107 protein-coding genes, 1 tRNA gene, 3 rRNA genes and 1 pseudogene (2 of these 112 running past the window's edge) are annotated in these 114,528 nt (G+C 53.9%); 65 read left to right on the top strand and 47 right to left on the bottom strand.

All coding sequences use genetic code 11. The annotated features are described in order from the left end of the window. A protein-coding gene (gene emrD / locus IAI47_RS00815) for a multidrug efflux MFS transporter EmrD (RefSeq protein ID WP_003851249.1) crosses the window boundary here: on the bottom strand, window positions 1–1,013 show its 5' portion. It extends 181 nt beyond the left edge of the window; only the first 1,013 of its 1,194 coding nucleotides appear in the window; it begins with the start codon at window positions 1,011–1,013; its stop codon lies off the left edge, out of view. A gap of 273 nt (window positions 1,014–1,286) precedes the next feature. Here emrD and fpr point away from each other — a divergent pair, with 273 nt between their 5' ends. Next, entirely contained in the window at window positions 1,287–2,033 is a 747-nt protein-coding gene (fpr, locus tag IAI47_RS00810; protein ID WP_003851251.1) for a ferredoxin--NADP(+) reductase, read from the top strand. On the opposite strand, the gene IAI47_RS00805 is transcribed toward fpr, so the two are convergent. Further along, complete coding sequence (locus IAI47_RS00805) at window positions 2,024–2,458, bottom strand: DUF805 domain-containing protein (protein ID WP_003851252.1); 435 nt, start codon at window positions 2,456–2,458, stop codon at window positions 2,024–2,026. The two genes, fpr and IAI47_RS00805, sit on opposite strands and share 10 nt — an antisense overlap. Window positions 2,459–2,556: 98 nt before the next feature. On the opposite strand from IAI47_RS00805, the gene IAI47_RS00800 reads away from it, so the two are divergent. Then, on the top strand, window positions 2,557–3,147 hold the full coding sequence (locus tag IAI47_RS00800) for a DUF1454 family protein (protein WP_003851254.1): 591 nt from the start codon (window positions 2,557–2,559) through the stop codon (window positions 3,145–3,147). 120 nt (window positions 3,148–3,267) lie between these two features. Then, window positions 3,268–4,035, top strand: coding sequence for a triose-phosphate isomerase (tpiA, locus tag IAI47_RS00795; RefSeq protein WP_003851259.1), 768 nt, complete (start codon window positions 3,268–3,270; stop codon window positions 4,033–4,035). Window positions 4,036–4,063: 28 nt separating this feature from the next. Here tpiA and IAI47_RS00790 read toward each other — a convergent pair whose 3' ends face one another. From IAI47_RS00790 to cpxP, 6 genes are all read right to left on the bottom strand, one after another. After that, complete coding sequence (locus IAI47_RS00790; protein ID WP_003851260.1) at window positions 4,064–4,837, bottom strand: CDP-diacylglycerol diphosphatase; 774 nt, start codon at window positions 4,835–4,837, stop codon at window positions 4,064–4,066. 161 nt (window positions 4,838–4,998) lie between these two features. Further along, complete coding sequence (locus tag IAI47_RS00785; protein ID WP_003851261.1) at window positions 4,999–5,988, bottom strand: sulfate ABC transporter substrate-binding protein; 990 nt, start codon at window positions 5,986–5,988, stop codon at window positions 4,999–5,001. Window positions 5,989–6,132: 144 nt separating this feature from the next. Continuing rightward, complete coding sequence (pfkA, locus tag IAI47_RS00780) at window positions 6,133–7,095, bottom strand: 6-phosphofructokinase (protein ID WP_003851263.1); 963 nt, start codon at window positions 7,093–7,095, stop codon at window positions 6,133–6,135. 207 nt (window positions 7,096–7,302) lie between these two features. Next, window positions 7,303–8,205 carry a CDF family cation-efflux transporter FieF gene (gene fieF, locus IAI47_RS00775; protein ID WP_003851265.1) on the bottom strand — a complete coding sequence of 301 codons (903 nt, stop codon included), beginning with the start codon at window positions 8,203–8,205 and terminating at the stop codon, window positions 7,303–7,305. Between the two features lie 243 nt (window positions 8,206–8,448). Then, complete coding sequence (locus IAI47_RS00770) at window positions 8,449–8,604, bottom strand: general stress protein (RefSeq protein WP_003851267.1); 156 nt, start codon at window positions 8,602–8,604, stop codon at window positions 8,449–8,451. A gap of 454 nt (window positions 8,605–9,058) precedes the next feature. After that, a complete protein-coding gene (cpxP, locus tag IAI47_RS00765) occupies window positions 9,059–9,568 on the bottom strand; it encodes a cell-envelope stress modulator CpxP (protein ID WP_003851271.1) in 510 nt (169 codons plus the stop codon). Between the two features lie 148 nt (window positions 9,569–9,716). Here cpxP and cpxR point away from each other — a divergent pair, with 148 nt between their 5' ends. From cpxR to trmL, 3 genes are read left to right on the top strand one after another with little or no spacing between them, the layout of a single operon-like run. Beyond that, window positions 9,717–10,412, top strand: a complete 696-nt coding sequence (gene cpxR, locus IAI47_RS00760; RefSeq protein ID WP_003851274.1) for an envelope stress response regulator transcription factor CpxR — start codon at window positions 9,717–9,719, stop codon at window positions 10,410–10,412. After that, on the top strand, window positions 10,409–11,788 hold the full coding sequence (gene cpxA / locus IAI47_RS00755; RefSeq protein ID WP_003851276.1) for an envelope stress sensor histidine kinase CpxA: 1,380 nt from the start codon (window positions 10,409–10,411) through the stop codon (window positions 11,786–11,788). Before cpxR ends, cpxA begins: the two co-directional genes overlap by 4 nt. A 35-nt stretch (window positions 11,789–11,823) precedes the next feature. Next, complete coding sequence (gene trmL, locus IAI47_RS00750; protein WP_003851277.1) at window positions 11,824–12,297, top strand: tRNA (uridine(34)/cytosine(34)/5-carboxymethylaminomethyluridine(34)-2'-O)-methyltransferase TrmL; 474 nt, start codon at window positions 11,824–11,826, stop codon at window positions 12,295–12,297. On the opposite strand, the gene cysE is transcribed toward trmL, so the two are convergent. The 5 genes from cysE to IAI47_RS00725 form a co-directional block, all read right to left on the bottom strand. Continuing rightward, window positions 12,294–13,115, bottom strand: coding sequence for a serine O-acetyltransferase (gene cysE, locus IAI47_RS00745; protein ID WP_003851279.1), 822 nt, complete (start codon window positions 13,113–13,115; stop codon window positions 12,294–12,296). The two genes, trmL and cysE, sit on opposite strands and share 4 nt — an antisense overlap. A 68-nt stretch (window positions 13,116–13,183) precedes the next feature. Beyond that, entirely contained in the window at window positions 13,184–14,200 is a 1,017-nt protein-coding gene (gpsA, locus tag IAI47_RS00740; protein WP_003851280.1) for an NAD(P)H-dependent glycerol-3-phosphate dehydrogenase, read from the bottom strand. Beyond that, window positions 14,200–14,670 carry a protein-export chaperone SecB gene (gene secB, locus IAI47_RS00735; protein WP_003851281.1) on the bottom strand — a complete coding sequence of 157 codons (471 nt, stop codon included), beginning with the start codon at window positions 14,668–14,670 and terminating at the stop codon, window positions 14,200–14,202. Before secB ends, gpsA begins: the two co-directional genes overlap by 1 nt. A 38-nt stretch (window positions 14,671–14,708) precedes the next feature. Next, window positions 14,709–14,963 (bottom strand): glutaredoxin 3, encoded by a 255-nt coding sequence (gene grxC / locus IAI47_RS00730; RefSeq protein ID WP_008926942.1) that lies wholly within the window; start codon window positions 14,961–14,963, stop codon window positions 14,709–14,711. A 19-nt stretch (window positions 14,964–14,982) separates the two neighbouring features. Beyond that, window positions 14,983–15,414, bottom strand: a complete 432-nt coding sequence (locus IAI47_RS00725) for a rhodanese-like domain-containing protein (RefSeq protein WP_003851285.1) — start codon at window positions 15,412–15,414, stop codon at window positions 14,983–14,985. Window positions 15,415–15,666: 252 nt separating this feature from the next. Here IAI47_RS00725 and envC point away from each other — a divergent pair, with 252 nt between their 5' ends. The 4 genes from envC to IAI47_RS00705 all read left to right on the top strand — a co-directional run bounded on the left by envC (window position 15,667) and on the right by IAI47_RS00705 (window position 20,111). Then, on the top strand, window positions 15,667–16,968 hold the full coding sequence (gene envC / locus IAI47_RS00720) for a murein hydrolase activator EnvC (RefSeq protein WP_003851287.1): 1,302 nt from the start codon (window positions 15,667–15,669) through the stop codon (window positions 16,966–16,968). Between the two features lie 3 nt (window positions 16,969–16,971). Continuing rightward, on the top strand, window positions 16,972–17,874 hold the full coding sequence (locus tag IAI47_RS00715; RefSeq protein ID WP_008926944.1) for a divergent polysaccharide deacetylase family protein: 903 nt from the start codon (window positions 16,972–16,974) through the stop codon (window positions 17,872–17,874). 103 nt (window positions 17,875–17,977) lie between these two features. Beyond that, window positions 17,978–19,207: a glycosyltransferase gene (locus IAI47_RS00710; RefSeq protein WP_008926945.1), complete on the top strand. Its 1,230-nt coding sequence runs from the start codon at window positions 17,978–17,980 to the stop codon at window positions 19,205–19,207. After that, entirely contained in the window at window positions 19,200–20,111 is a 912-nt protein-coding gene (locus IAI47_RS00705; RefSeq protein ID WP_008926946.1) for a hypothetical protein, read from the top strand. The genes IAI47_RS00710 and IAI47_RS00705 overlap by 8 nt, the downstream gene beginning before the upstream one ends. 28 nt (window positions 20,112–20,139) lie before the next feature. On the opposite strand, the gene tdh is transcribed toward IAI47_RS00705, so the two are convergent. Beyond that, the gene (gene tdh, locus IAI47_RS00700) at window positions 20,140–21,168 is read right to left on the bottom strand and encodes an L-threonine 3-dehydrogenase (RefSeq protein ID WP_008926947.1); all 1,029 of its coding nucleotides are present in this window, start codon (window positions 21,166–21,168) and stop codon (window positions 20,140–20,142) included. 10 nt (window positions 21,169–21,178) lie between these two features. Further along, complete coding sequence (locus tag IAI47_RS00695; protein ID WP_008926948.1) at window positions 21,179–22,375, bottom strand: glycine C-acetyltransferase; 1,197 nt, start codon at window positions 22,373–22,375, stop codon at window positions 21,179–21,181. 230 nt (window positions 22,376–22,605) lie between these two features. Here IAI47_RS00695 and rfaD point away from each other — a divergent pair, with 230 nt between their 5' ends. The 11 genes from rfaD to coaD all read left to right on the top strand — a co-directional run bounded on the left by rfaD (window position 22,606) and on the right by coaD (window position 33,869). Beyond that, a complete protein-coding gene (gene rfaD / locus IAI47_RS00690; RefSeq protein ID WP_033743557.1) occupies window positions 22,606–23,538 on the top strand; it encodes an ADP-glyceromanno-heptose 6-epimerase in 933 nt (310 codons plus the stop codon). Between the two features lie 17 nt (window positions 23,539–23,555). Next, window positions 23,556–24,611 (top strand): ADP-heptose--LPS heptosyltransferase RfaF, encoded by a 1,056-nt coding sequence (rfaF, locus tag IAI47_RS00685; RefSeq protein ID WP_003851300.1) that lies wholly within the window; start codon window positions 23,556–23,558, stop codon window positions 24,609–24,611. Continuing rightward, window positions 24,599–25,576, top strand: a complete 978-nt coding sequence (rfaC, locus tag IAI47_RS00680) for a lipopolysaccharide heptosyltransferase RfaC (RefSeq protein ID WP_003851302.1) — start codon at window positions 24,599–24,601, stop codon at window positions 25,574–25,576. The genes rfaF and rfaC overlap by 13 nt, the downstream gene beginning before the upstream one ends. Continuing rightward, the gene (locus tag IAI47_RS00675) at window positions 25,573–26,649 is read left to right on the top strand and encodes a glycosyltransferase family 9 protein (RefSeq protein ID WP_008926949.1); all 1,077 of its coding nucleotides are present in this window, start codon (window positions 25,573–25,575) and stop codon (window positions 26,647–26,649) included. The genes rfaC and IAI47_RS00675 overlap by 4 nt, the downstream gene beginning before the upstream one ends. A 9-nt stretch (window positions 26,650–26,658) precedes the next feature. Next, a complete protein-coding gene (locus IAI47_RS00670) occupies window positions 26,659–27,663 on the top strand; it encodes a glycosyltransferase family 8 protein (protein WP_008926950.1) in 1,005 nt (334 codons plus the stop codon). 264 nt (window positions 27,664–27,927) lie between these two features. After that, complete coding sequence (locus IAI47_RS00665) at window positions 27,928–28,974, top strand: glycosyltransferase (protein ID WP_008926951.1); 1,047 nt, start codon at window positions 27,928–27,930, stop codon at window positions 28,972–28,974. Between the two features lie 73 nt (window positions 28,975–29,047). Continuing rightward, complete coding sequence (gene rfaQ, locus IAI47_RS00660) at window positions 29,048–30,124, top strand: putative lipopolysaccharide heptosyltransferase III (protein ID WP_008926952.1); 1,077 nt, start codon at window positions 29,048–29,050, stop codon at window positions 30,122–30,124. After that, on the top strand, window positions 30,117–31,250 hold the full coding sequence (locus IAI47_RS00655) for a glycosyltransferase family 4 protein (RefSeq protein ID WP_008926953.1): 1,134 nt from the start codon (window positions 30,117–30,119) through the stop codon (window positions 31,248–31,250). Before rfaQ ends, IAI47_RS00655 begins: the two co-directional genes overlap by 8 nt. Before the next feature lie 92 nt (window positions 31,251–31,342). Continuing rightward, the gene (gene waaA / locus IAI47_RS00650; RefSeq protein ID WP_003851314.1) at window positions 31,343–32,617 is read left to right on the top strand and encodes a lipid IV(A) 3-deoxy-D-manno-octulosonic acid transferase; all 1,275 of its coding nucleotides are present in this window, start codon (window positions 31,343–31,345) and stop codon (window positions 32,615–32,617) included. Further along, window positions 32,617–33,393 (top strand): glycosyltransferase family 2 protein, encoded by a 777-nt coding sequence (locus tag IAI47_RS00645; protein ID WP_008926954.1) that lies wholly within the window; start codon window positions 32,617–32,619, stop codon window positions 33,391–33,393. The genes waaA and IAI47_RS00645 overlap by 1 nt, the downstream gene beginning before the upstream one ends. Further along, window positions 33,390–33,869, top strand: coding sequence for a pantetheine-phosphate adenylyltransferase (gene coaD / locus IAI47_RS00640; RefSeq protein WP_008926955.1), 480 nt, complete (start codon window positions 33,390–33,392; stop codon window positions 33,867–33,869). Before IAI47_RS00645 ends, coaD begins: the two co-directional genes overlap by 4 nt. Here the strand turns inward: coaD and mutM are convergent. The 4 genes from mutM to radC all read right to left on the bottom strand — a co-directional run bounded on the left by mutM (window position 33,866) and on the right by radC (window position 36,066). Further along, entirely contained in the window at window positions 33,866–34,675 is an 810-nt protein-coding gene (gene mutM, locus IAI47_RS00635; RefSeq protein ID WP_003851319.1) for a bifunctional DNA-formamidopyrimidine glycosylase/DNA-(apurinic or apyrimidinic site) lyase, read from the bottom strand. The two genes, coaD and mutM, sit on opposite strands and share 4 nt — an antisense overlap. Before the next feature lie 69 nt (window positions 34,676–34,744). Continuing rightward, complete coding sequence (gene rpmG, locus IAI47_RS00630; protein WP_003024094.1) at window positions 34,745–34,912, bottom strand: 50S ribosomal protein L33; 168 nt, start codon at window positions 34,910–34,912, stop codon at window positions 34,745–34,747. Window positions 34,913–34,931: 19 nt separating this feature from the next. Next, complete coding sequence (gene rpmB, locus IAI47_RS00625) at window positions 34,932–35,168, bottom strand: 50S ribosomal protein L28 (RefSeq protein ID WP_006121249.1); 237 nt, start codon at window positions 35,166–35,168, stop codon at window positions 34,932–34,934. Window positions 35,169–35,409: 241 nt separating this feature from the next. Continuing rightward, a complete protein-coding gene (radC, locus tag IAI47_RS00620) occupies window positions 35,410–36,066 on the bottom strand; it encodes a DNA repair protein RadC (RefSeq protein WP_003851323.1) in 657 nt (218 codons plus the stop codon). A 180-nt stretch (window positions 36,067–36,246) separates the two neighbouring features. Here radC and coaBC point away from each other — a divergent pair, with 180 nt between their 5' ends. From coaBC to slmA, 3 genes are all read left to right on the top strand, one after another. Continuing rightward, window positions 36,247–37,467: a bifunctional phosphopantothenoylcysteine decarboxylase/phosphopantothenate--cysteine ligase CoaBC gene (coaBC, locus tag IAI47_RS00615; RefSeq protein ID WP_003851326.1), complete on the top strand. Its 1,221-nt coding sequence runs from the start codon at window positions 36,247–36,249 to the stop codon at window positions 37,465–37,467. Then, window positions 37,445–37,903: a dUTP diphosphatase gene (gene dut, locus IAI47_RS00610; RefSeq protein ID WP_003851329.1), complete on the top strand. Its 459-nt coding sequence runs from the start codon at window positions 37,445–37,447 to the stop codon at window positions 37,901–37,903. The genes coaBC and dut overlap by 23 nt, the downstream gene beginning before the upstream one ends. Window positions 37,904–38,022: 119 nt before the next feature. Continuing rightward, a complete protein-coding gene (gene slmA, locus IAI47_RS00605) occupies window positions 38,023–38,619 on the top strand; it encodes a nucleoid occlusion factor SlmA (protein ID WP_003851331.1) in 597 nt (198 codons plus the stop codon). 35 nt (window positions 38,620–38,654) lie between these two features. On the opposite strand, the gene pyrE is transcribed toward slmA, so the two are convergent. Both pyrE and rph read right to left on the bottom strand, forming a co-directional pair. After that, window positions 38,655–39,296, bottom strand: a complete 642-nt coding sequence (gene pyrE / locus IAI47_RS00600) for an orotate phosphoribosyltransferase (protein ID WP_003851333.1) — start codon at window positions 39,294–39,296, stop codon at window positions 38,655–38,657. Between the two features lie 49 nt (window positions 39,297–39,345). Next, a complete protein-coding gene (rph, locus tag IAI47_RS00595; RefSeq protein WP_003851334.1) occupies window positions 39,346–40,062 on the bottom strand; it encodes a ribonuclease PH in 717 nt (238 codons plus the stop codon). A 150-nt stretch (window positions 40,063–40,212) separates the two neighbouring features. Between rph and IAI47_RS00590 the strand changes: the two genes are divergently transcribed. After that, on the top strand, window positions 40,213–41,397 hold the full coding sequence (locus IAI47_RS00590) for a NupC/NupG family nucleoside CNT transporter (RefSeq protein ID WP_003851335.1): 1,185 nt from the start codon (window positions 40,213–40,215) through the stop codon (window positions 41,395–41,397). A gap of 38 nt (window positions 41,398–41,435) precedes the next feature. On the opposite strand, the gene IAI47_RS00585 is transcribed toward IAI47_RS00590, so the two are convergent. Beyond that, the gene (locus IAI47_RS00585; RefSeq protein ID WP_003851336.1) at window positions 41,436–41,861 is read right to left on the bottom strand and encodes a DUF3574 domain-containing protein; all 426 of its coding nucleotides are present in this window, start codon (window positions 41,859–41,861) and stop codon (window positions 41,436–41,438) included. Between the two features lie 156 nt (window positions 41,862–42,017). On the opposite strand from IAI47_RS00585, the gene IAI47_RS00580 reads away from it, so the two are divergent. Both IAI47_RS00580 and IAI47_RS00575 read left to right on the top strand, forming a co-directional pair. Continuing rightward, window positions 42,018–42,881, top strand: a complete 864-nt coding sequence (locus IAI47_RS00580; RefSeq protein ID WP_003851337.1) for a YicC/YloC family endoribonuclease — start codon at window positions 42,018–42,020, stop codon at window positions 42,879–42,881. Between the two features lie 199 nt (window positions 42,882–43,080). Beyond that, a complete protein-coding gene (locus tag IAI47_RS00575) occupies window positions 43,081–43,500 on the top strand; it encodes an Arm DNA-binding domain-containing protein (RefSeq protein WP_008926956.1) in 420 nt (139 codons plus the stop codon). Here the strand turns inward: IAI47_RS00575 and IAI47_RS00570 are convergent. Continuing rightward, window positions 43,493–44,613, bottom strand: a protein-coding gene (locus IAI47_RS00570) for an IS3 family transposase (protein ID WP_085980578.1) whose coding sequence is annotated in 2 segments (ribosomal slippage) — window positions 43,493–44,355 and window positions 44,355–44,613 — 1,122 coding nt in all. Because the reading frame shifts where the segments join, the coding sequence is not laid out codon by codon here. The genes IAI47_RS00575 and IAI47_RS00570 overlap by 8 nt on opposite strands. Window positions 44,614–44,679: 66 nt before the next feature. Between IAI47_RS00570 and IAI47_RS00565 the strand changes: the two are divergent. From IAI47_RS00565 to IAI47_RS00530, 8 genes and pseudogenes are all read left to right on the top strand, one after another. Beyond that, a pseudogene (locus tag IAI47_RS00565) lies at window positions 44,680–44,847 on the top strand (DUF3289 family protein); the annotation flags it as partial. After that, window positions 44,847–45,335, top strand: coding sequence for a DUF943 family protein (locus tag IAI47_RS00560; RefSeq protein ID WP_008926959.1), 489 nt, complete (start codon window positions 44,847–44,849; stop codon window positions 45,333–45,335). The pseudogene IAI47_RS00565 and the gene IAI47_RS00560, both read left to right, overlap by 1 nt. 560 nt (window positions 45,336–45,895) lie before the next feature. Next, complete coding sequence (lpxP, locus tag IAI47_RS00555; protein ID WP_003851339.1) at window positions 45,896–46,819, top strand: kdo(2)-lipid IV(A) palmitoleoyltransferase; 924 nt, start codon at window positions 45,896–45,898, stop codon at window positions 46,817–46,819. Window positions 46,820–47,053: 234 nt separating this feature from the next. Then, a complete protein-coding gene (locus tag IAI47_RS00550) occupies window positions 47,054–48,196 on the top strand; it encodes an alanine racemase (protein ID WP_008926960.1) in 1,143 nt (380 codons plus the stop codon). 136 nt (window positions 48,197–48,332) lie between these two features. After that, entirely contained in the window at window positions 48,333–48,728 is a 396-nt protein-coding gene (locus tag IAI47_RS00545) for a hypothetical protein (protein ID WP_008926961.1), read from the top strand. A gap of 433 nt (window positions 48,729–49,161) precedes the next feature. Further along, window positions 49,162–49,428 carry a hypothetical protein gene (locus tag IAI47_RS00540; RefSeq protein WP_008926962.1) on the top strand — a complete coding sequence of 89 codons (267 nt, stop codon included), beginning with the start codon at window positions 49,162–49,164 and terminating at the stop codon, window positions 49,426–49,428. A gap of 82 nt (window positions 49,429–49,510) precedes the next feature. Beyond that, window positions 49,511–50,155 (top strand): oligosaccharide flippase family protein, encoded by a 645-nt coding sequence (locus IAI47_RS00535; protein ID WP_003851343.1) that lies wholly within the window; start codon window positions 49,511–49,513, stop codon window positions 50,153–50,155. Between the two features lie 432 nt (window positions 50,156–50,587). Then, entirely contained in the window at window positions 50,588–51,205 is a 618-nt protein-coding gene (locus tag IAI47_RS00530) for a trimeric intracellular cation channel family protein (protein ID WP_008926964.1), read from the top strand. Here IAI47_RS00530 and ligB read toward each other — a convergent pair. Beyond that, a complete protein-coding gene (gene ligB, locus IAI47_RS00525; protein ID WP_008926965.1) occupies window positions 51,143–52,894 on the bottom strand; it encodes an NAD-dependent DNA ligase LigB in 1,752 nt (583 codons plus the stop codon). The genes IAI47_RS00530 and ligB overlap by 63 nt on opposite strands. A gap of 240 nt (window positions 52,895–53,134) precedes the next feature. Between ligB and gmk the strand changes: the two genes are divergently transcribed. The 7 genes from gmk (at window position 53,135) to IAI47_RS00490 (ending at window position 62,269) form a co-directional block, all read left to right on the top strand. Further along, window positions 53,135–53,758, top strand: coding sequence for a guanylate kinase (gene gmk, locus IAI47_RS00520; RefSeq protein ID WP_033743562.1), 624 nt, complete (start codon window positions 53,135–53,137; stop codon window positions 53,756–53,758). Between the two features lie 54 nt (window positions 53,759–53,812). Continuing rightward, on the top strand, window positions 53,813–54,088 hold the full coding sequence (rpoZ, locus tag IAI47_RS00515; protein ID WP_003851346.1) for a DNA-directed RNA polymerase subunit omega: 276 nt from the start codon (window positions 53,813–53,815) through the stop codon (window positions 54,086–54,088). A gap of 20 nt (window positions 54,089–54,108) precedes the next feature. After that, the gene (spoT, locus tag IAI47_RS00510; protein WP_003851347.1) at window positions 54,109–56,217 is read left to right on the top strand and encodes a bifunctional GTP diphosphokinase/guanosine-3',5'-bis pyrophosphate 3'-pyrophosphohydrolase; all 2,109 of its coding nucleotides are present in this window, start codon (window positions 54,109–54,111) and stop codon (window positions 56,215–56,217) included. 2 nt (window positions 56,218–56,219) lie between these two features. Beyond that, a complete protein-coding gene (trmH, locus tag IAI47_RS00505) occupies window positions 56,220–56,918 on the top strand; it encodes a tRNA (guanosine(18)-2'-O)-methyltransferase TrmH (RefSeq protein WP_003851348.1) in 699 nt (232 codons plus the stop codon). After that, window positions 56,915–58,993, top strand: coding sequence for an ATP-dependent DNA helicase RecG (recG, locus tag IAI47_RS00500; protein ID WP_003851349.1), 2,079 nt, complete (start codon window positions 56,915–56,917; stop codon window positions 58,991–58,993). Before trmH ends, recG begins: the two co-directional genes overlap by 4 nt. A 104-nt stretch (window positions 58,994–59,097) precedes the next feature. Further along, on the top strand, window positions 59,098–60,471 hold the full coding sequence (locus tag IAI47_RS00495) for an NCS2 family protein (RefSeq protein ID WP_008926968.1): 1,374 nt from the start codon (window positions 59,098–59,100) through the stop codon (window positions 60,469–60,471). 118 nt (window positions 60,472–60,589) lie between these two features. After that, a complete protein-coding gene (locus IAI47_RS00490; protein ID WP_008926969.1) occupies window positions 60,590–62,269 on the top strand; it encodes an AsmA family protein in 1,680 nt (559 codons plus the stop codon). Window positions 62,270–62,305: 36 nt separating this feature from the next. Here the strand turns inward: IAI47_RS00490 and fabY are convergent, their stop codons facing one another. The 5 genes from fabY to typA all read right to left on the bottom strand — a co-directional run bounded on the left by fabY (window position 62,306) and on the right by typA (window position 67,249). Next, entirely contained in the window at window positions 62,306–63,253 is a 948-nt protein-coding gene (gene fabY / locus IAI47_RS00485) for a fatty acid biosynthesis protein FabY (RefSeq protein WP_003851352.1), read from the bottom strand. 56 nt (window positions 63,254–63,309) lie between these two features. Next, window positions 63,310–63,747: a D-aminoacyl-tRNA deacylase gene (dtd, locus tag IAI47_RS00480; protein WP_003851353.1), complete on the bottom strand. Its 438-nt coding sequence runs from the start codon at window positions 63,745–63,747 to the stop codon at window positions 63,310–63,312. Next, window positions 63,744–64,616: a virulence factor BrkB family protein gene (locus IAI47_RS00475; RefSeq protein ID WP_003851355.1), complete on the bottom strand. Its 873-nt coding sequence runs from the start codon at window positions 64,614–64,616 to the stop codon at window positions 63,744–63,746. The genes dtd and IAI47_RS00475 overlap by 4 nt, the downstream gene beginning before the upstream one ends. Before the next feature lie 3 nt (window positions 64,617–64,619). Next, complete coding sequence (yihX, locus tag IAI47_RS00470; RefSeq protein WP_003851357.1) at window positions 64,620–65,216, bottom strand: glucose-1-phosphatase; 597 nt, start codon at window positions 65,214–65,216, stop codon at window positions 64,620–64,622. A gap of 209 nt (window positions 65,217–65,425) precedes the next feature. Further along, window positions 65,426–67,249 carry a ribosome-dependent GTPase TypA gene (gene typA / locus IAI47_RS00465; RefSeq protein WP_003850742.1) on the bottom strand — a complete coding sequence of 608 codons (1,824 nt, stop codon included), beginning with the start codon at window positions 67,247–67,249 and terminating at the stop codon, window positions 65,426–65,428. A 438-nt stretch (window positions 67,250–67,687) separates the two neighbouring features. On the opposite strand from typA, the gene glnA reads away from it, so the two are divergent. The 3 genes from glnA to glnG all read left to right on the top strand — a co-directional run bounded on the left by glnA (window position 67,688) and on the right by glnG (window position 71,702). Continuing rightward, complete coding sequence (glnA, locus tag IAI47_RS00460) at window positions 67,688–69,097, top strand: glutamate--ammonia ligase (RefSeq protein ID WP_003850740.1); 1,410 nt, start codon at window positions 67,688–67,690, stop codon at window positions 69,095–69,097. A 138-nt stretch (window positions 69,098–69,235) separates the two neighbouring features. After that, window positions 69,236–70,285, top strand: coding sequence for a nitrogen regulation protein NR(II) (gene glnL, locus IAI47_RS00455; protein ID WP_008926971.1), 1,050 nt, complete (start codon window positions 69,236–69,238; stop codon window positions 70,283–70,285). 7 nt (window positions 70,286–70,292) lie between these two features. After that, a complete protein-coding gene (gene glnG, locus IAI47_RS00450; protein ID WP_008926972.1) occupies window positions 70,293–71,702 on the top strand; it encodes a nitrogen regulation protein NR(I) in 1,410 nt (469 codons plus the stop codon). 41 nt (window positions 71,703–71,743) lie between these two features. Here glnG and hemN read toward each other — a convergent pair whose 3' ends face one another. Together hemN and yihI are read right to left on the bottom strand one after the other, a co-directional pair. Further along, window positions 71,744–73,117: an oxygen-independent coproporphyrinogen III oxidase gene (gene hemN / locus IAI47_RS00445; RefSeq protein ID WP_008926973.1), complete on the bottom strand. Its 1,374-nt coding sequence runs from the start codon at window positions 73,115–73,117 to the stop codon at window positions 71,744–71,746. Window positions 73,118–73,350: 233 nt separating this feature from the next. Beyond that, entirely contained in the window at window positions 73,351–73,875 is a 525-nt protein-coding gene (yihI, locus tag IAI47_RS00440) for a Der GTPase-activating protein YihI (RefSeq protein ID WP_003850736.1), read from the bottom strand. A gap of 551 nt (window positions 73,876–74,426) precedes the next feature. Here yihI and yihA point away from each other — a divergent pair. Then, a complete protein-coding gene (yihA, locus tag IAI47_RS00435) occupies window positions 74,427–75,062 on the top strand; it encodes a ribosome biogenesis GTP-binding protein YihA/YsxC (RefSeq protein WP_003850735.1) in 636 nt (211 codons plus the stop codon). 417 nt (window positions 75,063–75,479) lie between these two features. Here yihA and polA read toward each other — a convergent pair whose 3' ends face one another. The 4 genes from polA to IAI47_RS00415 form a co-directional block, all read right to left on the bottom strand. Beyond that, the gene (gene polA, locus IAI47_RS00430; protein ID WP_008926974.1) at window positions 75,480–78,266 is read right to left on the bottom strand and encodes a DNA polymerase I; all 2,787 of its coding nucleotides are present in this window, start codon (window positions 78,264–78,266) and stop codon (window positions 75,480–75,482) included. A 377-nt stretch (window positions 78,267–78,643) separates the two neighbouring features. Beyond that, entirely contained in the window at window positions 78,644–79,273 is a 630-nt protein-coding gene (dsbA, locus tag IAI47_RS00425) for a thiol:disulfide interchange protein DsbA (protein WP_003850731.1), read from the bottom strand. A gap of 26 nt (window positions 79,274–79,299) precedes the next feature. Then, complete coding sequence (locus IAI47_RS00420; RefSeq protein ID WP_003850729.1) at window positions 79,300–80,286, bottom strand: serine/threonine protein kinase; 987 nt, start codon at window positions 80,284–80,286, stop codon at window positions 79,300–79,302. A gap of 45 nt (window positions 80,287–80,331) precedes the next feature. Beyond that, entirely contained in the window at window positions 80,332–80,607 is a 276-nt protein-coding gene (locus tag IAI47_RS00415) for a YihD family protein (RefSeq protein WP_003850728.1), read from the bottom strand. 47 nt (window positions 80,608–80,654) lie between these two features. Here IAI47_RS00415 and mobA point away from each other — a divergent pair, with 47 nt between their 5' ends. Both mobA and mobB read left to right on the top strand, forming a co-directional pair. Then, complete coding sequence (gene mobA, locus IAI47_RS00410; RefSeq protein ID WP_008926975.1) at window positions 80,655–81,221, top strand: molybdenum cofactor guanylyltransferase MobA; 567 nt, start codon at window positions 80,655–80,657, stop codon at window positions 81,219–81,221. 1 nt (window position 81,222) lies between these two features. Beyond that, window positions 81,223–81,729, top strand: a complete 507-nt coding sequence (gene mobB, locus IAI47_RS00405; protein ID WP_008926976.1) for a molybdopterin-guanine dinucleotide biosynthesis protein MobB — start codon at window positions 81,223–81,225, stop codon at window positions 81,727–81,729. An 85-nt stretch (window positions 81,730–81,814) separates the two neighbouring features. Here mobB and rrf read toward each other — a convergent pair. The 4 genes from rrf to IAI47_RS00385 all read right to left on the bottom strand — a co-directional run bounded on the left by rrf (window position 81,815) and on the right by IAI47_RS00385 (window position 86,867). Next, window positions 81,815–81,930: ribosomal RNA gene (gene rrf, locus IAI47_RS00400) — 5S ribosomal RNA — on the bottom strand. Between the two features lie 95 nt (window positions 81,931–82,025). Then, window positions 82,026–84,933 (bottom strand): 23S ribosomal RNA (locus IAI47_RS00395). Between the two features lie 230 nt (window positions 84,934–85,163). Then, window positions 85,164–85,238, bottom strand: a tRNA-Glu gene (locus IAI47_RS00390). A gap of 88 nt (window positions 85,239–85,326) precedes the next feature. Further along, window positions 85,327–86,867, bottom strand: a 16S ribosomal RNA gene (locus IAI47_RS00385). The 16S, 23S and 5S rRNA genes sit together here with 1 tRNA gene alongside, the layout of an rRNA operon. Before the next feature lie 534 nt (window positions 86,868–87,401). Here IAI47_RS00385 and mdtD point away from each other — a divergent pair. Beyond that, the gene (gene mdtD / locus IAI47_RS00380) at window positions 87,402–88,802 is read left to right on the top strand and encodes a multidrug transporter subunit MdtD (protein ID WP_003849472.1); all 1,401 of its coding nucleotides are present in this window, start codon (window positions 87,402–87,404) and stop codon (window positions 88,800–88,802) included. On the opposite strand, the gene rbsR is transcribed toward mdtD, so the two are convergent. From rbsR to IAI47_RS00345, 7 genes are all read right to left on the bottom strand, one after another. Continuing rightward, window positions 88,799–89,782, bottom strand: coding sequence for a ribose operon transcriptional repressor RbsR (gene rbsR, locus IAI47_RS00375; RefSeq protein ID WP_003849474.1), 984 nt, complete (start codon window positions 89,780–89,782; stop codon window positions 88,799–88,801). The genes mdtD and rbsR overlap by 4 nt on opposite strands. Window positions 89,783–89,795: 13 nt before the next feature. After that, on the bottom strand, window positions 89,796–90,725 hold the full coding sequence (gene rbsK / locus IAI47_RS00370; protein WP_008926365.1) for a ribokinase: 930 nt from the start codon (window positions 90,723–90,725) through the stop codon (window positions 89,796–89,798). A gap of 62 nt (window positions 90,726–90,787) precedes the next feature. Next, window positions 90,788–91,663, bottom strand: a complete 876-nt coding sequence (rbsB, locus tag IAI47_RS00365; protein ID WP_003849477.1) for a ribose ABC transporter substrate-binding protein RbsB — start codon at window positions 91,661–91,663, stop codon at window positions 90,788–90,790. Between the two features lie 25 nt (window positions 91,664–91,688). Then, window positions 91,689–92,660: a ribose ABC transporter permease gene (gene rbsC / locus IAI47_RS00360; protein WP_003849479.1), complete on the bottom strand. Its 972-nt coding sequence runs from the start codon at window positions 92,658–92,660 to the stop codon at window positions 91,689–91,691. Then, on the bottom strand, window positions 92,657–94,165 hold the full coding sequence (rbsA, locus tag IAI47_RS00355) for a ribose ABC transporter ATP-binding protein RbsA (RefSeq protein ID WP_003849481.1): 1,509 nt from the start codon (window positions 94,163–94,165) through the stop codon (window positions 92,657–92,659). The genes rbsC and rbsA overlap by 4 nt, the downstream gene beginning before the upstream one ends. A gap of 7 nt (window positions 94,166–94,172) precedes the next feature. Further along, window positions 94,173–94,592 carry a D-ribose pyranase gene (gene rbsD / locus IAI47_RS00350; protein ID WP_003849483.1) on the bottom strand — a complete coding sequence of 140 codons (420 nt, stop codon included), beginning with the start codon at window positions 94,590–94,592 and terminating at the stop codon, window positions 94,173–94,175. A 182-nt stretch (window positions 94,593–94,774) separates the two neighbouring features. Next, window positions 94,775–95,182 carry a YgiW/YdeI family stress tolerance OB fold protein gene (locus IAI47_RS00345; protein ID WP_003849484.1) on the bottom strand — a complete coding sequence of 136 codons (408 nt, stop codon included), beginning with the start codon at window positions 95,180–95,182 and terminating at the stop codon, window positions 94,775–94,777. 161 nt (window positions 95,183–95,343) lie between these two features. Between IAI47_RS00345 and qseB the strand changes: the two genes are divergently transcribed. Beyond that, window positions 95,344–96,015 carry a quorum sensing response regulator transcription factor QseB gene (qseB, locus tag IAI47_RS00340; protein WP_008926366.1) on the top strand — a complete coding sequence of 224 codons (672 nt, stop codon included), beginning with the start codon at window positions 95,344–95,346 and terminating at the stop codon, window positions 96,013–96,015. Then, window positions 96,003–97,358, top strand: a complete 1,356-nt coding sequence (gene qseC / locus IAI47_RS00335; RefSeq protein WP_078805084.1) for a quorum sensing histidine kinase QseC — start codon at window positions 96,003–96,005, stop codon at window positions 97,356–97,358. Before qseB ends, qseC begins: the two co-directional genes overlap by 13 nt. Window positions 97,359–97,373: 15 nt before the next feature. Here qseC and kup read toward each other — a convergent pair whose 3' ends face one another. Then, window positions 97,374–99,242, bottom strand: coding sequence for a low affinity potassium transporter Kup (gene kup, locus IAI47_RS00330; RefSeq protein WP_008926368.1), 1,869 nt, complete (start codon window positions 99,240–99,242; stop codon window positions 97,374–97,376). Between the two features lie 291 nt (window positions 99,243–99,533). On the opposite strand from kup, the gene ravA reads away from it, so the two are divergent. The 14 genes from ravA to atpG form a co-directional block, all read left to right on the top strand. Then, window positions 99,534–101,030, top strand: a complete 1,497-nt coding sequence (gene ravA, locus IAI47_RS00325; protein ID WP_033743354.1) for an ATPase RavA — start codon at window positions 99,534–99,536, stop codon at window positions 101,028–101,030. Beyond that, on the top strand, window positions 101,027–102,487 hold the full coding sequence (gene viaA, locus IAI47_RS00320) for an ATPase RavA stimulator ViaA (RefSeq protein ID WP_008926370.1): 1,461 nt from the start codon (window positions 101,027–101,029) through the stop codon (window positions 102,485–102,487). The genes ravA and viaA overlap by 4 nt, the downstream gene beginning before the upstream one ends. A 71-nt stretch (window positions 102,488–102,558) precedes the next feature. After that, window positions 102,559–104,697, top strand: a complete 2,139-nt coding sequence (gene ovoA, locus IAI47_RS00315; protein WP_008926371.1) for a 5-histidylcysteine sulfoxide synthase — start codon at window positions 102,559–102,561, stop codon at window positions 104,695–104,697. Window positions 104,698–104,800: 103 nt separating this feature from the next. Next, window positions 104,801–105,262, top strand: coding sequence for a transcriptional regulator AsnC (gene asnC, locus IAI47_RS00310; RefSeq protein WP_003849496.1), 462 nt, complete (start codon window positions 104,801–104,803; stop codon window positions 105,260–105,262). A gap of 154 nt (window positions 105,263–105,416) precedes the next feature. After that, entirely contained in the window at window positions 105,417–105,857 is a 441-nt protein-coding gene (mioC, locus tag IAI47_RS00305; protein WP_008926372.1) for an FMN-binding protein MioC, read from the top strand. 432 nt (window positions 105,858–106,289) lie between these two features. Next, window positions 106,290–108,179, top strand: a complete 1,890-nt coding sequence (mnmG, locus tag IAI47_RS00300) for a tRNA uridine-5-carboxymethylaminomethyl(34) synthesis enzyme MnmG (protein ID WP_003849500.1) — start codon at window positions 106,290–106,292, stop codon at window positions 108,177–108,179. A gap of 47 nt (window positions 108,180–108,226) precedes the next feature. Next, entirely contained in the window at window positions 108,227–108,844 is a 618-nt protein-coding gene (rsmG, locus tag IAI47_RS00295) for a 16S rRNA (guanine(527)-N(7))-methyltransferase RsmG (RefSeq protein WP_003849501.1), read from the top strand. A gap of 690 nt (window positions 108,845–109,534) precedes the next feature. Continuing rightward, window positions 109,535–109,915, top strand: a complete 381-nt coding sequence (gene atpI / locus IAI47_RS00290; protein ID WP_003849503.1) for a F0F1 ATP synthase subunit I — start codon at window positions 109,535–109,537, stop codon at window positions 109,913–109,915. Between the two features lie 8 nt (window positions 109,916–109,923). Further along, window positions 109,924–110,742, top strand: a complete 819-nt coding sequence (gene atpB, locus IAI47_RS00285) for a F0F1 ATP synthase subunit A (RefSeq protein ID WP_003849506.1) — start codon at window positions 109,924–109,926, stop codon at window positions 110,740–110,742. Between the two features lie 105 nt (window positions 110,743–110,847). Continuing rightward, window positions 110,848–111,087, top strand: coding sequence for a F0F1 ATP synthase subunit C (gene atpE, locus IAI47_RS00280; protein WP_003849523.1), 240 nt, complete (start codon window positions 110,848–110,850; stop codon window positions 111,085–111,087). Between the two features lie 107 nt (window positions 111,088–111,194). After that, on the top strand, window positions 111,195–111,665 hold the full coding sequence (gene atpF / locus IAI47_RS00275; RefSeq protein WP_003849528.1) for a F0F1 ATP synthase subunit B: 471 nt from the start codon (window positions 111,195–111,197) through the stop codon (window positions 111,663–111,665). Between the two features lie 14 nt (window positions 111,666–111,679). Next, window positions 111,680–112,213 (top strand): F0F1 ATP synthase subunit delta, encoded by a 534-nt coding sequence (atpH, locus tag IAI47_RS00270; RefSeq protein ID WP_003849530.1) that lies wholly within the window; start codon window positions 111,680–111,682, stop codon window positions 112,211–112,213. Between the two features lie 14 nt (window positions 112,214–112,227). Beyond that, window positions 112,228–113,769 carry a F0F1 ATP synthase subunit alpha gene (gene atpA / locus IAI47_RS00265; protein ID WP_003849532.1) on the top strand — a complete coding sequence of 514 codons (1,542 nt, stop codon included), beginning with the start codon at window positions 112,228–112,230 and terminating at the stop codon, window positions 113,767–113,769. A gap of 52 nt (window positions 113,770–113,821) precedes the next feature. After that, a protein-coding gene (gene atpG / locus IAI47_RS00260) for a F0F1 ATP synthase subunit gamma (protein ID WP_003849534.1) crosses the window boundary here: on the top strand, window positions 113,822–114,528 show its 5' portion. 160 nt of this gene lie beyond the right edge of the window; 707 of the gene's 867 nt are visible here — the first part of the coding sequence; the start codon lies at window positions 113,822–113,824; the stop codon falls past the right edge of the window.

Raw genomic sequence — 114,528 nt, 5'->3', positions numbered from 1 at the left:
GCACCCGCGCTGCCAGCCAGCCAGGCATACGGCTCCATTGCCCCTGAAGTCGCCAGCGGGAACAGCATGCCAGCCCCAAAGAAGAACAGCGCGGCCGGAACCAGCAGCGTCCAGATATTCATTACGCCAAACCATGCCGGGATCCACATCAGGATGCCCGCCAGCAGACAGCTATTCACGCCCCACCACATCAGACTGTGCCATGAACCCTGCTCGCGTCCCGCGAACCAGGCACCGAAGAACGCCGCCGGAATGGGCAGAATGAACAGGATACTGACGGTCAGGCTGTGCAGGCCGAGCACGCCGCCCAGCAGCACGCCACAGCTCGACTCAAATACCGCAATACCCGCCAGCGCACCAATCAGCAGGACAATGTAGCGAACGAAATTTGCGTCGCTGAGCAGCCGGGCATAGCGTTTGAAGAACGGGGTCACTTCAGCACTCTGTGGCCGGGTTTCCGGCAGCCAGCGCGCCATAGACAAAGTAACCGCCAGACAGAGCAGCAGCAGAAAGGCGAAACAGGCGTGCCAGCCAAAGAGCTGGGTCAACAGTGCACCAATCACCGGTGCCAGCAACGGGCTGACCAGAATGCCCATATTAAGCAGGCTGTTGGCACGGCGCAGCGCGTGCCCCTCATAGAGATCACGCGGCATGGTACGGGCCATTACGCCAGCTACGCCGGTTCCCAGTCCCTGAATCGCGCTGCCGAGCACCAGCATATCGAGTGAGGTCGCCATCAATGCCGTGATTGCGCCGATCATAAAGATCATCATGCCTGCCAGGATCACCGGACGCCGACCGACACTGTCTGACAGCGGGCCGTAGATCAGCTGGGATCCGCCATAGGTCATCAGATAGGCCGCCATCACACGCTGCAGCGCGCCATCCCGCACATTCAGCGCGTCCGCCATCACCGACATCGCCGGAACGTAGATGGTCTGCGCCATCTGCCCGACAGCCACCAGCACAATGAGCATCACCAGCAGCGGGCGATTTTCCAGTTTACTAATCATGATTATGCAAAATTTCTTTCTGTGAAAGGAGGTTAAAACAGCGGTTCACCCGCCAGTCATCTTGTTATGCCGGGCAAAATATCAGGATTAGATGACAAAGCGAGAGGCAGGCCGAAAGGTCCCGGCTTGCACCTGTCAAGTTTATGCACCAGCCTGTAAAGACAAAGCAACAGTTTGTCGATTAGAGCCTTTGCCCGGCCACAAGCTGGCAATCTCATCGGGCAGCCGCGAAAATAGAAACCTGCCGGAATAATCAACAACCAGGGAGTGATTATGGCTGAGTGGGTCAATGCTGAAGTAAAGGAAGTGAAAAACTGGACGGATGCGCTGTTCAGTCTGCGGGTAACAGCGCCCATCGATCCCTTTATCGCGGGGCAATTTGCCAAACTGGCTCTGGAAATTGACGGCGAGCGGGTGCAGCGCGCTTACTCTTTCGTCAATGCGCCAAAGGATGACCTGCTGGAGTTTTACCTGGTTACCGTGCCCGATGGCAAGCTGAGTCCGCATCTGCAGGCCCTTCAGCCTGGCGATCAGGTGATGGTCACGAAAGAAGCCGCAGGATTCTTTGTGCTTGATGAAGTTCCGGCGTGCAGAACATTATGGATGCTGGCAACCGGCACCGCTATTGGCCCTTACCTTTCTATGCTTCAGCAGGGCGAAGGACTGGATCGCTTTGAAAACATCGTGCTGGTCCATGCCGCACGCTATGCGGACGACCTGAGCTTTCTGCCACTGATGCAGCAGCTGCAACAGCGTTATCAGGGCAAGCTGCACATCCAGACGGTGGTGAGCCGCGAAACGATCCCCGGTTCGCTGACGGGCCGGGTTCCGGCGCTGATCGAAAATGGCGAGCTGGAGCGTGCCACCGGATTAACGCTGGATGCCGACAGCAGCCATGTGATGCTGTGCGGCAACCCGCAGATGGTGCGCGACACCCAGCAATTACTGAAAGAGACGCGCGAAATGCGTAAACACCTGAAGCGCAAGCCGGGCCATATCACCAGCGAACATTACTGGTGAGCCAGTTGCCGGTATCGCACCGGCTGCGTCGCGGTACCAAACCGGTTAGCGCCGGGGGTGCCGCGAAAAACGCCGAGTTCGAGCAGCAGGCCAGCGAATAACACAAAGGGAATGGCGCGACCCAGCAGCCAGGGCAGAATGCCGCCCAGCATGCTCCAGTTTCCCGCCACCAGCAGCCAGGCCACTATCACCAAAAATCCCCAGTAGCCGGGACGATTACGATCGTGCAGACGTTTTACAATGACCGCGCTGGCGGGCCACAGCAGGCAGACCACGCCAAAAGCCGCCATCTGGGTATCAACCCAGTCGTTTGCTGCCAGGGTAAATAACAGTGTCGTTGTCAGCAACCAGACTGCCTGCCAGATCCAGAAATCACGTCGTCCCAGCCTGCCACGCCAGGAAAAACACCATTGTTGTAACGTCATGCATTATCATCCAGAGAGAAAAGAACCGCCGCGCTTTTGACCTCGCGGATAAAAACCGTTTTAATTTGCGCCTGAGTTTACGGGTTAGGATCGACAAAATGAAGAATTTGCCTGGCGCACTGCTGTTATCGTTTGCGCTGACGGTTCCGGTCTTTGCCGCCGATCCGCCACCGCAGGAACGGCCCGATGCATTACCCACCGCGCCCTACCTGCTGGCGGGTGCTCCCACCTTTGATATGACTATCGGTCAGTTTCGCGAAAAGTATAATCTGGCTAATGCGACGCTGATGCTGCCGGAATATCGCGCCATTGATAATCGGGGCGACAAAAGTAACCTGACGCGTGCTGCCAGCAAAATTAACGAGACGCTCTATGCGTCTACCGCGCTGGAGCCCGGTACCGGCAAAATCAAGACGCTGCAGATCACCTGGCTGCCACTGCCTGGCCCGGATCAGAACGCCTCTGAGCAAAAAGCCATGGCCTACATGACCGCTATGCTGCGCTTCTTTGTACCGGGATTAGGTGCAGACGAGGGACGCAAAAAGCTGGAGAGCTTACTGAAGGAGGGCAAGGATTTGCCTTACTTTGCGCAGGTCGATGGCGCGCTTCGCTTTGTGGTCGCTGATAACGGCGACAAGGGGCTAACCTTCGCTGTCGAGCCGGTAAAACTTGCGCTCGCTCCCCCCTGAAGATGTCGCTGAAAATGACGAAAAGCAAAGCCATCGCTACATTTGATCTCTATACTGTTTCGCAGACAACGCTGCCAGCTGGCAGCGATTTTTCATGTATCGCGTTATGCGGAGGATAGAATGCGACATCCACTGGTTATGGGTAACTGGAAGTTGAATGGCAGCAAGCAACTCACTGCTGAACTGATCGCGGGTCTGCGCAAGGAACTCTCTGGCGTTGACGGTTGTGGCGTGGCCATTGCACCGCCAGCGCTCTATCTCGAGCAGGCAAAACATGCCATCTCCGGTAGCCACATCGCACTGGGTGCGCAGAACGTGGACGTTAACCTGTCTGGCGCGTTTACCGGTGAAGTTTCCGCAGAGATGCTGAAAGATATCGGCGCGAAATATATCATCATCGGTCACTCAGAACGCCGCACTTATCACAAAGAGAGCGACGAGTTCATCGCGAAGAAATATGCGGTGCTGAAGTCAGTGGGCCTGGTTCCTGTGCTGTGCATTGGTGAAACCGAAGCGGAAAACGAAGCGGGTAAAACCGAAGAAGTCTGCGCTCGTCAGCTGGATGCCGTTCTGGAAACGCAGGGCGCCGAAGCGTTTAAAGATGCGGTTATCGCGTATGAGCCCGTCTGGGCCATCGGTACCGGCAAATCTGCGACCCCTGCTCAGGCACAGGCCGTGCACAAATTCATTCGTGATCATATTGCGAAGAAAGATGCGGCTATCGCAGAACAGGTCATCATTCAGTATGGCGGCTCAGTGAACGACAAGAATGCTGCTGAGCTGTTCACCCAGCCTGATATCGATGGCGCGCTGGTTGGCGGTGCGTCACTGAAAGCAGATGCTTTCGCGGTAATCGTTAAAGCAGCGGCGGCGGCAAAAAGCGCCTAAGCATTAGCATTCCGGTCAAGGGCGGCGCTTAAGCCGCCTTTTTTATGGGCGCAATCAGCTCACAGGCGTGATCCTGCACTTCCTCCGCCGAACCCCTGTTCAGCAGCAGCCAGTTCCGCTCTATCGCCATCAGCACCAGTCGCCCATCGCTTAATTCCGCCAGTGCCAGACCATATTTCCCCATCTCTGTGCGCGCCTCTGGCCGCTCATCGGCCAGCCGGATAAAGGCACTCTGCTGAGTCAGTTCATCTGGCGTCAGAGCTCGCAGCCAGTAGCGGTGCTTACGCAGCGTAATGTCCTGCCACTGACCGCTAAGCTGCGGCGTCAGCCGATCCAGCTGCTGACGCACATCGGGTCGCAGACAGGAGAGATGAATATGGAGTTGATTCTGCGTACGGCCATACTGTGAATTGATCGCCAGTGAAAGAACCCGATCATCAATGGGAGAGCCGCGTCGCTCTGCAAGCAGAGAGCGTTCATGCCAGGCAAGGGCAAAGTAGTTGGGCGTAGCAGGTTGCAGTAACCGTGGGCTTTCGATGCCGGTGATTTTGTCGAGCGGGATCAGCAGATACTGCAACGGCCCATTCATATCTTTCAGCATGGCATAGCGATGCTGCTGATCGACACGCTGACAGGGTGCCGGGTCTCCGCTGCTCTGCTGATGAGGCACACATTTCTCGCTGACAATCTGCCACAGCGCATCACTGTTCTTTTTGAAATGCAGTGCGGCAACCAGTATCCCCGCAATGACCAGCACCAGCAGAACCGCAACCAGACTGGTTGCACGACGATGTGTCGGCATAACAACGCTTCCTGAATGGTTTAGCAGCCTGCATCCTCGCCTGGCGGGGAAAAAATGTCACGGGGAATTCGGGCAGATCAGTCAGCAGCCGGGCAGAGAAAAGAGAAAGGTGGGATTGTTGCGGGTGAGCGGTCAGCGCAGGGAGCGCTGACCGCAACGTATTACGGTTTCATGACCTGGTCATAGCTGCCGCCATCGGCGAAGTGCGCTTTCTGAGCCTCTGCCCAGCCACCAAATTTGTCCTTGATGGTAAACAGCTTCACCGGCGCAAACTGGCTGGCAAATTTCTTCGCGATTTCAGCATCACGCGGACGATAGTAGTTCTGCGCAGCGATAGTCTGACCTTCTGGCGAGTAGAGGTATTTCAGATAGGCGTCTGCGACTTTGCGCGTTCCCTTTTCATCTACCACTTTATCGACCACGGACACGGTGGGTTCAGCCAGAATCGATTCGCTCGGGGTGACAATCTCGAACTTGTCTTTACCCAATTTGTTAACCGCCAGATAAGCTTCGTTTTCCCAGGCAATCAGCACATCACCAATCCCGCGTTCAACGAAGGTGTTAGTTGCGCCGCGTGCACCGGAATCCTGCACCTCAACGTTTTTAAACAGCGCTCTGACATACGCCAGCGCTTTGGCCTGATCGCCGTTGTTATGATCCAGCGCCCAGCCCCAGGCCGCCAGATAGTTCCAGCGTGCGCCGCCAGAGGTTTTCGGGTTAGGGGTAATCACAGACACACCGGGTTTAGTCAGGTCGCTCCAGTCGTGAATGCCCTTGGGATTATCTTTGCGGACCAGGAAGACAATGGTGGAGGTGTAAGGCGCGGAGTTGTCTGGCAGACGCTGAATCCAGTTCTTATCAATACGACCGCGTTCTGCAATAGCATCGACATCCGATTGCAACGCCAGCGTAACCACATCCGCACGGATGCCGTTAATCACTGAAGTTGCCTGCTTGCCGGAGCCACCGTGCGACTGACGGACCACGACATTATCGCCGGTTTCCTGTTTGTAGTGCGCACTGAACGCTTTGTTGTACTGTTCGTACAGCTCACGGGTTGGATCGTAGGAAACGTTTAACAGCTGAATGTCTTTCGCCAGAACGCTGGTTGAGGCCAGCAACAGGGTAACGCCGATACTCCACTTGTTCATTACGCACTCTCCCAATGTCGTTATGGGCTAAGCGTGACATAAACCATTACAGAGCTAAAAGAATTAAAAATAAGCTGTTATAACCGGGGGGAATATAGCGGGGATATGCCGGGGCATGCTGTGCAGCACACCCCCGCAGAAGAATCAGTAGAGCTTTTTCGCCGTGTCGAGCCAGTCGCGCTTGAACGGACGCTTCATGTTTTCAATCGCGTCGACGATGTCGTGATGCACCATCTTCTCATTCTGAATACCCACGCAACGGCCACCGTAACCCTGCATCAGCAGTTCAATGGAGTAAGCGCCCATGCGTGACGCCAGTATACGGTCATAAGCACAAGGTGCACCGCCACGCTGAATATGACCCAGTACGGTCGAACGGGTTTCACGTTTGGTTTCTGTTTCAATGAAACGCGCCAGGTCGTCGATATCGCAGATGTGCTCAGTAATCGCCACGATAGCGTGCTTTTTACCTTTGGCGATGCCTGCTTTGATTTCCGCTACCAGCTCTTCGCGGGTGTACGGGAATTCTGGCAGGACGATGAACTCGCAGCCACCGGCAATCGCCGCCGCCAGGGTCAGATCGCCACAGTAGCGGCCCATCACTTCAACAATCGAGATACGCTGATGCGAGGAAGAGGTGTCGCGCAGACGGTCAATCGCTTCAACCACGGTTTCCAGTGCAGTGAAATAACCGATGGTGTAATCCGTTCCGGCCACATCGTTATCGATGGTGCCTGGCAAACCAATGCAGGGGAAGCCCATTTCAGTCAGGCGCTTAGCACCCATGTAAGATCCGTCACCACCAATCACCACCAGTGCATCGATGCCGCGCTTTTTCATGTTCTCAATGGCAACCTGGCGCACATCTTCATTACGGAACTCGGGGAAACGCGCTGAGCCCAGGAAAGTGCCACCGCGGTTAATCATGTCGGAGACGCTGTAGCGATCAAGATTGATCATGCGATCTTCGTACAATCCCAGATAGCCATCATAGATCCCAAAAACTTCCAGTCCTTCACTCAGCGCGGAACGTACCACTCCACGAATAGCTGCGTTCATGCCTGGGGCGTCACCGCCGCTGGTTAATACACCAATTTTTTTGATCATGACAACCTCTGGATTGTTCAAAACTAAGGGTTAATCCTGCCTGTCGATCGCTGCAGAAGATCATTTCACGATTAGCGCGACATGTGATGGCAGATAGTATATCAAAGGCTTGCTGCTGAATTGATTCAGGTCAGACAACTTTTCACTATTTTTTGCAGCAAAGTTAGCGCTACGTCATCCCTTCCGTATCGATTTGATTCATTTACGTTAAAAACCTAAAGAGTCCCTGGTCTCAGACGGTACCACAGAACAGGGATCCTGATGGATAATTACGTCAGACCCGGGAAATTCTTTGCGTAATGCTTTCTCAACCTGGTCGGCAACCCGATGCGCCTGAACCAGTGGCAGCTGATCTTCCAGTTCCAGATGAAGCTGAATAAATTTGGTCGGGCCGGACTGCCGGGTTCGCAGATCATGTACGCCCTGCACCTGCGGCCAGTTTGTCGCAAGCGTCAGGATTTGCTGCCGTTCATTTTCCGGCAATGCGCGATCCAGCAATGACTGTACGGCTTCGTAGCCCATCCGCAATGCGCTATAAAGAATGAAAACACCAATCCCCAGCGCAAACAGGGCATCCGCCCGTACAACGCCATAGCTGCTCAGCACCAGCGCAATCAGTATGGCGCCATTCATGATGACGTCGGATTGATAGTGCAGCATGTCAGCCCGAATGGCCTGACTGCGGGTTTTACGCACTACCCAGCGCTGAAAGGCAACCAGTACCAGCGTTGAGCTCAGTGCCACAATGGTTACTACAATACCAACACCCGGCGCCCGCATCTCGCTGGGGGAGGCAAGATGCTGCAGGCCGGTCAGAAACAGAAACAGTGCCGAGCCGGAGATAAACATACTTTGTGCCAGCGCCGCCAGCGACTCCGCTTTGCCGTGCCCGAACGTGTGATTTTCATCAGCAGGCTGCAGCGCATAGCGCACCACCAGCAGGTTGGTTAGCGATGCAGCGATATCCACCAGCGAGTCCACCAGTGAAGCCAGCAAACTCACTGAACCGGTGTACCACCAGGCAAAAATTTTCACGAGTAACAGCACAGACGCAAGAATGGTGGCCGCGAGCGCAGCACGCTTTACCAGTCGGCCATAAGAGTGTTGCATGCCAGATTCCCTATGCAGCATCAGTGAAGATGCACACTTAAATAGATGAATGGCTGAAGTTTAACACCGGGAGGCGGGCTGTGCTTAGGAGGTCATTCGATGAAGAAGGCTGTTTTGAAATCGCGACAGGAATAAGCAGGTACAAAAAACAAGCCCCGGCCTGGGAAGGACGGGGCGAAGTGTTATACACATCATTGCCTGGCTACTTTCAGCCGCGGGCTAATTCCAGGAACGTGTCGGCGACTACTTTTTGCCGCCTTTTTTCCCGGCTTCAGATGCTTTTTCACGATCGTTTTTGAAATTTCCGCCGCCGCTGTTCTGTCCGCCTTTTTTGCCAGCTTCAGACGCTTTTTGCGGATTATCTGCGAAATTACCTGAACCACCACGATGCTCTGCCATAACTTACTCCGTTAATAGATTTATCAGGACTACATAATGTGGTTGTTGCTCCCTGAGACTTCGCAAAGACACTTAACTTCCCTGCAGTGACAAGATTTAGTGTAGAAGGTGTGACTGAACCAGCAAGCGTAACGCGGGGAATGTATCTCACTGAAAAATATGATTAAAATGTTAATGAGTTGTCTGCAATTCATTTAGTTTCAGTAAGTTATGATATTTTCATGATGAAAAAATGCTCACCGGCTCGCTTAAATTTACAGCGTGTTCCAGATATTAAGAAATCAGCGATTCTTCCCAACAAATTCCCGACAAGCGCTAATAAAACGGGGGTTTTGTTGTGCGGTGATGATTCCTGTCAAAATAAAAAAAGTGAAAAAAAGATAAAAAAAAACCCCACCATCATGGTGGGGGAAGACAGGGATGTGTCTATGGCAAGGAAAACAGGGATACTATATTACTGGTTACTGCTGGTACTACTCACTGCCTGCAGCGATGAAGCTGACTGCAAATTCGAAAACTGTCGCAGCTCGTTAAGTCGCCGCTGGTAATTTTTCTGTAACGCGGACTGCTGGGCCGGCGTTAGCAGTTGAAACATTTGATTCTGTACGCGCGCCATCTCGACCTGTTGTTCAACCTGAACTCTGGCGATGACTTCCGCTTTTTGGCGAATGGCCGCTTCGTTAAACTGGTCTGCAGTCACTAATTCGTGTAATGCAGCGATATCGTCAATATGAACGACCGGGCGATCATGTCTTGCCTGTTGCATAAGGTCTCGCATCTGCTGACGCTGTTCTTCAGTCAGCTCGATGCCGTCGAACATGTGGCTTTGCGGATTTTGCGTCATACTGCCTGTCGGCAATCCGCCATGATGCATCTCGTCAATCGTCGTCGCATCTTTAGCATCTGCGCTGGCGACACTCAGAGCCATCGCTGAGGCAAGGACGACGGCGGTTAATTTGCGCATCGTATACTCCAGTTCGTTCCGTTTTGCGATTCAACGAGAGCCAGTGTACGGCGACAGCTGCAAACATCCGTCAGGGGGTGTAAAACTACGTAAAGCGATGGATAGGTGCGCCAGGAACACGGTATTTTGCCTGCGGAGGGCTACAAAAATGAATAAAATCCTGTTGGTAGATGACGACCGCGAATTAACTTCGCTTTTGAAAGAACTGTTAGAAATGGAAGGGTTTGAAGTGGTCGTCGCCAGTGATGGTGAACAAGCGCTGAACCTGATCGATAACTCGATTGATTTGCTTTTACTGGATGTCATGATGCCGAAGAAAAACGGTATCGACACTCTGAAAGAACTGCGTCAGCAACATCAAACCCCCGTCATCATGCTAACGGCGCGCGGCAGCGAGCTGGATCGTGTTCTGGGCCTCGAACTGGGCGCAGATGACTATCTGCCTAAGCCGTTTAACGATCGCGAGCTGGTGGCGCGTATCCGCGCTATTTTGCGGCGTTCTAACTGGAGTGAACAGCAGCAACACGACAACAGCTCGCCCACACTGGAAGTGGACTGTCTGAGACTCAATCCCGGCCGTCAGGAGGCCAGTTTTGATGACGTTACGCTGGATTTGACCGGCACAGAATTCACCCTGCTCTATCTGCTGGCGCAGCACCTGGGCCAGGTCGTGTCGCGTGAACATCTGAGCCAGGAAGTGCTGGGCAAACGCCTGACGCCTTTTGACCGTGCCATTGATATGCATATCTCGAATCTGCGTCGCAAGCTGCCTGAGCGCCGTGATGGTCATCCCTGGTTTAAAACCTTACGTGGCCGTGGCTACCTGATGGTTTCCGCATCATGATTGGAAGTCTGACCACCCGTATCTTCGCCATCTTCTGGTTGACGCTGGCGCTGGTGTTGATGCTGGTGTTGATGGTTCCCAAGCTCGATTCACGACAGATGACCTCGCTGCTGGAAAGTGAACAGCGGCAGGGCATCATGATTGAGCAACACGTTGAAGCAGAGCTGTCACAGGATCCCCCTAACGATCTGATGTGGTGGCGTCGTCTGTTTCGTGCCGTGGAAAAATGGGCACCGCCGGGTCAGCGGCTGCTGTTAGTAACCAGTGAAGGTCGGGTGATTGGCGCGCAACATAATGAAATGCAGGTTATCCGCAATTTTATCGGCCAGTCTGACAATGCCGATCATCCTCAGAAGAAGAAATATGGTCGCGTTGAGCTGGTAGGGCCTTTTGCCGTTCGCGATGGCGAAGATAACTACCAGCTTTACATGATCCGTCCCGCCAATAGCTCTCAGCTCGACTTCGTCAATCTGCTGTTTGACCGTCCGTTGCTGCTGCTTATCGTCACCATGCTCATCAGCTCACCGCTGCTGCTGTGGCTGGCCTGGAGCCTGGCACGTCCGGCACGTAAGCTGAAATATGCTGCTGACGAAGTCGCAAGCGGGAATCTACGTCAGCATCCGGAACTGGAGTCGGGTCCGCAGGAGTTTCTGGCTGCGGGTTCCAGCTTTAACCAGATGGTCAGTGCGCTGGAACGGATGATGACCGGTCAGCAACGTCTGTTATCGGATATCAGTCATGAACTTCGCACCCCACTGACCCGCCTGCAACTGGCTACCGCCCTGCTGCGTCGGCGTCAGGGTGAAGGTAAAGAGCTGGGCCGCATTGAGATGGAAGCACAGCGTCTCGATGGCATGATTAACGATCTGTTGGTGCTCTCCCGCACCCAGCATAAAAATGCGCTGGTCAGCGAAGCAATGAAGGCAAATCAATTGTGGAATGGGGTGCTGGAAGATGCCCGTTTCGAAGCTGAGCAGATGGGCAAGAAGATGGATATCCCCTATCCGCCAGGCCCGTGGCCGCTTTATGGGAACCCTCATGCGCTGGAGAGTGCGCTGGAAAATATTGTGCGCAATGCGCTGCGCTATTCACACACGCACATCAGCGTCAGCTTCTCCGTTGATATTTCCGGTATCACGGTCCACGTCGATGATGATGGTCCTGGCGTGAGTCCGGAAGATCGTGAACAGATTTTCCGTCCTTTCTATCGAACCGATGAAGCGCGCGATCGCGAATCAGGCGGCACCGGTCTTGGCCTGGCAATTGTCGAAACGGCCGTGCAGCAACATCGCGGCTGGGTTAAAGCCGATGACAGTCCATTAGGCGGTTTGCGTCTGACCCTCTGGTTGCCGCTCTACTCCTCCGGCCGTCAATAATTTGCTATGCTTCGGCCCCTGTCATCGGGGGCCTTATGCTTAACATTGTCTTGTTTGAACCAGAAATTCCGCCGAATACCGGCAATATCATCCGCCTTTGCGCCAATACGGGCTTCCAGCTTCATTTGATTCAGCCGCTCGGCTTTGCCTGGGATGACAAGCGCTTACGTCGCGCCGGGCTGGATTATCACGAATTCACCGCCATCAAATTCCATGCTGACTATCAGGCGTTTATCGCCACTGAGTCGCCTGAGCGTCTGTTTGCACTGACGACCAAAGGGACGCCTGCACACAGCGCCGTCGCCTATCAGGCGGGCGATTATCTGCTGTTTGGGCCGGAGAGCCGCGGATTGCCTGCCGAGATCCTGGCCGCGTTACCGGCGCAGCAAAAAATCCGCATCCCGATGAGAGCAGAAAGCCGGAGTATGAATTTGTCGAATGCTGTATCGGTTGTGGTTTATGAAGCGTGGCGCCAGCTTGATTACGCGGGCGCGCTGATCAAAGACTAGATGCCGTCGCCAAACTGAAAACCGGCCAGGCTGCCATTGAAGTGCTGATCCATATCCATCGACGGCTTCTCACTGCCTGGCTTACCGACGATACGCGCGGGAACGCCTGCGGCAGTGGTGTGCGGCGGCACGGGCTGTAACACCACGGAACCGGCACCGATTTTTGCTCCCTTGCCGACTTCAATATTGCCAAGGACTTTCGCGCCGGCACCAATCATCACCCCTTCACGGATTTTCGGATGACGGTCTCCACTGGTTTTGCCGGTACCGCCCAGCGTCACCGATTGCAGAATCGAAACATCATTTTCCACCACGGCGGTTTCACCAATCACTATGCCTGTGGCATGGTCGAGCATAATGCCGTGGCCAATATGGGCGGCGGGGTGAATATCGACGGCAAAGGAGACAGAGATTTCGTTCTGCAGGTAAACCGCCAGTGCGCGTCGGCCTTCATTCCACAGCCAGTGGCCAATGCGGTAGGCCTGTAAGGCGTGAAAACCTTTAAGGTAGAGCAGCGGCGTAGAGTATTTATCCACTGCCGGGTCGCGCTGACGCACAGCCTGAATATCGTAAGCCGCTGACATAATCATCGACGGATCTTCACGATAGGCTTCTTCAACGATTTCACGAATGGCGATGGCGGGCATAATCGGGTTAGCCAGCTTGTTGGCCAGCATATAACTCAGTGCGCTACCGAGATTTTCATGTTTTAGCAATGTCGCGTGGAAGAAGCTGGCAAGCATCGGCTCACAATCAGCCAGGGCACGCGCTTCTGCTTTGATATTGTTCCAGACCAGTTCTAACTCATCAGACGACATTGCTGCTTTCTCCCGATAAAAAAAGCGCCTGAATGGGCGCTGCAGGTAATGATGCTACGCGTCCTGCGTTAGCCAGTGCTGTTTTCGTCCTTCCTTGTGCGTCCCAGCAAGCTCAATGCTGCATCTCTCGCCGGTTTTTCGCAATACAGCACCTGATAAATCTGCTCGGTAATCGGCATTTCCACACCCAGCCGCGCAGCCAATGCCTTGACTTCTTTGGTGTTTCTATAGCCTTCTACAACTTGTCCGATAATGCGTTGTGCGCTATCTACATCCTCGCCCTGGCCCAGCATCATGCCAAAACGGCGGTTACGCGACTGATTATCAGTACAGGTCAGTACCAGATCGCCCAGACCGGCCATGCCCATAAACGTCGTGGGATCGGCACCCAGCGCTGCACCTAACCGGCTCATTTCAGTCAGACCGCGGGTGATCAGTGCGGTACGCGCATTCGCGCCAAAACCAATTCCGTCGGAGATTCCGGCTCCGATAGCAATCACGTTTTTTACTGCGCCGCCGAGCTGGACGCCAATAAAGTCAGGGTTGTTATAAACACGGAAGCTCTTACCGCAGTGCAGTTTCTGCTGCAGGTCGTCAGCAAACTGCGCATCCGTTGCGGCCAGCGCGATGGCGGTCGGTAATCCGGCTGCCAGTTCTTTCGCAAAAGTGGGTCCGGAGATGACGGCCAGCGGAATAGTATCGCCGACAATTTCACGCGCCACATCCTGCAGCAGACGACCCGTCTCTTTTTCCAGCCCTTTAGTCGCCCAGACAATGCGTGAGTCTGGTCGCAGATGAGGCTTGATCTGCTGCAGCACATCGCCAAAGACATGACTCGGCACCACGATCAATAAGTCGCGGCTGGCAGCAATAGCTTTGGTCAGATCAGATTCAAGGGAAAGATTGTCGGGAAACGGCACATCGGGCAGGAAAGCGGTGTTACAGCGGTCATTCTGAAGTTGAGCCAGATGCGTCGGGTTATGTCCCCACAACAGCACCGGATGGCCGTTACGGGCCAGCGTAATCGCCAAAGCGGTGCCGTAAGAACCGGCACCGATGACGCTAATCGAAGCGTGAGTTTCCATCAGGCATCCTGATGTGGTTCAGCACCTTCTTCACCTTGCTGCTGCTGCAGATAGTTCATGAACAGCGCATCAAAGTTAACCGGTGCCAGGTTCAGCTGCGGGAAGGTACCACGGGATACCAGGCTGGTAATGCATTCGCGAGCGTACGGGAACAGAATGTTCGGGCAGTATGCACCCAGGCAATGTGCCATCTGCGTTCCTTCGATACCGCTGATGGTGAAGATACCGGCCTGCTGAACTTCACACAGGAAAGCCGTCTCTTCGCCCACAGTCGCGGTTACAGTCACACGAAGTACCACTTCGTAAACTTCGTCAGCCAGCTGAGAAGATGCAGTGTCCAGATCCAGTTTAACGTCCGGTTCCCACTCTTTCTGGAAAACCTGCGGGGCATTAGGCGCTTCAAAAGAGATGTCTTTGGTGAAGACGCGCTGAATCTGGAATTGCATTTCGTTCGAGTTATGTTCTGACATGTGACCAAATCCTATGTATGAGATTGTCCGGCGTAAAATTACGCCTGCAGTAAGGGATCTAAACCTTCGCGATTATCGAGTGCGAATAAGTCATCGCAGCCGCCAATGTGCTGCGCATCAATAAAAATCTGAGGCACGGTGGTACGGCCGCTACGCTTGATCATCTCTTCGCGTTTCGCCATGTCCCCATCAATAGGGATCTCCTGAAACGATACGCCTTTTTGCGTTAACAGCGCCTTCGCCCGATGGCAGTAAGGACAGGTGGCCTTGGTATACATTTCAACATTTGCCATGATCAACACCTCTGTATGATTATTTACCGCGGACTAATGGCAGATTTTCACCACTCCAGCCACTGATACCATCTTTCAGCACTGAAACCTGCTCAAAGCCTGCAGCGCTCAGGTGCGCAGCAGAATCACCCGCGCTTTGTCCGGTTGCACATACCACAATTATGGGCTGTGCTTTGTGCTTTGCCAGTTCGTCGATGTTGCCTTTTTTAATCTCAGCGGCTGCCACATTTACAGCGCCTGAAATATGCCCTCTGCGGAAATCGTCGCGCGAACGCACGTCTACCACTACCGCGTCCTCTTTGTTAATCAGGCGGGTTGCTTCACCGCGGCTGATCGTTTTTACCTTAGAGAACATTCCTTTAACGGTAGTCACAATCACCAGAACGAGTAAAACGACCCATGCCAGACTCAGGATGGGGTGATTGCTTGCAAACTGCATAATTTCTTGCATGAGGGGTAACGACTCCAGACCGGGCTAATAAGCTAAAACAAGGGTTCTGAGTATACCTGCGCCACTTCGCATGTACAGATGCTATGCGGCCAGAGTATCGATTTGTGCGCCATTTTCCAAAAAAAGTGGCTGAATAGCAAAAATGGCGTAAGGCTTAATGTATGTCATTGCGAAAGTAGACATAACTGGAAAAGCAAATGCCAGTGGGGAGCACTGGTAAGCGGCGGTTCATCGTGGAATAATCATTGGCCTATGAAGGGAAAAACAACCGTTTCGCACACAAGGACCCGTCGCAACGGCGATAACCTGCCGTTGTTCATACACCTGTCCAGCCTCTCCCTTAGCCTGCTTTGTGCGGGGGCACTGTTATTGCCTGCCGCAGCCCAAAGTGCAGAAGACAGCAAATCTCAGCTGCAGTCCATTCAGCAAAACATTGCTGAGAAAGAGAAAAGCGTCAAAGCGCAGAAGGTGCAACGCAGCAAATTACTGGATCAGCTGCAAAGCCAGGAAAAAATCATCGCGCAGGCAAGCCGTCAGCTGCGTGACACCCGCAATAGCCTCAGCGCCCTGAATAGTGAGATCAAACAGCTCACCACCTCCATCGCCCGTCTTGAAAAACAGCAAACTCAACAGGAAAGCCTGTTATCCGAGCAGCTTGATGCGGCGTTTCGTCAGGGTAAGCACAACGGAGTACAGCTTTTGATGGGCGGTGAAGAGAGCCAGCGCAGTGAGCGTATTCTGGCCTATTTTGGTTATATGAATGCTGCCCGCCAGAAAAGCATTGAATCGCTGCAAAAGACGCGTCAGGACTTAAATCAGCAACGCGTCACACTTGAGCAAAAGCAACAGCAGCAGAAAGACTTACTGGCACAGCAGCAGGGCCAGCAGCAGAAGCTGCAACAGGCGAGCGAAGCACGTAAAAAAACCCTGACGTCGCTGGAAAGCGCGCTGGAAAAAGATCAGGCCGATCTGGTCGAGATGCGCCAGAATGAAAGCCGTCTGCAGGATAAAATCGCCCGGGCGGAACGTGAGGCGCGCGAGCGTGCAGCCCGCGAAGCGCGTGAGGCTGAAAAAGTGCGTCAGCGTCAGGCGCAGGCGAAAGCCAAAGGCTCCAGCTATCAGCCGACCCAGAGCGAACGCGAACTGGTGGCGCGTACTGGTGGGCTCGGTCGTGCGGGCGGTCAGGCGTTGTGGCCGGTTCGCGGACGCATTGAACATCGCTTTGGTGAACAACTACAGGGTGAACTTCGCTGGAAAGGCCTGGTAATTGATGCGCGGGAAGGTACCGAGGTGAAAGCTATCGCCGATGGCCGTGTGCTGATGGCCGACTGGTTACAGGGCTACGGTCTGGTGGTGGTGCTGGAACACGGTAAAGGTGATATGAGTCTGTATGGCTACAACCAAAGTGCGCTGGTGAGCGTGGGTACGCAGGTGAAGGCAGGACAGCCTATTGCACTGGTGGGCACCAGTGGTGGCCGCGGTACCCCATCGCTCTATTTTGAAATCCGACGTCAGGGACAGGCCGTCAATCCACTCCCGTGGTTAGGAAAATAAGTTTTGCTGCAACGTCGAAAACTCCCCGTTCTGATGAGCGCCCTGCTGTTCTGCTCCGCTGCGCAGGCGGGCAAACTGTCCATTGTCATTGATGATGTTGGCTATCGCCCTGCAGAAGAGAACAAGGTCCTGCAGATGCCCCAGGCTATTTCAGTAGCGGTATTACCCAACGCACCCCATGCCCGTGAAATGGCAATTAAAGCGCATCAGGGGGGTCACGAAGTGTTGATCCATCTGCCCATGGCGCCGCTGAGCAAACAGCCGCTGGAAAAAGATACCTTAACGCCGGAGATGAGCAGCGAAGAGGTCGCCCGCATCATGCGCAATGCGGTTAACAACGTGCCTTATGCCGTGGGTCTGAACAATCATATGGGCAGCAGGATGACCTCAAGCCTGCCCGGTATGCAGAAGGTGATGCAGGCGCTGAACCACTATAATCTCTACTTTCTTGATAGCATGACCATCGCCAATAGTCAGGCTATTCCTGCCGCTCAGGGTACCCAGGTCAAAGTGTTAAAACGCCGGGTCTTCCTTGATGACAGCCAGGATATCAACGCCATCCGCCAGCAGTTCAGTCGGGCGGTAAAGCTGGCGCAGCGCGATGGGTACGCCATAGCCATTGGGCATCCTCACCCTAACACCGTACGGGTGCTGCAGCAGATGTTACCCACGCTGCCAGCCGACATTACGCTGGTTCGCCCCAGCGAGCTATTGAACGAATCTCTTCACAACAACGCACGGACGCCTGTGGCACCGACAAAACCGGTGACGCCACGCTTCCGGCCTGCCGACATATGTAAACCGAAGCAGCCGCTGACGCCGGTTCCGGCGACCAGAGCCTTGACGGTCATTGCCGAAAGTGTGAATAACAGTCCGCTGTTTAAGACGCTGAAAAATCTGTTCTGAATTTGCCATGAATGCTAAGTGCTGAGCTTAGCGTTCATTTATGCACAGAAATTACTATAATCCTGGGTCGGGCAATAACGGGCTTTGCGGGAACAGTGTAGGGATGACGATTAATAAACAAAAAATCCTGCTGCTGGACAACGGCAGAGAGTGGGGCGGCGGCACCAACAGCATGCTGGAGCTGTTGAAACGTATCGATCGTCAAAAGTTCGATATTACCTGCTGCTTCTATCACAACTACAGCCGTGGCAACGACGAAACCATCGAAGCCACGCTGAATGCGCTGGCTATTCCGGTCTTTTTTATTCCGCAAATCAGGCAACCACGCTGGGCCAAATTTATAAAAGAAGCCGCACGGGCGCTGCTGTTTTTCAATAAAAAACTCAGGAAACGCACCATTGATAAAGTTGATACACACTGGCGCATTATGCCTAATGCCAGCAAAATCAATTCATTGCTGCAACTGGGGAAATTTGACACGCTCTACATGAATAACCAGCCCAGCACCAATGTGGAAGGTTATCTGGCGGCGCGCAGCCTGCCGGTCGCGGTGGTTCAGCACTGCCGTATCGATCCGGTTCTGGAACCGCGGCTGGTTAACATGGTTAATCAGGATTGTCAGGCGGTCATTGCCGTGTCACAGGGTGTTAGTGACACCTTACGCCGCCATGGCGTGGAAGCGGAGCGCTGTTTTACCGTCAGTAATGCTATCGATATCCACCAGCCTCTGCCCAGCCGTCTTGACGTACGCCAGCGTTTTAAACTCTCTCCGTCGACCTTTGTGTTTGGCACGATCGGCTCCCTGATATTACGTAAATCTAATCACCACATTCTGCAGGCGCTGGGCCGCTTTAAACGCGCCAACCCCGATGCAGACTGGAGGATGGTGATTGTCGGGGCGGGTCCGGAACTTCAGCACCTGCTGCAACTCGCCACCGCTGAGAACATCCAGCATCACGTAGTCTTCACAGGCTTTCAGAACAATGCGCTCGATTACCTCACTGCCTTTGATACCTTTATTCTTGCCTCGCGCAGTGAAGGTTTACCGCGGGTCGTGCTGGAAGCGATGCTGGTGAATACCGCTGTCGTAGGATCCCGCGTGGTCGGCACTGCCGAATTGATCAGTCATGACGAAACCGGGCTGCTGTTTGACTATGGCAACGTAGTGCAGCTGACCCAGCACCTGACCGCGCTTTGGCAGGATACGGATTTACGTCAACGCCTGATCAATGCGGCAGCGAAACGCGTACGTGAACAGTACGCTATTGAAAACTACATCAGCGGCGTCGAGAATATTCTGCAAAGCGTCGTCAAAAAGAAACCTCATGCTTAATTTTTTAAATCCCCGTTACCGCCACATCAGAGCGCGCCATAACCTGCCTTATTCGCATCAGGAGGTTCAGGGCACTGTTCCGGTCACGTCTGTCGTGATTCCCTGCACTGGCGCGGACTATATTGAAGAAGCCCTGCTCAGTGCTGATTTTGCGGCGCGCTTTGCGACAGAAGCAGAAGAGATTGTGATAGTCAGCGATCAGCCCACTCACGCCTTTGGCAGCCTGCCAGTGAAAACCCGCGTGGCGACGCTGGATGTCCCGCACAGGGAAGAGAGCTATCGCTACAAGCAGATCTATCGCAGCCGTTTGATCAAATTGCAGGCGCCCCTGCAGGCAAAAGGCGACGGCATTCTGATGATTGATTCCGACCTCAATCTGCTTAAGATGCCGGCGATCATGATGAAGCCAGGCCATCTCTACTCCAGCTTCCGTCAGGGGAAAATGATTGCCAAGCTGGACGGAGCACCTGAAGAGGCAATTCCCGCTTACTACACTCACAGCATTCGTCCCTACCTGGCAGACCACGTTAACGGCGCTTACCTGGCTGCTACGCGAGAAGTCTGGCAGCGTATTTCACCGCTGTGGCTGACGCTGTTTAATGATACCTGGAATTTAATGAACGACAGCCAGCCGCCTACCGATCAGCTCCCGCTGGCGGTGTTACTGGACATGCTGGATATTAAAACCGTCAATCTGGGGGAATGGGCTAACTGGCCAGTCTCGAAGAAAATTGGCGGACAGTCGGCGGTGATCCCACCTGAAGTGGTTGGCGCTCACGGCGGATTCCCGTTGTCGGAATGGCAAAAATACCTGACCGATCCGCAACAGCCGCTGAACTTTAAAGGCCAGGACTATACGCGTAAAGTCCGCTACCTGACCGATGAAGAGAAAAAGCAAGGCTAATCAGGCGGCCGCCCCGGCGGCCGTTGTTTTAATTCCAGTTCAGTATCACCTTTCCCGAACGTCCTGAACGCATCTCATCAAAGCCCTGCTGGAAATCGTCAATGCCAAAACGATGGGTAATCACTGGCGTTAAATCAAGACCGGACTGGATCAGTGCTGCCATCTTGTACCAGGTTTCAAACATTTCGCGGCCATAAATTCCCTTGATAAAAAGCCCTTTGAAGATCACCTGATTCCAGTCGATCGCCATTTCACCCGGCGGAATGCCCAACAGTGCGATGCGCCCGCCGTGGTTCATCACCTCCAGCAGGCTACGAAACGCAGGCGGTGCACCGGACATTTCGAGACCGACATCAAACCCTTCCGTCATACCCAGTGAATGCATCACATCCCGCAAGTTCTCATTCGCCACATTGACCGCACGCGTGACACCCATTTTCCGCGCCAGCTCCAGGCGGTACTCATTGATGTCCGTGATCACAACGTTACGTGCGCCGACATGGCGACAGACCGCTGCAGCCATAATGCCAATTGGGCCTGCGCCGGAGATCAGCACATCCTCGCCGACCAGATCAAACGACAGTGCGGTATGTACGGCGTTGCCGAAGGGGTCGAAGATTGCCGCCAGCTCATCAGAAATATTGTCGGGTATTTTGAACGCATTGAAGGCCGGAATGACCAGATATTCCGCGAAGCACCCCTGGCGGTTAACGCCCACGCCCATCGTATTCCGGCATAGATGCGTGCGTCCAGCGCGGCAGTTGCGGCAGTGCCCACAGGTGATATGCCCCTCACCTGAGACCCGATCGCCAATCGTAAAGCCTTTCACTTCCTGTCCTATCGCAACCACCTCACCCACATATTCATGACCGACAATCATCGGTACCGGGATGGTTTTGCGTGACCAGTCATCCCAGTTATAGATATGGACATCGGTGCCGCAGATGGCGGTTTTACGAATTTTAATCAGCAGATCATTATGACCGGGCTCAGGAACCGGCGCATCGGTCACCATCCAGATGCCCTCTTCCTTCTTCAGTTTGGCGAGTGCTTTCATGACGGACTCCTCAGGCGATGACGCCCAGTTGTTTGCCGATGCGGGTAAAGGCCGCCACCGCACGCTCCAGTTGTTGCTGGGTGTGCGCAGCAGAGATTTGGGTGCGAATGCGTGCCTGACCTTTTGGTACCACAGGATAGAAGAAACCGGTCACGTAGATACCTTCCTGCTGCAGCAGATGGGCAAACTGCTGGGCGACGCTGGCTTCTCCCAGCATCACCGGAATAATGGCGTGGTCGGCACCGGCCAGCGTAAAGCCCGCGGCCGTCATCTGCTCCCGGAAGTAACGGGCGTTATCCCACAGACGCTGACGCAGCCCATCGCCTTCGCTGAGCAGATCCAGCACCCGCAGCGAGGCAGCTACAATAGCCGGGGCAAGTGAGTTGGAGAACAGATAAGGACGGGAGCGCTGACGCAGCCACTCCACTACTTCAGCTTTTGCTGCAGTGTAGCCTCCGGACGCGCCGCCCAGCGCTTTACCCAGCGTACCGGTAATGATGTCGACCCGACCCATGACGTCGCAATATTCATGGGTTCCGCGTCCGGCATTCCCGACAAAGCCCACCGCATGGGAGTCATCCACCATCACCAGCGCGGAGAACTCATCTGCCAGATCGCAGATGGCGGGCAAATTCGCAATCACCCCATCCATAGAGAAGACGCCATCAGTTGCGATCAAAATATGACGGGCACCTTTATCGCGCGCTTCCTGCAGACAGGCGCGCAACTGCACCATGTCATTATTGGCATAGCGATATCGCTGCGCTTTGCACAGCCGGACGCCATCAATAATGGAGGCGTGATTCAGCGCGTCGGAAATTATTGCATCCTGGGCATCAAGCAGGGTTTCAAACAGGCCACCGTTGGCATCGAAACAGGAGGAGTAAAGAATGGCATCCTCCATGCCCAGAAAGTCTGCCAGCCGCTTTTCCAGCTGCTTATGACTATCCTGGGTGCCGCAGATAAAGCGCACCGACGCCATGCCAAAACCATGCGAATCCATCCCCGCTTTCGCCGCCTGAATCAGCGCCGGATGGTTCGCCAGACCTAAATAGTTATTGGCGCAGAAGTTAATCACGGCCGGATCGCTGCCCACTGCGATCTCCGTCTGCTGGGCAGAGGTGATGATCCGCTCCTGTTTAAACAGTCCTTCCTGACGTGCATCATCAAGTTGCTGACGGAGTTGTTGATAAAATTGCGCAGGCATCATTGCTCTCCTCAGATGGCAAAAATCTGGCATATCTTACTGAACAGGCCGCTTCTTCACGATAAATCGCCCAACAGAATGTCATTTTTGCAGCATAGTTCACGCCGCGCGGATGTACACACAAAGCGTTACAGAGTCATCTGGCTGTCTGCACCCTGATGAAATGTTATGATGTGAGGTATTCGTGTGTGAAACCTCCTGTTTCACCCCACAACGTTGAAGGTAACAACATGATTATCGTAACTGGCGGCGCAGGAATGATTGGCAGCAACATCGTCAAAGCGCTGAACGATCGCGGTCACACCGACATTCTGGTGGTGGATAATCTGAAGGATGGCACCAAGTTTGCCAATTTAGTCGACCTGGATATCGTCGATTACATGGACAAAGAAGAGTTCCTGATGAGCGTAATGGCGGGCGATGATTTAGGCCCGATCGAAGCGGTATTCCATCAGGGTGCCTGCTCCTCCACCACTGAGTGGGATGGCAAGTACATGATGGAAAACAACTATCAGTACTCCAAAGAGTTGCTTCACTTCTGTCTTGAGCGCGAGATCCCGTTCCTCTACGCCTCTTCTGCTGCGACCTACGGCGGACGCAACGAGAATTTCATTGAAGAGCGCCAGTATGAGCAGCCACTGAATGTCTATGGCTACTCCAAAATGCTGTTCGACCACTATGTCCGCCAGATGCTGCCGGAAGCGAATTCGCCGGTGTGCGGCTTCCGCTATTTCAACGTCTACGGACCGCGTGAAGGCCATAAAGGCAGCATGGCAAGTGTGGCTTTCCATCTGAACACGCAGATCAGCAACGATGAAAATCCAAAACTGTTTGAAGGCAGTGACGGCTTTAAACGTGACTTCATTCACGTTGATGATGTGGCGGAAGTGAACCTGTGGTGCTGGGAAAATGGCGTCTCCGGAATTTACAACTGTGGCACAGGCCGCGCCGAATCCTTCCAGGAAGTGGCTGATGCGGTCCTGAAATTCCATCAGAAAGGCCAGATTGAGTACATTCCGTTCCCGGAAAAACTCAAAGGACGTTATCAGGCTTATACCCAGGCCGATCTCACTAAGCTACGCGCCGTGGGTTACGACAAGCCATTTAAAACAGTGGCCCAGGGCGTTGCTGACTATATGGTCTGGCTGAACCGCAACGCATAAAGGAAGCTGCTCCGGCGATGAAAATTCTGGTAATCGGCCCGTCATGGGTCGGCGATATGATGATGTCGCAAAGTCTCTATCGCACACTCAAGGCCGAACATCCGGATGCAGTGATCGACGTGATGGCACCTGCGTGGTGCCGTCCGTTGCTTTCACGCATGCCTGAGGTGAATCAGGCGCTGGCGATGCCGCTAGGGCATGGCGCACTGGAAATTGGTGAGCGTCGCCGTCTGGGAAAAGTGCTGCGCGCCAGTCACTACGACCGTGCTTATGTGCTGCCTAACTCCTTTAAGTCGGCGCTGGTCCCCTTCTTCGCCGGAATAAAACGCCGCGTCGGCTGGCGCGGTGAAATGCGTTATGGCCTGCTGAACGATTTGCGGGTGCTGGATAAAGCCGCCTTTCCGCTGATGGTTGAGCGCTACGTTGCGCTGGGCTACGACACGCCTGTTGCCTCGGCGGCGCAACTGCCACAGCCGCTGTTATGGCCGAAATTGCAGGTTGAAGAGCAGGAAAAGATTGAAACGGCTGCACAGTTTCAGCTTGCGGCGACCCGTCCGATTATCGGTTTTTGTCCGGGCGCTGAATTTGGTCCGGCCAAACGCTGGCCACACTATCATTACGCCACGCTGGCGAGCCAGTTGATTGCTGACGGCTTCCAGATCGTGCTGTTCGGCTCTGCTAAAGATCGCCCGACAGGTGAAGAGATTATCGCTGCGCTGCCTGAAGCGGCGCGCGGCCATTGCCGTAATCTGGCAGGCGAAACCCAGCTGGAACAGGCGGTCATTCTGCTGGCGCAATGCCGTGCTGTGGTCAGCAACGACTCCGGACTGATGCATATTGCCGCGGCGCTGGATCGTCCACTCGTCGCGCTCTATGGCCCCAGCAGCCCTGACTTCACGCCGCCGCTGGCACGTCAGGCGCGCATTATTCGCCTGATTACTGGCTATCACAAAGTGCGCAAAGGCGATGCCGAACAGGGTTATCACCAGAGCCTGATCGATATCCAGCCTGAGCGCGTACATCAGACGCTGAGCGAACTGCTCGTGCCACAGGAGGTGCCATGCACGTCCTGATTGTTAAAACCTCTTCCATGGGCGATGTTCTGCATTCGCTCCCTGCTCTGACCGATGCAATGCATGCTATTCCCGGCATCCGTTTCGACTGGGTGGTGGAAGAGAATTTTGCGCAGATCCCTGGCTGGCATCCCGCCGTCGATAAGGTGTTACCGGTCGCGATTCGCCGCTGGCGCAAACACTGGTTTGGCAGTCAGCAGCGTGAAGAGCGCGTGCAGTTTAAGCGCGAGTTACAGTCACGTGAGTATGATGTCGTGATTGATGCGCAGGGGCTGATCAAGAGTGCCGCACTGGTCACCCGTTTATCGAAAGGGGTGAAGCATGGACAGGACAGCCGCAGCGCGCGTGAGCCGTTTGCCAGCTGGTGGTATGACGTCCGCCATGAGGTGAGTAAACGGCAGCACGCGGTTGAGCGAACGCGCGAACTCTTCGCCAAAAGCCTGGGCTATGAAAAGCCGCAACACCAGGGTGACTACGCAATTGCCGGGCACTTCCTGCATCATCTGCCCGCTGACGCACAGCATTACCTGGTCTTTCTGCATGCTACAACCCGTGACAACAAGCACTGGCCGGAATCACACTGGCGACAGCTGATTGAACTGATGCAGCCGAGCGGTCTGCGGGTGAAACTGCCCTGGGGTGCTGAGCATGAGCATCAACGTGCACTGCGGCTTGCAGAAGGATTCGGACATGTCGATGTGCTGCCTAAGCTGACGCTGGACGCGATAGCCCAGCAGCTGGCAGGCGCGCGGGCGGTGGTCTCGGTAGATACCGGACTGAGCCATCTGACGGCGGCACTGGATCGTCCCAATCTGACGCTGTATGGCCCGACCGATCCCGGCCTGATTGGCGGTTACGGGCAGAACCAACAGGCTCTGAGCGCCCCGAATCATCGTCTGGCGGAGCTGACCGCTGACTCGGTGGCAGAAAAACTGCAGGCCGTTATTACGGAAAACACGCCATGAACTATGTGTTGATCTACCTGCTGCTGCTGCCTTTCCGGGCGATTATGCGGCTGTTCTACCGGCCAACGGGTCGCAGCTTAATCATCCAGACGGCGAAGATCGGTGATTTTATCAATATCACCCCGATGCTGCGCGCGCTGGGTCAGTCTGAGCTGTTGATCAGCAAAGCGGTGGAGCCGCTGGCGCGTCACGATGACACAGTCAGCCGCTATTTTCTGATTGAAGACGCAAAGCGCAGCTTTTTTACCAAACTGAAGCTCGCGTTCACCCTGATGAACCGCTATGACAACGTTTATCTGGTGCAGCCAAATAGCGTAAACCTGTTCTTTGCCGCGTTATGCAACGCACCGAACAAGCAGTTTCTGCGCACCTATGTGCGTAAGTCCTACCATAAAACCTTCTATCGCAGCGCCAGCGGCATTGTCGACCACGCGAAGACAGATTTAACGCTCGACAGTTACCTGAAGCTGATTAACCGCGACTATCGCTATACCGATTTTCCCAAACATGCGACCTCGCCACTCTGGCAGCCGCCTGCGCCGCCCGCTGCGCTGCTGAATCCACGCAGCGGCATTAAAATAGGCATCAGTATTTCTGCCGGTAACAAGGCCAAGACGATTCCTGCCAGCATCTGGCAGCAGCTGATGACGTCGCTGTCTGACCTGCCCTGCACCTTTTATGTGTTTGGCCCGCCAGCCGAGCAGCCATGGCTGGATGAGTTACTGAGCCTGACCGGCCCAAAAGAGAATATTGTCAGTCTGATTGGTGAGCTAAAGCTGGAAGAGGTTCCCTGGGCCATTTCTCAAATGGATTTCTACATCTGCTCTGACTCTGGCAATGCCTATATTGCGGATGCGCAGCAGATCCCGGTGATCATGCTTTACGGACCGTGTGAAGTCAGGGAACAGCGTCCGGTCAATAACGTGTTGTTCATCGGACCGGATAATATTGCTGCATCAACGTTCGTTTTTTCCACACGTTTTAAGTTTGATCAGCCGGCTGAAAAATTATTCGGGCTGGATGATGATAAACTGACTAGAATACAAACGTTTATTACTCATAATCTGGAATAGTGAAGCGTAATGGCAATTACCCCTCTTGCTGATGCCGTTCAGCAAAGTCAGCTGCTGGTTAACACGCTTGCTGACACGGATGACAATCCGGTTCACGTTGCGTTTGGCATTAACCATGCCTACGCGCGCGGCCTGGGCATTACGTTGTTTTCACTTCTCAGCCATCATCCCGATACGGCTTTCCACGCCCATATTTTTTCAGACTCACTACGCGACGAGGATGTGGAAAAACTGCGTTCGCTGGCCTCAGGCCATCGTCTGTCCATCACGCTACATATCTTTAATAGTGACTGGGTTGATCAGTTGCCCGCAGTCGGACGCTACCCTAAAAGCATCCACTACCGTTTCCTGATCCCTGAAACCGTGGCGAGCTACAGCGATCGGGTGATCTATATTGATGCAGATACCCTGGTGGTGGGCGATTACTCTCCCCTGTTCACCCTGGATCTCACGGATTACACGCTGGCGGCCTGTAACGACACGCCGCGAGCGCGACAGAATCAGTGCGCAAAGCTCGGCCTGAAGCATCATCACTATTTCAACTCCGGCTTCATGCTGATCAATATTCCCCGCTGGCTCGAAAGGCAGACCACCGCGCGTATTACCGACGTGCTGGTAAAACGGGGCGCAGAGTTTGGTTTTCCCGATCAGGATGCACTGAATATCGTGCTGGAGGATGAAATTCTGATCCTGCCGGACCGCTATAATCAGATTTACGACATCATCGCCAATAAAGTCTGGGACCACTCTACTGTGCCCACTGACACGGTAATGATTCACTACACCGGTAAATGCAAACCCTGGCATGCCTGGGCAGGCAGCGACCTTGCCCGGCGCTACCACGGCTATTACCAGCGCTCACCCTGGGCTGTACAACCGCTTGATACGCCAAAACATTACAAAGAGATGAAGCGATTCGCCCGCATTAAGTGGCATCAGAAACAGTATGCTGAAAGCATCAGCTGGATGATGAAGTATGTCAGTCTCAAGTTCTTTAAGCAGAGCGAACAGTAGCGCACTCAGGTTTATCAGATTGATTCGGGCGCTGTTATTTCAGCGCCTGACTTTCCCGTCATTTATCCCACCTGCTGTTTGCCACGACCATTTATAAAAAGCCAAATGAACACCGGCATAATAATCTGTTTACCTTTAAGGTCTCATTGCGTAAAAAAAGCGCATATCGCGCATTATTATTGTCGGGCGTGGTTTTTAGTAAAGCAGGGAAGCCACACCGTTTTATAATCATGCATTCCCTGATTTCATTCTGCTGATTTGGAAATGATTTATGACGAGGCAACGCCCTTTCGCAGTGAATACAACGCCGGTGCAGATATTGTCATGAGTACGTCTCCTCTGCTGAGTATCATTACCCCGATGTATAACGCGGGCAGCATGTTTGATGAGTTCATGCAGGCGCTACTGGCGCAGACGCTGACTATGCTTGAGATCATTATCGTCGATGACGGTTCAACCGATGGTTCAGGCGAACGCGCCGACCAGTATGCACAGCAGCATGCTCATATTCGTGTGATTCATCAGGAAAATGGCGGTGTATCGCGTGCCCGCAACGCCGGGCTGGCGATAGCCCGCGGGAAATATGTCACCTTTCCTGATGCGGATGACACCATGCAGCCCGATATGTATCAGACGCTGGTGACGCTGGCGGAAGCGGACAATCTGGATGCGGCACAGTGCAACGCCGAGTGGTTTTTCAAACATAGCCAGCGAGTAAAACCGCTGATTCCGCTGGATCGTTTGCGCAGCACACCGGTGCTGAGTGGGGCCGACTGGCTCAATACCGCGCTGAAAACCCATCGGTATATGCATGTGGTCTGGCTGGGAATCTATCGCCGGGAACTGATTGAGCAGCATCAGTTGCAGTTCGAACCGGGTTTGCACCATCAGGATATTCCCTGGACCACCGAGTTTATGTTGCTGGCAAAACGCGTGCGGTATACCGAAGCCGTACTCTATCGCTACTATATGCATGACGCCTCCATCAGCAATCGCAAACGCACTGGCGAGCGCAACGTTGAATATCAGCGTCACTACCTGAAGATTGCGCGACTGCTGGAAGAGCTTAATCATCGTTATCGTGACCGCGTGAAGATCTACCCGTCATTTCACTATCAGGTGACCCATGAAGCGCTCAGCGTTTGTCACAGTGTGAGACGCGAGCCTGACCCCCGCGCACGCCAGGCGATCATTGCCGACCTGTTCACAACCCGGACACACCTGCGCATGTTACGTAATGCCAGAGGCATTAAGCAGTGGTATCAGTTGCTGTTATGGCTGGCACGACTCTATCGCTGGCGTAATAAATAACCTTTGAGGCTGGCTTTATCCTAAAAAGGGTTTGCCCTACAATCGGCTCACTGAATTCTGAGAACTCTTGTTTATGGCCAGCCTGATTCCAGCAAACTTCTCTCCAAAAAATATATTACTGATTAAGCTGCGCCATCATGGTGACATGCTGCTCACAACGCCCGCCATCAATGCGCTTCATGAGCGTTATCCGCAGGCCAGCATTGACGTGTTGCTCTATAAAGAGACGCGTCCGATGCTGGAAGCGCATCCGGCTATCCGCCATTTGCACGTCATCGATCGCAAATGGAAGCAGGAGGGCACCTGGCGTAAGCTGGGCCATGAGCGTGCATTAATTCGCGCCGTGCGTGCCGCCCATTATGATCTGGTGATAAATCTGGCCGATCAGTGGCGCGCAGCCCAGATGACGCGGCTCTCTGCGGCACCCGTTCGCATCGGTTTCGCCTATAAAAAACGTGATAACGTGCTGTGGCGATGGTGTCATAACCGGCTGGTCCCGACACATAATCACAGCAAACTGCATACCGTTGAGCAGAATATGTCTGCACTGGCACCTCTCGGCATTAGCAGTGATAACGCACGCGTCTCAATGCACTACAGCGACGCTGACCAGCAAATTGTGCAGGCCAGACTGGCGGAACATCATGTCACCGCACCCTATATTGTGGTGCAGCCGACCTCACGCTGGGGCTTTAAATGCTGGGAAGAGGAGAGCGTTGCCGCCACGCTTGATCAACTGGCGCAGCCGGGCCGCAAAGTGGTGCTTACTGCCGGGCCGGATAAGCAGGAGCTGGCGATGATTAACCGTATCAGGGCGCTCTGTGTATCGCAGGATGTGGTTTCGCTGGCGGGTCAGTTCACGCTGCCGCAACTGGCGGCGCTAATCGATCACGCCCGGCTGTTTATTGGTGTCGACTCCGCACCGATGCACATGGCTGCCGCACTTGAAACCCCCTGTATTGCGCTGTTTGGTCCGACCAAGCTGCAGCACTGGCGGCCATGGGGCGACAACAATCATGTTATCTGGGCGGGCGATTATGGCCCGCTGCCCTCGCCCGATTCTATCGACACCAAAACTGACAAGCGTTATCTCTCGGCCATTCCGGTAAAGGATGTGGTCGCGGCAGCGAGGAGCTACCTGAATGAGTAAGTTACGACTGGCGATTGTCCGGCAGAAATATCGCCCGGATGGCGGTGCTGAGCGCTTTATCTCACGCGCGCTGGAAGCGCTGGGCAGCGAACAGCTCGATCTCAATATCATTACCCGCAGCTGGCAAGGCACGCCCAATCCTGACTGGCATCTGCATATCTGTAATCCTTCAAAGCTGGGACGGGTATCCCGTGAGCGCGGTTTTGCCCGTGCAGCCCGCGCCTGCTGGGAGCGGGAAAAGTTCGATATTGTGCAAAGCCATGAGCGTATCGCAGGCTGTGACATTTTCCGCGCGGGTGATGGTGTGCATCGCGTCTGGCTGGAACAGCGCGCCCGCATCGTCTCATCATGGCAACGGCTGAGCGCAACGCTTAGTCCCTATCATCGCTATGTGCTGCAGGCGGAAGCCGAAATGTTTACCTCTCCGACGCTAAAAGCGGTGATCTGTAATTCAGAAATGGTAAAGCGCGATATTCTGCGCTGTTTCCCGCTCGACGCCGGAAAAATCCACGTTATTCATAACGCTATCGACGCCAGCCGTTTCCAGCCCGCCACGGAAACAGCTCGTCGCGCGATCCGTCAGCAACTGGGGCTGCCCGATGCCGCTACCGTACTGATTTATGTCGGCTCCGGCTTTGAGCGTAAAGGGCTGAAAGCGGCCATACAGGCGCTGGCCGCCAGCGATCGCTATCTGATTGTGGTGGGTCAGGATAAGCAGCTGCAACGTTATCAGCAGTTGGCAAATCAGCTTAACTGTCTGGACCGACTGCGCTTTGTCGGCGTACAGCAGGATGTACAACCCTATTATCACGCGGCGGATGGCCTTCTGCTGCCTACGCTCTACGACCCGTTCCCGAATGTGGTGCTCGAGGCGATGGCCTGCGGCTTGCCCGTGATTACCAGCACCGGCTGTGGTGGCGCAGAATTTATTACCGCTGGTCAGGAAGGCTTTGTCTGCGATGCATTGGATATCAAGGAGTTAAATCAGGCTGTTAATACAATACCGCCACTTTCCCTGGATTCACGAATGGGTGAGGCAGCACGGCGTAAAATTGAACCTTATGGCCCACAACGACTGGCGCAGTCACTGACTTCGCTTTATCAGCAGGTACTGGGTAGCAACTGACAATGTGGGATGAGTGCATGCGGGGTTTCTGATAACATGCCGTCATCTGATTTTAATCTGTTTTTAGACGCGAACCTGCTGTAACGGTAACTATGACGACCATTTACACCGCCTTGCTCTACTTAATTCAGCCACTCATTTGGCTGCGCCTGTGGCTGCGCGGTCGTAAAGCGCCTGCCTATCGCAAACGTTGGGCAGAACGCTATGGCTATTGTGTCGGCAAAGTGAAGCCTGACGGCATTGTGCTGCACTCGGTCTCTGTGGGGGAAACCCTTGCCGCGATCCCGCTGGTGCGCGCACTTCGTCATCGTTACCCGACTCTGCCGATTACCGTTACCACGATGACGCCGACCGGCTCTGAACGTGCGCAATCTGCTTTCGGTAAAGATGTACATCACGTCTATCTGCCTTATGATCTGCCGGGTTCAATTAATCGTTTTCTTGATACGGTCAATCCACGGCTGGTGATCATCATGGAAACCGAGCTATGGCCGAACATTATCCGCATTCTGCACCAGCGTAATATTCCGCTGGTGATTGCCAATGCCCGCCTCTCGGCCCGATCCGCCAAAGGCTACCGCAAGCTGGGTAAGTTTATGCGACGCCTGTTGCAGAGCATTACGCTAATCGCCGCGCAGAACACTGAAGATGGCGACCGCTTCCTGAGCCTGGGCCTGAAACGTTCACAACTGGCCATTACCGGCAGTCTGAAGTTTGATATTTCCGTCACGCCAGAACTGGCCGCCAGAGCGGTGACGCTTCGTCGTCAGTGGGCGCCGCGCAGACCGGTGTGGATAGCCACCAGCACACACGAAGGCGAAGAGGCCATTGTGCTGGATGCTCATCGCCGCCTGCTGCAGACCTTTCCGGATCTGCTGCTGATTCTGGTTCCCCGCCATCCCGAGCGCTTCAACGATGCCCGCGAACTGACGCAGGAACGCGGCTTTAGTTTTATCCTGCGCAGCAGCGGCGAGATCCCTTCCGGCTCAACGCAGGTGGTCATCGGCGACTCCATGGGCGAACTGATGCTGCTCTACGGCATTGCCGATCTGGCTCTGGTCGGTGGCAGCCTGGTTGAACGGGGCGGACACAATCCGCTCGAACCTGCTGCCCATGCACTTCCGGTTCTGATGGGGCCCCATATCTGGAACTTCAAAGATATCTGCAGCAAGCTGCAGGAAGGCCAGGGATTGATTACGGTCACCGACGTGATTTCGCTGGAAAAAGAAGTCACTAATCTTTTGCAGGATGATGATTACCGCCGTTATTACGGACGCCATGCGGTAGACGTGTTGCACCAGAATCAGGGTGCGCTCCAGCGTTTGCTACAGTTACTCGAACCGCATCTGCCACCCCGGACTCACTAATGTCAGTACGCCAACGTCTTTCCGTAGTGATGATCGCCAAAAATGAAGCGGAACTGCTGCCTGACTGCCTGGCCTCGGTCAGCTGGGCCGATGAAATTATCGTGCTGGACTCTGGCAGCAGGGATGACACCGTCAACATCGCCACCCGGGCCGGGGCGCAGGTCTATCACAGTGATAACTGGCAGGGTTATGGTATCCAGCGCCAGCGCGCGCAGGGCTATGCTACCGGCGACATGATTTTGATGATCGATGCAGATGAGCGCGTTTCACCCGAACTGCGTGCTGCAATTGAGCAGGTGCTGGTTGCCCCACCCAGCCGCACGGTTTATAGCCTGGGCCGCAGCAACCTGTTTCTCGGTCGCTTTATGCGCCACAGTGGCTGGTATCCCGATCGCGTGATGCGCCTCTATCCCCGCACCTTCCGCTACAATGACAATCTGGTGCATGAATCCCTGCAGAGTGACGGCGCGCCGGTAGTGGCATTGCCTGGCGATCTGGAACATCTGACCTGCCGCGATTTAATCGCCTTTCAGCGCAAGCAACTGGCCTATGCTGAAGCCTGGGCCACAGAACGCCATCAGCGCGGTAAGCGCTGCGGCCTCTTTTCTGTATTCAGCCACACGCTGGGCGCATTTGTAAAAACGCTGCTGCTGCGTGCCGGTTTTCTCGACGGCAGGCAGGGCTGGATTCTGGCGGTGGTCAACGCGCAATATACCTTCAATAAATATTCAGCCCTCTGGGCGCTGAATCACGCTTCGGCAAAAGGGCGAGTATGACCACGAAAGCCATCTATCCCGGTACATTTGATCCTGTGACGCTTGGCCATGTCGACATCGTGACGCGGGCAGCACAGATGTTTGACGAGGTTATTCTGGCTGTTGCCGCTAGCCCCAGCAAAAAACCGATGTTTAGTCTGGATGAACGCGTGGCGCTGACCGGTGAAGTGGTGGCCCATCTGCCTAACGTTGAGGTGGTCGGGTTCAGCGACCTGATGGCGAATTTCGCCCGTGACCAGCAGGCGAACGTGCTGATTCGTGGATTGCGAGCGGTGTCAGATTTTGAATATGAAATGCAGCTGGCGCAGATGAATCGTCACCTGCTGCCAACACTGGAGAGCGTTTTCCTGATGCCGTCTGAAGGCTTCTCGTTTATCTCGTCTTCACTGGTCAAAGAGGTGGCGCGTCACAAAGGCGATGTTAGCGCCTTTCTGCCCGCGCCAGTGCATCAGGCATTGCTGGCTAAACTGGCTTAATGCTGACAGTTCGGGCACCAGTAAGTGCTGCGTTGCCCATGCCTGCCGCTGACAATCGGCGTACCGCATGCCCGACAGGGTTCACCCGCCCGGCCATAGACCTGCAACTGCTGTGCAAAGTAGCCCGGCTTACCGTCTGTCTGTAAGAAGTCACGCAGCGTGGTTCCGCCCTGCTCAATCGAACGAAGCAGCACCGCTTTGATGGTATTCACCAGCAGTTCTGATTCGGCCTGAGACAGGCTTCCGGCAGCACGATCGGGAACGATCCCGGCGGTAAACAGTGACTCACTGGCATAAATGTTGCCCACGCCCACCACCACTTTGTTATCCATCAGCCATTGCTTAATGAGCGTCCGCTTGCCGCGTGACTTATCAAACAGGTAAGCCCCATCAAACTGCTCGCTGAGTGGCTCCGGCCCGAGATGGGCCAGCACACTACTGCCCGCCAGATCGCTGCTCCAGAGCCAGGCACCAAAGCGGCGCGGGTCGGTGTAGCGCAGCACTTTGCCGTTGCTCATCACTAAATCAACATGATCATGCTTCGCGGCTGGCAACTCTTCTGACAGCACGCGCAGACTGCCGGACATGCCAAGGTGGATAATAATCCAGCCATGCGGCAGCTCCAGCAGCAGATATTTCGCCCGGCGCTGCACGCTGAGAACCGGCTGATCGCTCAGCGCCAGGATCTCCTGCGAAACGGGCCAGCGCAAACGTGAATTACGCACCACGGCGTGAAGGATGGTTTCACCGACCAAATGCGGTTCGATACCGCGGCGGCTGGTTTCAACCTCTGGCAACTCTGGCATAGCCTCTCCTCAGCGTTTTACACAAACAAAAAACCCGGCCGGAGCCGGGTTTTTAGCAGAACACTAAAATTACTTAATTTTAGCTTCTTTGTAGAGCACATGCTGACGTACAACCGGATCGAACTTTTTCAGTTCCAGCTTCTCTGGTTTAGTACGTTTGTTCTTCGTGGTGGTATAGAAGTGACCTGTACCAGCAGAGGAAACCAGCTTGATCTTCTCACGAATACCTTTAGCCATGATTCAGTTCCTTAGTACCTTAGTACTTCTCACCACGGGCACGCATATCGGCTAACACCGTATCAATGCCCTTTTTATCAATAATACGCATACCTTTAACAGATACACGCAGAGTAACGAAGCGCTTCTCGCTCTCAACCCAAAAACGGTGTGAGTGCAGGTTCGGAAGGAAACGGCGTTTCGTCGCGTTCATTGCGTGGGAACGGTTGTTACCCGTCACCGGACGCTTTCCAGTTACCTGGCAGACTCGTGACATGTCAATATCTCCAAAAATCAAATCAGCTCGAGCTTTAAAAATTAGGTTTGGGCCGCCTCGTCAGGCTTGCAGCCCGCCAGGCGAATTCCATGGAACCCGCTAAGCTGGCCTAACCGCCAAACCCGAGATTCTCAAAGGTGGCGTAGTATACGCCGCTCAGCCCAAGTGCTCAAGTCCCGAACAGATAAAGATCCCGAATGATCGGGCAAAAAGCCGCCACCTGGCGCGAAATTTCCCGCTATCAGAGCCATCCCCGCTCGGCAAAGGAGACATATTCGCCATGCCCAATCACCAGATGATCGAGCAAGCGTATATCGAATAGCTGGCAGGCCTCACTGACTTTGTGGGTCACTTCGCGGTCTGCGCGACTCGGTTCGGCCATGCCCGACGGGTGATTATGCGCCAGTATCAGAGCAGCTGCGTTGAGTTTCAGCGCCTCCCGAACGATCTCACGAGGATGAACTTCCACACTATTAATAGAACCCGAGAACATATTTTGTGCCCGTAGCACCCGATGCTGGTTATCCAGAAACAGGGCCATAAAGATCTCACGCTCCTGATGAGCCAGCAAACTTTGCAGATACTGGCGCGTGATTTGTGGGTTCTCCATGGCGCTTTCGCGAACCAGTTTGCTGGCGAAAAATCGCTTCGCCAGTTCGGCAACCGCGTGAAGTTGCGCCAGCTTGGCATCGCCGATACCTTTGACTTCACCGAATGCCGCTTTGTCTGATGTCATGAGCAGATAAAGCGAGCCAAACCCCTCCAGCATCTCTCCGGCCAGTTCAAGGACGTTCTGCCCTGGCGATCCGGTGCGGAGAAAAATGGCCAGCAATTCGGTATCGGTGAGCGAGTTTGCGCCCAGTTTCTGGAGTTTTTCCCGTGGTCCCTTGATTTTCATTTTCGCTCTCCCTGAGATGAGCCTCAGAATGGCTCATCCTGCAGAGTGCGGCTATCAATGGAACGGCAATCTACGAGACGGCTCGCAAACGCAGTCGGTGAAAAGGCGCATCCACGCTTTTGTGATAAAGTCCGTGCATTCGCCGCCGCGAGCGGCAGAGAGCTTAGTGAGGCCAACATCATGATGGGATTAGCCGGTAAAAAAATTCTTCTTGGCGTGAGCGGCGGTATCGCAGCGTATAAAGCACCTGAGCTGGTGCGGCGCCTGCGCGATCGCGGCGCTGATGTGCGCGTGATGATGACGGAAGGTGCCAAAGCGTTTATCACTCCGCTCAGCCTGCAGGCCGTCTCCGGCTATCCGGTGTTTGACGATCTGCTTGATCCCGCTGCAGAAGCGGCGATGGGTCATATTGAACTGGCAAAATGGGCCGACCTGATTGTGCTGGCTCCGGCCACTGCCGATCTGATTGCCCGTGTGACTGCTGGCATGGCAAACGATCTGGTGACCACTGCCGTGTTGGCCACGGCCTCACCCGTGGCGGTCGTGCCAGCCATGAATCAGCAGATGTATCGCGCAGCGGTGACCCAGCAAAACCTTCAGACGCTCCACGCGCGGGGCGTGCTGATTTGGGGGCCGGACAGCGGCAGCCAGGCCTGTGGCGACGTCGGGCCGGGCCGGATGCTGGACCCGCTGGCGATTGTTGACCATGCGCTGCTGTGGGCTACGCCCGTCAACGATCTGCAACATCTCAACATTATGATTACCGCCGGCCCGACCCGAGAGGCGCTGGATCCGGTGCGCTACATCACGAATCACAGCTCCGGTAAAATGGGCTTTGCGATTGCCGCTGCGGCTGCCCGACGTGGTGCTCAGGTCACGCTGGTCAGCGGCCCGGTCAGCCTGCCTGCACCTGCGGGTGTGCGACGCGTTGATGTTACCAGCGCGCTGGAGATGCAGGCCGCTGTGATGAGTGAGATAGATAAACAACATATTTTCATTGCAAGCGCAGCCGTGGCAGACTACCGGGCAGCCGATATTGCGGCCGATAAAATCAAGAAACAGGGCGGCGATGATAACGTCACGCTGAACCTGGTAAAGAATCCCGATATTGTTGCCGGCGTCGCTGCACTTCAGGAAAACCGGCCATTCGTCGTTGGATTTGCTGCTGAAACACAGAATGTGGAAGAATACGCCCGGCAAAAACGGGTGCGCAAGAATCTGGATCTGATCTGCGCTAACGATGTCGCTAAAGCCGGACAGGGGTTTAATAGCGACACCAATGCTCTTCACCTTTTTTGGCAGGATGGAGAAAAACGCTTACCGCTCAGCGATAAGTCTCTCCTTGGCCAACAATTAATAGACGAGATTGTCAGCCGTTATGATGAAAAAAATAGACGTTAAAATTCTGGATGCGCGCGTCGGCAAAGCGTTTCCACTGCCGACCTATGCCACTTCAGGTTCCGCTGGGTTAGATTTACGCGCCTGCATTGATGATGTTCTCGACATCGCACCAGGCACCACGACGCTGGTTCCGACCGGCCTGGCGATTCATATCGCTGATCCCGATCTGGCCGCTGTAATCCTGCCGCGCTCGGGCCTTGGCCATAAGCATGGCATCGTGCTGGGCAACCTGGTGGGTCTGATTGATTCGGACTATCAGGGACAGCTGATGGTATCGGTGTGGAATCGTGGTCAGGAAAGTTTCTCGCTGCAGCCCGGCGATCGCATGGCACAACTGGTGTTTGTACCGGTAGTCCAGGCTGAATTTAATCTGGTTGAAGATTTCGACGCCAGCCAGCGCGGCGAAGGCGGCTTCGGCCACTCCGGTCGCCAGTAACCCGCATTACCGACTTTCACTTACGCCCGTTATTTTTCCTCATCGCTGCAGGACGCGTTCCTGTGGCAGATGCGTAGGTGTTGCCTGTATTTAGGTGAATTTCAGGGGTCTTTAAGGTCATGGCAGAAAAAAAAGTCGCGAAGCGGAATCGTCGCGAAGAGATTTTGCAGGCGCTGGCGCAGATGCTGGAGTCGGGCGATGGCAGTCAGCGTATCACCACAGCCAAACTGGCAGCCACAGTGGGTGTTTCCGAAGCGGCGCTGTATCGTCACTTCCCCAGCAAGACACGCATGTTCGATAGTCTGATTGAGTTTATCGAAGACAGTCTGATTACCCGCATCAATCTGATCCTCAAGGATGAAAAAGAGACCATGACGCGTCTGCGTCTGATCGTGCAATTGATTCTGGGATTTGGTGAGCGTAATCCGGGACTGACGCGCATACTGACCGGCCATGCTCTGATGTTTGAGCAGGACCGACTGCAGGGACGTATCAATCAACTGTTTGAGCGGATTGAAGTGCAACTGCGACAGGTCATGCGTGAGCGGAAAATGCGTGAGGGCGAGGCTTTTCAGGCTGATGAAGCATTGCTGGCAAGTCAGTTGCTGGCTTTCTGTGAAGGTTTGCTGTCGCGGTATGTCCGTTCTGAGTTTCGTTTCAGTCCTACCGCAGACTTTGAGGTCCGCTGGCCACTCATGGCTGCTCAGCTAACGTAAAGCGTCAAAGAAGGCGGGCATTGCGCCCGCCTCTGTTAAATCCCGTACGCTTTCTGATAAGCACGGACCTGAGCCAGGTGATCGGCCATCTCAGGCTTCTCCTCCAGCCAGGAAATCAGGTCTGCCAGGGTAATAATCGCGGTCACTTTACAGCCGTAATCACGTTCCACTTCCTGGATTGCCGACATCTCTCCGCGTCCACGCTCCTGACGATCTAGCGAAACCAGCACACCTGCCAGGGTGGCGTTGTGCGCGCCGATAATATCCATCGACTCACGAATCGCCGTGCCCGCTGTGATCACGTCGTCCACCAGCATCACTTTGCCCTGCAGCGGACTGCCTACCAGCAGGCCACCTTCACCGTGATCTTTGGCTTCTTTACGGTTAAAGCAGTAAGGCACATCGCGGTCATGATGATCAGCCAGCGCCACTGCCGTGGTGGTAGCAATCGGAATGCCTTTATAGGCCGGACCAAACAGCAGATCGAAATCAACAGCGCCATCCACCAGCGCCTGCGCGTAGAAGCGTCCCAGCAGCGCTAAATCCCGTCCGCTGTTAAACAGACCGGCATTAAAGAAATAGGGGCTTTTACGCCCGGACTTCAAAGTGAACTCACCGAACTTCAGCACCTGCTTGTTCAGGGCGAATTCAATAAACTGACGCTGCCAGGCTTTCATCTCTCACTCCTCAAATAAAGAAAAGGCGACTCTGAGGTCGCCTGTTACATCAATTTTCCAGCGCTGCTTTCTGCGCCTGAATCAGTTCCTCAATTCCGCCGCGCGCCAGCGCCAGTAGCGTCAGCAGCTCTTCATGGCTGAAGGGTTCGCCCTCGGCGGTGCCCTGCACCTCGATCATGCGGCCATCTTCCATCATCACGACATTCATGTCAGTTTCTGCGGCTGAGTCTTCAACATACTCCAGATCGCACAGGGCTTCGCCTTTGACGATGCCCACTGAAATCGCGGCGACCATACCCTTCATCGGGTTTGCTTTCAGTTTGCCGCTGGCTACCAGCTTGTTCAGCGCATCAGCCAGAGCCACACAGGCGCCAGTGATTGATGCGGTGCGGGTGCCGCCATCGGCCTGGATTACGTCACAATCGAGCGTAATGGTAAATTCACCCAGCGCTTTAAGATCAACCGCGGCGCGCAGTGAACGGGCAATCAGACGCTGAATCTCCAGCGTACGGCCACCCTGTTTACCTTTTGCGGCTTCACGCGCCATACGGCTGTGGGTCGAACGCGGCAGCATGCCATATTCGGCTGTGACCCAACCCTGGCCCTGGCCTTTAAGGAAACGCGGAACCCCTTCGTCTACGGAGGCAGTGCAAAGCACTTTCGTTTCGCCGAATTCCACCAGAACGGAACCCTCTGCGTGTTTGGTGTAATTGCGGGTCAATGTGACTGGACGCACCTGTTGTGCGCTACGGCCTGCTGGACGCATGGGTATTCTCCGGCTTGCTAATGATTGGCTGCGCATTATACGGACTTCCTTGCCCGCTGTCTCTTGCGCCTGCCTGAAGCAGGCATCAGATGAAATTTCCGGCCAGCTGTGGCTAAATGCGCTTTCCTTTCTCTCTGATAAAAAAGACATATGGCCGCCATTCTTCATTTCCTGCTGGCGCTGGTGGTGATTTTCGCCCTTGCGCTGCTGGTCAGTCATGACCGTAAACAGATTCGTCTGCGCTTTATTATTCAACTGATTGTGGTGGAAGCCGCGCTGGGTTGGTTCTTCCTTCACTCCGCCGGAGGGCTGGCACTGGTCGGATCGTTTGCCGGTTTCTTTGAGACGTTGCTGGGGTTTGCGGCGCAGGGCACGGAGTTCGTTTTTGGCGGAATGAGCAAACAGGGGCTGGCGTTTATCTTCCTTGGTGTGCTCTGTCCGATTGTCTTTATTTCGGCACTCATTGGCATATTGCAGCACTGGCGCATCCTGCCGCTACTGATTCGTGTTTTCGGAACGCTGCTGTCGAAGATTAACGGCATGGGCAAGCTGGAGTCATTCAACGCCGTCAGCACACTGATCCTCGGTCAGTCAGAAAACTTTATCGCCTATAAAGGGATTCTGGGTGATATCCCACCGCGCCGGCTCTACACCATGGCAGCGACCGCGATGTCCACCGTTTCGCTGTCGATTGTCGGTGCTTATATGTCGATGATTGAACCGAAGTATGTGGTTGCTGCACTGCTGCTTAACATGTTCAGCACCTTTATTATCCTGTCGATCATCAACCCGATGGAAAGCCGGGATGAGCAGCCTATCGCGCTGGAAAAGCTGCATGAAGAGCAGAGCTTCTTCGAGATGCTGGGTGAGTACATCCTGGCAGGCTTCAAAGTGGCGATGATTATTCTGGCGATGCTGATTGGCTTTATTGCTCTGATTGCTGCCGTTAACGCGCTGTTTGCGGCGGTGTTTGGCTACAGCTTCCAGCAGCTGCTCGGCTATCTGTTCTATCCTCTGGCCTGGCTGATTGGGATTCCGAAAGCCGATGCCCTGCAGGCGGCAGGCATCATGGCGACTAAGCTGGTCGCGAATGAGTTTGTGGCGATGATTGAACTGCAGAAAGTCGCGGCGGGCATGAGTGCGCGCGGGCTGGGTATTCTGTCGGTGTTCCTGGTCTCTTTTGCTAACTTTGCCTCGATCGGCATTGTGGCGGGCGCAATAAAAGGCCTGAACGAGAAACAGGGAAATGTGGTTTCCCGCTTTGGCTGGAAGCTGGTCTATGGCTCCACACTGGTCAGCCTGCTCTCTGCGGCCTTTGCCGGTCTGTTTATCTGACTATTTAGCGGGCGGCAGCTTCGCCGCCCGCTTTCGCCCTAGAACCCGACACAGACGGGTGCATCTACCCGCATAACCGACTCCTGACCAAACCGTTTTTTATAGAGGGTACGTAACGCCTCAATATCATGATTGGTCGCGGGATCGATACCGTGGATCAGCATCAACGCTTTACTGTTCTCTCTTGCCAGTTGACCGTTCTCGCCCAGCCATTGACCTTTGGCGTCATAGACCGACAGTCCCGCTTTGAAACGTGGCGTGACTTCATTATCCACGAAGTTCATCCAGTCGAGTGAACTCACACTGCCGCCATCTGGCTTGCTGAGTCCGAACCACAACGTGGTCTGCATCATCATGTCGCCACCGGCACAGATGGGGTGCGGTTTAGTCGGCGGCGCGTGGCGCGTCTGGCAACCCACCAGCAGCAGAGCCATTACAACAGGGAATGCAATAACGCGGGACATAAATCAGTTATCCTCATAGGTGACCAGTGGTCATCATATGTGGCTGCCGCTGAAAGCGGAAATAGTTCGTTATTTTCCTGTAAGACGCTTATGCCTGTTATGGCGTGGCTCGCCTCGCTATACTTCACCCATCTTTCCGTAAATTGAGTACCGCTTATGATCCGCAGTATGACCGCTTATGCCCGCAGCGAAGCCAAAGGCGAATGGGGCAGCGCAGCCTGGGAGCTGCGTTCTGTTAACCAGCGTTATCTGGAAACTTACATCCGTTTGCCTGAACAGTTTCGTGGGCTGGAGCCGGTTATCCGCGAGCGCATTCGCCAGCGTCTGACGCGCGGTAAAATTGAGTGCAACCTGCGTTATGATGCCGATCCCAGCGCTCAGGGCGAACTGATGCTGAATGAAACGCTGGCGAAACAGCTGGTGCAGGCTGCTAACTGGGTAAAAATGCAGAGCGACGAAGGCGCGATTAATCCGCTGGATATTCTTCGCTGGCCGGGCGTGATGTCTGCGCAGGAGCAGGATCTGGATGCCATCAACACACAATTGTTACAGGCACTGGATGGCGCGCTGGACGATTTCATTGCGGCGCGCGAAAGCGAAGGCACCGCGCTGAAAGCGATGATTGAACAGCGTCTGGAAGGCGTTTCGCAGGAAGTCAGCAAAGTGCGCGCGCAGATGCCTGACGTGATCAAATGGCAGCGTGAACGCCTGGTCGCCAAACTGGAAGATGCTGAAGTCCAGCTGGAAAACAATCGCCTTGAGCAGGAGCTGGTGATGATGGCGCAGCGTGTTGATGTGTCCGAAGAGCTGGATCGTCTGGATGCACACGTTAAAGAGACCTACAACATCCTGAAAAAGAAAGAGGCTGTAGGGCGCCGTCTCGATTTCATGATGCAGGAGTTCAATCGGGAATCGAATACGCTGGCATCAAAGTCGATCAACGCCGAGATCACCACTTCCGCGATCGAACTGAAAGTGCTGATTGAACAGATGCGCGAGCAGATTCAGAACATCGAATAATTTCCACCCTCATCCATATAAAGCCATAAGCCCATGTTAAATGGGCTTTTTTATGGAAGTAAAATTCCACTGATGAACATGCTTCTCCGCTTAAATCCACGAAATAATGGGGGGTAAAATGGGGAGTACTTTTGCTTTACTAGAAAAATATAACAGTCTATAACCAGATACCCCCCACTAAAAACGACAGGTCAGGTATATGGGTTCACTAACAGCAAAAGCCGTTCAGTCTCTGATAAAAGCAGGCGGTGTTGGTAAGTTTGGAGATGAGCGAGGCTTATACCTGAAGATCCCCTCAAAAGGTGAACCTTACTGGATGCTGAGATACACAGCACACTCAAAAAGACGAGAAATCACTTTAGGCAAGGTTTCTATAGTGTCACTCGCAGAAGCCCGTAGTCTTGCAGAAGATGTTCGCAAAAAGGTTCTGGCTGGAGATGATCCTATCGCAGAAAGGAAGCTAAACAGACCTGAAGAACTGACTACAGTGAATGAGCTGTTTGAAGACTGGCATAAAGATCTTGTTAAAAGATTAAAATATCCGGGCATACCTGAAAGGGTTTACCGAAAAGACATTGCTCCTGACCTGCCCCCAGTATTAGATACAACGCTCAGTTAGTAATGTCGGTTTGTTTACCTTCTAATTTTCCATTTCTCCAGCTTGCTGCAAATTCAGCCGGCGTCTGGTATTTAAGCGATGAATGAGGTCTGGACTCGTTATAGTCCTGCCGCCAGTCATTAATGATTTTCCGGGCATGAAGAATATCGCTGAACCAGTGTTCATTCAGGCATTCATCCCGAAAGCGACCGTTGAAACTCTCAATAAATCCGTTCTGCGTTGGCTTGCCCGGCTGGATTAAGCACAGCTCAACGCCATGTTCAAAGGCCCATTGATCGAGCGCGCGGCAGGTAAATTCCGGGCCCTGATCGGTTCTTATCGTTGCAGGATAGCCACGAAACAGCGCAATGCTGTCCAGAATACGTGTCACCTGAACGCCTGTAATCCCGAATGCCGTGGTGATCGTCAGGCACTCCTTCGTGAAATCATCCACGCAGGTCAGGCACTTAATCCGGCGGCCGCTGGCAAGTGAATCCATGACAAAATCCATCGACCATGTCAGGTTCGGCGCATCCGGGCGCAGAAGCGGAAGCCGTTCAGTCGCCAGCCCCTTACGGTGCCGCCTGCGTTTTACACCCAGACCGTTAAGGTGATAGATGCGGTAAACCCGCTTGTGGTTGACGTGAAAGCCCTCCCGACGCAATAACTGCCAGATGCGCCGGTAACCAAATCGGCGGCGTTCAAGTACCAGCTCTGTGATACGTAAAGACAGCTGCGCGTCAGAAGCCGGGCGCTGAGCCGAATAACGGCAGGTTGAAAGTGACAGATCGGCCAGCCTGCAGGCACGGCGTTGCGACAGACCCGTTGTCTCACACATGGCTTCCACGGCTTCCCGTTTCTGGTCCGTCGTCAGAACTTTCGGCCCAGAGCCACGTGAAGCGCCTCCTTATCCAGCATGGCTTCAGCGAGCAGCTTCTTAAGGCGGGCGTTCTCCTCTTCAAGTGACCTGAGCCGCTTCACTTCGGGGACTTCCATGCCGCCAAACTTCTTGCGCCAGGTGTAAAAGGTGGCGTCTGAAATAGCATGCTTACGGCAGAATTCCCGGGCTGAAACCCCGGCTTCGGCCTCGCGGAGAATACTGATGATCTGTTCGTCGGAAAATCGCTTCTTCATGGGAATGTCCTCATGTGACTGATGAAGACATTACTAACATCGCGGTGTGTTAATCAACGGGGAGCAGGTCAAGACCATTTCGGTCTCGATAAAACTGACATCATGAATCCTAAATTTCATTTTATCAGAGCATTTCGTATTTGGTTTGTCCTTCAAAGATGGGAACACTTCGCTTTTAAACCTTTCTTAACTAATATGAAAGCTGAATTTGAAATAAATAGCAGGAGAAATTAATGAGATTCAAAAAGACTACAGTTTTTATTGTGGCATTGATAATGTTAGCATTATTCTATGTTAACTTCTTTAATTCTCCAAAAGTGCTTGCAATTCATGACTCTGATACCAGAAAAGATTTTTTGGTTAAAAACATCCCTTTCTCTGATAGTGACAAAATAAAGTGGTGGGATAATAATGGAGTCAAAACCATTTCTTCCCGTGAAACTTACAATGTTTCAATCTGGGACTTTAATGGTAAGTATCAAAAACTCGCCCCCAAGAATTCAGGTGCTTTTCCAGACCATGATACTGATTACTTACTGTGCTTTGATGACATGAAATCAGATGAGAATTGTATAGACAAGTCAAACTGGATGATGGACATCACTAAAACAAAGGATGGATATACTTACTACCGACTTGATGGCGAGTCATACTATCGAAAACCTTCTGGTGAACTGGTCAAAGGTGAGCGATTTACGACAACCATAAAGCCTGTGAGCTGACCAAATGGTCACTTCTCTCAACGGGGAGTGGATTGGGGGGTAAAATATAAAATAGCCTGAAAAATAAACTTAAGTATATGATCATCATAAACAATATAAATACAATCAACATACAGATTCAGAACATCGAGTAAGTTCCCGCCCGGCAGGTCAGTTATAAAGCGTCAGCAATGGCGCTTTGTTCATTTTTCAGGCATTATCTTTCGGGTTTAACCTCCCTATGTGGCTTTTGACTCCCACCTGCGGCTTCATTATCACGTAAAGATTGATAAACGTTCATTTCCAGACACTTCCGGAACACACTTTAATCATGCTTTGCATTTAGGATGATTTCTTTTTAAGTTTCTGATTTTAAAATAATTTTTCTGAATTTAACTCTTTTTATGTCCCCGACGCACTGTTTCATTGAAACAGATCAATCCTGTGAATCACGGAGTTTCCCTTTTTTTGAAGGCACTTTTTGATAAAGTATCGGTCGAATTCAATACAGCCGTACCGCTTTAAGACTCATGGAAGTGCTCTTTATGCGATACCCCCCTCAACTTCCATGAAGGTTGTTAATGAAAAACACCGGAAAATTTAGCAGTTCGCTGCTGCATCCGCGTTATTGGTTTACCTGGTTTGGCCTTGGCGTACTCTGGCTGCTGGTCCAGCTTCCTTATCCTGTTCTCATGCGTCTCGGTGCCGGTGCCGGCAAAATCTCTCGCCATTTCCTGCAGCGCCGCGAGCGTATTACCCGTCGTAACATCGAACTCTGCTTCCCGGGTATCAGTGAAGAAAAAATCGAACACATGATCGCTGGTAACTTCGCATCGCTAGGCATGGCCCTGGCTGAAACCGGTATTGCCTGGTTCTGGTCTGACCGGGCAGTAAAACGCCTGTTTAACGTTTCAGGTATGGATAATCTTCACGCTGCGCAGAACGAAAAGCGCGGTGTGATGCTGATTGGCGTACATTTCATGTCGCTGGAGCTGGGCGGACGCATCAGTGGACTCTGTCAGCCGATGATGGCGATGTATCGCCCGCACAATAATCAGGCGATGGAGTATGTGCAGACCAAAGGCCGCATGCGTTCTAATAAAGCGATGATTGACCGTCGTGATCTGCGCGGTATGGTTCATGCTCTGAAACAGGGTGAATCGGTCTGGTTTGCACCAGACCAGGATTACGGCCCTAAAGGCAGCACCTTTGCGCCACTGTTTGCGGTGGAAAAAGCTGCCACTACCAACGGGACTTTTGTTCTGTCGCGTCTGGCGAAGCCAGCGATGGTACCGATTATGCTGATTCGTAATCCAGGAAATGATGGCTACCATTTAATCATCGAACCGATGCTGGAAAATTATCCTCATACCGATGAGGCTGCTGCTGCCGCTTACATGAATAAAGTGATCGAAAATCAGATCCTGCGTGCACCCGAACAGTACCTCTGGCTACATCGCCGATTCAAAACCCGTCCGCCGGGTGAACAGTCACTCTATATCTGAGTAAACTGATAAAGCAGGCCGCGTGCCTGCTTTTTTGTTTTAATATCCGGGTTCACTCCTTTTGTTCCTCCCTTTCCTCTTTCCCGATCCCCCTCTCCTCATCATGCCTCTCGCGTTATAGCAATGGCTCTTGTTTCTGCTGCTCAACATGCCTGTTCTGCGGTAAGCAGGCTGGTATCAGAGAGATTATTAGGGAATGATGAATCTTCTTATCTCGTTATTAACGGACACCTTATGGATATCAATGACACACAGCAGTGGCAGCGTCCGCTGATTGACGATCGCCTCACACCTTACATTGAAGTGGATGCAGCACGCCTGGAATGCAACCTGCAGCATATGCAGCGCAAAGCCCGTGCGGCTGGCGTCGCGTTGCGTCCGCATATCAAAACGCATAAAAGCGTCTGGATTGCCCGGCGACAGATTGAGTCTGGCGCGCAGGGGATCACCGTCTCAAAACCCAGCGAAGGCATCAGTTTTATTCAGGGTGGTATACGCGATCTGTTGTTAGCCTATCCGGTTGTACATCCGCAAAGCGTGGCTGAATTACTGCGCCTCGCCGTGCTTCATCAGGTCAGACTCACCCTGATTGCGGACAGCCTGCAGGGCGTGGCGGCGATCGCTGAGGCCTGCCAGCATCAGCCAGGGTGCGAACTGGCGGTGGCGATTAAAGTGGATGTTGGGTTACATCGCATTGGCGTCAATCCCGATACAGATGACGCCGTGCTGATTGCCCAGGCATTACAGGACAAGGGATTACGCTTTGCCGGATTAGTGTCACATGCCGGTCACGCTTATGGTGCGGGTCATGCCGCAGCCATTGCGGAGGTCGCCCGCCAGGAAACGGCATTGATGCAGCGCGTTCAGGCAAAACTGCAGGCTGCGGGTTTTACCGACTGCCCTCTCTCAGTGGGGTCAACTCCTACTGCGCTGGCAGCAGAGATTGCGCCCTGCATTAATGAAATCCGGCCCGGTAACTATGCACTGTTGGATCTTACTGCCTGCCGCCTTGGGTTAAGCCACGTCGATCAACTGGCAATGAGCGTCATTACCCGCGTTGTGGCGGTAAACGATCATTTCGCCATTGTTGACGCCGGATCAAAAATGCTGAGTTCGGATAAAGGGCCGCACGGCACCAATGCCAGCGGCTTTGGTGTTGCAGCAGACGAAGCGGGCAATACCTATGAAGTGACGAAGTTATCCGAGGAGCACGGTTTTCTGCTGTTTCAGGATCGCCGCCCTGAAGTCGGCACGCTGCTGCGTATCTTCCCGAATCACAGTTGCGCAGTGATGGCGCAGTCGGATGGCTTTGTTCTGCGTCACGCCAGTGGTCATAGCGAAGATCATGCCGTTTCTGCGCGTGGCAACTTCATCTGATTCTGCGGCAGACAGCCTCATCCGTTGTCTGCCTTTTGTACGAAACCCTGTCAACACCACACTTCTACTGTTACACCGTTTTAACAAGTCTGGCCCCATGCTTTAATGCCTTTTTCGCTTATCCATTGGAGGTTACATGCTCTCCTCTCGCACGCTGAGCCTGACGATCCCACGTCACTGGTTAGATCTTTATGAAACTATCTGGAAGCCGGAATTTTTCGCAAAATGGGCATCCGGGTTAACGCACAGTGCATTAGAACCCGATGGACATCGCTGGCGTGCTAAAGGCCCCCTGGGCAATGTGAAGCTCAGGTTCTCACCATACAATCCGTTTGGCGTAATGGATCACTGGATTGATAACGGCTCAGGAAAGGAGATCTATGTGCCGATGCGCGTGATCGCTAATGAACAGGGTGCCGAGGTAATGGTTACGGTTTATCGCCAGCCATTTACTTCAGATGAGAGATTTAAGCAGGATATTGAATGGGTTAGCAATGATCTGGAGAAACTCAATCAGCTTCTGACACAGTAAATCAAGGACTTAGCGTACGTTTTTCTCTGTACTTATCGCTGGTCGCTAACGAAAAAAAATAGAAAAACTTCTGACATTAAAGCATAAAGCGCTTATCTGATTACTCATCCCCGATACACATTTACCACCAACCCTGCTTAAGCATCTCCGCCAGGAAAATTCCTGGCTTAACCCGCTTTCACATAGCTGATCTTCCCGGATTTCAGGCTTCTCTGTCTCCCCTGATGACCTTCTGCCTTAGAGACATACATTAATCATCAACAATTGTTTATCACTGCTCTCCTGAAGATTTAATATTTATCATGCATAAAGTGAAACCATTTATTTCTGCGGTCGTGCAATCAGACTTTTCTTATGGTGTTAAATTAAATAAAACAATGTATAAATCATTCCACACACAGCAATACCCATAATGATAAAGCAGGAAAAAGTCATGGACCGCTCAACCTATCCTTTGTTATCAGAAAAAGAATTCGTTGAGATTGCCGCAAGGATGCTGGCAGGAGAATATAAAAATACAAAAGGATTTATTCGTGATCTGGCGGAATTTCTGTTAGCTGCAGGGGATTCCGCCATGACACGAAACAGGGAATTTACCAGGGATATCTATTTTTTATCTGAGCATCATTTCATTAAATCAATAATAACATGGCAAGCCTGGAGAGGTATTTCAGGACTTCGGCCGGAAAAATTGCACTAACTAACGGTGTCACAGCAACCTCTTCTTGCCGTTACACAATTATTTAATTCTCACAGAGTTGATGAACTCTAACGAGTATATTATGGCAATACGTGAAAGCAGTCTTAATAGCGCAAAATGGTCTCTGCTCTCTTCAATCAAAATTATTGGCATTGGCGTGTTGCAACTCTCGTTGCTGGCGCAGATTCTGCAGGCGAATGAGCTTAACCTGCTGGCGATTGCTATAATTGCCTTACTGTTTATTGATACTCTGGCCGATCGCGGCTTCTCAAATACACTGATCCGTCGCTGTATGCTCTCAATTAATGACCTCTCAACCATTTACTGGGGTAATATGTTGATGGGTGTCGCGGTGTTTGGTCTTTTATTTACGGGCAGTCACCTGCTGAACAGCCTGTTTAATCAGCCCGAACTGGCTCTCATGCTGCAGATGGTCTCAGTGGTGTTTATTATCATCCCTCAGGGTCAGCATTACCGTGCGGTATTACAGCGTGAAAAGCAATATACACGCATTGCTTTTGCTGAAACGTCCTCAGTATTAGCCGGACTTGCAGTCACCTTATTTACCGTCTGGCTGACACCTTCTGTATTATGTGCGATCTGGGGTTACCTTGCGATGGCATCCATTCGCATGCTGATTTACTGCTACTATGGTCGCTCATGGTTCCAGCCGGAATATCACTTTAGTCTGAATGCTTTTGCTAAAATTCGTGCAAGAAACAAATAATAAAATAAGTCTGTATGGTGGGCTCTGAGCATCCGAAACGATGCGTTGGCGTGCTGTTAACCAGCACGCCTTTCTTTTTGTTAATCCTGTCGATATATTTTTACTCCTTTCTTTAGATGCAGCATCCCGTTCTTTCTATCTTCTTTACAGACCAATGTCTGACCTGCAAATTTCTGGCCGTCATGGGCTGTAAATCTCCCCCTGGTTCTGAGTCAGTTAACACCAGCCAGGCCCGCGCGACTCCTCTGCACATCGTCTCATCTTAACCTTCACCAGCATTCATCACCGGTTTTGCACTGAAAAGTCTTTCTATGCTGATGCCGGGCCGGACTGGTATACACTGCGCAAATCCCGGACGCCGACCACCTGAAATCTCTGTCGCCGCCTGTTAAGCAATGCTGTAGCCTTGCCGCCGTCTTACTGGAGTCTGCTATGTTACTGACCGTTCTCTACATTATTGGTATTACTGCTGAAGCCATGACAGGTGCGCTGGCGGCGGGTCGCCGCAAAATGGATCTGTTCGGGGTCATTATTATTGCGTCAGTGACCGCAATTGGTGGTGGCTCGGTGCGCGATATCCTGTTGGGTCACTATCCGCTGGGTTGGGTGAAAAATCCCGAATACATCATGATTGTGGCGGCAGCAGCGGTCGTCACCACATTCCTGGCGCCCCTGATGACCCACCTGCGCAAAGTTTTTCTGGTGCTGGATGCATTGGGTCTGGTGGTCTTTTCCATTATCGGCGCGCAGGTTGCACTTGATTCCGGACACGCCATGATTATTGCCGCGATAAGCGCAGTGATTACAGGTGTCTTTGGCGGCGTACTGCGTGACATGTTCTGTAATCGCATTCCGCTGGTGTTTCAGAAAGAGCTGTACGCCGGTATCGCTTTCGCCTCGGGCTGGATGTATATCCTGCTGCTGAAAACCACGCTGGCGCATGAAGCGGTGATTATCATTACCCTGCTGTTCGGCTTTTTTGCCCGTTTACTGGCGCTGCGCTTCCGTCTCGGTTTGCCGATTTTCAACTATCCCCACCCCGAGCATTGAGGACGCAGGAATACCCTGCTGTTGCAGGAACGCGATGAGGGCCTGCAGACGGGCATCCTGAAACTGCTCAGCCAGGCGCGTTGCCAACCCCGCCCCAACGCCCGGCAGAGTTTGCCAGGCCATAACATCCCGCCGCATTATGCTCTCCCACTGCTGATCGGGCAGCGCATTCAGGGCCTTTTGCGGCAATGAAACGCCAAGGGCCTTCACCCATCGACGAAACGGTTGCTGACGAGCGAGATTAAAACGGTGCCAGAGCTGCTCCGCACGTTCCGGAGAGAGAGCCGTCGCGGCGGCAATCTGTTCTGGTGTTAACGTCAGCCAGCCGAACAGATGCGTCATACTGCCGCTTTCCAGTAAGCGCAGCCAGGTGCTGCGCTCAACCCCAGGAATATTCAGCACCGTTTTCTGGCTGAGCCAGCGTAATTTCGCCAGTAACTGCTTCTGGCACTCAGCGCTGAAGGTATAACAACTCAACGGCGTATAACGCGACGCCTCGGGAGGCTGAGGATAATGTCGCTCTGCCACGCGCCAGATTACCCGCTCCAGCCGGGGTATTCCCTGACCCGCCAGACTCAGCGTGACCACATCGCCCGCGACGATATCGCTCTCCTGCCAGCGACGAAGCGATCCGACATTAACCCGCCTGACCGTTTTATCATCCAGTTGCACTGGCTGAAGATTAAGTACCGCCGCTATTTTTCCGGTTCGGCCAATGAGGAAATCGACGGAGAGCACTTCAGCACTGACTTCAGGAGGCTGATATTTCCAGGCAACCGCCCATATACCCTCGCCTGGCAGCCAGTTTTTGCCTGCAGGCCGCAGACTCTGATGAACCACCACGCCGTCTGTGACAAAAGGCAGCGCAGCATGAAACCAGCGCTCACGCCAGATGGCTACGTCCTCTTCATCTTTAACGTTGTGGCTCCATTCTGCTGCAATGCCCAGCCCCCAGCGGCTGAGTTGCTCATGGCGCTCCGTCATTGTGGCGGGACCATCTGGCCATGCCCAGATGAAAACACCGAGCGAATCCAGCAGCGGAGTCCGCTGCCTGCTCATCATCGCGCCGGCCACCAGTGAGCGCGCATTTTTGCCGCCATCAATCGCCTGCTGATGACCGTTCATCAACAAAAACAGCTCGCCCTGCAGTACAACCTCGTCGAGAGGGGTCTCGATATGCAGCGGAATTGCCGGGATCCAGGCGGCTTTAGCCAGCCACTCTTCACCGCGCAATCCATCGCCACGACTTAACAACGAGACCAGCCTGCCATGGCGATACACCAGTGAAACGGCGATGCCATCAACTTTTGGCTGCACCCAGAGATCGCGTCGCCCCTGCATCCAGTAAGCCAGTGCCAGCTTGTCGCGCATCTTTTTTACGCCAGTATGGGCGATTGGATGCAGGTGCTCACCCTTGCCAGGCAGTTGCGGGGAATAAGTGGGCTGAGAAGCGCTAAAGCAGTGTTGCCAGGTAACAAGCCGCTGCTGCAGCGCATCGTAATCCGTGTCAGTCACCGGACTCTGCCCCTGGCGATAGTAAGCGTCATCCCAGTGTTGCAGTTGCTGTTGCAAACGGCCAATCTCTTCAGTCGCCCGTACGGGTGTCCAGACCGGACAAACGGCACTGTGCGCAGGCCATAGGGCGAACCACAGAACAATCGCAGACAGCGGCCAGCCGAATCCTTTCATACTCTTTCCTCTGACGTTTTGTGGCATTCAACAGCAATGCATTAGCGTCAGCCAGAGGCGAGGTTTCGTTCCGGAAGAGATGCCAGGGTAATCCGTGAACCATTACAGCTGCCCGACAGAGATTTGCGCGCAGATGCGCAAAAGATTGGGTGTTCTCGCTGCGCAAACGCTGCGTGGCAACGGGAAGCTGTGTATACTGTGCAGGAAATCGACTCCGCTTTTAATCAATTCAAGAAAACCATGGCTCAAGGCACGCTCTATATTGTTTCGGCTCCCAGCGGTGCAGGGAAATCCAGCCTGATTCAGGCACTGTTAAAGACCCAGCCGTTGTATGACACGCAGGTCTCTGTTTCGCACACGACGCGCGGTATGCGCCCGGGTGAAACCCATGGCGAACATTACTTTTTTGTTGAGAAACATGAATTCGAGCAGATGATCGCGGAAGATGCTTTCCTCGAACATGCCCGGGTTTTTGACAACTACTACGGTACGTCACGCCATGCCATTGAGCAGGTGCTGGCAACCGGCGTTGACGTGTTCCTCGACATCGACTGGCAGGGCGCGCAGCAAATCCGCGCTAAAATGCCTGGCGCACGCAGCATCTTTGTTTTGCCGCCTTCGAAAGAAGAGCTCGATCGCCGTCTGCGCGGTCGTGGTCAGGACAGCGAAGAGGTGATCACACGTCGCATGGCTCAGGCAGTAGCGGAAATGAGCCACTACGCCGAGTATGACTATTTAATTGTGAATGATGATTTTGATCTGGCGCTGTCCGATCTGAAAACCATTATTCGCGCAGAACGTCTGCGTATGGCGCGTCAGAAGGCGCGTCACGATGCTTTAATCAGCAAACTGTTGGCAGTCTGAATACAGTTTCAGTATGATGCGCAGTCATTTCTTCATCTGTGGAGTAGCACACCTATGGCACGCGTAACCGTTCAGGACGCAGTAGAAAAAGTTGGTAATCGTTTTGACCTGGTGTTGGTCGCTGCACGTCGTGCACGTCAGATGCAGGTTGGCGGCAAAGATCCGCTGGTTCCGGAAGAGAACGATAAACCTACCGTTATCGCCCTGCGCGAAATCGAAGAAGGTTTGGTCACCAATCAGATTTTAGATGTGCGTGATCGTCAGGAACAGCAAGAGCAGGAAGCCGCTGAGTTACAGGCCGTTACCGCTATCGCTGAAGGTCGTCGTTAACAGCCACCTGCAGGTCGCCCTTGTATCTGTTTGAAAGTCTCAATCAACTGATTGAAAAATACTTGCCAGAGGAGCAGATCAAGCGCCTCCAGCAAGCCTACCTTGTCGCACGTGATGCCCACGAGGGACAGACACGCTCCAGTGGTGAGCCTTATATCACCCATCCGGTTGCCGTGGCCTGTATTCTGGCGGAAATGAAGCTCGACCATGAAACGCTCATGGCCGCGCTGCTGCATGACGTGATCGAAGATACGCCCGCCACTTACCAGGATATGGAACAGCTGTTCGGTAAAAGCGTGGCGGAGTTGGTCGAAGGCGTTTCAAAGCTGGATAAGCTGAAATTCCGCGATAAGAAAGAAGCGCAGGCTGAGAACTTCCGCAAGATGATTATGGCGATGGTGCAGGATATCCGCGTCATTCTCATCAAGCTGGCTGACCGCACCCATAATATGCGCACCCTTGGGTCTTTACGCCCGGACAAACGTCGCCGCATCGCGCTGGAAACGTTAGAGATTTATAGTCCGCTGGCACACCGCCTGGGTATTCATCACCTTAAAACAGAGCTGGAAGAGCTCGGTTTTGAAGCACTTTACCCGAACCGTTATCGGGTGATTAAAGAGGTGGTGAAAGCTGCGCGTGGTAATCGTAAAGAGATGATCCAGAAGATTCTTTCTGAGATTGATGGCCGTTTACAGGAAGCGGGCATTCCCTGCCGCGTCAGCGGTCGCGAAAAGCATCTTTACTCGATTTACCGCAAAATGACGCTGAAAGAGCAGCGTTTTCACTCGATCATGGATATCTATGCCTTTCGCGTCATCGTGAAAGATCTGGATACCTGCTATCGCGTTCTGGGCCAGATGCACAGCTTATATAAGCCGCGTCCGGGCCGCGTTAAAGATTATATCGCCATCCCCAAAGCCAACGGCTATCAGTCGCTCCATACCTCCATGATCGGCCCGCACGGCGTGCCGGTTGAAGTGCAGATTCGCACCGAGGATATGGATCAGATGGCAGAAATGGGGGTTGCTGCGCACTGGGCTTATAAACAGGCGGGCGAAAGTGGCACCACTGCACAGATTCGCGCGCAGCGCTGGTTGCAAAGCCTGCTCGAGCTGCAGCAAAGTGCGGGCAGTTCATTTGAATTTATTGAAAGCGTGAAGTCCGATCTTTTCCCTGATGAGATCTACGTCTTTACGCCTGAAGGCCGCATTGTTGAGTTGCCAACCGGCGCGACGCCGGTAGATTTCGCCTATGCGGTGCACACCGATATCGGCCACGCCTGCGTCGGCGCACGCGTTGACCGCCAGCCTTATCCGCTGTCGCAAACCCTGACCAGCGGTCAGACGATTGAGATCATCACCGCGCCAGGCGCTCGTCCAAACGCCGCCTGGCTCAATTTTGTCGTCAGTTCCAAAGCCCGCGCCAAAATTCGTCAGCTCCTGAAGAACCTCAAGCGCGAAGACTCGGTTAATCTGGGTCGCCGCCTGCTCAGCCATGCGCTGGGCGGTAGCCGTAAACTGGCTGAAATCCCGGCTGAGAATATCAGACAGGAACTGGACCGCATGAAGCTGACTTCCCTTGATGATCTGCTGGCGGAAATTGGCCTCGGTAATGCGATGAGCGTGGTGGTGGCGAAGAACCTGCTGCAGGCTGACAGCAAGGCCATCACCAGCACCAGCAAGCGCGGTAAACTGCCGATTAAAGGCGCAGATGGCGTGTTGATTACCTTCGCCAAATGCTGCCGACCGATTCCTGGTGACCCGATTGTTGCCCATGTCAGTCCTGGCAAAGGGCTGGTGGTGCATCATGAATCCTGCCGAAACATTCGTGGCTACCAGAAAGAGCCAGAAAAATTCATGCCGGTCGAGTGGGATAAAGTCACCGAGCAGGAGTTCGTAGCAGAAATCAAAGTCGACATGTTTAACCATCAGGGCGCGCTGGCTAATCTGACGGCGGCCATCAACACGGCGGGTTCGAATATTCAGAGCCTGAATACCGAAGAGCGTGATGGTCGCGTCTATAGCGCCTTTATCCGCCTCACCGCACGTGACCGCGTTCATCTGGCGAATATCATGCGTAAAATTCGCGTGATGCCGGATGTGATCAAAGTCCACCGTAACCGTAATTAGGCATGAACGATCAACGTTTTGCCCGGATTCAGGCGATGCTGGCACTGCGCCAGCACGACCTGACGGTCTGCATGGAGCAGGTGCATAAACCACACAATGTTTCAGCGGTGATCCGCACGGCCGACGCCGTTGGCATCCACGAAGTGCATGCCGTCTGGCCGAGCCAGCGGATGCGCACGCAGGCTTCCGCGTCTGCCGGCAGCAACAGCTGGGTGAAAGTGGTCACCCATCCCACCATCGGCGATGCCGTAAAACAGCTCAAACAGCAGAAGATGCAGGTTTTAGCGACCCATCTCTCCGCCGATGCGGTGGATTTTCGTGAGATCGATTATACCCTTCCCACCTGCATTCTGATGGGGCAGGAAAAAACCGGCATCACCGAAGAAGCGCTGGCGCTGGCTGATCGTCAGATCGTGATCCCCATGGTGGGTATGGTGCAGTCGCTGAATGTCTCGGTCGCCTGCGCGCTTATCCTCTATGAAGCCCAGCGACAGCGGCAGAACGCCGGTCTTTACCTGCGCGATTACAGCCTGCTGGACGAGGATGAGCAGCAACGCCTGCTGTTCGAAGGCGGATTCCCGGTGCTCGCGCGGGTCGCAAAGCAGAAAGGTCTACCCTATCCGCGCATCAATGCGCAGGGCGAAGTCGACGCCGATCCCAGCTGGTGGGCAACCATGCAGTCGACCGGTAAAAGACGATGAAAGGCCGTCTGCTGGATGCCATTCCGCTCAGTACACTGACCGGCGTCGGTGCCAGCCAGGCAGCAAAACTGGCCAAAATTGACCTGCACACCGTTCAGGATCTCCTGCTTCATCTTCCGCTGCGCTACGAAGACCGCACCCAACTCTATGCTATCAATGATCTGCTTCCCGGTATCTGGGCCACAGTAGAAGGCGAAGTGCTGCACACAGATATCACTTTTGGTCGTCGCCGGATGATGGTGTGTCAGATCAGCGATGGCAGTGGCGTGCTGACAATGCGCTTCTTCAATTTCAATGCCGGGATGAAGAACAATCTGTCGCCGGGACGGCGTGTTACCGCTTATGGTGAAATTAAGCGCGGTCAGCGCGGCGCTGAGATTATTCACCCCGAGTACCGCATCCAGGGCGAGCAGAGCAATGTGACGCTGGAAGAGACCTTAACACCGGTTTATCCCACGACCGAAGGCATTCGACAGGCCACGCTGCGTAATCTCACTGACCAGGCGCTGACGCTGCTGGAAAGCTGCCCGATTGCCGAGCTGTTGCCGAAGGAGTTAAGCGGCGGCTTAATCAGCCTGCCAGATGCGCTGCGCACACTGCATCGTCCGCCGCCCGATCTACGGCTCAGCGAGCTGGAAAGTGGCCGTCATCCGGCACAACGCAGATTAATTCTGGAAGAGCTGCTGGCGCATAATCTCAGCATGCTGGCAGTGCGCGCCGGCGCTCAGCGCTATTATGCGTTACCGATGCCGCCGCGACACAATCTCAGTGACCAGCTGCTGGCCGCGCTGCCTTTCTCGCCGACCAATGCGCAGAAGCGCGTGGTGGCGGAGATAGAGAAAGATCTGGCCAATGATTTCCCGATGATGCGGCTGGTGCAGGGCGACGTCGGTTCGGGTAAGACACTGGTGGCTGCGCTCTCTGCACTGAACGTTATCGCCCATGGCAAGCAGGTTGCGCTGATGGCACCGACCGAACTGCTGGCTGAACAGCACGCCAGTAACTTCCGCCAGTGGTTTGCGCCGCTGGGGATTGAAGTCGGCTGGCTGGCCGGAAAACAGAAAGGCAAAGCCCGCCAGGCACAGCAGGAGGCGATAGCCAGCGGTCAGGTAGCTATGGTCGTGGGCACACACGCTCTGTTTCAGGAGCAGGTGCAGTTCAATGGTCTGGCGCTGGTCATTATTGATGAGCAGCACCGCTTCGGCGTCCACCAGCGTCTGGCCTTGTGGGAAAAAGGTGAGGAGCAGGGTTTCCATCCGCATCAGCTGATCATGACCGCCACACCGATTCCGCGCACCCTGGCGATGACCGCGTATGCCGATCTCGATACCTCAACCATCGACGAACTGCCGCCGGGACGTACCCCGGTGACCACCGTGGCTATCCCCGATACGCGACGCGAGGAGATTGTGGCGCGGGTTGAGCATGCCTGCCGGGAGGGACGTCAGGCCTACTGGGTATGCACGCTGGTTGAAGAGTCAGAGCTGCTGGAAGCACAGGCGGCAGAAGCCAGCTGGGAATCCCTGAAAACCGCGCTGCCCGACTTAAATATCGGACTGGTGCATGGCCGCATGAAACCCGCTGAAAAACAGGCGGTCATGCAGGCGTTTAAAGCGAATGAACTCCAGCTGCTGGTAGCGACGACCGTCATTGAGGTCGGCGTGGACGTGCCGAATGCCAGCCTGATGATTATCGAAAACCCTGAGCGGTTAGGGCTGGCACAGCTGCATCAGTTGCGAGGCCGTGTGGGTCGTGGTGCCGTGGCATCACACTGCGTACTGCTCTATAAAGCGCCGCTGAGCAAGACGGCGCAGAAGCGTTTACAGGTACTACGCGACAGTAATGACGGCTTTGTTATTGCCCAGTTCGATCTGGAGATTCGCGGACCGGGTGAACTGCTGGGCACACGTCAGACCGGCAACGCCGAATTTAAAGTGGCTGACCTGCTGCGCGATGCAGCGATGGTGCCCGAAGTTCAGCGTGTGGCGCGCCACATCCACCAGCACTATCCCGAGCAGGCCAGCGCCCTGATTGAACGCTGGCTGCCAGAGAACACCCGTTTTACCAACGTCTGAATGAGACCCCTTCAAGTCGGCTTTTATATCCACGCCGGGCAAACGATTGCTTTTGCCCGGCGGATGATTACAATCGCCACATTATTTTTTGGGAAGAACAGAAGATGTCCACCAATCCTCAGCCAGACCAGCCTTCCGCCACGCAAAGCGAACTGATTTATCGTCTTGAAGATCGTCCACCTCTGCCGCAAACGCTGTTTGCCGCTGGTCAGCATCTGCTGGCGATGTTTGTCGCGGTCATCACGCCCGCCATTCTGATCTGTCAGGCGCTGGGCCTGCCCGCAGAAGATACCCGGCACGTTATCAGCATGTCGTTGTTTGCTTCAGGTGTGGCATCGCTGCTGCAAATCAAAACCTGGGGACCGGTGGGTTCGGGTCTGCTGTCGATTCAGGGCACCAGCTTTAACTTTGTGACGCCTTTGATCATGGGCGGGATGGCGCTGAAGAATGGCGGCGCTGACGTGCCCACCATGATGGCGGCGCTATTTGGCACGCTGATGGTGGCCTCCTGTACCGAAATGGTGCTGTCACGCGTATTGCATCTGGCTCGCCGGATTATCACGCCGCTGGTTTCCGGTATCGTGGTGATGATTATTGGGCTGTCGCTGATTCAGGTAGGACTGACCTCGATTGGCGGCGGTTTTAGCGCGATGAGTGACCATACCTTTGGCGCACCAAAGAATCTGATGCTGGCTGGCGCCGTGCTGCTGGTGATCGTGCTGCTTAACCGGCAGAAAAACCCCTATTTGCGCGTCGCCTCCCTGGTGATTGCGATGGCCGTGGGCTATCTGCTGGCCTGGGCGATGGGCATGCTGCCGGCAGCCGGTATTCCTGCTGATCAGCCGCTGATCGTGGTGCCGACCCCGCTTTATTACGGGCTGGGCTTCGACTGGAACCTGCTCGTTCCGCTGATGCTGGTATTTATGGTGACCTCCCTGGAGACCATCGGCGATATCACTGCCACCTCGGATGTGTCGGAACAGCCGGTCAGCGGCCCGCTCTATATGAAACGCCTGAAAGGCGGCGTGCTGGCAAATGGCCTCAACTCCTTTGTCTCCGCGCTGTTTAACACCTTCCCTAACTCCTGCTTCGGTCAGAATAACGGTGTGATTCAGTTGACCGGCGTGGCCAGCCGCTACGTGGGCTTTGTTGTCGCACTGATGCTGATTGTGCTGGGGCTGTTCCCGGCGGTCAGCGGTCTGGTGCAGATGATTCCTGAGCCGGTACTCGGCGGCGCAACCATTGTGATGTTCGGCACCATTGCCGCCTCAGGTGTTCGCATCGTGTCACGCGAGCCGCTTAATCGTCGCGCCATCATGATTATTGCGCTGTCGCTGGCGGTGGGTCTGGGCGTGTCTCAGCAGCCACTGATCCTGCAGTTTGCCCCCGACTGGCTGAAAACGCTGCTCTCTTCCGGCATTGCCGCAGGCGGTATTACCGCAATCGTGCTCAACCTGATTTTTCCGCCAGAGAAGTAAGGCCACAGGCAGGCTTCGGCCTGCCTGCTAATTATTCGGATTTACATCCAGTCTGTTGAGCTGTAACGGTAATTCAGGCATAACAACCTCTCACCGGATTTAACTCGGGAAGGATGCTATGAAATTTATTGGAAAGTTTTTCCTCACCTTACTTTTACTGCTGCTTTTTACCCTGGTCGTGATCTATGTACTGCTGCAGACACAGTGGGGTGCAGGCTGGTTTAGCCGTTGGGTGAGCGACAAAACCGAATGGCATCTCTCCCTGAGTAAAATTGAACACAATTTCTCTTCTCCCTCTCATATCATTCTGGATGACTTCAGCTTTGGTCACGATGGTCAGCCTGCGGTGCTGGTCGCGAAACGGGTTGATCTCGGCCTGGCGCTGATTCAGTTCAGCGATCCGCTGCATTTCAGCAGCCTTGAGCTGCGCGATGGGGAAGTGAATCTGGCTAATCTGGCGCAGGGCAGCACGCTGCCGATTCAGGCCGATCGCCTGCAACTCAATAATATGCGTATCGACAGTCCCAAGAGCGCGTTACCGCTGTTTGCTCAGCAGGTTAATGGCGGCATCCTGCCGTGGAAGCCCACGGGGCTGGATATGCTGGGTCGCGATGCCCGCTTCCAGATGAGCGCAGGCAGCATGACGCTGAATAATGTGCCGGGTGAAAACGTCCTGATTCAGGGCAGTGTTTCCCAGGGTCGGATGCGCTTTGACAATATTGGTGCCGACCTGGCGCGTGGCTCCATGACCGGTAACGGTGAGCGCGATGCCCAGGGCAACTGGAAAATTAATCAGCTGCGACTGAACGACATCCGTCTGCAGACTACCAGCAGCCTGAAAGATTTCCTGCATAGCCTGCAGGTTGTTCCGTCAATTGCCATTACCCGCCTCGACATGACCGATGCCCGTCTGCAGGGGCCTGACTGGGCGGTGACAGATCTGGATCTGACGCTGAGAAACGTTAACTGGCAGGGAGATGACTGGCAGAGTAACGACGGTTCACTGGCGCTGAATGCCAGCAATTTTATCGACGGTGGATTCGAGCTTAATGACCCTATCCTTAACCTGGATTTCTCACCGCAGGGTGTGGCGCTGACACAATTCAGTTCACGCTGGGCGAACGGGGTGATTCGGGCTGACGGTGACTGGTCGCGCAGCAATAAGCGCCTGACGCTGAAAAATCTGGCCGTTGCCGGACTGGAATACACGCTGCCGCAGGACTGGCGTGACCGCTGGCAGGCGACACTGCCCGCGTGGCTGGAGAGTGTAGAGGTAACGCGTTTCACCTCTAACCGTAACCTGATTATCGATATTAATCCGGCGTTTCCCTTCCAGCTGACTTCACTGGATGGCGCTGGCGAAAACCTGCTGCTGGCTCAGCAGCATCAGTGGGGGATCTGGTCGGGTAAGCTCAGCCTGAACGCGGCAGAATCGACCTTTAACCGCACCGATCTGCGTCATCCGTCGATTGCGCTAAGTGCTGACCCGCAGCAGATTCAGGTTACTGAACTGAGTGCGTTCAGTAACAAGGGCCTGCTCGAAGGAACCGCCACCGTAGGTCAGCAGCCAGCGCGTCCTCTGACACTGCAACTGACGGGTCGGGCAGTGCCGGTGAATGTGTTGCAGAACTGGGGATGGCCCGTATTGCCGTTAACCGGTGACAGTAATATGCAGCTGCAACTAAGCGGTGCATTACCCGCAGGCCAGCCACTGCGCCCGACCGTGAATGGCACTCTGTCGGTGACGACGGACAGTCAACAGTTACAGCAGACAATGCAGGCCGGTCAGGTGCGTTAACAGGATCAATAAGGGCCGCGGAGGCGGCCCTTATGATTAGTTGATACGTGCGCCGGAACCGCCCTCTTCCAGCGGCCCGTCAGGATCGGCAGGCAGAACAATATAGACCCCCTCAAACACAGCGCCACACTCATCGTCGCCAAAAAGCTCAACTTCAAGCTGCACACGTGCTTTACGTCCGCGCGCCAGACGGTCGAGATCGCCGCTTAATGAGCCGAGGTCAGCAATCGCGCCAGGCCGGCCACTAATCGGGTGGCTGTAGCGAATGTGCGCATCCGCCAGAATAATGGTGCCGCCCAGATGGCGCTCGCGCAGCAGTAACCAGATCAATCCCCAGCCGGTCAGCGTGGCCAGCGAGAACAGACTGCCAGCAAACAACGTCTGATGTGGATTCTGATTTCCCGCTTCCGGCATGGTGGTGATAAATTTCTGCCCGGTAAACTGCAGAATACGGACACCCATCTTCTCGCTGAGCGGAATATGATCATACCAGGCCTGCTGCAGCTGTCCGCACCAGTCGGCACGATGCAGGATATCATCGAGCGTAACGACAGGCTTGATCATCAGAAAGTGGCGAACCGGCGTCGTCTGGGGCGCGGTAATCTCGCCCTGGTTGACGTAGCCGAGCTTAGCGAAGAATGCGACAGCATCTTCGCGGGCACTACAGGTTACCCGTTTAGCTCCTTCCTGACGCGCTACCGACTCCAGCGTCATCGCCATTAGCGTTCCCAGCCCTTTACCCTGCACCGAAGGATGAACGGCCATGAAGCGGATAGCAGCCTCATTGTCGGCATTAATGTAGAGACGGCCGATAGCGACCGGATTTCCCTGTTCATCAACCACCATCTGATGATGTGCCAGGGCATCCCAGGCGTCACGTTCTGACCCCTGCGGTTGACGCAGAGGTTTACGTAACATCTCCCAGCGGAACTGATAATAGATATCCAGCTCTTCCGCCGTCTGTGGCACGCGAAGGTGATACATGTAATGTTTCTCCCGCTCGGATGTATGGCCTGTTCCCTGCCGCTCAGCTGACGATCTCACACCTGCAACCAGAACGTCACAGGACCATCATTCACCAGCGAGACCTGCATATCTGCAGCAAAACGGCCATTCGCCGTAGTAATCCCCTGCTGGCGACAGCAGTCGCTGAAGTATTCATACAGACGTTCGGCTTCAGCAGGTTCAGCGCCACCCGAAAACGAGGGGCGCATCCCTTTTTGCGTATCCGCGGCCAGCGTAAACTGCGACACCACCAGCACACTTCCGCCCGCCTGGCGGACACTCAGGTTCATCTTGCCCTGCTCATCGCTAAAGATGCGATAGCCCAGTACACGTTCTGCGAGACGTTCCGCTCGCGCGTTGTCATCGCCTTTTTCTACGCCCAGCAGAACCAGTAAACCCGCGCCAATTTCACCGGTCACTTCCTGATCGACGCTGACGCTGGCGCGCTGCACGCGCTGAATCAATGCAATCATGTTTCCTCGCGTTGCTCTTCTTGTTGGTGTTGCTGCTTCAACTGCCGATAGTCAGCTAACGCGACGGTTATTTCAGCGCCCAGCAACACAATACACCAGGTCCAGTAGACCCAGAGAAACAGAATGGGGATCACGGCCAGTACGCCGTAGATCAACTGATATGAAGGGAACATAGTAACATAGAGCGCAAAGCCCTTTTTACCCAGCTCAAACAACGCCCCGGCAACGAGCGCGCCAATCAGCGCATCACGCGGTGGCACCCGTTGAGTGGGAACAATGCTGTAGAGTAACCAGAAGGCGAACCACGACAGCAGAAGCGGGAAAATGCGCAGCATCTGATCGACCAGACTGGTTACGCCAGTGGCATTAATCCAGCGCAGGGAAAGCAGATAAGAGCTGATTGCCAGGCTGGCACCGGCCAGCAGCGGACCGAGCGTCAGGATCATCCAGTAGACGGCAAAGGAGTAAACCATCGGTCGCTTTTTGTTGCTGCGCCAGATGGTGTTTAACGCCGTATCGACCGAATGCATCAGCAGTAAGGCGGTCACGATAAGACCGACTGCCCCGACCGCCGTCATCCGGTTTACGTTAGCAACAAACTGTTCAAGATAGCGTTGCAACGTGTTACCTGCAGCAGGCATCAGATTGTTGAAGACAAACTGTTTTAACTGCACGCTGATGTCAGAGAAAACCGGAAACGCCGCAAACAGGGCAAAGACCACTGCAATAAGCGGCACTAACGCCAGTAATGAGACATAAGCCAGATTACCGGCCTGGGTCGTCATGCCATCCTCATCAATGCGTTTCCATAACAGCCTGAGCCACAACCAGAACGCATGCAGCCTGGGGCGAAATTTACGTGACATCATGAGTTACTGTAGACCCGCAAACCAGTTGGGTACCGTTTTACTGTCAGTAACCAGTACACTTTCAATACCCAGGGCACGGGCCGCCTCAATGTTCTCTGGATTATCATCAAAGAACACCGCCTGATCGGCAGTCACACCTTCTGCATCCAGCACATGCTGATAAATCCGCGCTTCCGGTTTGCGCATACCTATCTCCTGTGACAGGTAGATTTTATCCGCTGCCTGCTGCACGTCCGGATACTGCGTTGGCCAGAATTCGCAATGTAGCTTGTTCGTGTTAGAGAGGATTACCACCCGATGACCTTCCAGCCGCAGCCGGTTCATTAGCGCCAGGGTTTCCGGACGCACGTCAACGAAGACCGCCTGCCAGCCAGCCGCAAACTGCTCATAGCTCAGTGCGATCTCCAGCTTTTCGCACAGCGCCAGTGCGAAATCTTCATCACTGATCTCGCCACGTTCGTGTTGCTCAAACGCTTCGTCCATCTGGAAATGGCCTTGTAGCGAAGCCAGCGGTACACGACTAAAGTCACTCCAGACACCCAGCACGCGGTTGAAGTCGATATCAATAATCACATTGCCCAAATCAAAGATATACAGCATGGTGTGTCTCCTTCTGTTCCCTGGAGTATTCACTCTAGCGGCAAAAGTGCAGGCTGAACAGGCACGGGCTGAGAGAAAAGCGTAAACGCCAGAAGGTGAGTAAAGCGCGACATCATTCGCACAAATATTCGCTGGTCCGGCTGAGTAAATCCGAATTTCAGGCAAAAAAAAGCCCCGCATGCGGGGCTTTTTATTCTTTAAAGGCGCAATTATGCGTCTTTAGGACCACGTGAAGCACGTTTACGGTCGTTTTCAGTCAGGTGACGCTTACGGATACGCACTGACAGTGGAGTCACTTCGACCAGTTCGTCATCATCGATGAACTCGATCGCCTGTTCCAGCGTCATTTTCTGCGGTGGTACCAGTGTCGTTGCTTCATCAGTACCTGAAGCACGCATGTTGGTCAGCTTCTTACCAGTCAGACAGTTTACGGTCAGGTCGTTAGAACGGCTGTGAATACCGATGATCTGGCCTTCATAGACTTCTGCACCATGACCCAGGAACAGCTTACCGCGATCCTGCAGACCGAACAGAGCGAACGCTACAGCTTTGCCCTGACCGTTAGAGATCAGAACGCCGTTCTGACGCTGGCCCACTTCGCCTGGACGGATATCGTCGTAGTGGCTGAAGGTAGAGTAGAGCAGACCGGTACCGGAAGTCATCGTCATGAATTCGTTACGGAAGCCAATCAGGCCACGGCTAGGAATCACGTAGTCGAGACGTACGCGGCCTTTGCCATCCGGATCCATGTTTTTCAGATCGCCTTTACGCTCACCCATGGCTTGCATAACGGAACCCTGATGCGTCTCTTCGATATCCAGCGTAACGTTCTCGAATGGCTCTTGTTTACGGCCATCGATCTCGCGGAAGATAACTTTCGGACGGGATACCGCCAGTTCGAAACCTTCACGACGCATGTTTTCGATCAGAACTGACAGGTGAAGCTCACCACGACCTGACACGCGGAACGCATCAGAATCTTCGGTTTCTTCAACGCGCAGAGCCACGTTGTGAACCAGTTCTTTGTTCAGACGCTCAAGGATCTGACGTGAAGTCACGTACTTACCTTCTTTACCGCAGAACGGTGAGGTGTTGACGTTAAAGAACATGGTTACGGTTGGCTCATCAACGCTCAGTGCTGGCAGCGCCTGCACATTCTGTGGATCACAGATGGTGTCAGAGATGTTCAGCTCGCCCAGACCGGTGATAGCAATGATATCGCCCGCTTCAGCCAGATCGCTGTCGATACGCTCAAGACCCAGGTGAGTCAGGACTTTACCGACTTTACCGTTACGGGTTTTGCCTTCGCTATCAACGATAGTGACTTGCTGGTTCGGCTTAACTTTACCGCGCTTGATGCGGCCAATGCCGATCACGCCCAGGTAGTTGTTGTAGTCCAGCTGAGAGATCTGCATCTGCAGTGGCGCATCAGCCTCAACCTGCGGAGGCGCAACGTGGTCAACGATTGCCTGATACAGCGGGGTCATATCGTCAGCCATGTCGGTGTGCTCAAGACCCGCGATACCATTCAGCGCAGAGGCGAAAATGATAGGGAAGTCGAGCTGCTCGTCAGTCGCATCCAGGTTAACGAACAGGTCAAATACCTGATCCACAACCCAATCCGGACGCGCACCAGGGCGATCTACTTTGTTGATAACCACAATCGGCTTCAGACCATGCGCGAACGCTTTTTTGGTCACGAAGCGGGTTTGCGGCATAGGGCCATCCATCGCATCTACAACCAGCAGCACCGAGTCCACCATGGACATGACGCGCTCAACTTCACCACCGAAGTCGGCGTGTCCTGGGGTATCAACGATGTTGATACGGTAGTCATTCCACTTAATGGCGGTGTTTTTTGCGAGGATGGTAATCCCACGCTCTTTCTCCAAATCATTGGAGTCCATCACGCGCTCTGTTGCTTCGGTACGGGCATCAAAAGTACCGGATTGTTGCAGCAGTTTGTCAACCAGGGTGGTCTTTCCATGGTCAACGTGCGCGATGATGGCGATGTTACGCAAATTTTCGATCACAGCTTTGCCTCAGGCATTAGAAATAGCGCGTTATTGTACACTGATTAAGCGGAAGACTGAACACCATCACACTTTTCACTGAAAGTTTATTAGATAGGTGCAAATTTGCCCTGTTCCCGGTGCAGAAAATGCACTAAGTTGGTCTTATGCACCAAAACAGTGCCAATAAATCATCATAAAGCACCACTTTAGTGCACCAGGACCATCCTGGTGCAGGTGCTTTATGACAAAAAGGTGCATCACAAGGCGATTTAAGCAGCATCAGAAAAGTTGGCACAGAATTCGCTTTATCTAAATCAAGCGTAATCGCCAGTCAGATGTCGGTTGAAGAGCGTGCCGGAAGCGGGTAGTCAGGGAGTTGTTTTCCCGCTGCGAATTCCGGAAACGACGTTTCCTCGCCATGTAGATAATGAAAGACCATTTCCAGGAGAGTTGAGTATGTCCGCTGAACACGTTCTCTCGATGATGAACGAGCATGAAGTTAAGTTTGTTGACCTGCGTTTTACCGATACCAAAGGTAAAGAACAGCACGTTACTATCCCTGCTCACCAGGTTAACGCTGACTTCTTCGAAGAAGGCAAAATGTTCGATGGTTCGTCTATTGGCGGCTGGAAAGGCATTAACGAATCAGACATGGTGCTGATGCCTGACGCTACCACGGCAGTCATGGATCCTTTCTTCGAAGATTCTACGCTCATTATCCGTTGTGACATCCTTGAGCCAGGCACTATGCAGGGCTACGACCGCGATCCACGTTCTATCGCAAAACGCGCTGAAGATTACCTGCGCTCTTCCGGCATCGCGGATACCGTGCTGTTTGGACCAGAACCAGAATTCTTCCTGTTCGATGACATCCGTTTCGGTTCATCGACTTCCGGTTCACATGTGGCTATCGACGATATCGAAGCGGCATGGAACACCGGTAAAGAGTACGAAGGCGGTAACAAAGGTCACCGTCCAGGTCTGAAAGGCGGCTACTTCCCGGTTCCACCAGTCGACTCATCACAGGACATCCGTTCTGCCATGTGTCTGACCATGGAGCAGATGGGCCTGGTTGTTGAAGCGCATCACCACGAAGTGGCGACTGCGGGTCAGAACGAAGTGGCTACCCGCTTCAATACCATGACCAAAAAAGCTGACGAAATTCAGATCTACAAATATGTCGTCCATAACGTTGCTCATGCTTACGGCAAAACCGCGACCTTTATGCCGAAGCCAATGTTTGGCGACAACGGTTCAGGCATGCACTGCCATATGTCACTCTCTAAAGGTGGCCAGAACCTGTTTGCCGGCGATAAGTACGGCGGCCTGTCTGAAATGGCGCTGTTCTACATCGGCGGCATCATCAAGCACGCTAAAGCAATTAACGCACTGGCGAACCCGACCACGAACTCTTACAAGCGTCTGGTTCCGGGTTATGAAGCACCGGTTATGCTGGCTTACTCTGCCCGTAACCGTTCAGCGTCAATCCGTATTCCGGTGGTTGCCAGCCCGAAAGCCCGTCGTATCGAAGCGCGCTTCCCGGACCCAGCGGCTAACCCATACCTGGCGTTCACCGCACTGCTGATGGCTGGCCTGGATGGCATCATCAACAAAATCCATCCTGGTGATGCGATGGACAAGAACCTGTATGACCTGCCACCGGAAGAAGAAGCTGAGATTCCAAAAGTTGCGGGCTCTCTGGAAGAAGCGCTGAATTCACTGAACGAAGATCGCGAGTTCCTGACCCGCGGCGGTGTATTCACTGACGAATCGATCGATGCTTACATCGAACTGCGTAAAGCTGAGATGGATCGCGTTCGCATGACGCCACACCCGGTTGAGTTCGAGCTTTACTACAGCGTTTAACTGGTCAAACGATTTTGTTGCCGTGGAAACTTTTAGCCCATCTTCGGATGGGCTTTTTTCTCCGCGAATTTACCGTTCATTCGCCCTCCTTACGGCTTTAAGACTAAAATGCACCTGATTGGTGCAGAGGTACGTTTTATGGCAACTGGCTCTCTGCCCGATGCAGGGCAGATTCTCAATGCTTTAATCAACAGTATTTTGTTGGTGGATAACGATCTGGTTATCCATTACGCCAACCCGGCGGCGCAGCAATTACTGGCGCAAAGCTCACGCAAGCTGTTCGGCACGCCGTTACCGGAATTAACCGGCTACTTTTCGCTGAATATTGAGGTGATGCGCGAGAGTCTTGAGGCTGGCCAGGGATTCACTGACAGTGAGGTTACGCTGGTCGTTGATGGTCGTGCACACATTATGTCGCTGACCGCCCAGCGATTACCCGATGGCTTAATTCTGATGGAAATGGCGCCGATGGATAATCAGCGTCGGCTCAGTCAGGAGCAGTTACAGCACGCTCAGCAGGTGGCCGCTCGCGATCTGGTTCGTGGTCTGGCTCATGAGATTAAAAATCCGCTGGGAGGGTTACGCGGCGCGGCACAGCTTTTATCACGTGCCCTGCCCGATCCCTCGCTGAACGAATACACCAAAGTCATTATTGAACAGGCCGACCGGTTGCGGAATCTGGTGGATCGTCTGTTAGGGCCGCAGCAGCCGGGTATGCACATCACGCAGAGCATTCATCAGGTGGCTGAACGCGTAGTTAATCTGGTCTCGATGGAGCTGCCGGAGAATGTCTCGCTGGTACGGGATTATGACCCCAGCCTGCCGGAACTGCCGCACGACCCCGATCAGATTGAACAGGTACTGCTTAACGTGGTGCGCAATGCGCTTCAGGCGCTGGGAGACGATGGCGGCACCATCATTATCCGCACCCGCACCGCTTTCCAGCTCACGCTGCACGGCACGCGTTATCGCCTGGTAGCACGTATTGATATTGAAGATGATGGCCCCGGCATTCCGGCCCAGCTGCAGGATACGCTGTTTTATCCGATGGTCAGCGGACGTGAAGGCGGAACCGGTTTAGGCCTCTCCATCGCCCGTAGCCTGATTGATCAACATTCAGGAAAAATAGAATTTAACAGTTGGCCGGGACACACCGAATTTTCGGTTTACCTGCCTATTCGCCAGTGAGGTTTCTATGCAACGAGGGATAGTCTGGATCGTCGATGACGATAGCTCCATCCGCTGGGTGCTTGAACGCGCGCTCACTGGAGCCGGTTTGAGCTGCGCGACTTTTGACAGCGCAAGCGAGGTGCTGGATGCCCTCTCAACCAAGACCCCGGACGTTTTACTGTCAGACATTCGCATGCCCGGTATGGATGGCCTGGCGCTACTGAAGCAGATTAAACAGCGTCATCCCATGCTTCCGGTCATCATAATGACGGCGCATTCGGATCTGGATGCTGCCGTCAGCGCCTATCAGCAGGGCGCATTTGATTACCTGCCTAAGCCGTTTGATATCGACGAAGCCGTTGCACTGGTAGAGCGAGCGATCAGCCACTACCAGGAACAGCAGCAGCCACGTAATCAGCCGGTCAGCGGACCAACTACCGATATTATTGGTGAAGCGCCTGCGATGCAGGATGTGTTTCGTATCATCGGGCGCTTATCGCGCTCTTCGATAAGCGTGCTGATTAACGGTGAGTCCGGAACCGGTAAAGAGCTGGTGGCCCATGCGCTACATCGCCACAGCCCACGCACCAAAGCGCCCTTTATCGCACTGAACATGGCTGCAATACCCAAAGATTTGATTGAGTCAGAGCTGTTTGGTCACGAGAAAGGGGCCTTTACCGGCGCGAACCAGATCCGTCAGGGCCGTTTTGAGCAGGCGGATGGCGGCACGCTGTTTCTGGATGAGATCGGTGATATGCCGCTGGATGTGCAGACCCGACTGCTGCGCGTGCTGGCCGATGGTCAGTTCTATCGCGTCGGTGGTTATGCACCCGTCAAAGTGGATGTGCGTATTATTGCGGCAACCCACCAGAACCTGGAATTGCGTGTGCAGGAAGGCAAGTTCCGTGAGGACCTGTTCCACCGCCTGAATGTGATTCGTGTGCATCTGCCGCCGCTGCGTGAGCGTCGTGAGGATATCCCACGTCTGGCGCGTTATTTCCTGCAGGTGGCGGCTCGTGAGCTGGGTGTGGAAGCGAAGATTCTGCACCCGGAAACCGAAACAGCCTTAACCCGGCTGCACTGGTCCGGTAACGTACGTCAGCTGGAAAACACCTGTCGCTGGCTGACGGTCATGGCTGCGGGTCAGGAAGTGCTGATTCAGGATCTGCCCAGCGAACTGTTTGAGTCCAGCACCCCGGAAAATCCGGTGCAGTCGCTGCCTGACAGTTGGGCAACGCTGCTGGCACAGTGGGCCGACCGCGCACTGCGTTCCGGTCATCAGAATCTGCTGTCGGAAGCACAACCGGAGATGGAGCGAACGCTGCTCACCACTGCGCTGCGTCATACGCAAGGCCACAAACAGGAAGCCGCTCGTTTGCTGGGCTGGGGACGAAACACGCTGACACGCAAGCTGAAAGAGCTTGGCATGGAATAAGCGTTTCGGTGCGGGCTGGCATGTCATGCCAGCCCGTTTCGTCATATAACGCGGGAGAATTGCTGCTGACGCACTTTCTGACGCAGATAGCGATCAAAGCACATGCAGATATTGCGGATCAGTAACCGGCCAATGCCGGTCACCTCAAGCCCTTTAGCAGTTTGTACCACCAGCCCGTCAGCAATTAACGGTTTCAGCAGCGCCATGTCCTCAGCAAAATAGTCGCTAAAGCGAATGCCCCATCGCGCTTCAGTCGCGGCAAAATCCAGCGAGAAGTTACAAATCAGCGTTTTAATCACGTCACGCCGCAGGCAATCATCGTCGGTTAAGGCGATGCCGCGCCACAGGCCATTTCCCTGCTGTTCCACACATGCATACCAGGTGTTGAGGTCTTTCTGATTCTGCGCATAACTGTCGCCAGTCATGCTGATGGCTGAGACGCCAAGCCCCAGTAAGTCACTGTCGCCCTGCGTCGTGTATCCCTGGAAATTGCGATGCAACTGCCCTTCACGCTGCGCGATGGCCAGCTCATCCTGCGGCTTTGCAAAGTGATCCATCCCGATAAACTGGTAGCCCTGCTGAGTCAGCGTCGCAATGGTCTGTTGCAGGATATCCAGCTTTTGCTGCGCGGAAGGCAGTTCATCCTCTTTAATTTTACGCTGCGCCGCGAACATCGCTGGCAGATGCGCATAGTTAAATACACTAAGCCGGTCCGGGCTCAGTGCCAGTACCCGCTCCAGCGTCCAGGCAAAGCTGGCGGGCGTTTGCAGGGGTAAGCCATAGATCAGATCGATGCTGACAGAGCTGAAGCCCTGCTCACGGGCGCGCGCCATCAGGCCGAAAATCACCTCTTCATCCTGCACCCGATTAACCCGTTCCTGCACCGATTTATTAAAATCCTGTACGCCCATGCTCAGACGATTGAACCCCAGCGATCGCAGGTGATCAATCACATCCAGCTCAATTTCCCGCGGATCAACCTCGATCGACATTTCGGCGTCCTCAGCCACGCTGAAGTGCTGCTTCAGTAAACCCACCAGCCGTGAAATCTGCGTATTATCGAGAAAGGTTGGCGTGCCGCCGCCCCAGTGAAGCTGCGTGACTTTACGCTCGCGAAACAGCGGCGCGCGCTGAATGATTTCCTGCTCAAGCACGTCCAGATAGCGGTCCGCTTTGTGGCGCTGACGCGTCACGATCTTATTGCAGCCGCAGAAGTAGCAGAGACGATGGCAGAAGGGAATATGAACATAGAGCGACAGCGGACGATCAGGATAACGCGCGACGGCACGCTGGAAATCAGTTTCCGCGTACTGCTCGCTGAACTCCAGCGCGGTGGGATAAGAGGTATAACGCGGGCCAGCGTAATTGTACTTTTCAATTAACGCCTGATCCCACTCAATCTGCTGCGATGGCATGCTCACTCCTTCCGGTGACGGCGTCTGAGAGAAGGTCGCGAAGAAGAGGAGATGAAAGGTGAGCGGGTTGAGACCCGACGTAAACGTTGCTTCAGTCGCGACAGGCGTCGTAGTTTAAACAATAACCACAGCAGATAACATGTCGCCAGCAGCGCGAAAATTGATCCAGGCCAAAACATTGTCGTTTACCTGATAAGCGCGGCATGCGGAGACCGCATGCCGATCAAATTTGCTTAGTTGCCCTTCAGCAGACGGTACATATCTTCTTCAGCCTGCTCATCTTCAGCATCATCCATCACAATGCCTAACTGCTCCATCAGTTCGTCGATACGGTCCAGCGAGGCATCCAGCCAGCCCTGATCTTCAGCCGACAGGGTTTCGCCATTTTCCAGTCGATCCAGCAGCGCATCAAGACGCTCATCATTTTCCAGCTTCGCCAGCTCTTCTTCTGGCGTCAGGCGTGCTTTTTTCTCAGCTGCAGGTTTTTCCACGCTTTTCTTTGGCTTAACGGCTGCGGTTTTTCCGTCAGCGATCAGGGCCACCGGCTTTTTACTGCCGATGCGCGGATCTTTCACGTTATTAGCCTGACTCCCGCCATTGCTATCGGACGCCGCTGGATTAGCACGGCTGCCAGAAGCATGTCCACGATGCTTTTTATCACGTTTGCGATCGCGTGCTTCGTTGTTGATATCATCACGCGATTTGCGTTTGGCTTTGGCGGCAGGTTTGCCGTGAACAGCTCGTGCAGGTTGCTTCATAGTATTCGGTCCCGGCTTTTTTTATTCAGTATACAATTGCGGCGAAATCTAGCAGAAACCAGACAAAGAAAAAAGGCGACAGCTCAAGCTGTCGCCTTATTTCATACCTTCATAAGAAGGAATCATGTTTTAAATCCTTTTCGGCTCCTAACATCCCGGTCAATCCCGCGCCTGCTCAACTCCTGAGCTTTTCCTTATCCCTGTCTGAGCGTATCCCTGACTCATTTCCACTCCATCGCTCTCTACCCTCCTGGTATCCCTGAGCGCATCATCCTGATGGGTGCTGCCGTGCACTGCACAATAATGTAGACCATCTGGTAAAAGCCTCAAGTCAGCGCCACAAATAGTTAGTTCAAAAAAAGAACCATTCTAGATAAGATATTAAATAATAAGATTTTTTATTTTTAGTAATTAAAGTAAAAAGCGAAATAACTCGCAGTGGTAATGGCAAATCTCTTACAAATCTGACTAATCAGACGCGGTTGAGCACTTTCGCGCCATAACGCGTATAATCGGCCGCATTGCCTTAATGCGTTTTCTGGAGTGTCACCTTGTCTGAATTGAATTATCACGTTACCCACTTTGTCATGAGCGCGCCGGATATCCGCCATCTGCCTGCCGATACCGGAATTGAAGTGGCTTTTGCTGGCCGCTCGAACGCGGGAAAATCGAGTGCGCTGAATACGTTAACCAATCAGAAGGGTCTGGCGCGTACCAGTAAAACGCCGGGACGTACGCAGCTGATTAACCTGTTTGAAGTGAAAGAAGGTAAGCGTCTGGTCGACCTGCCCGGTTACGGTTATGCCGAAGTCCCGGAAGAGATGAAGCTGAAGTGGCAGCGTGCGTTAGGTGAATACCTGCAAAAACGTCAGGCGCTGAAAGGCCTGGTGATCCTGATGGATATCCGTCATCCGCTGAAAGATCTCGATCGACAGATGATTAACTGGTCCGTTGAAAGCGGCATTCCGGTGCTGTTGCTCCTCACCAAGGCAGACAAGCTCGCCTCAGGTGCGCGTAAAGCACAGCTTAATGTTGTGCGTGAAGCTGCACTCGAATTTGTGGGTGATGTGCAGGTAGAACTTTTCTCATCGCTAAAGAAAATCGGCGTAGATAAGGTTCGTCAGAAACTGGACAGCTGGTTCACAACGTTTGAACCGGCAGAGGTGAATCAGGACGCGGAAGAGTGAGTGGCAGCCCTGTGCCGCTGAAACCGGCGGTGCAAAAAGCCCAATAAAAAACGCCCCAGTCACAGAATGACTGGGGCGGCTAAATTCAGCCAAATCCGATTACGTGAAGTAAAAGGTCTGAAAGATAGAACATCTTACCTCTGTACCCTACGCGACGAACTTTACCTGATTTTCTGTGCGTGACAAAGGCTTTTTTGTTGCTTACTTACATCAAACAAGGCTTTTTTTACCACGTGCGTCACAAAAACAACGTTGCAATGTAGTTAAATGACGGAAAAAGTGTTTAGCCGATAAGCAGTTAGAAAAACGCTTTATCTCAGTACCAGCATTGACCGCGCTGAGCCCGTTAACTAAACGATTTACTTATGCCTGATGACAGGCCAATTCCATTTTACGGAACCGGCCTCAGACGCTGAATCAGTGGGCTTCATCCCAGTTATTACCCACTCCGACTTCAACCAGTAAAGGCACGTCGAGCTGCACGCTACCTTCCATTAGCGCACGGATTTTCTGGCTGGCCTCTTCAACGGCCTCCGCTTTCACTTCGAATACCAGTTCATCGTGAACCTGCATGATCATTCTGACGGCATTGTCGTTTTGCTGTTCAAGCCATTCATCCACCGCAATCATTGCCCGCTTGATAATATCTGCTGCGGTTCCCTGCATTGGCGCATTGATCGCGGCGCGTTCTGCGGCTTTCCGGCGAATGGCGTTGCTGGATTTAATATCTGGCAGCCACAGCCGACGACCTTCCAGCGTTTCAACATAGCCGTTACTCGCCGCCAGCTGACGGGTGTTCTCCATATAGCGCAGTACGCCCGGATAACGTTCAAAGTAGAGATCCATATACTTTTTCGCTTCGCCCGCACCGATATTCAGCTGACGCGACAGGCCAAAGGCGCTCATACCATAAATCAGACCAAAGTTGATCGCTTTGGCACTGCGACGCTGTTCGCCGCTGACCTTATCCAGCGCCACACCAAACACTTCGGATGCCGTGGCACGGTGAATATCTTCGCCCTGGGCAAACGCGTCCAGCAATCCTTTATCCTGAGAGAGATGCGCCATGATACGCAGTTCAATTTGTGAATAGTCTGCCGCCACAATGCGATGGCCTTTGGCCGCGACAAATGCCTGGCGGATCCGGCGTCCTTCGTCATTACGCACCGGGATGTTTTGCAGATTCGGATCGGCAGAAGATAAGCGTCCGGTAGCGGTAACAGCCTGATGATAAGAGGTATGCACGCGCCCGCTTATCGGATTAATCATCAGCGGTAATTTATCCGTATAAGTCGACTTAAGTTTGGATAAACCGCGATGCTCCAGGATCACTTTTGGAAGTGGATAGTCGAGTGCCAGCTCAGCTAACACCTCTTCGCTGGTTGACGGCGCACCGCCTGGTGTTTTCTTTGTAGGTTTAATGCCCTGTTTTTCAAACAGGATCACCTGAAGCTGCTTAGTGGATGAGAGGTTAAAAGGCTCTCCCGCCAGCTCATGCGCTTTCAACTCAAGCTCAGCCAGTCGGGCAGTCAGCTCTTTGGAGTGTTGCGCCAGGATCGATTGATCGATTAGCACGCCATTGCGTTCTATCCGGGAGATGACGGTCAGTAACGGCATCTCAATCTGTTCGAACACTTTTTTCGGGCCCGCTTCTTTCTCCAGCTCTGGCCACATCTTCAGATGCAACTGCAGAGTCACATCGGCATCTTCGGCAGCATAATGAGCGGCCTGCTCTAACGCGATTTGATTGAACGTCAGCTGATTTTTGCCTTTACCGGCGATCTCCTGGAAGGTGACCGTTTTATGGTTAAGCCAGCGAGCGGCCAGGCTATCCATGTCATGTTTACCCACCACGCTGTTGAGAATATAGGACTCAAGCATGGCGTCGAATTTGATACCGGCCAGTTCAATATCGTAGTTCTTCAGTACGCCACGATCGTATTTCAGGTTCTGGCCCACTTTCCAGGCGTTTTCATCCTCAAGCAGAGGCTTGAGCTGTGCCAGAACGGCTGCACGATCCAGTTGATCAGGCGCATCAAGATAGTCATGAGCAACCGGCAGATAGGCGGCTTCACCGGGCGCTACTGCGAAGCTGATACCCACGATGTTAGCGCTCAGGGTATCCAGCGCGTCGGTCTCCAGATCAAAGGCAAACACTTCGCTGTTTTTCAGCTTCTCCAGCCAGCTATCAAAGTGTTCCTGATCCAGGATTGTGACATAACCTTCGCTCGGCAATACGCTGCTGGTTTCAACGACCACAGCTGGCTCATCAGACAACGCTTTTTGCGCCTGAGTATTGTTCTTCTTGCTCTGCAGCCATTTACCGTCCTGCAGGTCACTCAGCCAGCGTTTGAACTCATAGCGACTGAACAGGGTCTGCAGTGCCTCGACATCAGGTTCAGTAACGTTGAGCTCTTCACAGGGCAGCGCCAGCTCAACGTCCGTCTTGATGGTCGCCAGCTGATAGGAAAGAAACGCTACATCACGATTCTGCTCAAGTTTGGTCGCCATGGTTTTGGCACCCCGAAAGCCGAGATCGGCCACCTTGTCCAGATTGTCATAGATCGTCTGCATGCTGCCCAGTCCCTGCAGCAGAGCCTGCGCGGTTTTTTCACCCACACCCGGCACGCCTGGGATGTTATCTGAGCTGTCGCCCATCATGGCCAGAAAATCGATGATTAAGGCGGGCGGCACACCATATTTTTGCTCAACCTCTTCCGGGCCCAGAATGGTGTTGCTCATGGTATTTATCAGCGTGATAGCTGGGGTGACCAGTTGCGCCATATCTTTGTCGCCGGTGCTAATCAGCACTGAGAGGCCTTTTTTCTCTGCTTCCAGCGCCAGCGTACCGATGACATCATCAGCTTCAACGCCGCTCACCGCCAGTAACGGCAGCCCCATCGCCCGTACCATCTCATGCAACGGCTCGATTTGCGCACGTAAGTCATCAGGCATCGGTGGACGATGAGACTTGTAGTGTTCAAACAGCTCGTCCCGGAACGTTTTGCCTTTGGCATCAAACACCACAGCAACATGACTCGGATTGTATTGCGCCAGCAGGCTTTTCAGCATGTTGAGCACACCGTACATGGCACCAGTGGGTTCACCTGCACTATTGGTCAGCGGCGGAAACGCGTGATACGCGCGATAAAGATAGGATGAGCCATCAACCAGAATGAGGGGATTTTCTGCTATTTGCGCCATAAGTCTGTGTTGTCTTCGTTGCTATGGGTTGGTCTATAAGGATGCCACAACCTGGCAGAAAGGGTGAACTAAGGCGTAGGATATGTCGCGTTTTTGACGGTTCTGGAGATAAGATCGCAACGATCATTCTGTGGATAACTTTGTGCGTAAAAATTATAACGCGCTGTTTTTCAGGATCTTAAATGATTAAACCTCAAATAAAAACCATCTATTTCATAGACTTATTTAATTTCCGTGACCCGATCGGCAATTTTAATTATGTGATCCCTTGTGTGGATATTAAATTTATGCCCTGGAGATGGACAAAATTTATGTCTCTGTTCAATAGCATAAAAAAACGCCAGCTGAGCTGGCGTTGAATGAGATGACAAAGCCTGTTACTTCTGGCTTACAAGGAATTTAACCACGTTCGCGTAGTCAGCAACGAAATTGTCCATAGAGCTGGTATCAAGCCCGCCGTTGTTCACCATATATTTGCCATTAACGAACATCGCTGGTACACCGCGCAGATCAACATCCGCAGCCGCTTTCTGCTGTTGTGCAACCAGCGCTTTTACGGCGAAGCTGTTCCATGCAGCATCATAGTCAGCAGCGGAGATACCGGCCGCTTTGACAAACGTCTCTTTCAGACTGGCAGGATCGGTGATGGTCTGTGTTTTCTGGATGCCATCAAAGATCGGTACTGTCACCTTATCTTCAACGCCCAGCGCCATCGCCACAGCCCAGGCCTGGGTCACAACCGGTCCCAGATCGCCACCAAGGAAATCGACGTGGTATTTCACCAGTTTAGTGTCAGCAGGCAGATTCTTTTTCACCGCGTCATTGACGTGATAAATACGTTCAAACTGATAGCAGTGCGGGCAGAAGAAGGAGAAGAACTCCATCACCTGAGGTTCGCCGGCCACGGGTTTCGGCAGACTGACATATTGTTTACCTTCAGTGAACTGGGCAGCGGACGCGCTGAATGCCAGCACTAAACCCATCAGAGCAAACCAAATTTTTTTCATCGTGAAAAATTCTCCTGACTACGTCATTAATATTGCGGTGTCAGCTGCAGAGGAGGTTCCTGCAACAGCTTCTCCTGCTCGGTAAAGAGTGAAATTTGCCTGCGCCAGAAATCTTCATCTGTCATCCAGGGGAAAGCGCGAGGAAAAGCGGGATCCTGCCAGCGTCGGACAACCCAGGCCAGATAATAAACCATGCGCATAGCGCGTAAAGGCTCAATCAGTGACAATTCATTAATATCAAAATCACTGAATTCACTGTAAGCCTCCAGCAGAATATCCCACTGAATACGCTGTTCCTGTCGATCGCCGCTAATCAGCATCCACAGATCCTGTACTGCCGGGCCATTACGGGCATCATCCAGATCGACAAACAGCGGTCCGTCACGCCACAGAATATTACCCGGATGGCAGTCGCCATGTAATCGTAGCGGCTGCCACGTAGTGTGCCACCGTTGCTGCAGCGTATTGCCCAGCTTATCAAGCGCCTGCAGCAGTGCGGCCTTAAGTGATGCAGGCACTAAGAGTGATTGTTCCAGAACCTGACGGGGTTCATGCAGATATTCATCCAGGCCTATGGTCGGTCGATTGCCGAATAACGTTTTGCGCCCGGTCTGATGAATGCGCCCCAGGAAGCGGCCTACCCATTCCATCTGGTCTTCATTGTCTGTCTCATATTGTCGTCCGCCCAGGCTGGGAAAGACGGCAAAGAAGAAGCCAGCGTGGCTGTGCAGTGTTTCACCCTTTAACCGCAGTGGTGCTGCGATGGGCACCTCGTCAGCCAGCAGATCGAGTGCATACTGATGCTCTTCAGCAATCTGTTCGGCACGCCAGCGCTGTGGACGATAAAACTTCGCTACATAGCGTCGTTTTTCATCATCGCTGAACTGATAAACCCGGTTCTCATAGCTGTTCAGGGCTGTCAGACCCGACTCGACGCGAATTCCTGTCTCCCAAAGCGCATCAAGCAGCACATCGGGATTCAAGGTCTGGAAGTTAAAAGCAGCGTCGCTCATCATGTTACCTGTAGTCACCCTTACATTTAACTGCCAAGGATAACACTACTCGTCCTGTTTAATGACACCCCGTGCGCGGAGCAGTGCTGTTTTGAAATCAACTTCATAGTCTTTTTTAAGGCCGGGAATTTCATCATCGCTGGCAGAGTCACGCATTTTAAGATGGTAAATTAATACATCGTCGGTTAATTCACTTAACGGGCCACGGAATCCAGATTCCTGAGCCAGTTTCTGCAAAAATGTGACCAGATTAAGGTCAGGTTCTTTTTGCCAGGCGGGTTGCAGCAACGCGATCAGCTCGTTTAAACGATGGCATTTCATTCAGGATTCTCCCGTATTCACAGTGCGTCATTAGCGAGGACACTCTCATGACAATATTAACCGGCGTCATTCTGGCCGGTGGTCAGGGCCGCCGCATGGGTGGTCAGGACAAAGGATTAGTGCACCTGAATGGCAGGCCACTTTATCAGCATGTGCTTGAACGGCTCAGGCCACAAGTGGACATTGTCATGATTAATGCCAATCGCAATATTGATCGCTATCAGTTAAGCGGGTGTAGGGTTGTTCAGGATGTTTTTTATGATTATCCGGGTCCACTGGCCGGTATCTACAGTGCGTTGATCGCCATTGACGGTGAATGGGCCGCTTTTTGCTCCTGTGATACACCTGCAGTGCCGCTTAACGTCGTGGAAAAACTGGTTGAGCAACGTGGAGACGCGCCAGCCGTCTGGGTTCGCTCACAGTCGCGCGATCACCCCACACTGGCTCTGATTCATCGTGATATGGCTGCACCTCTTTATGCCTATCTGCAGGCTGGTGAACGACGTCTTATGCACTTCCTGCGCGATCACGGTGGTCATGCAGTACTTCTGACTGACGATGAGTCTGCCTTTCGCAATATTAATACGCCCGATGATCTCAATGAGAGAGGTTGATATGTCCTTACCCTTACTTGCGATTGCGGGCTGGAGTGGAACCGGTAAAACGACGCTGTTACAGCAGGTGATACCGATTCTCAGCAGTAAAGGGATTCGTGCCGGGCTGATTAAGCACACACATCATCAGATGGATGTGGACACGCCAGGTAAAGATAGCTATCTGCTCAGAAAAGCGGGTGCCCATCAGGTGATGGTGGCCAGTTCGGAGCGATGGGCATTGATGTGTGAAACACCGGAAAAGCCGTCGATTGATCTGCCTTATCTGCTCAGCCGTATGGATCACTCTGCGCTGGAGATCGTACTGGTTGAGGGCTTTAAAGAGGAATCCGTACCTAAAATTATTTTATGGCGTGCAGGGATCAAGGGCGGAATTGATGAACTGCTTGATGAGCATGTGATCGCTGTCGCCAGCGACCAGAAACTGGCCCTGCACGTGCCGGTTTTGGATATAAATTGCCCAAATAGCGTTGCAGATTTCATTGTGGATTGGATGGGAAAGTGCTGAAGCCGGTAAATTCAGCGTGTTTTTCACGATCTGCAGACGTAAAAAAGCCCCGCACTTTCGTGCGGGGCTTCTTCACTTATATAATGCCTGGCAGTTCCCTACTCTCGCATGGGGAGACCCCACACTACCATCGGCGCTACGGCGTTTCACTTCTGAGTTCGGCATGGGGTCAGGTGGGACCACCGCGCTAAAGCCGCCAGGCAGATTCTGTTCTCCGCGCCGCCCGTGAAGGCCGCGCAGATTATTATCCGGTACAGGCTGAAAATCGTGTCTCTCAAAAACGCCTCTGGCGTTGTAAGGTTAAGCCTCACGGGTCATTAGTACCGGTTAGCTCAACGCATCGCTGCGCTTACACACCCGGCCTATCAACGTCGTAGTCTTCAACGTCCCTTCAGGACTCTCAAGGAGTCAGGGAGAACTCATCTCGGGGCAAGTTTCGTGCTTAGATGCTTTCAGCACTTATCTTTTCCGCACTTAGCTACCGGGCAATGCCATTGGCATGACAACCCGAACACCAGTGGTGCGTTCACTCCGGTCCTCTCGTACTAGGAGCAACCCCCCTCAATTCTCCAGCGCCCACGGCAGATAGGGACCGAACTGTCTCACGACGTTCTAAACCCAGCTCGCGTACCACTTTAAACGGCGAACAGCCGTACCCTTGGGACCTACTTCAGCCCCAGGATGTGATGAGCCGACATCGAGGTGCCAAACACCGCCGTCGATATGAACTCTTGGGCGGTATCAGCCTGTTATCCCCGGAGTACCTTTTATCCGTTGAGCGATGGCCCTTCCATTCAGAACCACCGGATCACTATGACCTGCTTTCGCACCTGCTCGAGCCGTCACTCTCGCAGTCAAGCCAGCTTATGCCATTGCACTAACCTCACGATGTCCGACCGTGATTAGCTGACCTTCGTGCTCCTCCGTTACTCTTTAGGAGGAGACCGCCCCAGTCAAACTACCCACCAGACACTGTCCGCAGCCCGGATCACGGGCCTACGTTAGAACATCAAACATTAAAGGGTGGTATTTCAAGGTTGGCTCCACGCGAACTGGCGTCCGCGCTTCAAAGCCTCCCACCTATCCTACACATCAAGGCTCAATGTTCAGTGTCAAGCTGTAGTAAAGGTTCACGGGGTCTTTCCGTCTTGCCGCGGGTACACTGCATCTTCACAGCGAGTTCAATTTCACTGAGTCTCGGGTGGAGACAGCCTGGCCATCATTACGCCATTCGTGCAGGTCGGAACTTACCCGACAAGGAATTTCGCTACCTTAGGACCGTTATAGTTACGGCCGCCGTTTACCGGGGCTTCGATCAAGAGCTTCTCCTTGCGGATAACCCCATCAATTAACCTTCCGGCACCGGGCAGGCGTCACACCGTATACGTCCACTTTCGTGTTTGCACAGTGCTGTGTTTTTAATAAACAGTTGCAGCCAGCTGGTATCTTCGACTGGCTTCGGCTCGGGGAGTAAATCCCTCCACCTACGCGCCAGCGTGCCTTCTCCCGAAGTTACGGCACCATTTTGCCTAGTTCCTTCACCCGAGTTCTCTCAAGCGCCTTGGTATTCTCTACCTGACCACCTGTGTCGGTTTGGGGTACGATTCTGTGTTACCTGATGCTTAGAGGCTTTTCCTGGAAGCTGGGCATTTATCACTTCAGCACCGTAGTGCCTCGTCGTCACGCCTCAGCGTTGATAAGGGACCGGATTTACCTGGACCCTCCGCCTACACGCTTAAACCGGGACAACCGTCGCCCGGCTGATATAGCCTTCTCCGTCCCCCCTTCGCAGTAACACCGAGTACAGGAATATTAACCTGTTTCCCATCGACTACGCCTTTCGGCCTCGCCTTAGGGGTCGACTCACCCTGCTCCGATTAACGTTGAACAGGAACCCTTGGTCTTCCGGCGAGCGGGCTTTTCACCCGCTTTATCGTTACTTATGTCAGCATTCGCACTTCTGATACCTCCAGCATGCCTCACAGCACACCTTCGACGGCTTACAGAACGCTCCCCTACCCAACAACACATAGTGTCGCTGCCGCAGCTTCGGTGCATGGTTTAGCCCCGTTACATCTTCCGCGCAGGCCGACTCGACCAGTGAGCTATTACGCTTTCTTTAAATGATGGCTGCTTCTAAGCCAACATCCTGGCTGTCTGTGCCTTCCCACATCGTTTCCCACTTAACCATGACTTTGGGACCTTAGCTGGCGGTCTGGGTTGTTTCCCTCTTCACGACGGACGTTAGCACCCGCCGTGTGTCTCCCGTGATAACATTCCTCGGTATTCGCAGTTTGCATCGGGTTGGTAAGCCGGGATGGCCCCCTAGCCGAAACAGTGCTCTACCCCCGAGGATGAGTTCACGAGGCGCTACCTAAATAGCTTTCGGGGAGAACCAGCTATCTCCCGGTTTGATTGGCCTTTCACCCCCAGCCACAGGTCATCCGCTAATTTTTCAACATTAGTCGGTTCGGTCCTCCAGTTAGTGTTACCCAACCTTCAACCTGCCCATGGCTAGATCACCGGGTTTCGGGTCTATACCCTGCAACTTAACGCCCAGTTAAGACTCGGTTTCCCTGCGGCTCCCCTATACGGTTAACCTTGCTACAGAATATAAGTCGCTGACCCATTATACAAAAGGTACGCAGTCACCCCCATAAAGAAGGCTCCCACTGCTTGTACGTACACGGTTTCAGGTTCTGTTTCACTCCCCTCGCCGGGGTTCTTTTCGCCTTTCCCTCACGGTACTGGTTCACTATCGGTCAGTCAGGAGTATTTAGCCTTGGAGGATGGTCCCCCCATATTCAGACAGGATACCACGTGTCCCGCCTTACTCATCGAGCTCACAGCACGTGTGCTTTTGTGTACGGGAGTATCACCCTGTACCCTGCGACTTTCCAGACGCTTCCACTAACACACATGCTGATTCAGGCTCTGGGCTGCTCCCCGTTCGCTCGCCGCTACTGGGGGAATCTCGGTTGATTTCTTTTCCTCGGGGTACTTAGATGTTTCAGTTCCCCCGGTTCGCCTTGCAGCACTATGTATTCATGCTGCAATGATGCACAGAGTGCACCGGGTTTCCCCATTCGGACATCGACGGCTGTAGCGGTTCATATCACCTTACCGTCGCTTTACGCAGATTAGCACGTCCTTCATCGCCTCTGACTGCCTGGGCATCCACCGTGTACGCTTAGTCGCTTAACCTCACAACCCACAGGCGTTTTACAACGCTGCGAGCTGCAAGCATTTGAGAGACTCGAACATGTCGCGCTTTTCATTCTTATTACGGAGAATGAAAACGACACGTCGTTTCAATTTTCAGCTTGTTCCGGATTGTTAAAGAGCAAATATCTCAAACGCGCCACGGCTGCTTACGCAACCAGAACGGTTTTGAGATACTGTATGGAGACACCTTTCACCTGTCACCAAGCAGGTGGCGTCCCCTAGGGGATTCGAACCCCTGTTGCCGCCGTGAAAGGGCGGAGTCCTAACCGCTAGACGAAGGGGACACGATAGTGTCACGACTTCGCAGCCGTCCTGCTCATTACTTTTTATCAGACAATCTGTGTGGACACTGCGCGGGAAGGTATCTTCAGGTAAGGAGGTGATCCAACCGCAGGTTCCCCTACGGTTACCTTGTTACGACTTCACCCCAGTCATGAATCACAAAGTGGTAAGCGCCCTCCCGAAGGTTAAGCTACCTACTTCTTTTGCAACCCACTCCCATGGTGTGACGGGCGGTGTGTACAAGGCCCGGGAACGTATTCACCGTGGCATTCTGATCCACGATTACTAGCGATTCCGACTTCACGGAGTCGAGTTGCAGACTCCGATCCGGACTACGACGCACTTTGTGAGGTCCGCTTGCTCTCGCGAGGTCGCTTCTCTTTGTATGCGCCATTGTAGCACGTGTGTAGCCCTACTCGTAAGGGCCATGATGACTTGACGTCATCCCCACCTTCCTCCGGTTTATCACCGGCAGTCTCCTTTGAGTTCCCGCCATCACGCGCTGGCAACAAAGGATAAGGGTTGCGCTCGTTGCGGGACTTAACCCAACATTTCACAACACGAGCTGACGACAGCCATGCAGCACCTGTCTCACGGTTCCCGAAGGCACTAAGGCATCTCTGCCGAATTCCGTGGATGTCAAGAGTAGGTAAGGTTCTTCGCGTTGCATCGAATTAAACCACATGCTCCACCGCTTGTGCGGGCCCCCGTCAATTCATTTGAGTTTTAACCTTGCGGCCGTACTCCCCAGGCGGTCGACTTAACGCGTTAGCTCCGGAAGCCACTCCTCAAGGGAACAACCTCCAAGTCGACATCGTTTACGGCGTGGACTACCAGGGTATCTAATCCTGTTTGCTCCCCACGCTTTCGCACCTGAGCGTCAGTCTTTGTCCAGGGGGCCGCCTTCGCCACCGGTATTCCTCCAGATCTCTACGCATTTCACCGCTACACCTGGAATTCTACCCCCCTCTACAAGACTCAAGCCTGCCAGTTTCAAATGCAGTTCCCAGGTTAAGCCCGGGGATTTCACATCTGACTTAACAGACCGCCTGCGTGCGCTTTACGCCCAGTAATTCCGATTAACGCTTGCACCCTCCGTATTACCGCGGCTGCTGGCACGGAGTTAGCCGGTGCTTCTTCTGCGGGTAACGTCAATCGGTAAGGTTATTAACCTCACCGCCTTCCTCCCCGCTGAAAGTACTTTACAACCCGAAGGCCTTCTTCATACACGCGGCATGGCTGCATCAGGCTTGCGCCCATTGTGCAATATTCCCCACTGCTGCCTCCCGTAGGAGTCTGGACCGTGTCTCAGTTCCAGTGTGGCTGGTCATCCTCTCAGACCAGCTAGGGATCGTCGCCTAGGTGGGCCATTACCCCGCCTACTAGCTAATCCCATCTGGGTTCATCCGATAGTGAGAGGCCCGAAGGTCCCCCTCTTTGGTCTTGCGACGTTATGCGGTATTAGCCACCGTTTCCAGTGGTTATCCCCCTCTATCGGGCAGATCCCCAGACATTACTCACCCGTCCGCCACTCGTCACCCAAGAGCAAGCTCTCTGTGCTACCGTCCGACTTGCATGTGTTAGGCCTGCCGCCAGCGTTCAATCTGAGCCATGATCAAACTCTTCAATTTAAGTTTGATTTGCTTAAACAAGTTAAGCGGTGCTCATCTGTAAAACGTCATAATGAATTTCATTATGTGTTCACTCGTGAGGCTTTGATATTTTGTTGCGTCCGGAGACGCTGATATCAATCCTGCGAGTGCCCACACAGATTGTCTGATAAATTGTTAAAGAGCAGCGCGAACAGTGCGTTAGCGTCCTGTCGCGAGGTGGCGTATATTACGCTTTCCTCCTGCAGAGTCAACCTCTATTTCAGAAGTTTTTCTCCGGCGGCGCAGTCCCCTGTGCCTCTCAACCCGCTTCCCGTTGCCGGTGTTCCGTGTCGATGGAGGCGCATTATAGGGAGTTTCCTCAGGCTGACAAGTGTTTCTTCGAATTAATTTACTGAGCGCCTCTTTTTTAAACGAACGGCTTAAAAAGAGACGTTTCATGGCCGAATAACGCACAAAAGTGGCAACGAAACGTTGTAAAGAGACCTGCCGTTGCCGATTGCGGGTGCTATTATTTTGCTTCTTCTCGCAGGATAACCCCAGGAAGGACACTCAATGATAAAATCCGCGCGCAGCATGGCTGGTTTGCCATGGATAGCTGCTATGGCCTTTTTCATGCAGTCACTCGACGCCACCATACTGAACACTGCCCTGCCCGCTATCGCCACCAGCCTCGACCGTTCTCCCCTTGCCATGCAATCCGCCGTCATCAGTTACACCCTGACTGTCGCTATGCTGATTCCGGTCAGCGGCTGGCTCGCCGATCGCTTCGGCACGCGCAAAGTGTTTATTGTGGCGGTATCGCTGTTCACCCTTGGCTCACTGGCTTGTGCACTCTCACCGACGCTTTCGGTGCTGGTCATGTCGCGCATCGTACAGGGCGTCGGTGGCGCAATGATGATGCCGGTCGCGCGACTGGCACTGTTACGTGCCTATCCACGCAGTGAACTGCTGCCGGTACTCAACTTTGTGACCATGCCAGGTTTAGTCGGGCCGATACTGGGCCCGATGCTGGGTGGCGTACTCGTCACTTACGCCACCTGGCACTGGATCTTCCTGATTAATATCCCGATTGGCATTCTCGGCATTATCTACGCACGCAAATATATGCCGGACTTCACCACACCTAAGCGCCGCTTCGACTTTTTCGGCTTCATATTATTCGGGGCTGGACTCGTGATGATCTCGATTGGGATTGAGCTGTTCGGTGAGCGGATTGTTTCTGCCTGGCTGGCCGGCGGGATATTACTCAGCGGGATCGTGCTTTTACTCCTCTATATAGTGCATGCCCGAAATCACCCTTCACCGCTGATCAACCTGCCGATGTTTAAAACCCGGACCTTCTCAGTCGGCATCGTCGGCAACATTGCCTCTCGTCTCGGCACCGGCTGTGTGCCCTTTCTGATGCCGCTTATGTTACAGGTTGGATTTGGCTTTTCCGCGATTATTGCAGGCTGCATGATGGCGCCAACCGCCCTGGGTTCGATTCTGGCGAAGTCGACGGTGACACAACTCCTGCGCTGGCTGGGCTACCGCCGTCTGCTGGTCGGCATTACCGCCATTATTGGCATCCTGATCGCCAGCTTCTCCCTGCAGTCACCCGCTGAAAGTATCTTCGTACTATTGCTTCCACTGTTTATTCTCGGCATGGCGATGTCTACGCAATTCACCGCCATGAACACCATTACGCTGGCCGACCTGAATGATGATAACGCCAGCGGCGGAAATAGCGTGCTGGCAGTAACGCAGCAATTAGCGATCAGTTTTGGTGTGGCCGTCAGCGCTGCGGTGCTGCGCTTTTATCAGGAGTTTGAAACCAGCACCATTTCACAGTTCCATGCCACGTTTCTGACTATGGGTATCGTTACCGTACTTTCGGCGCTGACCTTTATGCTGCTGAAAAACGGGGATGGACGTAATCTGATCAGCAATCGTGACAAGAAGAAAAAGCGCTAAACCGACCCCCGCACCACCAGTTCCGGCGTCAGCACCAGCGTTTGCTGACTGGCGTCGGGATCGCTGAGACGATGAATTAAGGTGTCTATCGCCAGTTCACCCAGCGCATCTTTCGGCTGATGGATGGTACTCAATGGTGGAGTGAGATAACGCGCCAGTTCAATATCGTCATATCCCATCACCGCCATCTGCTGCGGAATCCGCATCCCGGCCTGATAGAGCGCGTGATAAACGCCGACCGCCATTGCATCGTTACTGGTAAAGACGGCTTCTGGCGGCGTTTCCAGCGCCAGCAGTTCGACCATCCCGTTGTAGCCCCCCTGAAATTCAAAATCACCATTCACCACATAGCCGGGCAGAATCTCCAGGCCACTCTTTGTCATGGCGTTGCGATAACCTTCCAGGCGCATACGCGCAGGGGTTTTATCCTGTGGACCGGCGATACAGGCTATACGGGTATAACCGCAGTCTATGAGATGCTGAGTAGCCAGTTCGCCGCCCAGCAGCGCGTTATCCTGAATAATGTCACCGCGGCCTTCAAAGGGTGCCCAGTCCATCATCACCGTAGGTATAGAAGGATAACGGTTCAGAATATCTGCCGAAGGCAGGTGACTTTCAGTGCACATCATCAGCAAACCATCGACACGCTTCTGCATCAGCGTTTCCAGGCTGCGATTCATTCGCTCCTCGTCACCCGCCGTGTTACAGAGAATCAGGCTATAGCCACGCTGATAGCAGCTCTCCTCCACACCGCGCACCACTTCGGCATAAAAGGGGTTACTACTGGTGGTCAGCAGCATACCGATGGTGTGGGTCTGATTAATTTTCAGACTGCGTGCCAGCGCAGAAGGGGCATAGTTGAGATGACGTATCGCCTGCTCAACTTTTTCGCGCACGCCATCACTGACAAAGCGATTGTTATTGATCACGTGCGAGACAGTTGAGGTAGAGACGCCCGCCAGGCGAGCAACATCTTTCATGGTGCTCAAATGCTTAGCCCTGCTGCTGCAAAAAATCATCGATCTCCGTGCGCCACGGCACGGAGGGCTGTGCACCCGGTCGCGTAACGGCAATAGCGGCGGCGGCATGGGCAAATCGCACCGCGTCGTACATTGGCTTCTGCTCCAGTCGCGCGGTAATAAAGGCACCGTTAAAGGTGTCACCCGCCGCGATGGTGTCGATAGCTTTAACACTGAAGCCTGCAATACGCTGACCTTCTCCCCGCTCGCTCAGCCAGACGCCGCGGCGACCAAGCGTAATCAGTACCGTGCCGATGCCTTTGGCATGCAGCACTTCCGCAGCGCGTGCCGCATCTTCATCGCTGTTGACTGCAATGCCGGTCAGGCTCTCGGCTTCGGTCTCATTCGGCGTAATAATATCGATTAATGCCAGCAGTTCATCTGAAAGAGAGGTAGCGGGAGCCGGATTGAGGATAACCTGCGTATGATGCTGCCGGGCAAGCGTCGCAGCGGCCAGTACGCTTTCCAGTGGTGATTCCAGCTGCATTAATAGTGCATCAGCATCGGCGATGACATGCTGATGACGCGCCACGCAATCGGGTGTTAACGCCGCATTGGCACCAGAGTAAATGCCAATGTTGTTCTCACCGTCACCGTTGACGAAAATCATTGCCACACCGGTCGACTCGCCCTCGACCACCTCGACTGGCGTGGTATCAATATTGTCCTGCGTAAGCTGCTCACGAATACGTTTACCCATGTCGTCAGCGCCCACACAGGCGATAAATGCGATATCGGCACCGGCACGACCAGCGGCTACCGCCTGATTTGCACCTTTACCGCCAAACGCAATCTGATAATTCTGCCCGATCACCGTTTCACCGGGACGAGGAAAGTGCGCCAGATTAAGGATGTGGTCAGCGTTGATGCTGCCAAGAACGGCCAGTTTTGCGTTTTTGCTCATTAGGGGAGTCCGGAATAAGTGCGCCACCGGGAGGGTGGCGCGGTGCCCTGCTTTTCTTTGAGTTATTGAGTGACCAGCTTCAGGTCGACCGGATTGACCGCCTGCACTTTTTCACCCTTCAGCACTTTATCAGCGGTATCCACGCCGATCATGCCAATTTTTTCTGGCATCTGTGCCACAGTCGCAGACAGTTTGCCAGCTTCTACCGCTTTAACGCCATCAGCCGTGCCGTCAAAGCCCACCACGATCACACCAGTTTTTCCGGCGGTCTGCAGTGCACGCAGTGCACCCAGTGCCATTTCGTCGTTCTGCGCGAATACCGCCTGAACATCCGGGTGTGCCTGCAGCAGGTTCTGCATCACGTTCAGACCTTTAGTACGGTCAAAGTCAGCAGGCTGGCTGGCGAGGATCTGGAATTTATGCGCATCAGCGGCCTGTTTGAAGCCTTCGCCACGTTCACGGGCAGCAGATGTGCCGGCAATGCCCTGCAGTTCGATAATTTTGGCGTTTTCGCCCACTTTTTTGGCGATAAAGTCACCGGCCATTTTGCCGCCGAAGCGGTTGTCAGAAGCGACATGGCTGACAACGGTGCCCTGAGCTGCAACACGATCCAGGGTGATAACCGGAATCTTCGCCTGGTTAGCCATCTTCACGGCGTTACCCACGGCATCAGAGTCGGTCGGGTTGATCAGCAGCAGCTTCGTGCCGCGAACGGTCAGATCCTGCACGTTCGCCAGCTCTTTCGCCGGGTTATTCTGTGAATCCAGCACCACCAGGTTGTAGCCCAGTTTATCGGCTTCTTTCTGTGCACCCTCTTTCAGCGAAACAAAGAACGGGTTGTTCAGGGTTGAGACCACCAGCGCGATGGTATCTTTTGCCATAGCGCTGGTACTGAGCGTTGCGCCGAGGATCATGGCCAGTGCGGTTAACTTTTTCATCTTGTTATCCTGTGTAAGGTCAGAGTTATTTACTGCTTTTATTATCCACCAGCACCGCCAGCAGGATGACTACCGCTTTAACGATCATCTGGTAGTAGGAAGAGACGCCCATCAGGTTCAGGCCATTGTTCAGGAAGCCGAGAATCAGCGCGCCAATCAGGGTGCCGAAAATACGGCCTTTACCGCCGGCCAGGCTGGTTCCACCCAGCACGACCGCAGCAATTGCATCCAGTTCATAGCCGGTGCCCGCTGTTGGCTGTGCCGAAGAGAGACGCGCCACTTCAATGGTGCCCGCCAGCGCAGCCAGCATGCCACTCAGTGAATAGACGATAATTTTGACGCGATTCACATTGATGCCAGAGAGACGCGTTGCCGCTTCATTACCACCCAGTGCATAGATATAGCGGCCCAGGCGGGTGTGTTGCAGCATGTACCATGCGGCAATAAAGACCAGCGCCATCAGCCAGACCGGCGCAGGGATACCCAGTGGGCGACCAATACCAAACCAGCCCAGCAGATCGGCATTGGCACTGAAGCCGGTGTTAATCGGGCTGCCGTCGGTGTAGACCATGGTCACACCGCGCAGCAATAACATCATGACCAGCGTGGCGATAAAGGCCTGTACCTTGCCGCGTGCCACAATGGTGCCGGTCAGGCCACCGATTGCCGCGCCCAGTGCCAGCGAAGCCGCCACCGCGACCAGCGCATTGACTTCCATGCCCACCAGCGATGCACCCACTGCGCCCGTCAGGGCCAGCAAAGAACCCACAGAGAGGTCAATGCCTGAGGTCAGGATCACCAGCGTCATCCCGACGGCCATAATGGCGTTAACCGAGGTCTGCTGCAGAATGTTGAACAGGTTCGCCACGGTAAAGAAGTTCGGACTCTGGCTGGCCACCACGGCGATCAGCACCATCAGCGCAATCAGTGACTTCTGTTCCAGCAGCCAGCTTTTGCTAAACCAGCGACGGCTGGCCGGTAAAGTTTGGGTCGTCATACCACTAAATCCTCGCTGTGTTGCTTGCCTACGGCGGCTGCCATCAGGCTTTCCTGAGTGGCCTCTTCTCGGGTAAATTCGCCGCTGATACGGCCTTCATGCATCACCAGAATCCGATCGCTCATGCCCAGCACTTCCGGCATTTCCGAGGAGACCAGGATGATGCTCAGCCCTTCGGCTTTAAACTGGTTAATCAGTTGGTAGATCTCTTTCTTCGCACCGACATCCACACCGCGTGTCGGTTCATCCAGAATCAGCACGTTGGGCCGGGTCATCAGACCGCGGGCAATCGCCACTTTCTGCTGGTTGCCGCCCGAAAGCAGGCCAATCGGCTGCTCCATAGACGGCGTTTTAACATTGAACAGACGGATAAAATCGCCCACCGCCAGCTGCTCTGCTGCATGTTTCAGCGTGCCGCTGCCGTGACTGAAATAGCGCAAGGCCGTCAGAGACATGTTCTCTTTTACTGACATGCCCAACACCAGGCCATCACGCTTACGATCTTCGGAGATATAGACGATGCCATTCGCCAGTCCATCCTGCGGAGAACGCGTCACGACTTCCCGGCCATTGAGCCACAGATTGCCTTCGCGACGCGGCAATGCGCCGTACAGCACCTTCATCAGTTCGGTACGCCCCGCACCCATCAGGCCAGAAACGCCGAGGATTTCACCTTTGCGCAGGCTGAAGCTGACGTTCTCTACACCTGGTCCGCTCACGTTCTCCACTTTCAGTCGCACATCGCCTGGCGCCTGATCGATATGAGGATATTGATCTTCCAGCTTACGTCCGACCATCATCTCGATGAGGCTCTCTTCGGTCAGCTCGCTGACCGGACGTTCAGCAATAAACTGGCCGTCGCGGAACACCGTGACGTCATCGCAGATCTCAAAGATCTCTTTCATGCGATGCGAGATATAGACGATGCCGCAGCCCTGCGCTTTCAGTTCGTTGATCACGCGGAATAGAGACAGCGTCTCGGTATCGGTCAGCGCATCGGTCGGTTCATCCATAATGATGACCTGTGATTCGAAGCTCAGGACTTTGGCGATTTCGACCATTTGCTGATCGCCAATCGACAGATCCCCGACCAGCTTGTGGCTGTTGAAGCGCAGATTAAGACGTTTAAGCAGCGCATCCGCTTCGGCATACATACGCGGCCACTGAATACGGCCAAAACGACCTACATATTCGCGACCGAGAAAGATATTCTCCGCCACGGTTAACTGAGGGATCAGGTTCAGTTCCTGATGGATGATGCCAATGCCCGCTTCCTGAGACGCTTTCGGTCCACTGAAACGGGTCTCTTTGCCGAGCCAGCGCAGCGTACCGGCATCATATTGATAGATCCCGGTCAGCACTTTCATCATGGTGGACTTGCCTGCGCCATTCTCGCCCACCAGCGCCATCACGCGTCCTGCCCGAACATTCAGCGATGCACCCTTGAGGGCTTTCACACCCGGAAAGGATTTTTCAATGCCGTCGAGTTGCAGTAAAGGTTGCATAGCGGCCTCAGAAGGTCACACCGGCGCTGAGGATGACATTCGCAAACGGAGAACACTCTCCGCTGCGAATGACCGCCTGACTACGCTGCGTTTGTTGTTTGAATTGTTCATGACTGGTGTAGCTGATGGTGATGATATTCCCCTGGTGCTGTTGCAAGGCTTCGAGCACGGCGACAAGCGCACTATGAAGTTGCGGATTATGCTGCTTAATCTCTTCCGCGATCAGGGCGCTCTCTACCTGCATCTCCAGTGCGACAGCATTCACCACCTGCATAAAATCGGGCGTACCCGGCGTGAGCGCTAAGTCGATACGCTGCGGTCCTGCCGGAATCGGCAAGCCTGCATCGGCAATCGTCAGCGTATCCGTGTGTCCCAGGCGGGCAATCACATGAGAGAGTTCAGCGTTTAACAAGCGACCTTTTTTCATCTTTTCACTCCACAGCGAAACGTTTCGCTGATGGGAGTGTATGAAAAGGCGCCATCAACTCAACGGGCAAAGAAGAAATCTGTGATCGCCATCGAAACGTTTCGCTCACGCGAGGGGAAATTTGCATTAAGGCGGGGAACGGGCAGAAAAAAGGGCCGCAAATGCGACCCTGAAGCAAAAGATTAAGGCAGCTTTTTAACCTGCTTAACGTCCATCTCAATGCTGTTGAAATCTTTATCCAGTTCGCCCGTGAGCTCTACGTTATCTTTGGGCGTGATTGTCTGGCCGTTCCAGTGCTTGTGGTCGATTTCGACTTTCATGGTGCCGGTCTGGTCGCGGAACAGATAATCTTCTTTGCCGGTCTGTTTCTCCAGCTTGCCGCGCACGGTGATCCAGCTGTCATCTTTCATCTCTTCAGCCTGCTTCACGGTCACCACACTGGTGTGGTCTGCACTAAAGCCACCCTGTCCGGCTGCTGACTGTGTCTGTGTGGCTGGCGCGCTGGGATCAACAAATCCGCCCTGCTGCGCAGCGAAAACCGGGGCGGAAGCCAGCATAACGACGGCCAGAATTGCAGCATGCTTTTTCATGGTGTACCTCTTTTCAGTGGTGTTTTCGGTTTGAATACGCCCAGTTGACCACAGAGTTCTTAACAGCTTCTTAAGCGTTAAAAATAAGCGATTTTCGCCGAAATCAGCTGTACACCAGGGAAGTTGCTTCGTATAAAGCGCTATCGGAACAGGGAGACGTGATGCGTATTTTACTGATTGAAGACGATCGCTTAATTGGCGACGGTATCAAAGCGGGGCTAAGTAAGCTGGGCTTTAGCGTTGACTGGTTTATGTCTGGTGAGTCCGGCTTTAACGCGCTGGAGGCCGCACCCTGGGATGCGGTGATTCTGGATCTTTCACTGCCCGAGCGGGATGGACTCGATATCCTGCGGGAGTGGCGACAGCAGGGCAACGATGTGCCGGTACTGATACTGACCGCCCGCGATGCGCTCGATCAGCGGGTCAAAGGCCTGCAGCTGGGCGCTGATGACTATCTATGCAAGCCTTTTGCCTTAACCGAAGTGGCCGCTCGCTTACAGGCGCTGATCCGCCGCCGTCACGGCCAGCTGCAGCCCGAACTCCGTCACGGTAACGTGGTGCTGATCCCCGGCAGCCACAGTGTGATGCGCGAGGGTGAGACGATTGCGTTGAAAAGTCGTGAACTGGCGCTGCTGGAACTCTTTATGCGCAATCCAAGCCGGGTGCTGACGCGTAGCCAGCTGGAAGAGAAGCTCTACAGCTGGGACGCCGACGTCTCCAGCAATGCGGTGGAAGTGCATATCCATCATCTGCGTAAAAAGCTGGGCAGCACATTTATCCGCACGTTGCATGGCGTCGGTTATACGCTGGGGGCCGCCGAATGCGATCAATGAGTCTGTTTCTGCGGCTGGGCATCGGTTTTGTGCTGCTGCTCGGCCTCTGCTGGGCCAGTGCCAGCCTGAGTGCCTGGCATCAGACGCGTGAAACCCTGGATGAGCTCTTTGATACCCAGCAGATGCTGCTGGCTAAGCGTCTGCTGACGCTGGATTTCTCCTCGCTGGACAATACCACACTGCCCAGAACCAAAGAGATGCTGCGCCACCATCGTGGCGAACAGGATGATGATGCACTGGCCTTTGCTGTCTTCACGCGTGACGGCAGGCAGGTGATGAATGATGGCGACAACGGCCGTTATCTGCCGTTTGAGGCGGAGCATCAGGGATTTCATGAAGGGCAGCTCACCAATGACGACGATAGCTGGCGATTTGTCTGGCTGACCACGCCTGATAAGCAGTTCCGGGTGGTGGTGGGCCAGGAGTCGGAATACCGCGATGACATGACGCGGGATCTGATGAAGGCCAGCATGTTGCCCTGGCTAATCGCGCTGCCTTTAATGTTGCTTCTGCTTATCGGTCTGGTCTGGTCTGAACTGCGGCCGCTGAAGACGCTGGCAAAACAACTGGCGCAGCGTTCGGCCGATGATGATACGCCGCTACAGGCAGACCGCGTGCCAAAAGAGGTGCAACCGCTGATGGTCGCGCTCAATGGTCTGTTCAGCCGCATTAGCGCCATGATGCAGCGTGAACGCCGCTTTACCTCCGATGCCGCGCATGAACTGCGCAGTCCGCTGGCCGCGCTGCAGGTGCAAAGCGAAGTGATCCAGCTGACTGCAGATGACGAAGTCATGCGAACCCATGCGCTGCAGCAGCTGGATGCCGGGATTGTCCGCGCAACGCGGCTGGTGGATCAGTTGCTGACGCTCTCGCGGGTTGAAGCCGATGATGTGCGCAGCGCCTTCGAACCTGTGTCGCTGAAACGCACGGTGCAGGAGACGCTCGCCGCACAGCTGCCTCTGGCGGACAAAAACGGTGTGACGCTGCGCCTTCTCGCAGAGGCCGATCCGCTGATTCAGGGGCATCCGCTTTTACTGTCACTGCTGGTGCGGAATCTGCTGGATAACGCCATTCGCTACACGCCAGCAGGCAGTGAAGTTGATGTGCGGTTGCAGGCAAACAGCCTGTCGGTGGAGGATAATGGCGAGGGTCTGAGTGCAGCGGATCTGCAACGGCTCGGAGAACGTTTCTGGCGACCGCCGGGCCAGGAGAAGAGTGGTAGCGGGCTGGGATTGTCGATAGTCCGCAACATTGCCCAGTTGCACGGAATGCAGGTCACCTTCAGCCAGCGATCCGGCGGCGGATTATGCGTCACGCTGCGCTGGTCAGCGCCCGCCCCGTAAGGCGGACGCTGCAGATCAAATCTCGACCTGAGTGCCCAGCTCGATCACCCGGTTTGGGGGGATCTCAAACTGGTCTGGCGCACGGAGCGCATTGCGCTGCAGCGCCAGGAAGAGTTTGCCGCGCAGGCGCAGATACCACGGACGTTTGCCGATAATCAGCGATTCATGTGACATGAAGAACGACGTCTCCATCATGCGGCAGTTAAGACCTTCCAGACCGCAGCGGTGGAAAATCTCCTCGACGTTTGGCGTTTCGCGCCAGCCGTAGCTCGCCACCACGCGCCAGAAAGTCGGCGACAGCTGCTCAATAGTGACGCGACGCACGTTGTGCACGTAAGGCGCATCTTCAGTTCGCAACGTCAGCAGCACCACCCGCTCATGCAACACTTTGTTATGCTTGAGGTTATGCAGCATGGCAAATGGAATCACATTCAGTGCACGTGACATATAGACCGCCGTGCCCGGTACGCGAACCGGCGGCGATTTCTCCAGTGACGCGATCATTGCCTCCAGGGAGTTGCCATGTTCGTGCATACGGCGCAGCAGGCGGAAACGCTCGCTTTTCCACGTCGTCATAATGATAAACATCACCAGGCCGAGACAGAGCGGCAACCAGCCACCGGAGAAGATTTTCACCAGGTTGGCGGTAAACAGCGGCACGTCAATGCAGAGCATTGATACCAGGATGACGGCAACCGCCAGCTTGTTCCAGTGCCAGTTTTTAACCGCCACGGTGCAGGAGAGCATCGCCGTCAGCACCATGGTGCCAGTCACCGCAATACCGTAGGCGGCAGCCAGATTACTTGAATGCTCAAAGCTGATAATCACAATCAGCACCGCGAAATAGAGCACCCAGTTGATTACCGGAATATAAATCTGACCCGATTCACGCTCAGAGGTGTGGATGATGCGCATACCTGGCAGATAGCCCAGTCGCACCGCCTGACGCGTCAGCGAGAAGACACCAGAGATCACCGCCTGCGAGGCGATAACGGTGGCCAGGGTCGCCAGAATCAGCATTGGGATCAGCGCCCATTCCGGCGCCAGCAGGAAGAAGGGGTTTTTAATCGCTTTAGGGTCGCTGAGTAACAGCGCACCCTGACCAAAATAGTTCAGTGCCAGCGACGGCAGTACCACCGAGAACCAGGCCAGTCGAATCGGCACTTTACCGAAGTGCCCCATATCGGCATAGAGCGCTTCAACCCCGGTAATCGCCAGCACCACCGCGCCAAGCGCGAAGAATGAGACAGATTTATAGTGCACGAAGAATTCGACCGCATAAGCGGGATTCAGCGCATGCAGCACTTCCGGATTTTTCATGATGCCGCTGACCCCAAGGATCGCCAGCACAAGGAACCAGACCAGCATCACCGGCGCGAAGAGTTTGCCCACCATGCCGGTGCCATGTTTCTGAATCGCAAACAGCAGCGTCAGCACCGCAATCGACATCGGCACGATAAAAGGATCCAGCGACGGCGCGGCAATCTCCAGGCCTTCAATAGCGGACATCACCGAAATGGCTGGCGTGATCACCACTTCCCCATAGAAGAAGCTGCCCCCAATCAGGCCCATGATCACCAGTACTGCCGTGGCCCGCGCACCGGTATGGCGTCCAGCCAGCGACATCAGTGTCAGTATCCCGCCTTCACCGGCGTTGTCGGCACGCATCACATAGCTGATGTATTTCAGTGAGACCACCAGCACCAGCAGCCAGAAAATCAGCGACAGAAAGCCAAACACCGCTTCCCGCTCAACGCCGAAGCCAAACTGTCCGGAGAGACATTCACGCAAGGTATACAGCGGACTGGTGCCGATATCCCCGTAAACAACACCAATGGCGGCCAGCGTTAATCCGCGAAGTGACTGCTTATTATCCGAGCTCATAGAGTTATCTTTTGTTGGAGTCTAAGAGGCGCGAAAACCCCTCGCTCAGGCCATCAAAAAGCGCACAGTATGCACGGTTTAGCGAAAATTCCTATACCCGCTTCGCCTCGCTGGCAGGGTAACGGGGTCACTTCTGGCGATAAAGCGTTAATTAGCGTTGCTTTTAATCCAGGCAAACCTTCTGAAACAAAAAAGCTGACAGCTATCAACGCTTTCACGCATGATGATCTATAGAGTAAAGCGCTTGCTTAAGCGCGGCGGCCCGACGATCGTAAGGACAGTGAAGTGATTATGGCTCAACCCCATCTTTTGGCAGAAAGAATTTCTCGCCTCAGCAATGCGTTAGAAAAAGGATTGTATGAGCGGCATCATGCCATACGCCTTTGCCTGCTCGCGGCGCTGAGTGGTGAAAGTGTGTTCCTGCTGGGACCGCCAGGCATCGCCAAGAGCCTGATTGCCCGTCGCCTCAAATATGCCTTTCAGCACGCCCGCGCTTTTGAATATCTGATGACCCGTTTCTCCACACCGGAAGAGGTGTTTGGTCCGCTCTCCATTCAGGCGCTGAAAGATGAAGGGCGCTATCAGCGTCTGACCAAAGGGTATCTGCCCGACGCCGAGATTGTTTTTCTGGATGAGATCTGGAAAGCGGGGCCGGCGATTCTCAATACGCTGCTGACAGCTATTAATGAGCGCCGCTTCCGCAATGGCGACAGCGAAGAGACCATCCCGATGCGGCTGCTGGTCACCGCCTCCAATGAACTGCCGGAAGCGGATAGCGGTCTTGAAGCGCTCTATGATCGGATGCTGATCCGCCTGTGGCTGGATAATGTGCATGAGAAACAGAACTTCCGCAGCATGCTGACGCACCAGCAGGATGAGCACACCAATCCGGTCGCGGAGTCCCTGCGCATCAGTGATGAAGAGTATGCACAGTGGCAGCTCGGCATCAGCCAGGTCAGTCTGCCCGATGCGGTGTTTGAGCTGATTTATCAGCTGCGTCAGCAGCTGGAGAGCCAGCCCGCCGCGCCTTACATTTCCGATCGTCGCTGGAAAAAAGCGATTCATCTGTTGCAGGCCAGCGCCTTCTATAGCGGTCGCAACACCATTGCACCGATAGACCTGATCCTGCTGAAAGATTGTCTCTGGCATGACGTGGCGTCCATGCAACTGCTGGAGCGCGAAATCGACCTGTTAATGACGCAGCACGCCTGGCAGCAGCAACCGATGCTGATGAAACTGCAGCAGATCAAAGCTCGCCGCATGGCCCTCCAGCAACAGCAGAGCATCGCGCAGGCAATCACCCTGGAAAAACACAGCGGCATGTTCAGCCGCAAACCCCATTACGATCTGCCAGAAAGCTTTACCGATGAGCAACTGACGCTGATGCTGCAAAAACCGCTGATGCTGCATGACATGCAGGTAAGTCATCTGGTGATCGCGCGTGATGCCCTGAATCAGTGGCTGCAAAAAGGCGGCGAGGTTCGCGGCAGGCTCAATGGGATTGGCTTTGCGCAGAGCCTGGATTTACACGTGGATGCACAGCATTGTCTGGCTATCCGTGATGTCAGCCTGCAATCGTCGCGCCTGACACTGCCAGGCGTCAGCAGCAGCGAGCCGCTGCCCGGTGAAATCACCGACGCGCTGGATGCACTGGAGAGTGAACTGCGGTCGCAGCGACATCAGTTCAGTCAGCATCAGCGCTGCCTGTTTATCAGTGATGACTGGCTGGCGCGGGTTGAAACCAGTCTGCAGGATGTGGCGGAACAGCTGAAACAGGCGCGTAAATGATCTCAGTGGAGACGCTCAGCACACTGCTCTCAGTGGGGGAAACCGAACTGATTGAAGAGCTGATCATTGCTCTGCTGGCGTCGCCCCAGCTTGCGCTGTTTTTTGAAAAGTTTCCCGGGCTGAAGAAAGCGCTGCTGCGCGATATACCGCGCTGGCGAGCCGAAATCACAGCCGATCTCAAAGCCACACCGGTTCCGGCCACGCTGGCCGAAGAGTTTCAGCTGTTCCAGCGGGTACAACTTCTCAGCGATCGTGACTTCAGCCACCAGCTGAATGCCACACTTCAGGCACTTGAAAGCCTGCCGTCCCCCTTTCTGGATGAAGCTAACCGGCTGCTGCAACATACCGATATCGCTCATCTCAGCAGCGCGCAGCACCAACTTTTTCTGCAGCGCTGGCGGCTGAGCCTGACCTTACAGACGCTGACGCTGAATCAGCAGTTGCTGGAACAGCAGCGCGAACGTCTGCTGGCGGAACTGCAGCAGCGCATGGCACTGAGCGGCCAGCTGGCACCGATTCTGGGCGACGATGATGAAGCTGCCGCGGGTCGGTTGTGGGACATGAGTAAAGCGTCACTGCAGCCTGGCGACTATCAGTTGATGCTGCAATATGGTGACTTTCTGGCTCAGCAGCCGGAGCTGCTGAAACTGGCCCAGCAGCTGGGTCGCAGCCGCGAGGCAAAATCGGTGCCGTCGCAGGATGCCCCGATGGAAGCTTTTCACCATCTGGTGCAGGAGCCTGCGTCCGTGCCGGAAGAGGTCAGCGGCATTCATCAGAGCGATGACGTACTGCGTCTGTTGCCGCCGGAGTTAGCGGCGCTGAGCATCAGCGAACTGGAGCTGGAATTTTATCGGCGGCTGGTCGAGAAACGACTGCTGACCTACAAGCTGCAGGGCGATGCCTGGCATGAAAAGGTGACGATGCGCCCGGCCAGCCACCAGCAACATGAAGAGCAGCCGCGCGGGCCATTCATCGTCTGTGTTGATACCTCCGGGTCGATGGGAGGCTTTAATGAGCGTTGTGCCAAAGCGTTTTGCCTGGCCCTGCTGAAGGTCGCGCTGGCCGATCGCCGTCGCTGCTACATTATGCTGTTTGCTCATGAGGTGATTGGCTATGAGCTGACCGGAGATGATGGGCTGGAGCAGGCGATTCGCTTTCTCAGTCAGCGCTTTCGCGGCGGCACCGATCTGGCGGCCTGCCTCTCTTCTGTTGTTACCCGCATGGAAGGCGCACTGTGGCAGGAAGCTGATGCGGTGATCGTCTCCGATTTTATTGCCCAGCGTCTGCCGGAAGAGGTGATCGGGGCAATCAAAAAGCGTCAGCGACATAATCAGCAACGTTTTCACGCCGTGGCGATGTCGGCCCACGGAAAACCAGGCATTCTGCGCATCTTCGACCATATCTGGCGCTTCGATACCGGCATGAAAAGCCGTCTGCTGCGGCACTGGCGCCGTTAAGTCATCTGACAGAAAAACTTCTTTGCTATAGTAAATTACCGTTTTAATTACTCAGCAATCTGGAGCTTCCTGTGACGCTTGCTCAACCTCACCGCGATTTGCCTGCCCCGACGCGGACGTTATTGCTCTCCGGCCAGAACATAGAACAAAAACGTGCCGAGTTGCTGGCCTATTTTCATCAGACCTGGGAACAGTATGAAAGTCTGTTCACCTGTCTGGCCGATTCAAAGGCCTGGTTTACGAAAGCCATTCCGCTGCGCCATCCATTGATCTTCTATTTTGGCCACACCGCTACCTTTTACATTAATAAGCTGATGGCCGGACGTCTTATTGATGCGCGTCTGGACGATCGCATCGAAGCGATGATGGCGATTGGTGTTGATGAGATGAGCTGGGATGATCTCAACGACAGCCACTATGACTGGCCGACCATTGAGGAAGTCCGTGCATACCGCGGGCGCGTTAAAGCGCTGGTCAGCGATCTGATCCAGACCATGCCGATCACGCTGCCACTCAGCTGGGAGAGCCCGGCATGGGTGATCCTGATGGGGATTGAGCATGAGCGTATTCATCTGGAAACCTCCAGCGTGCTTATCCGCCAGCTACCCGTTGAGTGGGTCAGACCACAGGCCGCGTGGCCGGCATGCCCGATGGCACGCCACCAGCGCGAGGCTGTTCCGGCCAATACCCTGCTGCCGATGCCCGGTGGCACCCTTACGCTGGGGAAAACCGACGACACCTACGGCTGGGATGTCGAATATGGCCGCCAGCAGGTTACGCTGCAGCCGTTCCAGGCGAGCAAAATGCTGGTCAGCAACGCGGAATTTCTGGCGTTCGTTGAGGCTGGCGGTTATCAGGATGCCCGCTGGTGGGATGACGAAGGCTGGGGCTGGTGTCAGTTTGCCAAAGCAGAAATGCCCACCTTCTGGGTCGGCACGCCTGCGATGCCCGATCAGCTTAAACTGCGTCTGATGTGTGAAGAGGTCGCGATGCCATGGGACTGGCCTGCCGAGGTCAATCAGCTGGAAGCGGCGGCCTTCTGCCGCTGGAAAGCGAATCAGACCGGCATGAGTGTTCAGCTCCCCTGTGAAGCGGAGTGGGCTCAGCTACGCGAACAGGTCGCGGGCGATCAGCCAGACTGGGATCGGGCGCCGGGCAACATCAACCTGGCGTACTGGGCTTCCTCCTCGCCGGTCGACCTCTTCGCCCAGGGCGAGTTCTTCGATATCGTCGGTAACGTCTGGCAGTGGACGACTACGCCGACCAATGGCTTTGAAGGCTTCAACGTTCACCCGCTGTACGATGATTTCTCCACTCCGACCTTTGATGGCAAACATTCGCTGATCAAAGGCGGCAGCTGGATCTCGACCGGCAACGAAGCGCTGAAATCAGCCCGCTATGCGTTCCGCCGCCACTTCTTCCAGCATGCCGGTTTCCGCTACGTGGTTTCCAGCCATCTGGAGACGATGGCGCCGAACCCGTATGAATCTGACGCGATGGTGTCGCAGTACCTCGACTTCCAGTATGGCCCGCGCTATTTCGGTGTGGACAACTATGCCGAAAGTCTGGTGAAGCTGGCGCTGGACTACACAACAGCACGTGGCGAAGCCCTTGATATCGGCTGTGCCACCGGACGCGCCAGTTTTGAGCTGGCTCGCCACTTTGAACGCGTCACCGGGATGGACTACTCGGCGCGCTTCATTGATGTGGCGCTGCAGCTGGCCAGCGGCGAAGACTTCCGTTATCTGCTGCCACAGGAAGGCGACCTGGTGGAGTATCGTCAGGTTCGCCTGAAAGATTTCGCACTGGAGAGCGAACTGGCGCAGCGGATTCAGTTTGTTCAGGGGGATGCCTGTAACCTCAAACCTCAGCCTGGCCGTTACGACCTGGTACTTGCCTCCAACCTGATTGATCGTCTGCGCCAGCCTGCGCGCTTCCTGCGTGATGTCACGCCGATGCTGCGTCAGGGCGGTATTCTGCTGCTCTCATCCCCTTATACCTGGCTGGAAGATTTCACACCGAAAGAGAACTGGCTGGGCGGTGTACGTGAGAACGGTGAGGCACTGACGACGCTGCAGGCACTGCAACGTCTGCTGGCGGCCGACTTCGACCTGGTCGATGAACCGCAGGATAAACCGTTTGTGATCCGCGAAACGGCCCGCAAGTTCCAGCATACGCTGGCGCAGGTCACTGTCTGGCGCAAACGCTAAGTGAACCGGCAGCGGCGCCCGTCGCTGCCGGGAGTTGCCTGAACCGTTATTTTGCTGCACATTCACCGTTGTTTACTTAAGCAGACCCATAACGAGGATGGCCATGGCCGAACATCTGCAGCTCGATAACCTGGATCGCGGCATTCTGAATGCCCTGCTGGATAATGCGCGCACCGCTTACGCCGAGCTGGCAAAACAGTTTAATGTCAGCCCGGGCACCATTCATGTGCGCGTGGAAAAAATGAAGCAGGCGGGCATCATCCTGGGAACACGGGTTGATATCGATCCGCGCCAGCTGGGGTTTGATGTCTGCTGCTTTATTGGCATTATCCTTAAGAGCGCGCGTGACTATCCGGCGGCGCTGAGCAAGCTGGATGCGCTGGATGAAGTGGTTGAAGCCTGGTACACCACCGGCCACTACAGCATTTTTATTAAAGTGATGTGCCGCTCAATTGACGCCCTGCAGCAGGTCCTGATCAATAAGATCCAGACCATCGATGAAATTCAGTCCACAGAAACGCTGATCTCCCTGCAAAACCCGATCATGCGCACCATCAAGCCCTGATCCTCTTTTCCTTGTGCATAATCTTATCCCTGACGAATGTGGCGGCTGACAACAGCTGCATTCGCTTCTTCTGATCTATTAACCCTGTTGTCCACAGGTGGATCACCGCTTGATCACAGCGTACAATGCTCGCCTTAATGTCCGGGAGAGCAAGATGGCCGATATTACCTTAATCAGTGGCAGTACTCTGGGTAGCGCAGAGTATGTGGCTGAACATCTCGAAGAAAAATTACAGGAAGCGGGCTTCTCAACCCAGATGCTGCATGGTCCGGCGCTGGATGAGGTGCCGCACGAGGGTATCTGGCTGGTGGTCTGCTCAACCCACGGTGCTGGTGATATTCCTGACAACCTTCTGCCCCTGTTCGAGGCCATCACGGAAAGCAAACCCGATCTCTCGCAGGTGCGGTTTGGTGCTGTCGGGCTCGGCAATCATGAATATGATCTCTTTTGTGGCGCGATCCGCCAGATTACAGCGCTGTTAATTGCTCAGGGTGCCCGTCAGATCGGCGATCGCCTTGAGATCGACGTGCTGGAGCATGAGATTCCTGAAGATCCCGCAGAAGCCTGGCTGGAAAGCTGGAAAAACGAGATCTGAAGGGGGCTGGGGATCGCGAAATAGTCACGATCCCCAGTGGAAGATGCTGATTTTATCCTTTTCCCTCCTTTTATTTTGTGGATAACTACCCTGTTTTGTTGCGTATAACCGGTAGTTATCCAGATAACAACGGGAGAACGATTTTTGAGCTGTGGATAACAGTCCATTTTGATCCCAGCTTATACGGATCAGGATCACCGATCACTCACAGGTAGTGATCCTCTCTATCCTGTTGTTTCTGAGGTGCTTCTGACACATATCCACAGAAAAGCGGGATCCTAATAAGAGATCTAACAGAAAGATCATATACAGATCTAAGATCCTTTCTTTTAAAACCGGACGATCCCGCGGCTTTCACCCCAGACGGAATTTGAGTAGAATCCACGCCCCAGGACGACGATCCTGCAAGTTCATCAACCGAGGTACCACTTCATGTTTTATCAGGATCCTTTTGACGTCATCGTAATTGGTGGTGGTCATGCGGGCACCGAAGCCGCAATGGCGGCAGCCCGAATGGGTCAGCAAACCCTGTTACTCACCCATAACATTGATACGCTTGGACAAATGTCCTGTAACCCGGCGATTGGTGGTATTGGCAAAGGACATCTGGTGAAGGAAGTGGATGCCCTGGGTGGTCTGATGGCCAGCGCAATTGACCAGGCCGGTATCCAGTTTAGGATACTAAACGCCAGCAAAGGCCCGGCGGTACGGGCGACCCGTGCTCAGGCTGACCGCGTGCTCTATCGGCAGGCGGTGCGAACGGCACTGGAGAACCAGCCTAATCTGATGATCTTCCAGCAGGCGGTTGACGATCTCATCGTGGAAAACGATCGTGTGGTCGGTGCCGTCACGCAAATGGGACTGAAGTTCCGTGCCAAAACGGTGGTCCTCACCGTCGGTACTTTCCTTGATGGCAAAATTCATATCGGTCTGGACAATTACAGTGGCGGTCGCGCTGGCGATCCCCCGTCCATTCCGCTGGCAAAACGACTGCGTGCGCTGCCGCTGCGGGTAAACCGCCTCAAGACCGGTACGCCACCGCGTATCGATGCGCGCACCATCGATTTTTCAGTGCTTAGCCCGCAGCATGGCGATGACCCCATGCCGGTGTTCTCGTTCATGGGCAATGCGTCTCAGCATCCACAGCAGGTGCCTTGCTGGATCACGCACACCAATGAGAAAACCCATGAAGTGATCCGCAATAACCTGGATCGCAGCCCGATGTATGCCGGGATCATCGAGGGGATCGGCCCACGCTACTGCCCGTCGATCGAAGACAAAGTCATGCGTTTTGCCGATCGTAACTCACATCAGATCTTCCTGGAGCCGGAAGGGCTGACCAGTAATGAGATCTACCCGAACGGTATCTCAACCAGTCTGCCGTTTGATGTACAAATTCAGATCGTCCGATCGATGCAGGGCATGGAGAATGCAAAGATCGTGCGTCCGGGGTATGCCATTGAGTATGACTTCTTCGATCCGCGCGATCTAAAACCGACGCTGGAGAGCAAGTTTATTCATGGCCTGTTCTTTGCCGGACAGATCAACGGCACGACCGGTTACGAAGAAGCGGCAGCGCAGGGGATGCTGGCGGGTCTGAACGCGGCTCGTCAGTCTGCTGACAAAGAGGGCTGGGCACCGCGTCGCGATCAGGCTTATCTGGGCGTACTGGTTGACGATCTCTGCACGCTTGGCACTAAAGAGCCGTACCGGATGTTTACCTCCCGTGCTGAATACCGTCTGATGCTGCGTGAAGACAACGCCGATCTGCGTCTGACCGAAACCGGCCGTGAACTGGGTCTGGTGGATGATGCGCGCTGGGCGCGTTTCAACGAGAAGCTGGAAGCGATTGAACAGGAGCGTCAGCGTCTGCGGGATATCTGGGTTCATCCAAAGTCTGAGCACGTGACCGAAGTGAACACGGTTCTCAGCGCGCCGCTGACCAAAGAAGCCAGCGGTGAAGATCTGCTGCGCCGTCCTGAGCTGACCTATCTGAAGCTGATGACACTGGATGCCTTTGGTCCGGCTCTGGCTGATGAGCAGGCCGCTGAGCAGGTTGAGATTCAGGTCAAATATGAAGGTTATATTGCGCGTCAGCAGGAAGAGATTGATCGCCAGCTGCGTAATGAGAACACACTGTTGCCAGTGGAGCTCGACTACCGCCATGTGAACGGGCTGTCGAATGAGGTGATCGCCAAACTGAACGATCACAAACCCGTGTCAATTGGTCAGGCGACACGTATCTCCGGCATAACACCGGCGGCGATCTCAATTCTGCTTATTTATCTGAAAAAACAGGGTCTGCTGCGTAAAAGCGCCTGATCTGAAACGGGGCGTGGCGACACGCCCCCGCTGAATGGAATTATGTTGTGATCAACACACTCACATCGCTGCTAAAGGCAGCCAGTATTTCCCTCTCCGATCAACAAAAACAGCAGCTGGTTGCCTATGTCGGCCTGCTGGATAAGTGGAACAAAGCCTACAATCTGACATCTGTGCGCGATCCTGAGCAGATGCTGGTCCGTCATATCCTCGATAGCATCGTGGTGGCACCGCATCTGAAAGGCTCACGTTTTATTGATGTGGGAACCGGTCCCGGACTGCCGGGTATTCCGCTGGCTATCGTAATGCCTGATGCGCACTTTACGCTGCTCGACAGTCTGGGCAAACGGGTGCGCTTTCTGCGTCAGGTTCAGCATGAGTTAGGACTCACTAACATTACTCCGGTCCAGAGTCGGGTTGAAGCGTTCCCGGCTGAGCCGCCTTTTGATGGCGTTATCAGCCGTGCATTTGCGTCACTGACCGATATGGTGAACTGGTGTCATCACCTGCCAGGAAGGGAAGGGCGCTTCTTCGCGCTTAAAGGCGTGCGTCCGGACGATGAAATTGCGGAATTACCGGCTGGCTATGTTTCTGATGACGTCATTAAGCTGCAGGTGCCGCAGCTGGAAGGTGACCGTCATCTGGTCATCATTCGTCATCAGTAGCCCTTCAGTTAGCAGGGGCTTTTATCAGGGTTCTGATGAAAAAAGTGCAGATAATGCGCTATCGATAAAAGATTTTGTTTAAGCCCTGGCGGAATGAAGGTTAAAAACAGCGACGGAAATTATCCGAAAAGCTCTGTTACATTTAACGATTGGTTCACATTTAATTATCAGAAATATCACTTGTATAGGTGGGCCGCGGAATAAAAGTAGTCACGCCAGAAAATATATCGCGGTAATAACTTTGCGTGCGTAATATCAATTTCACGTTTCTTAAGCATACTTCGATGTCAATAGCGTGTTTTTGATGAAAATAGACTTGCACACGCAATTTTATAATTTCAAGACAATGATTTTTAAGGCTTAATCTGTTTTACAGATTGTTCTTAAATAGGTTGAAGATAAAACTCAGTGTAGTGTGAGTGCTTATTATGTGATCTAAAGCACGCTTTAAAAGCAAGTTGCGCGTGAAATTTCAGTCAGATTAGTGCGAATCTCCGCAGGGTAATCTTTGGAAAAATAGCCCTCCGGAAAGAAATTTAAATAATTGTTCACCTTTTCGCTACTTACCGATTGAAATCGCAGGTGCGGCCCGTATAATTTGCACGGCTTTTGCTGCTTGACTCAACTGCGCAAAGGCAGTCTTATACGACACGCGACATACCCCTAACGGGGCAGGAGAGTATCAGCGTCATGTCAGTGTCTCTTTACAGTTTAAAATTCGCCCGAACGGTGCTGATGATTCAGCTGGTGACGATAGTCATCATCGGCGCACTCTTTACTGTTAAAGATGTCACCTGGGGTGTCTCTGCTCTTGCGGGTGGAGCGGCAGCCTGGCTGCCAAACGTAATGTTTTTGTTTTTAGCCTGGCGCCTGCAGGGGCAATCCCCCACTTCGGGGCGAGTCGCGTGGAGCTTCGCTTTAGGTGAAATAGCTAAAGTGTTTGCGACCATCATTTTGCTCATTGTGGCGTTGGGTCTGTTCGGCGCGGTTTTCTGGCCGGTCGGAATAACCTGGTTATCGGTGCTGGTGGTACATATTCTGGCACCGGCGGTAATTAACAACAAAGGGTAAGAGGCATCATGGCTGCAGGAGAAATCTCTACTCCGCAAGAGTACATTGGTCACCACCTGACACATCTTCAGTTGGACCTGCGTACCTTCGAGTTAGTGAATCCGCACGACGCTCCCGCGACGTTCTGGGTATTAAATATCGATTCCATGTTTTTCTCTATGGTGCTGGGAATCATCTTCCTGGTGTTGTTCCGTAGCGTGGCGAAGTCTGCCACCAGCGGTGTGCCAGGGAAAATGCAGGCGGCTATCGAACTGGTTGTCGGTTTCGTTGATAGTAACGTGCGCGACATGTATCACGGTAAGAGCAAACTTATCGCCCCGCTGGCTCTGACAATTTTTGTCTGGGTCTTCCTGATGAACTTCATGGATCTGCTGCCAATCGACCTGCTGCCATATATTGGTGAGCATGTGTTGGGGTTACCGGCGCTGCGCGTCGTACCGTCTGCAGACGTGAACATCACGCTATCTATGGCGTTGGGCGTATTTATTTTGATTCTGTTCTACAGCATCAAAATGAAAGGCATTGGCGGCTTCACGAAAGAGCTGACGCTGCAGCCTTTTAACCACCCGATCTTCATCCCGATCAACCTGATTCTGGAAGGTGTGAGCCTTCTGTCTAAGCCTGTATCACTGGGTTTACGACTGTTCGGTAACATGTATGCGGGTGAACTGATCTTTATCCTTATTGCCGGTCTGTTGCCGTGGTGGTCGCAGTGGGTGCTGAATGTGCCGTGGGCCATTTTCCACATCCTGATCATTTCGCTACAGGCTTTCATTTTCATGGTCCTCACGATCGTCTATCTGTCGATGGCATCTGAAGAGCATTGATTTTTTTCTCAACACTACTTTCCCGCTTGATTCCGGGTGGCAGCGCACAACGCTGAGGCCCGGAAGATTAAGGGAGCATTTAACTGAAACAAACTGGAGACTGTCATGGAAAACCTGAATATGGATCTGCTGTACATGGCTGCCGCTGTGATGATGGGCCTGGCGGCAATCGGTGCTGCGATCGGTATCGGCATCCTCGGAGGAAAATTCCTGGAAGGCGCTGCTCGTCAGCCTGACCTGATTCCTCTGCTGCGTACGCAGTTCTTTGTTGTAATGGGTCTGGTGGATGCAATCCCGATGATCGCTGTTGGTCTGGGTCTGTACGTGATGTTTGCTGTCGCCTAAAGCCCTGTGTTCACTCAGCGCACAATGTGCAAGGGTGAACGGATTCTGCCGCTTATCACGTTGATAACGGCAGAAAAGTTAAATACTCAATCTAGAGGCATTGTGCTGTGAACATTAATGCAACAATCCTCGGCCAGGCTATCGCGTTCATCCTGTTTGTCGCGTTCTGCATGAAGTACGTATGGCCGCCGCTGATGGCTGCTATCGAAAAGCGCCAGAAAGAAATTGCTGAAGGCCTTGCTTCTGCTGAACGTGCCAAGAAAGATTTGGATCTCGCGCAGGCTAATGCGACCGACCAGCTGAAAAAAGCCAAAGAAGACGCTCAGGTCATTATCGAGCAAGCGAACAAGCGTCGCGCGCAGATTCTGGATGAAGCCAAAACCGAAGCTGAAAACGAACGTAATCGCATCGTGACACAAGCGCAGGCTGAAATTGACGCCGAGCGTAAACGTGCACGTGAAGAACTGCGTAAGCAGGTTGCGTTGCTGGCTATGGCTGGCGCCGAGAAGATCATCGAACGCTCCGTGGATGAAGCTGCTAACAGCGACATCGTTGATAAACTGGTCGCTGAACTGTAAGGAGGGAGGGGCTGATGTCTGATCTGATTACTGTAGCTCGCCCCTACGCCAAAGCAGCTTTTGACTTTGCTGTTGAGCATCAAAGTATAGAACGCTGGCAACAGATGCTGGCGTTTGCCGCAGAAGTGGCTCGCAATGAACAGATGGCTGATCTTCTCTCAGGTGCATTAGCCCCTGAAGCGCTGGCAGCGTCGTTTAACGCAGTCTGTGGTGATCAACTGGATGAACCCGCACAGAACCTGATTAAGGTGATGGCGGAAAACGGACGTTTGACAGCGCTTCCGGCTGTACTGGCTCAGTATATCGAACTGCGTGACGCTCATGAAGCCACCGCTGAAGTCGATGTTATTTCCGCCAGTACGCTGAGTGACGACCAGCTGAATAAAATCAGCGCCGCGATGGAAAAACGTCTGTCACGCAAAGTTAAGCTGAATTGCAAAATTGATAAGTCTGTGATGGCAGGCGTGATCATCCGTTCGGGTGATCTGGTTATTGATGGCAGCGTACGCGGCCGTCTTGACCGTCTGGCTGACGTCTTGCAGTCTTAAGGGGACTGGAGCATATGCAACTGAATTCCACCGAAATCAGCGAACTGATCAAGCAGCGCATTGCTCAGTTCAATGTCGTGAGTGAAGCTCACAACGAAGGTACGATTGTTTCTGTAAGTGACGGTATCATCCGCGTACACGGCCTGGCCGATGTCATGCAGGGTGAGATGATTGCCCTGCCGGGTAACCGTTACGCTATCGCCCTGAACCTCGAGCGTGACTCGGTTGGTGCAGTGGTGATGGGTCCGTACGCTGACCTCGCCGAAGGCATGAAGGTTAAGTGTACTGGCCGTATTCTTGAAGTACCGGTAGGCCGTGGCCTGCTGGGCCGCGTCGTGAACACCCTGGGTGCACCTATCGACGGTAAAGGCGCAATCGACAACGACGGTTTCTCACCGGTCGAAGTGATTGCACCTGGCGTTATCGATCGTCAGTCAGTCGACCAGCCGGTTCAGACCGGTTATAAGTCGGTCGATGCGATGATTCCAATCGGCCGTGGCCAGCGTGAGCTGATCATCGGTGACCGTCAGACCGGTAAAACCGCGATGGCGATCGATGCGATCATCAACCAGCGTGACTCAGGCATCAAGTGTGTCTACGTTGCGATTGGTCAGAAAGCCTCAACCATCTCTAACGTGGTTCGTAAGCTGGAAGAGCATGGCGCACTGCAGAACACCATCGTTGTTGTGGCGTCTGCTTCTGAATCTGCTGCACTGCAGTATCTCTCTCCGTACGCAGGTTGTGCGATGGGCGAATACTTCCGTGACCGTGGTGAAGATGCGCTGATCGTATACGATGACCTCTCCAAGCAGGCTATCGCTTACCGTCAAATCTCTCTGCTGCTGCGCCGTCCACCAGGCCGTGAAGCATTCCCTGGCGACGTGTTCTATCTCCACTCTCGTCTGCTGGAACGTGCATCACGCGTAAGCGCTGATTATGTTGAGCGTTTCACCAATGGCGCAGTGACAGGTAAAACCGGTTCACTGACCGCGCTGCCGATCATCGAAACCCAGGCGGGCGACGTTTCTGCGTTCGTTCCGACCAACGTAATCTCGATTACTGATGGTCAGATCTTCCTGGAATCGAACCTGTTCAACTCCGGTATTCGTCCGGCTGTTAACCCAGGTATTTCGGTATCCCGCGTAGGTGGTGCTGCACAGACCAAGATCATCAAGAAACTGTCCGGTGGTATCCGTACCGCGCTGGCACAGTATCGTGAACTGGCGGCGTTCTCGCAGTTCGCCTCTGATCTGGACGATGCAACCCGCAAACAGCTGAGCCATGGTCAGAAAGTGACCGAGCTGCTGAAGCAGAAACAGTATGCGCCGATGTCTGTCGCGCAGCAGGGTCTGGTTCTGTTCGCTGCAGAGCGTGGCTACCTGAACGACGTTGAACTGGCAAAAATTGGCAGCTTCGAAGCTGCGCTGCTGGCCTTCGCCGATCGCGACCACGCTGAGCTGATGGCTGAAATCAACCAGTCGGGTAACTTTAACAACGATATCGAAGCGAAGCTGAAAGGCCTGATCGATACGTTTAAAGCAACCCAGTCCTGGTAATGTCTGGCGGCTTGTCTGAAAAGGCAGGCCGCAAGGCTTTGAGGAGAAGCTAATGGCCGGCGCAAAAGAGATACGAAGCAAGATTGGAAGCGTGAAAAACACGCAGAAGATCACCAAAGCGATGGAAATGGTCGCCGCCTCCAAGATGCGTAAAACGCAGGAACGCATGGCGGCCAGCCGTCCGTATGCAGACACCATGCGCAAAGTGATTGGTCACCTTGCGTTGGGTAATCTGGAATACAAGCACCCTTACCTGGAACAGCGCGACGTGAAGCGCGTCGGCTACCTGGTCGTTTCTACAGACCGCGGGCTTTGTGGTGGTTTGAACATTAACCTGTTCAAAAAATTACTGGCGGATATGAAGTCCTGGTCCGATAAAGGCGTGCAGAGCGATCTGTCGATTATCGGTTCAAAAGGGGCGTCATTCTTCAGTGCAGTAGGTGGCAACATCGTGGCGCAAGTCAGCGGCATGGGCGATAAACCTGCCCTGTCTGATCTGATTGGCCCGGTAAAAGTGATGTTGCAGGCGTATGATGAAGGCCGCATCGACAAACTGATGATCGTCAGTAACAAGTTCAATAACACCATGTCTCAGACTCCGACCATCACCCAACTGCTGCCGTTAGCGCCAGCGGAAGGTGAAGAAGAGATGAAGGCGAAGACCTGGGATTACCTGTACGAACCCGATCCGAAAGCGCTGCTGGATACCCTGCTGCGTCGTTATGTCGAATCGCAGGTTTATCAGGGTGTGGTGGAAAA

The organism is Pantoea sp. MT58, from assembly GCF_014495885.1.
GTDB classification, from domain to species: Bacteria; Pseudomonadota; Gammaproteobacteria; order Enterobacterales; family Enterobacteriaceae; genus Pantoea; species Pantoea eucalypti.
The sequence above is the reverse complement of the archived record's forward strand: the minus strand, read 5'-3'. Positions and strand labels throughout refer to the sequence as shown.

What these genes read in the sequence shown, in the direction of transcription:
- fpr (WP_003851251.1), top strand. Translation starts at nt 1,287, where the DNA reads ATGGCTGAGTGGGTCAATGCTGAAGTAAAGGAAGTGAAAAACTGGACG.
- IAI47_RS00805 (WP_003851252.1), bottom strand. Translation starts at nt 2,458, where the DNA reads ATGACGTTACAACAATGGTGTTTTTCCTGGCGTGGCAGGCTGGGACGA.
- IAI47_RS00800 (WP_003851254.1), top strand. Translation starts at nt 2,557, where the DNA reads ATGAAGAATTTGCCTGGCGCACTGCTGTTATCGTTTGCGCTGACGGTT.
- tpiA (WP_003851259.1), top strand. Translation starts at nt 3,268, where the DNA reads ATGCGACATCCACTGGTTATGGGTAACTGGAAGTTGAATGGCAGCAAG.
- IAI47_RS00790 (WP_003851260.1), bottom strand. Translation starts at nt 4,837, where the DNA reads ATGCCGACACATCGTCGTGCAACCAGTCTGGTTGCGGTTCTGCTGGTG.
- IAI47_RS00785 (WP_003851261.1), bottom strand. Translation starts at nt 5,988, where the DNA reads ATGAACAAGTGGAGTATCGGCGTTACCCTGTTGCTGGCCTCAACCAGC.
- pfkA (WP_003851263.1), bottom strand. Translation starts at nt 7,095, where the DNA reads ATGATCAAAAAAATTGGTGTATTAACCAGCGGCGGTGACGCCCCAGGC.
- fieF (WP_003851265.1), bottom strand. Translation starts at nt 8,205, where the DNA reads ATGCAACACTCTTATGGCCGACTGGTAAAGCGTGCTGCGCTCGCGGCC.
- IAI47_RS00770 (WP_003851267.1), bottom strand. Translation starts at nt 8,604, where the DNA reads ATGGCAGAGCATCGTGGTGGTTCAGGTAATTTCGCAGATAATCCGCAA.
- cpxP (WP_003851271.1), bottom strand. Translation starts at nt 9,568, where the DNA reads ATGCGCAAATTAACCGCCGTCGTCCTTGCCTCAGCGATGGCTCTGAGT.
- cpxR (WP_003851274.1), top strand. Translation starts at nt 9,717, where the DNA reads ATGAATAAAATCCTGTTGGTAGATGACGACCGCGAATTAACTTCGCTT.
- cpxA (WP_003851276.1), top strand. Translation starts at nt 10,409, where the DNA reads ATGATTGGAAGTCTGACCACCCGTATCTTCGCCATCTTCTGGTTGACG.
- trmL (WP_003851277.1), top strand. Translation starts at nt 11,824, where the DNA reads ATGCTTAACATTGTCTTGTTTGAACCAGAAATTCCGCCGAATACCGGC.
- cysE (WP_003851279.1), bottom strand. Translation starts at nt 13,115, where the DNA reads ATGTCGTCTGATGAGTTAGAACTGGTCTGGAACAATATCAAAGCAGAA.
- gpsA (WP_003851280.1), bottom strand. Translation starts at nt 14,200, where the DNA reads ATGGAAACTCACGCTTCGATTAGCGTCATCGGTGCCGGTTCTTACGGC.
- secB (WP_003851281.1), bottom strand. Translation starts at nt 14,670, where the DNA reads ATGTCAGAACATAACTCGAACGAAATGCAATTCCAGATTCAGCGCGTC.
- grxC (WP_008926942.1), bottom strand. Translation starts at nt 14,963, where the DNA reads ATGGCAAATGTTGAAATGTATACCAAGGCCACCTGTCCTTACTGCCAT.
- IAI47_RS00725 (WP_003851285.1), bottom strand. Translation starts at nt 15,414, where the DNA reads ATGCAAGAAATTATGCAGTTTGCAAGCAATCACCCCATCCTGAGTCTG.
- envC (WP_003851287.1), top strand. Translation starts at nt 15,667, where the DNA reads ATGAAGGGAAAAACAACCGTTTCGCACACAAGGACCCGTCGCAACGGC.
- IAI47_RS00710 (WP_008926945.1), top strand. Translation starts at nt 17,978, where the DNA reads ATGACGATTAATAAACAAAAAATCCTGCTGCTGGACAACGGCAGAGAG.
- IAI47_RS00705 (WP_008926946.1), top strand. Translation starts at nt 19,200, where the DNA reads ATGCTTAATTTTTTAAATCCCCGTTACCGCCACATCAGAGCGCGCCAT.
- tdh (WP_008926947.1), bottom strand. Translation starts at nt 21,168, where the DNA reads ATGAAAGCACTCGCCAAACTGAAGAAGGAAGAGGGCATCTGGATGGTG.
- IAI47_RS00695 (WP_008926948.1), bottom strand. Translation starts at nt 22,375, where the DNA reads ATGCCTGCGCAATTTTATCAACAACTCCGTCAGCAACTTGATGATGCA.
- rfaD (WP_033743557.1), top strand. Translation starts at nt 22,606, where the DNA reads ATGATTATCGTAACTGGCGGCGCAGGAATGATTGGCAGCAACATCGTC.
- rfaF (WP_003851300.1), top strand. Translation starts at nt 23,556, where the DNA reads ATGAAAATTCTGGTAATCGGCCCGTCATGGGTCGGCGATATGATGATG.
- rfaC (WP_003851302.1), top strand. Translation starts at nt 24,599, where the DNA reads ATGCACGTCCTGATTGTTAAAACCTCTTCCATGGGCGATGTTCTGCAT.
- IAI47_RS00675 (WP_008926949.1), top strand. Translation starts at nt 25,573, where the DNA reads ATGAACTATGTGTTGATCTACCTGCTGCTGCTGCCTTTCCGGGCGATT.
- IAI47_RS00670 (WP_008926950.1), top strand. Translation starts at nt 26,659, where the DNA reads ATGGCAATTACCCCTCTTGCTGATGCCGTTCAGCAAAGTCAGCTGCTG.
- IAI47_RS00665 (WP_008926951.1), top strand. Translation starts at nt 27,928, where the DNA reads ATGATTTATGACGAGGCAACGCCCTTTCGCAGTGAATACAACGCCGGT.
- rfaQ (WP_008926952.1), top strand. Translation starts at nt 29,048, where the DNA reads ATGGCCAGCCTGATTCCAGCAAACTTCTCTCCAAAAAATATATTACTG.
- IAI47_RS00655 (WP_008926953.1), top strand. Translation starts at nt 30,117, where the DNA reads ATGAGTAAGTTACGACTGGCGATTGTCCGGCAGAAATATCGCCCGGAT.
- waaA (WP_003851314.1), top strand. Translation starts at nt 31,343, where the DNA reads ATGACGACCATTTACACCGCCTTGCTCTACTTAATTCAGCCACTCATT.
- IAI47_RS00645 (WP_008926954.1), top strand. Translation starts at nt 32,617, where the DNA reads ATGTCAGTACGCCAACGTCTTTCCGTAGTGATGATCGCCAAAAATGAA.
- coaD (WP_008926955.1), top strand. Translation starts at nt 33,390, where the DNA reads ATGACCACGAAAGCCATCTATCCCGGTACATTTGATCCTGTGACGCTT.
- mutM (WP_003851319.1), bottom strand. Translation starts at nt 34,675, where the DNA reads ATGCCAGAGTTGCCAGAGGTTGAAACCAGCCGCCGCGGTATCGAACCG.
- rpmG (WP_003024094.1), bottom strand. Translation starts at nt 34,912, where the DNA reads ATGGCTAAAGGTATTCGTGAGAAGATCAAGCTGGTTTCCTCTGCTGGT.
- rpmB (WP_006121249.1), bottom strand. Translation starts at nt 35,168, where the DNA reads ATGTCACGAGTCTGCCAGGTAACTGGAAAGCGTCCGGTGACGGGTAAC.
- radC (WP_003851323.1), bottom strand. Translation starts at nt 36,066, where the DNA reads ATGAAAATCAAGGGACCACGGGAAAAACTCCAGAAACTGGGCGCAAAC.
- coaBC (WP_003851326.1), top strand. Translation starts at nt 36,247, where the DNA reads ATGATGGGATTAGCCGGTAAAAAAATTCTTCTTGGCGTGAGCGGCGGT.
- dut (WP_003851329.1), top strand. Translation starts at nt 37,445, where the DNA reads ATGATGAAAAAAATAGACGTTAAAATTCTGGATGCGCGCGTCGGCAAA.
- slmA (WP_003851331.1), top strand. Translation starts at nt 38,023, where the DNA reads ATGGCAGAAAAAAAAGTCGCGAAGCGGAATCGTCGCGAAGAGATTTTG.
- pyrE (WP_003851333.1), bottom strand. Translation starts at nt 39,296, where the DNA reads ATGAAAGCCTGGCAGCGTCAGTTTATTGAATTCGCCCTGAACAAGCAG.
- rph (WP_003851334.1), bottom strand. Translation starts at nt 40,062, where the DNA reads ATGCGTCCAGCAGGCCGTAGCGCACAACAGGTGCGTCCAGTCACATTG.
- IAI47_RS00590 (WP_003851335.1), top strand. Translation starts at nt 40,213, where the DNA reads ATGGCCGCCATTCTTCATTTCCTGCTGGCGCTGGTGGTGATTTTCGCC.
- IAI47_RS00585 (WP_003851336.1), bottom strand. Translation starts at nt 41,861, where the DNA reads ATGTCCCGCGTTATTGCATTCCCTGTTGTAATGGCTCTGCTGCTGGTG.
- IAI47_RS00580 (WP_003851337.1), top strand. Translation starts at nt 42,018, where the DNA reads ATGATCCGCAGTATGACCGCTTATGCCCGCAGCGAAGCCAAAGGCGAA.
- IAI47_RS00575 (WP_008926956.1), top strand. Translation starts at nt 43,081, where the DNA reads ATGGGTTCACTAACAGCAAAAGCCGTTCAGTCTCTGATAAAAGCAGGC.
- IAI47_RS00560 (WP_008926959.1), top strand. Translation starts at nt 44,847, where the DNA reads ATGAGATTCAAAAAGACTACAGTTTTTATTGTGGCATTGATAATGTTA.
- lpxP (WP_003851339.1), top strand. Translation starts at nt 45,896, where the DNA reads ATGAAAAACACCGGAAAATTTAGCAGTTCGCTGCTGCATCCGCGTTAT.
- IAI47_RS00550 (WP_008926960.1), top strand. Translation starts at nt 47,054, where the DNA reads ATGGATATCAATGACACACAGCAGTGGCAGCGTCCGCTGATTGACGAT.
- IAI47_RS00545 (WP_008926961.1), top strand. Translation starts at nt 48,333, where the DNA reads ATGCTCTCCTCTCGCACGCTGAGCCTGACGATCCCACGTCACTGGTTA.
- IAI47_RS00540 (WP_008926962.1), top strand. Translation starts at nt 49,162, where the DNA reads ATGGACCGCTCAACCTATCCTTTGTTATCAGAAAAAGAATTCGTTGAG.
- IAI47_RS00535 (WP_003851343.1), top strand. Translation starts at nt 49,511, where the DNA reads ATGGCAATACGTGAAAGCAGTCTTAATAGCGCAAAATGGTCTCTGCTC.
- IAI47_RS00530 (WP_008926964.1), top strand. Translation starts at nt 50,588, where the DNA reads ATGTTACTGACCGTTCTCTACATTATTGGTATTACTGCTGAAGCCATG.
- ligB (WP_008926965.1), bottom strand. Translation starts at nt 52,894, where the DNA reads ATGAAAGGATTCGGCTGGCCGCTGTCTGCGATTGTTCTGTGGTTCGCC.
- gmk (WP_033743562.1), top strand. Translation starts at nt 53,135, where the DNA reads ATGGCTCAAGGCACGCTCTATATTGTTTCGGCTCCCAGCGGTGCAGGG.
- rpoZ (WP_003851346.1), top strand. Translation starts at nt 53,813, where the DNA reads ATGGCACGCGTAACCGTTCAGGACGCAGTAGAAAAAGTTGGTAATCGT.
- trmH (WP_003851348.1), top strand. Translation starts at nt 56,220, where the DNA reads ATGAACGATCAACGTTTTGCCCGGATTCAGGCGATGCTGGCACTGCGC.
- recG (WP_003851349.1), top strand. Translation starts at nt 56,915, where the DNA reads ATGAAAGGCCGTCTGCTGGATGCCATTCCGCTCAGTACACTGACCGGC.
- IAI47_RS00495 (WP_008926968.1), top strand. Translation starts at nt 59,098, where the DNA reads ATGTCCACCAATCCTCAGCCAGACCAGCCTTCCGCCACGCAAAGCGAA.
- IAI47_RS00490 (WP_008926969.1), top strand. Translation starts at nt 60,590, where the DNA reads ATGAAATTTATTGGAAAGTTTTTCCTCACCTTACTTTTACTGCTGCTT.
- fabY (WP_003851352.1), bottom strand. Translation starts at nt 63,253, where the DNA reads ATGTATCACCTTCGCGTGCCACAGACGGCGGAAGAGCTGGATATCTAT.
- dtd (WP_003851353.1), bottom strand. Translation starts at nt 63,747, where the DNA reads ATGATTGCATTGATTCAGCGCGTGCAGCGCGCCAGCGTCAGCGTCGAT.
- IAI47_RS00475 (WP_003851355.1), bottom strand. Translation starts at nt 64,616, where the DNA reads ATGATGTCACGTAAATTTCGCCCCAGGCTGCATGCGTTCTGGTTGTGG.
- yihX (WP_003851357.1), bottom strand. Translation starts at nt 65,216, where the DNA reads ATGCTGTATATCTTTGATTTGGGCAATGTGATTATTGATATCGACTTC.
- glnA (WP_003850740.1), top strand. Translation starts at nt 67,688, where the DNA reads ATGTCCGCTGAACACGTTCTCTCGATGATGAACGAGCATGAAGTTAAG.
- glnL (WP_008926971.1), top strand. Translation starts at nt 69,236, where the DNA reads ATGGCAACTGGCTCTCTGCCCGATGCAGGGCAGATTCTCAATGCTTTA.
- glnG (WP_008926972.1), top strand. Translation starts at nt 70,293, where the DNA reads ATGCAACGAGGGATAGTCTGGATCGTCGATGACGATAGCTCCATCCGC.
- hemN (WP_008926973.1), bottom strand. Translation starts at nt 73,117, where the DNA reads ATGCCATCGCAGCAGATTGAGTGGGATCAGGCGTTAATTGAAAAGTAC.
- yihI (WP_003850736.1), bottom strand. Translation starts at nt 73,875, where the DNA reads ATGAAGCAACCTGCACGAGCTGTTCACGGCAAACCTGCCGCCAAAGCC.
- polA (WP_008926974.1), bottom strand. Translation starts at nt 78,266, where the DNA reads ATGGCGCAAATAGCAGAAAATCCCCTCATTCTGGTTGATGGCTCATCC.
- dsbA (WP_003850731.1), bottom strand. Translation starts at nt 79,273, where the DNA reads ATGAAAAAAATTTGGTTTGCTCTGATGGGTTTAGTGCTGGCATTCAGC.
- IAI47_RS00420 (WP_003850729.1), bottom strand. Translation starts at nt 80,286, where the DNA reads ATGAGCGACGCTGCTTTTAACTTCCAGACCTTGAATCCCGATGTGCTG.
- IAI47_RS00415 (WP_003850728.1), bottom strand. Translation starts at nt 80,607, where the DNA reads ATGAAATGCCATCGTTTAAACGAGCTGATCGCGTTGCTGCAACCCGCC.
- mobA (WP_008926975.1), top strand. Translation starts at nt 80,655, where the DNA reads ATGACAATATTAACCGGCGTCATTCTGGCCGGTGGTCAGGGCCGCCGC.
- mobB (WP_008926976.1), top strand. Translation starts at nt 81,223, where the DNA reads ATGTCCTTACCCTTACTTGCGATTGCGGGCTGGAGTGGAACCGGTAAA.
- mdtD (WP_003849472.1), top strand. Translation starts at nt 87,402, where the DNA reads ATGATAAAATCCGCGCGCAGCATGGCTGGTTTGCCATGGATAGCTGCT.
- rbsR (WP_003849474.1), bottom strand. Translation starts at nt 89,782, where the DNA reads ATGAAAGATGTTGCTCGCCTGGCGGGCGTCTCTACCTCAACTGTCTCG.
- rbsK (WP_008926365.1), bottom strand. Translation starts at nt 90,725, where the DNA reads ATGAGCAAAAACGCAAAACTGGCCGTTCTTGGCAGCATCAACGCTGAC.
- rbsB (WP_003849477.1), bottom strand. Translation starts at nt 91,663, where the DNA reads ATGAAAAAGTTAACCGCACTGGCCATGATCCTCGGCGCAACGCTCAGT.
- rbsC (WP_003849479.1), bottom strand. Translation starts at nt 92,660, where the DNA reads ATGACGACCCAAACTTTACCGGCCAGCCGTCGCTGGTTTAGCAAAAGC.
- rbsA (WP_003849481.1), bottom strand. Translation starts at nt 94,165, where the DNA reads ATGCAACCTTTACTGCAACTCGACGGCATTGAAAAATCCTTTCCGGGT.
- rbsD (WP_003849483.1), bottom strand. Translation starts at nt 94,592, where the DNA reads ATGAAAAAAGGTCGCTTGTTAAACGCTGAACTCTCTCATGTGATTGCC.
- IAI47_RS00345 (WP_003849484.1), bottom strand. Translation starts at nt 95,182, where the DNA reads ATGAAAAAGCATGCTGCAATTCTGGCCGTCGTTATGCTGGCTTCCGCC.
- qseB (WP_008926366.1), top strand. Translation starts at nt 95,344, where the DNA reads ATGCGTATTTTACTGATTGAAGACGATCGCTTAATTGGCGACGGTATC.
- qseC (WP_078805084.1), top strand. Translation starts at nt 96,003, where the DNA reads ATGCGATCAATGAGTCTGTTTCTGCGGCTGGGCATCGGTTTTGTGCTG.
- kup (WP_008926368.1), bottom strand. Translation starts at nt 99,242, where the DNA reads ATGAGCTCGGATAATAAGCAGTCACTTCGCGGATTAACGCTGGCCGCC.
- ravA (WP_033743354.1), top strand. Translation starts at nt 99,534, where the DNA reads ATGGCTCAACCCCATCTTTTGGCAGAAAGAATTTCTCGCCTCAGCAAT.
- viaA (WP_008926370.1), top strand. Translation starts at nt 101,027, where the DNA reads ATGATCTCAGTGGAGACGCTCAGCACACTGCTCTCAGTGGGGGAAACC.
- asnC (WP_003849496.1), top strand. Translation starts at nt 104,801, where the DNA reads ATGGCCGAACATCTGCAGCTCGATAACCTGGATCGCGGCATTCTGAAT.
- mioC (WP_008926372.1), top strand. Translation starts at nt 105,417, where the DNA reads ATGGCCGATATTACCTTAATCAGTGGCAGTACTCTGGGTAGCGCAGAG.
- mnmG (WP_003849500.1), top strand. Translation starts at nt 106,290, where the DNA reads ATGTTTTATCAGGATCCTTTTGACGTCATCGTAATTGGTGGTGGTCAT.
- atpI (WP_003849503.1), top strand. Translation starts at nt 109,535, where the DNA reads ATGTCAGTGTCTCTTTACAGTTTAAAATTCGCCCGAACGGTGCTGATG.
- atpB (WP_003849506.1), top strand. Translation starts at nt 109,924, where the DNA reads ATGGCTGCAGGAGAAATCTCTACTCCGCAAGAGTACATTGGTCACCAC.
- atpE (WP_003849523.1), top strand. Translation starts at nt 110,848, where the DNA reads ATGGAAAACCTGAATATGGATCTGCTGTACATGGCTGCCGCTGTGATG.
- atpH (WP_003849530.1), top strand. Translation starts at nt 111,680, where the DNA reads ATGTCTGATCTGATTACTGTAGCTCGCCCCTACGCCAAAGCAGCTTTT.
- atpA (WP_003849532.1), top strand. Translation starts at nt 112,228, where the DNA reads ATGCAACTGAATTCCACCGAAATCAGCGAACTGATCAAGCAGCGCATT.